This window comes from Rhizobium aureum (assembly GCF_030182495.1).
In the GTDB taxonomy this organism is placed as follows: Bacteria; Pseudomonadota; Alphaproteobacteria; order Rhizobiales; family Rhizobiaceae; genus Rhizobium; species Rhizobium tropici_C.
The window spans coordinates 341,550-455,323 of the sequence record NZ_JAQJCI010000003.1 but is presented as its reverse complement, the minus strand read 5'-3'; the positions used below and the strand labels follow the sequence as shown (position 1 = coordinate 455,323).

Annotated in this window: 107 protein-coding genes and 2 tRNA genes (2 of these 109 cut by a window edge); 51 read left to right on the top strand and 58 right to left on the bottom strand. The window is 61.0% G+C overall.

Translation table 11 applies throughout. The features are described 5' to 3' along the window. The 6 genes from PH552_RS10970 to PH552_RS10945 all read left to right on the top strand — a co-directional run. Positions 1-517, top strand: the final stretch of a protein-coding gene (locus PH552_RS10970; RefSeq protein ID WP_183761411.1) for an MFS transporter. Its footprint begins 782 nt before the window's first position; the window shows 517 of its 1,299 coding nt (coding positions 783-1,299); its start codon lies off the left edge, out of view; the stop codon is at positions 515-517. 142 nt (positions 518-659) lie between these two features. Next, a tRNA-Leu gene (locus tag PH552_RS10965) sits at positions 660-744 on the top strand. Between the two features lie 274 nt (positions 745-1,018). Beyond that, complete coding sequence (locus PH552_RS10960; protein ID WP_169645109.1) at positions 1,019-2,185, top strand: ImmA/IrrE family metallo-endopeptidase; 1,167 nt, start codon at positions 1,019-1,021, stop codon at positions 2,183-2,185. Further along, positions 2,182-2,676 (top strand): DUF4411 family protein, encoded by a 495-nt coding sequence (locus PH552_RS10955; RefSeq protein WP_183761414.1) that lies wholly within the window; start codon positions 2,182-2,184, stop codon positions 2,674-2,676. The genes PH552_RS10960 and PH552_RS10955 overlap by 4 nt, the downstream gene beginning before the upstream one ends. A 329-nt stretch (positions 2,677-3,005) precedes the next feature. Beyond that, positions 3,006-3,599, top strand: coding sequence for a YqaA family protein (locus tag PH552_RS10950; protein ID WP_169645111.1), 594 nt, complete (start codon positions 3,006-3,008; stop codon positions 3,597-3,599). Between the two features lie 18 nt (positions 3,600-3,617). Beyond that, entirely contained in the window at positions 3,618-4,130 is a 513-nt protein-coding gene (locus PH552_RS10945; protein ID WP_169645112.1) for a disulfide bond formation protein B, read from the top strand. A gap of 191 nt (positions 4,131-4,321) precedes the next feature. Here PH552_RS10945 and PH552_RS10940 read toward each other — a convergent pair whose 3' ends face one another. Next, positions 4,322-4,879 (bottom strand): HNH endonuclease, encoded by a 558-nt coding sequence (locus tag PH552_RS10940; RefSeq protein ID WP_015341304.1) that lies wholly within the window; start codon positions 4,877-4,879, stop codon positions 4,322-4,324. 112 nt (positions 4,880-4,991) lie between these two features. Continuing rightward, positions 4,992-5,636: a DNA-3-methyladenine glycosylase family protein gene (locus tag PH552_RS10935; protein ID WP_169645113.1), complete on the bottom strand. Its 645-nt coding sequence runs from the start codon at positions 5,634-5,636 to the stop codon at positions 4,992-4,994. Between the two features lie 43 nt (positions 5,637-5,679). Between PH552_RS10935 and gluQRS the strand changes: the two genes are divergently transcribed. Continuing rightward, a complete protein-coding gene (gluQRS, locus tag PH552_RS10930; RefSeq protein WP_169645114.1) occupies positions 5,680-6,561 on the top strand; it encodes a tRNA glutamyl-Q(34) synthetase GluQRS in 882 nt (293 codons plus the stop codon). Here the strand turns inward: gluQRS and PH552_RS10925 are convergent. Further along, positions 6,526-7,488 carry a YihY/virulence factor BrkB family protein gene (locus PH552_RS10925; RefSeq protein ID WP_285165927.1) on the bottom strand — a complete coding sequence of 321 codons (963 nt, stop codon included), beginning with the start codon at positions 7,486-7,488 and terminating at the stop codon, positions 6,526-6,528. The genes gluQRS and PH552_RS10925 overlap by 36 nt on opposite strands. Positions 7,489-7,598: 110 nt before the next feature. Between PH552_RS10925 and PH552_RS10920 the strand changes: the two genes are divergently transcribed. The 6 genes from PH552_RS10920 to PH552_RS10895 all read left to right on the top strand — a co-directional run bounded on the left by PH552_RS10920 (position 7,599) and on the right by PH552_RS10895 (position 12,485). Continuing rightward, positions 7,599-8,432: an SDR family oxidoreductase gene (locus tag PH552_RS10920; protein ID WP_113249109.1), complete on the top strand. Its 834-nt coding sequence runs from the start codon at positions 7,599-7,601 to the stop codon at positions 8,430-8,432. A 119-nt stretch (positions 8,433-8,551) separates the two neighbouring features. Then, complete coding sequence (locus PH552_RS10915; RefSeq protein ID WP_112341285.1) at positions 8,552-8,755, top strand: twin transmembrane helix small protein; 204 nt, start codon at positions 8,552-8,554, stop codon at positions 8,753-8,755. 225 nt (positions 8,756-8,980) lie between these two features. Beyond that, on the top strand, positions 8,981-9,559 hold the full coding sequence (locus PH552_RS10910) for a cob(I)yrinic acid a,c-diamide adenosyltransferase (protein WP_113249110.1): 579 nt from the start codon (positions 8,981-8,983) through the stop codon (positions 9,557-9,559). A gap of 198 nt (positions 9,560-9,757) precedes the next feature. Continuing rightward, the gene (locus tag PH552_RS10905; protein WP_169645116.1) at positions 9,758-10,507 is read left to right on the top strand and encodes an electron transfer flavoprotein subunit beta/FixA family protein; all 750 of its coding nucleotides are present in this window, start codon (positions 9,758-9,760) and stop codon (positions 10,505-10,507) included. Between the two features lie 21 nt (positions 10,508-10,528). Next, the gene (locus PH552_RS10900; RefSeq protein ID WP_113249112.1) at positions 10,529-11,458 is read left to right on the top strand and encodes an electron transfer flavoprotein subunit alpha/FixB family protein; all 930 of its coding nucleotides are present in this window, start codon (positions 10,529-10,531) and stop codon (positions 11,456-11,458) included. A gap of 148 nt (positions 11,459-11,606) precedes the next feature. After that, the gene (locus PH552_RS10895; protein ID WP_112341289.1) at positions 11,607-12,485 is read left to right on the top strand and encodes a 3-hydroxybutyryl-CoA dehydrogenase; all 879 of its coding nucleotides are present in this window, start codon (positions 11,607-11,609) and stop codon (positions 12,483-12,485) included. 156 nt (positions 12,486-12,641) lie between these two features. Here the strand turns inward: PH552_RS10895 and tlpA are convergent, their stop codons facing one another. Further along, positions 12,642-13,307, bottom strand: a complete 666-nt coding sequence (gene tlpA, locus PH552_RS10890) for a thiol:disulfide interchange protein TlpA (RefSeq protein ID WP_169645117.1) — start codon at positions 13,305-13,307, stop codon at positions 12,642-12,644. Between the two features lie 23 nt (positions 13,308-13,330). On the opposite strand from tlpA, the gene argH reads away from it, so the two are divergent. The 4 genes from argH to PH552_RS10870 all read left to right on the top strand — a co-directional run bounded on the left by argH (position 13,331) and on the right by PH552_RS10870 (position 19,390). After that, positions 13,331-14,731: an argininosuccinate lyase gene (argH, locus tag PH552_RS10885; protein ID WP_113249114.1), complete on the top strand. Its 1,401-nt coding sequence runs from the start codon at positions 13,331-13,333 to the stop codon at positions 14,729-14,731. A 99-nt stretch (positions 14,732-14,830) separates the two neighbouring features. After that, complete coding sequence (gene lptM / locus PH552_RS10880; protein ID WP_015341316.1) at positions 14,831-15,025, top strand: LPS translocon maturation chaperone LptM; 195 nt, start codon at positions 14,831-14,833, stop codon at positions 15,023-15,025. A gap of 13 nt (positions 15,026-15,038) precedes the next feature. Continuing rightward, positions 15,039-16,310, top strand: coding sequence for a diaminopimelate decarboxylase (gene lysA, locus PH552_RS10875; protein ID WP_285165925.1), 1,272 nt, complete (start codon positions 15,039-15,041; stop codon positions 16,308-16,310). 350 nt (positions 16,311-16,660) lie between these two features. After that, the gene (locus PH552_RS10870) at positions 16,661-19,390 is read left to right on the top strand and encodes a TIGR02302 family protein (RefSeq protein ID WP_183761438.1); all 2,730 of its coding nucleotides are present in this window, start codon (positions 16,661-16,663) and stop codon (positions 19,388-19,390) included. 72 nt (positions 19,391-19,462) lie between these two features. On the opposite strand, the gene PH552_RS10865 is transcribed toward PH552_RS10870, so the two are convergent. From PH552_RS10865 to PH552_RS10855, 3 genes are all read right to left on the bottom strand, one after another. Further along, on the bottom strand, positions 19,463-19,822 hold the full coding sequence (locus PH552_RS10865) for a response regulator (RefSeq protein WP_069612925.1): 360 nt from the start codon (positions 19,820-19,822) through the stop codon (positions 19,463-19,465). Positions 19,823-19,982: 160 nt separating this feature from the next. Beyond that, positions 19,983-20,531 (bottom strand): hypoxanthine phosphoribosyltransferase, encoded by a 549-nt coding sequence (hpt, locus tag PH552_RS10860; RefSeq protein WP_112341294.1) that lies wholly within the window; start codon positions 20,529-20,531, stop codon positions 19,983-19,985. Positions 20,532-20,677: 146 nt separating this feature from the next. Beyond that, complete coding sequence (locus PH552_RS10855) at positions 20,678-21,346, bottom strand: hypothetical protein (RefSeq protein WP_169645119.1); 669 nt, start codon at positions 21,344-21,346, stop codon at positions 20,678-20,680. A 210-nt stretch (positions 21,347-21,556) separates the two neighbouring features. On the opposite strand from PH552_RS10855, the gene ftsE reads away from it, so the two are divergent. The 4 genes from ftsE (at position 21,557) to PH552_RS10835 (ending at position 24,949) form a co-directional block, all read left to right on the top strand. Beyond that, positions 21,557-22,216 carry a cell division ATP-binding protein FtsE gene (gene ftsE / locus PH552_RS10850; protein ID WP_162736933.1) on the top strand — a complete coding sequence of 220 codons (660 nt, stop codon included), beginning with the start codon at positions 21,557-21,559 and terminating at the stop codon, positions 22,214-22,216. A 91-nt stretch (positions 22,217-22,307) separates the two neighbouring features. Continuing rightward, positions 22,308-23,255, top strand: a complete 948-nt coding sequence (locus tag PH552_RS10845; protein ID WP_113249118.1) for a cell division protein FtsX — start codon at positions 22,308-22,310, stop codon at positions 23,253-23,255. Between the two features lie 74 nt (positions 23,256-23,329). After that, the gene (locus PH552_RS10840) at positions 23,330-24,046 is read left to right on the top strand and encodes a YdcF family protein (protein ID WP_432421993.1); all 717 of its coding nucleotides are present in this window, start codon (positions 23,330-23,332) and stop codon (positions 24,044-24,046) included. Between the two features lie 99 nt (positions 24,047-24,145). Beyond that, on the top strand, positions 24,146-24,949 hold the full coding sequence (locus PH552_RS10835) for a lysophospholipid acyltransferase family protein (RefSeq protein WP_183761440.1): 804 nt from the start codon (positions 24,146-24,148) through the stop codon (positions 24,947-24,949). Between the two features lie 32 nt (positions 24,950-24,981). Here PH552_RS10835 and PH552_RS10830 read toward each other — a convergent pair whose 3' ends face one another. Beyond that, entirely contained in the window at positions 24,982-25,554 is a 573-nt protein-coding gene (locus PH552_RS10830; RefSeq protein ID WP_112341300.1) for a gamma-glutamylcyclotransferase, read from the bottom strand. 11 nt (positions 25,555-25,565) lie between these two features. On the opposite strand from PH552_RS10830, the gene PH552_RS10825 reads away from it, so the two are divergent. Continuing rightward, entirely contained in the window at positions 25,566-26,579 is a 1,014-nt protein-coding gene (locus PH552_RS10825; protein ID WP_112341301.1) for a DUF2125 domain-containing protein, read from the top strand. A gap of 101 nt (positions 26,580-26,680) precedes the next feature. On the opposite strand, the gene PH552_RS10820 is transcribed toward PH552_RS10825, so the two are convergent. From PH552_RS10820 to PH552_RS10810, 3 genes are all read right to left on the bottom strand, one after another. Then, positions 26,681-27,610, bottom strand: coding sequence for a prephenate/arogenate dehydrogenase family protein (locus PH552_RS10820; protein WP_113249120.1), 930 nt, complete (start codon positions 27,608-27,610; stop codon positions 26,681-26,683). Beyond that, entirely contained in the window at positions 27,607-28,716 is a 1,110-nt protein-coding gene (gene hisC / locus PH552_RS10815) for a histidinol-phosphate transaminase (protein ID WP_112341303.1), read from the bottom strand. Before hisC ends, PH552_RS10820 begins: the two co-directional genes overlap by 4 nt. A gap of 103 nt (positions 28,717-28,819) precedes the next feature. Next, positions 28,820-29,599: a class I SAM-dependent methyltransferase gene (locus tag PH552_RS10810; RefSeq protein ID WP_112341711.1), complete on the bottom strand. Its 780-nt coding sequence runs from the start codon at positions 29,597-29,599 to the stop codon at positions 28,820-28,822. Between the two features lie 53 nt (positions 29,600-29,652). On the opposite strand from PH552_RS10810, the gene gloB reads away from it, so the two are divergent. The 4 genes from gloB to PH552_RS10790 all read left to right on the top strand — a co-directional run bounded on the left by gloB (position 29,653) and on the right by PH552_RS10790 (position 32,719). Beyond that, positions 29,653-30,423 (top strand): hydroxyacylglutathione hydrolase, encoded by a 771-nt coding sequence (gene gloB / locus PH552_RS10805; protein ID WP_112341304.1) that lies wholly within the window; start codon positions 29,653-29,655, stop codon positions 30,421-30,423. Continuing rightward, positions 30,423-30,848, top strand: coding sequence for a cupin domain-containing protein (locus PH552_RS10800; RefSeq protein ID WP_112341305.1), 426 nt, complete (start codon positions 30,423-30,425; stop codon positions 30,846-30,848). The genes gloB and PH552_RS10800 overlap by 1 nt, the downstream gene beginning before the upstream one ends. 134 nt (positions 30,849-30,982) lie before the next feature. Next, positions 30,983-32,140: an esterase gene (locus tag PH552_RS10795; RefSeq protein ID WP_113249121.1), complete on the top strand. Its 1,158-nt coding sequence runs from the start codon at positions 30,983-30,985 to the stop codon at positions 32,138-32,140. Positions 32,141-32,281: 141 nt separating this feature from the next. Next, the gene (locus PH552_RS10790) at positions 32,282-32,719 is read left to right on the top strand and encodes a VOC family protein (RefSeq protein ID WP_113249174.1); all 438 of its coding nucleotides are present in this window, start codon (positions 32,282-32,284) and stop codon (positions 32,717-32,719) included. Positions 32,720-32,766: 47 nt separating this feature from the next. On the opposite strand, the gene yddG is transcribed toward PH552_RS10790, so the two are convergent. After that, a complete protein-coding gene (gene yddG, locus PH552_RS10785; RefSeq protein WP_112341307.1) occupies positions 32,767-33,666 on the bottom strand; it encodes an aromatic amino acid exporter YddG in 900 nt (299 codons plus the stop codon). A gap of 136 nt (positions 33,667-33,802) precedes the next feature. Further along, entirely contained in the window at positions 33,803-34,579 is a 777-nt protein-coding gene (locus tag PH552_RS10780; protein ID WP_112341308.1) for a DUF3108 domain-containing protein, read from the bottom strand. Positions 34,580-34,816: 237 nt separating this feature from the next. Between PH552_RS10780 and rpmB the strand changes: the two genes are divergently transcribed. After that, entirely contained in the window at positions 34,817-35,116 is a 300-nt protein-coding gene (gene rpmB, locus PH552_RS10775; protein ID WP_069612914.1) for a 50S ribosomal protein L28, read from the top strand. A gap of 117 nt (positions 35,117-35,233) precedes the next feature. After that, entirely contained in the window at positions 35,234-35,869 is a 636-nt protein-coding gene (locus PH552_RS10770; RefSeq protein WP_112341309.1) for a queuosine precursor transporter, read from the top strand. A gap of 46 nt (positions 35,870-35,915) precedes the next feature. Here the strand turns inward: PH552_RS10770 and PH552_RS10765 are convergent, their stop codons facing one another. The 4 genes from PH552_RS10765 to PH552_RS10750 all read right to left on the bottom strand — a co-directional run bounded on the left by PH552_RS10765 (position 35,916) and on the right by PH552_RS10750 (position 40,961). Next, entirely contained in the window at positions 35,916-36,947 is a 1,032-nt protein-coding gene (locus tag PH552_RS10765) for an esterase-like activity of phytase family protein (RefSeq protein ID WP_210278808.1), read from the bottom strand. A 74-nt stretch (positions 36,948-37,021) separates the two neighbouring features. Further along, positions 37,022-38,923 carry a cobaltochelatase subunit CobT gene (gene cobT, locus PH552_RS10760; RefSeq protein ID WP_112341311.1) on the bottom strand — a complete coding sequence of 634 codons (1,902 nt, stop codon included), beginning with the start codon at positions 38,921-38,923 and terminating at the stop codon, positions 37,022-37,024. 119 nt (positions 38,924-39,042) lie between these two features. Next, on the bottom strand, positions 39,043-40,032 hold the full coding sequence (gene cobS, locus PH552_RS10755; RefSeq protein WP_106999201.1) for a cobaltochelatase subunit CobS: 990 nt from the start codon (positions 40,030-40,032) through the stop codon (positions 39,043-39,045). Between the two features lie 308 nt (positions 40,033-40,340). Beyond that, complete coding sequence (locus PH552_RS10750) at positions 40,341-40,961, bottom strand: J domain-containing protein (RefSeq protein WP_112341312.1); 621 nt, start codon at positions 40,959-40,961, stop codon at positions 40,341-40,343. A 107-nt stretch (positions 40,962-41,068) separates the two neighbouring features. Between PH552_RS10750 and PH552_RS10745 the strand changes: the two genes are divergently transcribed. Then, positions 41,069-41,356, top strand: a complete 288-nt coding sequence (locus PH552_RS10745) for a BolA family protein (RefSeq protein ID WP_112341313.1) — start codon at positions 41,069-41,071, stop codon at positions 41,354-41,356. Between the two features lie 19 nt (positions 41,357-41,375). Here the strand turns inward: PH552_RS10745 and PH552_RS10740 are convergent, their stop codons facing one another. From PH552_RS10740 to PH552_RS10730, 3 genes are read right to left on the bottom strand one after another with little or no spacing between them, the layout of a single operon-like run. After that, on the bottom strand, positions 41,376-42,686 hold the full coding sequence (locus PH552_RS10740) for an HlyC/CorC family transporter (RefSeq protein ID WP_112341314.1): 1,311 nt from the start codon (positions 42,684-42,686) through the stop codon (positions 41,376-41,378). After that, a complete protein-coding gene (gene aroB / locus PH552_RS10735) occupies positions 42,686-43,816 on the bottom strand; it encodes a 3-dehydroquinate synthase (RefSeq protein ID WP_112341315.1) in 1,131 nt (376 codons plus the stop codon). The genes PH552_RS10740 and aroB overlap by 1 nt, the downstream gene beginning before the upstream one ends. Beyond that, the gene (locus tag PH552_RS10730; RefSeq protein WP_112341316.1) at positions 43,813-44,406 is read right to left on the bottom strand and encodes a shikimate kinase; all 594 of its coding nucleotides are present in this window, start codon (positions 44,404-44,406) and stop codon (positions 43,813-43,815) included. Before PH552_RS10730 ends, aroB begins: the two co-directional genes overlap by 4 nt. 160 nt (positions 44,407-44,566) lie before the next feature. Here PH552_RS10730 and PH552_RS10725 point away from each other — a divergent pair, with 160 nt between their 5' ends. The 5 genes from PH552_RS10725 to PH552_RS10705 all read left to right on the top strand — a co-directional run bounded on the left by PH552_RS10725 (position 44,567) and on the right by PH552_RS10705 (position 48,489). Continuing rightward, positions 44,567-44,734, top strand: coding sequence for a hypothetical protein (locus PH552_RS10725; protein WP_162943920.1), 168 nt, complete (start codon positions 44,567-44,569; stop codon positions 44,732-44,734). Then, entirely contained in the window at positions 44,731-45,720 is a 990-nt protein-coding gene (xerD, locus tag PH552_RS10720) for a site-specific tyrosine recombinase XerD (protein ID WP_112341317.1), read from the top strand. Before PH552_RS10725 ends, xerD begins: the two co-directional genes overlap by 4 nt. A gap of 63 nt (positions 45,721-45,783) precedes the next feature. Further along, positions 45,784-46,737, top strand: coding sequence for an acetyl-CoA carboxylase carboxyltransferase subunit alpha (locus PH552_RS10715; RefSeq protein WP_112341318.1), 954 nt, complete (start codon positions 45,784-45,786; stop codon positions 46,735-46,737). Positions 46,738-46,967: 230 nt separating this feature from the next. Further along, positions 46,968-48,263, top strand: a complete 1,296-nt coding sequence (locus PH552_RS10710) for a L,D-transpeptidase family protein (protein ID WP_112341319.1) — start codon at positions 46,968-46,970, stop codon at positions 48,261-48,263. Continuing rightward, on the top strand, positions 48,256-48,489 hold the full coding sequence (locus PH552_RS10705) for a sulfurtransferase TusA family protein (protein WP_112341320.1): 234 nt from the start codon (positions 48,256-48,258) through the stop codon (positions 48,487-48,489). Before PH552_RS10710 ends, PH552_RS10705 begins: the two co-directional genes overlap by 8 nt. 158 nt (positions 48,490-48,647) lie before the next feature. On the opposite strand, the gene PH552_RS10700 is transcribed toward PH552_RS10705, so the two are convergent. Beyond that, complete coding sequence (locus PH552_RS10700; RefSeq protein ID WP_112341321.1) at positions 48,648-49,844, bottom strand: CobW family GTP-binding protein; 1,197 nt, start codon at positions 49,842-49,844, stop codon at positions 48,648-48,650. 15 nt (positions 49,845-49,859) lie between these two features. Beyond that, on the bottom strand, positions 49,860-51,026 hold the full coding sequence (locus PH552_RS10695) for a D-alanyl-D-alanine carboxypeptidase family protein (protein ID WP_112341322.1): 1,167 nt from the start codon (positions 51,024-51,026) through the stop codon (positions 49,860-49,862). A 193-nt stretch (positions 51,027-51,219) separates the two neighbouring features. On the opposite strand from PH552_RS10695, the gene PH552_RS10690 reads away from it, so the two are divergent. From PH552_RS10690 to PH552_RS10680, 3 genes are all read left to right on the top strand, one after another. Next, a complete protein-coding gene (locus PH552_RS10690; protein WP_112341323.1) occupies positions 51,220-52,380 on the top strand; it encodes a M20 aminoacylase family protein in 1,161 nt (386 codons plus the stop codon). Between the two features lie 122 nt (positions 52,381-52,502). Next, positions 52,503-52,579, top strand: a tRNA-Arg gene (locus PH552_RS10685). 124 nt (positions 52,580-52,703) lie between these two features. Beyond that, a complete protein-coding gene (locus PH552_RS10680) occupies positions 52,704-53,210 on the top strand; it encodes a GNAT family N-acetyltransferase (RefSeq protein ID WP_285165924.1) in 507 nt (168 codons plus the stop codon). Between the two features lie 61 nt (positions 53,211-53,271). Here the strand turns inward: PH552_RS10680 and PH552_RS10675 are convergent, their stop codons facing one another. Next, positions 53,272-53,538 (bottom strand): BON domain-containing protein, encoded by a 267-nt coding sequence (locus PH552_RS10675; protein WP_112341325.1) that lies wholly within the window; start codon positions 53,536-53,538, stop codon positions 53,272-53,274. 199 nt (positions 53,539-53,737) lie between these two features. Between PH552_RS10675 and dxr the strand changes: the two genes are divergently transcribed. After that, complete coding sequence (gene dxr / locus PH552_RS10670; protein ID WP_112341326.1) at positions 53,738-54,931, top strand: 1-deoxy-D-xylulose-5-phosphate reductoisomerase; 1,194 nt, start codon at positions 53,738-53,740, stop codon at positions 54,929-54,931. Positions 54,932-55,036: 105 nt separating this feature from the next. Here dxr and hemA read toward each other — a convergent pair whose 3' ends face one another. The 4 genes from hemA to PH552_RS10650 form a co-directional block, all read right to left on the bottom strand. Further along, positions 55,037-56,248 carry a 5-aminolevulinate synthase gene (gene hemA, locus PH552_RS10665; RefSeq protein WP_112341327.1) on the bottom strand — a complete coding sequence of 404 codons (1,212 nt, stop codon included), beginning with the start codon at positions 56,246-56,248 and terminating at the stop codon, positions 55,037-55,039. Positions 56,249-56,466: 218 nt separating this feature from the next. Continuing rightward, positions 56,467-57,261 (bottom strand): FAD binding domain-containing protein, encoded by a 795-nt coding sequence (locus PH552_RS10660; protein WP_112341328.1) that lies wholly within the window; start codon positions 57,259-57,261, stop codon positions 56,467-56,469. 14 nt (positions 57,262-57,275) lie between these two features. Beyond that, positions 57,276-59,621, bottom strand: coding sequence for a xanthine dehydrogenase family protein molybdopterin-binding subunit (locus tag PH552_RS10655; RefSeq protein WP_112341329.1), 2,346 nt, complete (start codon positions 59,619-59,621; stop codon positions 57,276-57,278). Positions 59,622-59,705: 84 nt separating this feature from the next. Beyond that, positions 59,706-60,194, bottom strand: coding sequence for a (2Fe-2S)-binding protein (locus PH552_RS10650; protein ID WP_112341330.1), 489 nt, complete (start codon positions 60,192-60,194; stop codon positions 59,706-59,708). Positions 60,195-60,488: 294 nt separating this feature from the next. Between PH552_RS10650 and PH552_RS10645 the strand changes: the two genes are divergently transcribed. The 5 genes from PH552_RS10645 to PH552_RS10625 all read left to right on the top strand — a co-directional run bounded on the left by PH552_RS10645 (position 60,489) and on the right by PH552_RS10625 (position 69,272). Further along, positions 60,489-60,788: a glycine zipper domain-containing protein gene (locus tag PH552_RS10645; protein ID WP_069612891.1), complete on the top strand. Its 300-nt coding sequence runs from the start codon at positions 60,489-60,491 to the stop codon at positions 60,786-60,788. A gap of 319 nt (positions 60,789-61,107) precedes the next feature. Then, the gene (locus PH552_RS10640) at positions 61,108-63,033 is read left to right on the top strand and encodes an autotransporter assembly complex protein TamA (RefSeq protein WP_112341331.1); all 1,926 of its coding nucleotides are present in this window, start codon (positions 61,108-61,110) and stop codon (positions 63,031-63,033) included. 65 nt (positions 63,034-63,098) lie between these two features. Continuing rightward, positions 63,099-67,283: a translocation/assembly module TamB domain-containing protein gene (locus PH552_RS10635; protein WP_285165922.1), complete on the top strand. Its 4,185-nt coding sequence runs from the start codon at positions 63,099-63,101 to the stop codon at positions 67,281-67,283. A gap of 326 nt (positions 67,284-67,609) precedes the next feature. Then, a complete protein-coding gene (gene rocF, locus PH552_RS10630; protein WP_112341712.1) occupies positions 67,610-68,545 on the top strand; it encodes an arginase in 936 nt (311 codons plus the stop codon). A gap of 250 nt (positions 68,546-68,795) precedes the next feature. Next, complete coding sequence (locus tag PH552_RS10625) at positions 68,796-69,272, top strand: chemotaxis protein CheW (protein ID WP_069612887.1); 477 nt, start codon at positions 68,796-68,798, stop codon at positions 69,270-69,272. 70 nt (positions 69,273-69,342) lie between these two features. Here PH552_RS10625 and PH552_RS10620 read toward each other — a convergent pair whose 3' ends face one another. The 9 genes from PH552_RS10620 to PH552_RS10580 form a co-directional block, all read right to left on the bottom strand. Next, a complete protein-coding gene (locus PH552_RS10620) occupies positions 69,343-71,004 on the bottom strand; it encodes an OFA family MFS transporter (protein ID WP_169645127.1) in 1,662 nt (553 codons plus the stop codon). 103 nt (positions 71,005-71,107) lie between these two features. Then, positions 71,108-71,374 (bottom strand): formate dehydrogenase subunit delta, encoded by a 267-nt coding sequence (locus tag PH552_RS10615; protein ID WP_113249125.1) that lies wholly within the window; start codon positions 71,372-71,374, stop codon positions 71,108-71,110. After that, positions 71,364-72,191 (bottom strand): formate dehydrogenase accessory sulfurtransferase FdhD, encoded by an 828-nt coding sequence (fdhD, locus tag PH552_RS10610; protein ID WP_285165920.1) that lies wholly within the window; start codon positions 72,189-72,191, stop codon positions 71,364-71,366. The genes PH552_RS10615 and fdhD overlap by 11 nt, the downstream gene beginning before the upstream one ends. 187 nt (positions 72,192-72,378) lie before the next feature. Next, entirely contained in the window at positions 72,379-75,258 is a 2,880-nt protein-coding gene (fdhF, locus tag PH552_RS10605) for a formate dehydrogenase subunit alpha (protein ID WP_169645128.1), read from the bottom strand. A gap of 5 nt (positions 75,259-75,263) precedes the next feature. Continuing rightward, positions 75,264-76,820 (bottom strand): formate dehydrogenase beta subunit, encoded by a 1,557-nt coding sequence (locus PH552_RS10600; RefSeq protein ID WP_112341337.1) that lies wholly within the window; start codon positions 76,818-76,820, stop codon positions 75,264-75,266. Further along, positions 76,817-77,296, bottom strand: coding sequence for a formate dehydrogenase subunit gamma (locus tag PH552_RS10595; RefSeq protein WP_112341338.1), 480 nt, complete (start codon positions 77,294-77,296; stop codon positions 76,817-76,819). The genes PH552_RS10600 and PH552_RS10595 overlap by 4 nt, the downstream gene beginning before the upstream one ends. Positions 77,297-77,457: 161 nt before the next feature. Then, the gene (locus tag PH552_RS10590; protein WP_112341339.1) at positions 77,458-78,354 is read right to left on the bottom strand and encodes a LysR family transcriptional regulator; all 897 of its coding nucleotides are present in this window, start codon (positions 78,352-78,354) and stop codon (positions 77,458-77,460) included. A gap of 70 nt (positions 78,355-78,424) precedes the next feature. After that, entirely contained in the window at positions 78,425-78,763 is a 339-nt protein-coding gene (locus tag PH552_RS10585) for an ArsR/SmtB family transcription factor (protein ID WP_112341340.1), read from the bottom strand. Between the two features lie 102 nt (positions 78,764-78,865). Then, complete coding sequence (locus PH552_RS10580; RefSeq protein WP_112341341.1) at positions 78,866-79,636, bottom strand: SDR family NAD(P)-dependent oxidoreductase; 771 nt, start codon at positions 79,634-79,636, stop codon at positions 78,866-78,868. 99 nt (positions 79,637-79,735) lie between these two features. Between PH552_RS10580 and PH552_RS10575 the strand changes: the two genes are divergently transcribed. After that, entirely contained in the window at positions 79,736-80,509 is a 774-nt protein-coding gene (locus PH552_RS10575; RefSeq protein WP_112341342.1) for a DeoR/GlpR family DNA-binding transcription regulator, read from the top strand. Between the two features lie 114 nt (positions 80,510-80,623). Then, complete coding sequence (glpD, locus tag PH552_RS10570) at positions 80,624-82,135, top strand: glycerol-3-phosphate dehydrogenase (protein ID WP_183761496.1); 1,512 nt, start codon at positions 80,624-80,626, stop codon at positions 82,133-82,135. A 9-nt stretch (positions 82,136-82,144) separates the two neighbouring features. On the opposite strand, the gene soxR is transcribed toward glpD, so the two are convergent. Then, a complete protein-coding gene (soxR, locus tag PH552_RS10565; protein ID WP_183761499.1) occupies positions 82,145-82,609 on the bottom strand; it encodes a redox-sensitive transcriptional activator SoxR in 465 nt (154 codons plus the stop codon). A 74-nt stretch (positions 82,610-82,683) separates the two neighbouring features. On the opposite strand from soxR, the gene PH552_RS10560 reads away from it, so the two are divergent. Together PH552_RS10560 and PH552_RS10555 are read left to right on the top strand one after the other, a co-directional pair. Beyond that, positions 82,684-83,259 carry an NADPH-dependent FMN reductase gene (locus PH552_RS10560; RefSeq protein ID WP_285165919.1) on the top strand — a complete coding sequence of 192 codons (576 nt, stop codon included), beginning with the start codon at positions 82,684-82,686 and terminating at the stop codon, positions 83,257-83,259. Between the two features lie 170 nt (positions 83,260-83,429). Beyond that, positions 83,430-84,641 (top strand): acyltransferase family protein, encoded by a 1,212-nt coding sequence (locus PH552_RS10555; protein WP_183761505.1) that lies wholly within the window; start codon positions 83,430-83,432, stop codon positions 84,639-84,641. A gap of 234 nt (positions 84,642-84,875) precedes the next feature. On the opposite strand, the gene PH552_RS10550 is transcribed toward PH552_RS10555, so the two are convergent. The 3 genes from PH552_RS10550 to PH552_RS10540 are packed head-to-tail and all read right to left on the bottom strand — an operon-like array spanning position 84,876 to position 88,665. Beyond that, entirely contained in the window at positions 84,876-85,997 is a 1,122-nt protein-coding gene (locus tag PH552_RS10550) for a mandelate racemase/muconate lactonizing enzyme family protein (protein ID WP_183761508.1), read from the bottom strand. Positions 85,998-86,018: 21 nt separating this feature from the next. Next, positions 86,019-87,518: an aldehyde dehydrogenase family protein gene (locus PH552_RS10545; RefSeq protein WP_183761511.1), complete on the bottom strand. Its 1,500-nt coding sequence runs from the start codon at positions 87,516-87,518 to the stop codon at positions 86,019-86,021. A 1-nt stretch (position 87,519) separates the two neighbouring features. Continuing rightward, positions 87,520-88,665, bottom strand: a complete 1,146-nt coding sequence (locus PH552_RS10540) for an iron-containing alcohol dehydrogenase (protein WP_113249128.1) — start codon at positions 88,663-88,665, stop codon at positions 87,520-87,522. Between the two features lie 117 nt (positions 88,666-88,782). On the opposite strand from PH552_RS10540, the gene PH552_RS10535 reads away from it, so the two are divergent. Then, entirely contained in the window at positions 88,783-89,688 is a 906-nt protein-coding gene (locus PH552_RS10535; RefSeq protein WP_285165918.1) for a LysR substrate-binding domain-containing protein, read from the top strand. Positions 89,689-89,924: 236 nt separating this feature from the next. On the opposite strand, the gene PH552_RS10530 is transcribed toward PH552_RS10535, so the two are convergent. From PH552_RS10530 to PH552_RS10505, 6 genes are all read right to left on the bottom strand, one after another. Continuing rightward, on the bottom strand, positions 89,925-90,332 hold the full coding sequence (locus tag PH552_RS10530; protein ID WP_095436050.1) for a F0F1 ATP synthase subunit epsilon: 408 nt from the start codon (positions 90,330-90,332) through the stop codon (positions 89,925-89,927). A 77-nt stretch (positions 90,333-90,409) separates the two neighbouring features. Beyond that, on the bottom strand, positions 90,410-91,840 hold the full coding sequence (gene atpD / locus PH552_RS10525; RefSeq protein WP_069613407.1) for a F0F1 ATP synthase subunit beta: 1,431 nt from the start codon (positions 91,838-91,840) through the stop codon (positions 90,410-90,412). Between the two features lie 24 nt (positions 91,841-91,864). After that, positions 91,865-92,749: a F0F1 ATP synthase subunit gamma gene (locus PH552_RS10520; protein ID WP_015341388.1), complete on the bottom strand. Its 885-nt coding sequence runs from the start codon at positions 92,747-92,749 to the stop codon at positions 91,865-91,867. Positions 92,750-92,777: 28 nt separating this feature from the next. After that, a complete protein-coding gene (gene atpA, locus PH552_RS10515) occupies positions 92,778-94,307 on the bottom strand; it encodes a F0F1 ATP synthase subunit alpha (RefSeq protein ID WP_069613405.1) in 1,530 nt (509 codons plus the stop codon). Then, entirely contained in the window at positions 94,307-94,873 is a 567-nt protein-coding gene (locus tag PH552_RS10510; protein ID WP_113249130.1) for a F0F1 ATP synthase subunit delta, read from the bottom strand. The genes atpA and PH552_RS10510 overlap by 1 nt, the downstream gene beginning before the upstream one ends. Before the next feature lie 262 nt (positions 94,874-95,135). Next, positions 95,136-95,519 carry an AGROH133_08824 family phage infection protein gene (locus PH552_RS10505; protein ID WP_113249131.1) on the bottom strand — a complete coding sequence of 128 codons (384 nt, stop codon included), beginning with the start codon at positions 95,517-95,519 and terminating at the stop codon, positions 95,136-95,138. Between the two features lie 259 nt (positions 95,520-95,778). Here PH552_RS10505 and PH552_RS10500 point away from each other — a divergent pair, with 259 nt between their 5' ends. Next, positions 95,779-96,834: a nucleotidyltransferase family protein gene (locus tag PH552_RS10500; RefSeq protein WP_113249175.1), complete on the top strand. Its 1,056-nt coding sequence runs from the start codon at positions 95,779-95,781 to the stop codon at positions 96,832-96,834. Positions 96,835-96,836: 2 nt separating this feature from the next. On the opposite strand, the gene PH552_RS10495 is transcribed toward PH552_RS10500, so the two are convergent. From PH552_RS10495 to PH552_RS10485, 3 genes are read right to left on the bottom strand one after another with little or no spacing between them, the layout of a single operon-like run. Then, on the bottom strand, positions 96,837-99,068 hold the full coding sequence (locus PH552_RS10495) for a primosomal protein N' (protein ID WP_113249177.1): 2,232 nt from the start codon (positions 99,066-99,068) through the stop codon (positions 96,837-96,839). 49 nt (positions 99,069-99,117) lie between these two features. Further along, on the bottom strand, positions 99,118-100,254 hold the full coding sequence (locus PH552_RS10490) for an AAA family ATPase (RefSeq protein WP_112341352.1): 1,137 nt from the start codon (positions 100,252-100,254) through the stop codon (positions 99,118-99,120). Positions 100,255-100,264: 10 nt separating this feature from the next. Continuing rightward, the gene (locus tag PH552_RS10485) at positions 100,265-101,224 is read right to left on the bottom strand and encodes a GNAT family N-acetyltransferase (protein ID WP_285165917.1); all 960 of its coding nucleotides are present in this window, start codon (positions 101,222-101,224) and stop codon (positions 100,265-100,267) included. A 246-nt stretch (positions 101,225-101,470) separates the two neighbouring features. On the opposite strand from PH552_RS10485, the gene PH552_RS10480 reads away from it, so the two are divergent. Both PH552_RS10480 and PH552_RS10475 read left to right on the top strand, forming a co-directional pair. Continuing rightward, a complete protein-coding gene (locus tag PH552_RS10480) occupies positions 101,471-102,406 on the top strand; it encodes a tyrosine recombinase XerC (protein ID WP_145645014.1) in 936 nt (311 codons plus the stop codon). 148 nt (positions 102,407-102,554) lie between these two features. Continuing rightward, positions 102,555-103,646 carry a TraB/GumN family protein gene (locus PH552_RS10475; protein ID WP_112341354.1) on the top strand — a complete coding sequence of 364 codons (1,092 nt, stop codon included), beginning with the start codon at positions 102,555-102,557 and terminating at the stop codon, positions 103,644-103,646. Here PH552_RS10475 and PH552_RS10470 read toward each other — a convergent pair. The 9 genes from PH552_RS10470 to PH552_RS10430 form a co-directional block, all read right to left on the bottom strand. Beyond that, positions 103,624-104,136, bottom strand: coding sequence for a DUF2867 domain-containing protein (locus tag PH552_RS10470; protein WP_169645136.1), 513 nt, complete (start codon positions 104,134-104,136; stop codon positions 103,624-103,626). The two genes, PH552_RS10475 and PH552_RS10470, sit on opposite strands and share 23 nt — an antisense overlap. A gap of 101 nt (positions 104,137-104,237) precedes the next feature. Continuing rightward, positions 104,238-107,099, bottom strand: a complete 2,862-nt coding sequence (locus PH552_RS10465) for a M16 family metallopeptidase (RefSeq protein WP_285165915.1) — start codon at positions 107,097-107,099, stop codon at positions 104,238-104,240. 113 nt (positions 107,100-107,212) lie between these two features. Continuing rightward, complete coding sequence (gene lpdA, locus PH552_RS10460) at positions 107,213-108,619, bottom strand: dihydrolipoyl dehydrogenase (protein ID WP_113249134.1); 1,407 nt, start codon at positions 108,617-108,619, stop codon at positions 107,213-107,215. A 141-nt stretch (positions 108,620-108,760) separates the two neighbouring features. After that, positions 108,761-109,399: a LysE family translocator gene (locus tag PH552_RS10455; RefSeq protein ID WP_113249179.1), complete on the bottom strand. Its 639-nt coding sequence runs from the start codon at positions 109,397-109,399 to the stop codon at positions 108,761-108,763. An 18-nt stretch (positions 109,400-109,417) separates the two neighbouring features. Next, the gene (locus PH552_RS10450; RefSeq protein ID WP_113249135.1) at positions 109,418-110,173 is read right to left on the bottom strand and encodes an SDR family oxidoreductase; all 756 of its coding nucleotides are present in this window, start codon (positions 110,171-110,173) and stop codon (positions 109,418-109,420) included. Then, complete coding sequence (locus tag PH552_RS10445) at positions 110,170-110,691, bottom strand: hypothetical protein (protein WP_483315488.1); 522 nt, start codon at positions 110,689-110,691, stop codon at positions 110,170-110,172. Before PH552_RS10445 ends, PH552_RS10450 begins: the two co-directional genes overlap by 4 nt. Positions 110,692-110,693: 2 nt before the next feature. Beyond that, entirely contained in the window at positions 110,694-111,443 is a 750-nt protein-coding gene (locus PH552_RS10440; RefSeq protein WP_113249136.1) for a DUF4241 domain-containing protein, read from the bottom strand. Positions 111,444-111,458: 15 nt separating this feature from the next. Next, positions 111,459-112,703: a 2-oxoglutarate dehydrogenase complex dihydrolipoyllysine-residue succinyltransferase gene (gene odhB / locus PH552_RS10435; protein ID WP_113249137.1), complete on the bottom strand. Its 1,245-nt coding sequence runs from the start codon at positions 112,701-112,703 to the stop codon at positions 111,459-111,461. Positions 112,704-112,948: 245 nt separating this feature from the next. Further along, a protein-coding gene (locus tag PH552_RS10430; protein ID WP_112341361.1) for a 2-oxoglutarate dehydrogenase E1 component crosses the window boundary here: on the bottom strand, positions 112,949-113,774 show its 3' end. Its footprint extends 2,159 nt past the window's final position; the window shows 826 of its 2,985 coding nt (coding positions 2,160-2,985); its start codon lies beyond the right edge, outside the window — the gene reads right to left on this strand; its stop codon occupies positions 112,949-112,951.

Genomic DNA, 113,774 nt, shown 5'->3' with positions numbered 1-113,774 from the left:
CCAGACGCATTTCGTCACGCTCTGCGGCGATTTCGGCATCGTGCCTGTCGCGGCCGCCAGCGTGCTCGCCGTCATGGGCATCTTCGATTTCTTCGGCACGATCGGCTCCGGCTGGCTCTCCGACCGCTTCGACAATCGCTGGCTGCTTTTCTGGTATTACGGCCTGCGCGGCCTGTCGCTGGTCTATCTGCCCTTCAGCGACTTCACCTTCTACGGCCTGTCGATCTTCGCCGTTTTCTACGGCCTCGACTGGATCGCCACCGTGCCGCCGACCGTCAAGATCGCCGCCGACCGCTTCGGCCGCGAAAAGGCCGGCCTCATCTTCGGCTGGGTCTTCGCCGGCCATCAGCTCGGTGCCGCCACCGCCGCCTATGGCGCCGGCCTCACCCGCACGGAGCTGAACACCTATCTTCCCGCCTTCTTCGTCGCCGGCGCCTTCTGCCTGCTCGCCGCAATCCTGGCGATCACCCTGCAAAAGTCCGGTTCCATCAGCAAAGGCCCGGCCATGGCTCACTGAGCCTCAAACGGCAAAAAGCCCATGGCGTCCACTACGCCATGGGCTAAACCGCAACCCTGCGGAAACACTCGCAATATCTGCGATCTCCGGCTTGCGCGCCCCGCCGCTCACATGCTAGACAGCCGCCTCGTCATGATCCGTTGCCCCATTGGCGGAATTGGTAGACGCGCTCGACTCAAAATCGAGTTTCGAAAGAAGTGCTGGTTCGACTCCGGCATGGGGCACCACTTTTCTTAAGCAACTACATCGACACGCGAAATTAAATTCGCTTTATCTAATTGTTTATATCCCCGCGATCCATCTTCGCTTGGTGCAGGACTGAATTTCCTTTGCTTATCCCAGCAGCCGATCTACCTCGACTTCCTATTATCCAAGTCAGCTTTACAGCCTCGCCTTTGCCACCGCATCAAAAAAGTTGCCCGTAATGGCCTGCGCAAGCTTCCATAAACAAATTCTGCTATGTATCACAGAACCTGTTGCGGCCTTGGACGTTCCATCAGCATGAGTGAAGCGCTGATCAATGAAAAGATACTGGCTTGGGCCGTAAATCGCGCCGACATGCCGCTCGATGCCGTTGCCAAAAAGGTGCCGGTAAAGCCCGAGCGATTGGCCGAATGGCTCGAGGGCATCGACCGACCGACATTTCGCCAAGCTAAGTCGCTTTCCTCCGTGTTGCACATCCCGTTTGGCTATCTTTTTCTGAAGGAGCCTCCAGAGGAAGAGTTGTCGATTCCTGATCTTAGAACGGTCGGAAGCGACCCCTCCAAGCGCCTAGATGCAAATTTTAGGGATTTGCTCAATGACATCCTATTCAAGCGGGATTGGTTCAAAGACCATTTGATCGCCTATGATGATCTGAAGCTCGAATTCGTGGGCAAGTTCTCCAAGGACGCCGATCCGGAAGCAGTCGCCGCTGACATTCGTAAAACACTGTATGGAGCCTCCAGAGAGCCGATAACGGCCAATTGGGAGACACACCTCCGGATGCTAATCGGCAAGGCCGAGGATGCTGGCATATGGGTTATCCGCAACGGTATCGTCGGAAGTAATACCCACAGACCCTTGTCTGTTAGCCAGTTCCGTGGATTTGCCATCAGCGATCCGCTGGTGCCGCTGATCTTTATCAACGGAAGAGACGCCAAAGCTGCGCAGATTTTTACGCTTGCGCACGAGCTTGCGCACATATGGATCGGTACCAGCGGCGTTTCGAACGTCTTTATAGGCGAGTCCGATTACGGCGTTAACCGAGCAATAGAGCAGAAGTGCAATCAGATTGCCGCAGAATTTCTGGTTCCAAAAAATGGCTTTGCGAGCCGCTGGGATCACGAATCTTCTGTCATCAGCAATGCCGATCGATTGGCAAGGGTCTATAAGGTGAGCCGTATCGTTATCGCTCGCCGTGCATTCGATTTGGGGCTTATCGACGAGAGCCATTACAAGAGCTTTTATGCGCTTGAAAGTTCTGGCTGGGAGGAAGCAAAGGCGGACAGCGAAGGCGGCGGCAGCTTTTACAACAATCTCCCATTGCGCAACGGAATCAGATTCACCAACGCGGTGATGGCGCAGGCAATGAGCGGGCGCCTGTTGCTGAAACATGCGGCAAACCTTCTGAACACTCAGCCGGCCACACTTATGGCCTTCCATAATAAAACACGAGCCGCGCAATGAATTTCCTGCTCGATACGAATGTCTTTATCGAAGCAAAAAATCGTTATTACGCATTCGACATTTGCCCTGGTTTCTGGGACTGGATGGATAGCGCCTGTGGTGTAAAAGTTGCCTCCATCGTGAATGTCAGGGAGGAACTGACTCGCGGAGACGACGAACTATCGGCATGGGCTCATGATCGAAAAGATGCCGAGTGGTTCCTGAAGGTCGATGATAGCGAAACTCAGGTCAATTTCGGAGAAATTGCCGCTTACATCTCCTCTGGACAATATACATCGCAGGCCGTAGCAAAGTTTCTTGACGATGCTGATCCTTGGTTAATAGCGAAAGCTAGGAGCATGAGCGCTACCGTGATCACTCACGAGCTGCCCAGCCCAAATTCGAAAAAGAGGGTTCTGATTCCCGATGTCTGCAATGCCTTTGATGTGAAATACATTAATATGTTTGACGCGCTACGAGGCTTCTCCACACAGTTTACCTGGTCCGTTTAATTATTGTTCGCCCCTCGATGGCCAGCGCTTCATCACCGGAGCCATCATCGAAGTTGGGGGTTATTTGCGTACATACGGCATTGGTCACGAAACTCCATGATCGGCATGGCCTCGCCAGCTTCCTCTATGTCTATGTAGTATCCGCCTTGTTCTGAACGAAATGCTTGCCGAACACTACTGAGAAAGCCCGGCGAATGCTGCAGTATCGCCACCTCACTCCCAAACCATCACGAAAAATTTTGCCTTTCCGCCACTTCCCTCACCCGCTGACCATTTACAGCCATAATCCTGCCCCCTAAAGGTTTGCAACGCAGCAAAAAGGGGGCCCTATGCTTCGTAGACTGTACGACTGGACCATGTCGCTCGCCGGCCGCAAATCGGCGGAAATCTGGTTGGCCGTGATTGCCTTCGTCGAGAGCTCCATCTTCCTCGTTCCGGCTGATGTGCTATTCCTGCCGATGTCGCTGGCGAAGCCCGAGCGCGCGTGGCGTTATGCGCTGACGGCGACGGTTGCCTCCGTGCTTGGCGGCATTGCCGGCTGGGCGCTCGGCTATTACGCCTTCGAGACCATCGCCAAGCCGATCCTCGAATTCTATGGCAAGCTCGACGCCTTCAACCAGATGAGCGCCGGCATCACCTATGAATGGGTGCTCCTGCTGCTGGTCACATCGGGGCTGGCGCATCTGCCGCCTATCAAGGTGGTAACCATCCTCTCCGGCGTCGCCCATATCGATCTCGGCTTGTTCATCATCTCCGCCATCGTCGCGCGCGGCGGGCGCTTCTTTCTCCTGGCCTTCCTGCTTCGCCGCTATGGCGAATCCATCCGCCATTTCATCGAGAAGCGCCTGGGCCAGATCACCATGGCAGCCGCCGCCGTTCTCATCGCCCTCTACGGCATCTTCCATTTTGCCCTGGCGAGCTGACCAAGGAGCCCTCAACGCATGTCCATGACTTCGCCTTCCTCCCGCGCCGGCCTCGGCTATGGCGTCCTGCTGACGATCGGCATGATCGTCGTCATCGGCTCGGCGCTCGGCTTCCAGTATATCGGCGGGTATATCCCCTGCGCGCTCTGCCTCGACCAGCGTCAGCCGTATTATTACGGCATCCCCGTCGCCATCATCGCCGTGCTGACGGCAATCGCCGGCCTGCCTTCCTGGATCACCCGTGGGCTGCTCATCATCGCCGGCCTGATGATGGTTGTCGGCGGCGGCATCGGCGTCTATCACGCCGGCGTCGAATGGCACTTCTGGGAAGGCCCGACCACCTGCTCGACCACGGCCAGCAGCGTCACGCAGAACGCCGGCGACCTGCTCGGCCAGCTGAACACCATCAAAGGCCCGTCCTGCACGGAAGCAGCGTTGCGCATCCTCGGCCTGTCCATGGCCGGCTGGAACGTGATCGCCAGCGTCATCCTGGCTGCTATTGCTTTTGTGGGTGCGAAGAAGGCGGGTTGACCCCTTCTCTCCCGCGGAGAAAAGGTGGGCGCGAGCAGGTGAGCAAAGCGAAACTGCAAGCGGCCGGATGAGGGGGACGAGAAGCGAAGCGACGAGGGCCTTGAGCGGCAAGCGAAAGGCAAATTTGCGTGCCGCCGCTCCCCCTCATCCGACCCTTCGGGCCACCTTCTCCCCAAGGGGAGAAGGAAATCCTACGGCTGCAGTTCCGAATCCCAGTAGAGATAGTCGAGCCAGCTGTCGTGCAGATAGTTCGGCGGAAAGAGCCGGCCGTTGTTGTGCAGGTCCTGCACGGTCGGCTGGTATGGCTTCTGCGCCGGGAACATGCCGGCCTGCTTAGGCAGCTTGCTGCCCTTGCGCAGGTTGCACGGCGAACAGGCGGCCACGACATTCTCCCAGGTGGTCTCGCCGCCATGGGCGCGCGGGATGACGTGGTCGAAGGTCAGGTCGTCATGGGAGCCGCAATACTGGCATTCGAACTTGTCGCGCAGGAAGACGTTGAAGCGGGTGAAGGCGGGATTGCGGGACGGCTGCACATATGTCTTCAGGCATACGACGCTCGGCAGCCGCATCGAGAAGCTCGGTGAGGACACGCACTGATCGTATTCCGCGATGATGTTCACACGGTCAAGAAAAACCGCCTTGATCGCGTCCTGCCAGGACCAGAGCGACAAGGGATAGTAACTCAGCGGTCTGTAGTCAGCGTTCAGCACGAGCGCCGGCAAGGACTGCGGGGAGACTGCAATCGTCAAGGAACCCTCCTGATCGATTCGGCATCTACATCTTGTATATTAGGCCGGTTGTTACAGGATTGTGAAGTCCAATAAATTCAGTGCATAAAGGCAATTTCGGGGAGGCCGCCGATTAAACTATAGGCAGCGCGTCCCGGCGCGTTTTCACGGCATAATAGGCCCAAAAAAGCCGGGCCGCGACCGAGCGCCAGGGCGCCCAAGCCGTGGCTTCCAGGGCAACGGCCTTGGCCAAGGGCCTGACTTCATGGCCGAAAGCCATCCCGACGGCCGCCTGCAGCGCGACGTCGCCGGCTGGAAACACATCTGCGTGACCGCCGCAGAACATCAGATAGACTTCGGCCGTCCACGGGCCGATTCCCTTGATCGATGTCAGCTCGGCAAGCGCTTTTTCAGGGGATTCGGCGCTGAGCGCATGGAGATCGAGGCTGCCGCCGGCAACGGCTTCGGCCACGCGCGCCAGCGTCTCGTGCTTGATTCGCGACAGGCCGAAGCTTCGCCATGCCTCCGGCTCCAGCCCGGCATAGCCCTTGGCGGTCACCTGTCCCATGCCGGCGATCATCTTCCCCCAGATCGCATCCGCGCTGGCGCGCGAGACCACCTGCGACACGATGATATGGGCAAGCCCTTCGAAGCCCGGTTCGCGCAGGCGCAACGGCAAGGTGCCGGCCTCTGCGGCAACGGGCCGCAGGCGCGGGTCGATCTTCAGCAGCGAAGCCAGTCCCTGTTCGATATCGCGCTCGTCGCGAATGATCTGCATGGCGTCTCGTGGTCCCCGGTTCAAATTCGTGGCAGAAGAAAGCATGATCGAGATTCACCGTCAAAAGCCGAAATTCCGTTTTGCCCCGAGCCCGAACGGCCCGCTGCATCTCGGCCATGCGCTGTCGGCCATTCTCAATCACGACATGGCGGCAAAGGCCGGCGGCGATTTCCTCTTGCGCATCGAAGACATAGATCAGGCGCGCTGCACACCCGATTTCGAAGAGGGCATCTACACCGACCTTTCCTGGCTTGGCCTTCGCTGGCAGCAGCCGGTGCGCCGGCAATCCGAGCATTTTGCGGCCTATCAGACGGCGTTGCAGACACTTATCGAGCGCGGTCTCGTCTACCCCGCCTTCCTGACACGTGGCGAGGTCAAATCACGTGTCGGCGCTTTCGAAGCCGAGGGCAGTTCCTGGCGGCGCGATCCCGACGGCACGCCGCTCTATCCGCCCGATGACCGCGAGCGCGGCGATGCCGAGCGGCAGCGCCTGCTTGCTTCGGGTATGAAACACGCCTGGCGTCTCGACATGGAAAGGGCACTGGCGACAGTGGACGAACCACTGCACTGGCGGGAAAGCGGCGACGGCGAGACGGGCATTATTCCGGCCGATCCCGCCGCCTGGGGCGATGTCGTGCTGTCGCGTTCCGATGCGCCCTCGAGCTACCATCTCTCGGTGGTGGTCGACGATGCCGTGCAGGGCATTACCCATGTCGTGCGCGGGCTCGATCTCTTTCACGCCACCTCGATCCATCGCCTGCTGCAGACACTCCTCGGCCTGCCGGAACCGCTCTATCATCACCATCGTCTGGTCCTCGGAGAGGATGGCAAAAAGCTGTCCAAGAGCATGGGCGATACCGGCATTGCCGAATGGCGCCGGCAAGGCCTGTCACCGACGGAGCTTCGCCGCCGCATCGGCCTCTGATTCGGCCCTCGGTTCGGCCCTTGGTTCCGAGGGTATCTTTTCCGAAGCTATCTCGGCGGCTGCGCGGCTCGCCGCCTTGCCGAACAGCAGCCGCCGCACGCGGAACTTCATCAGCGCCGCATTGATCTCCGCGCCCATGATGAAGATCACGGCCAACATATAGAGGAAGATCAGCACGATCATCACCGACGCCAGGCCGGCATAGGTGGCGGTATAATTGGCGAAGGTCGAGAGATAATAGGCGAAGAGCACAGCGCCGATCGACCAGAAGATCAAGGTCAGCAGCACGCCGGGAATGACGTCGAAGATCCGCCTGTGGCCGGCCGCCAGCCAGAGATGCAGGATCATGAGGCCCGCCAGCAGCAGAAAGATCGTGCCGTAGATCCGCCAGCTGAATACGATCTCGAGAATATCAGCGAGCCGCGGCAGCCACTGCCGGGTGTAATTCAGCGCCAGCGGCACGGCGACGAGCAGGATGCTGAGGATCGCGAAGATCAACACGGCGATGAGCACGTAGCCGAGGCTGGCGAGACGGTTGAGGTACCACGGCCGGGTTTCGAGGACGCGATAGGCGCGGTTGAGCGATATGCGCAGAGCCTCGACGCCGTTAGACGCGAAATAGGCGGCCGCAAGCACGGAGACCGTCAAAAGCCCGCCGCGCGGGATCGTCAGCACCTGTACGACCTGATCGGCGAGCGGCTTGGCGATCGCCTCCGGCCAAGTGTCGAAAATCAGGTGTACGGCCGTCGACGAGAACTGGCTGGCGCCGAGAAAACTCGCCAGCGCCGTACCGAAGATCAGGAAAGGGAAAACCGCCAGCAGCGTCGATAGCGCAACGTGGCTTGCCATGGCGAACCCGTCGTCCTCGACGAAATGGAACACTGCGTCGTAGATCACCTTGTAAATCGTGCGCAGGACTGTCGGCATTCCATCTCCGCCTAACGTCGGCATCATCCGGCTGACACCGCCGGTTGTCGATTGTATCGGGTTCCTGAATATGGGAAACGAGTTCCGGTTTGTACAGGAATCATCTCCTCATGACGGAACAACGCATCATCCTGCTGACTGGTTGCTCCTCCGGAATCGGCGCTTACTGCGCCCGGGCACTGAAAGCCGACGGATGGCGCGTTTTCGCGACGGTGCGCAACGAAGCCGATCTCGCCCCGCTTGCATCCGACGGCATCGAAGCACTTCTGCTGGACTACACCCGTCCCGAGACGATTTCAGCTGCGGTTGCAACGGTTAGGGAGCGCACGGGCGACCGCATCGACGCCCTCTTCAACAATGGCGCCTACGGGCAGCCGGGCGCCGTCGAGGACCTTGCGACCGATGTGCTGCGCGAGCAGTTCGAGACGAATGTCTTCGGCTGGCATGAGCTGACGCGCCAGGTTCTGCCGCTGATGCGCAAACAGGGCCATGGCCGCATCGTCAATTGCTCGTCCATTCTCGGGCTGGTTCCCTACCGTTTCCGCGGCGCCTACACCGCCTCGAAATTTGCGCTGGAAGGACTGACGATCACGCTCAGAATGGAGCTGCAGGGTAGCGGCATCCATGTCAGCCTCATCGAGCCCGGCCCGATCGCGACGAAGTTTACCGCCAATGCACTCGCCAAGATCCGCGAGCATATCGACCTTGAGGGCTCCGCCCATGCGGTGGAATACCGCAGGCAACTGAAACGGCTGGATGGATCAGGCCCGATCAACAAGCATAAATTGGGTCCAGAAGCGGTCTATGATGTGCTAAAATTGGCTTTGAATGTGAAGAGCCCACGCCCACATTATCTGGTAACGACGCCCGCCAAGCAGGGCGTCCTCTTGAAAAGGCTATTGCCGGCTAACCTTTTCTATCGTCTGATGCGTCGGCTGGACTAGAGCAATCCCGGAAAAGTGCGCAGCGGTTTTCCGCGAGGAATTGCGAAAAGCAACGAGATAAAGCGGCTCGGATATCCGTGAAAGGCTGAACCGCTTTTAAAGACAAGGATGGAGGAGCCATGTCGACCTTTACCTATATCGCCGCCATCATTGTCATGGGACTTGTCGCGATCGTTCTCGTTCGCGGCCTTTGGAACATGATGAAAGGCGACAATCCGAACCTTTCGAACCGGCTGATGCAATTGCGTGTCCTGCTGCAGGCAGTCGCGGTCATTCTGATCATGCTGACGCTCTGGCTGACGGGCGGCGGCCGCCCGGCCTAGAGCCGGATGATTTTAGGTCTGTTCGACCTAAAATCTGAATCCGCTCTAGAATTAAAGAAGTAGAGCATGATGTCGTCCGATAACCGCTCACACTTTTCGGCATCGTGCTCGAAAGCAATTCCAGGAAAAGTGCGAAGCGGTTTTCCGTCCGGAATTGCTTAAAACAAAGGGTTAGGGCATTTCGCGATCCGAAGAAAAGCGGAAGGCTCTAACCACAGGAACACGATGGTCAAGCTCAACAAGATCTACACCAAGACCGGCGATGACGGCACCACGGGCCTCGTCGCCGGCCCGAGGCGGCTGAAGCACGACCTGCGCGTCGAAAGCTACGGCACCGTCGACGAAACCAATTCCGCCATTGGCGTCGCAAGGCTGCACACGATTGAGCTGCCCGATCTCGACGCCATGCTGATGCGGATCCAGAATGATCTCTTCGATCTCGGCGCCGATCTTTCCACCCCTGAAACCGACGAGCCGCCGGCCTATGAGCCGCTGCGCATCATCGACCATCAGGTCGAACGCATCGAGCACGACATCGATCTGCTGAATGCCGATCTCGAGCCGTTGAGATCCTTCGTTCTGCCGGCCGGCAACCCGGCCTCCGCCCATCTGCATCTTGCCCGCACCATTGCCCGGCGCGCGGAACGCCTCATGGTGGCGCTGTCGCGTGAGCAAGGCGAACACGTCAGCCCGCCGGCGCTGAAATATATCAACCGCCTTTCCGATTTTCTCTTCGTCGCCGCGCGGCATGCCAATGATCGGGGCCGCGCCGACGTGCTCTGGGTTCCCGGGAAGAATCGGTAGCGGCACAAATCAGTCATGAGAGGCACCACATATTGACGTTGACGTAAACGTTATTTATGCCTTTCAAGCATTTCGTCTCTCAGGCGGCCTGGAAGCGTTGTAATTGGGGGAAAAACGCGTATCCATGTCGCCATTCGACAAATGGAATGGCGCTAAACAGCGCATGTTCTCGGGCGGTCATGTTGAAGGAAGGATTCCATGAAAATTCTCGTTCCCGTTAAGCGGGTTGTTGACTACAACGTCAAGATTCGCGTGAAGCCGGATGGTTCTGGCGTCGAGCTCTCGAACGTGAAGATGTCGATGAACCCGTTCGACGAGATCTCGGTCGAAGAGGCGCTGCGTCTGAAGGAAGCCGGCAAGGCCGAGGAAGTGGTGGTCGTATCGATCGGCCCGGCCAAGGCCGAGGAAACGCTGCGCACGGCGCTCGCCATGGGCGCGGATCGCGCCATTCTGGTCGAGACCGACGATGCCGTCGAGCCGCTCGCCGTTGCCAAGATCCTGAAGGGCGTCGCCAACGCCGAAAAGCCCGGCCTCATCATCGTCGGCAAGCAGGCGATCGATGACGACTCCAACCAGACCGGCCAGATGCTGGCAGCCCTGCTCGGCACCGCACAGGCGACCTTCGCCTCGAAGATCGAGATCGGCGATGGCAAGGCTCAGGTCACCCGCGAAGTCGATGGCGGCCTGCAGACGATCGAGGTCAAGCTGCCGGCGGTCGTCACATCAGACCTGCGCCTGAACGAGCCGCGTTACGCCTCGCTGCCGAACATCATGAAAGCCAAGAAGAAGCCGCTCGACAAGAAGAGCCCGGCTGATTTCGGCGTGTCGACCGAGCCGCGGTTGAAGGTGCTGAAGACCGAGGAGCCGTCCGGCCGCAAGGCGGGCGTCAAGGTGGCCTCGGTCGCCGAACTGGTCGAGAAGCTGAAGACCGAAGCCGGCGTGCTCTGAGGATAGGAAAGGATAAGACCCATGGCCATTCTTCTTCTGGCTGATCACGACAATGCCCACCTCTCCGACCAGACCGCCAAGGCACTGACGGCAGCCACCCAGATCGGCGGCGACATTCATGTGCTGGTCGCCGGCGCGGGCGCCAAGGCCGCGGCCGATCAGGCGGCAAAGCTTGCCGGCGTCTCGAAGGTGCTGGTTGCCGAGGACGCAAGCCTTGCCAACAATCTCGCCGAACCGCTGGCAGCCCTGATCGTATCGCTGGCCGGTTCCTATGACACCATCATCGGCGCTGCGACCTCGGTCGGCAAGAACGTGCTGCCGCGCGTCGCCGCCCTGCTCGACGTCGCCCAGGTCTCGGAAATCATCGAAGTCGTTTCCGCCGACACCTTCAAGCGGCCGATCTATGCCGGCAACGCCATCCAGACGGTGCAGTCGACCGACGCCAAGAAGGTGATCACAGTGCGCACGGCTTCGTTCGCCTCCGCCTCTGAAGGCGGTTCGGCTGCGATCGAGACGGTGTCGGCCGCTGCCGATCCGGCACTCTCCACCTTCGTCGGCGACGCGCTGTCTTCCTCGGATCGTCCGGAGCTGACCTCTGCCAAGATCATCATCTCGGGCGGCCGCGCGCTCGGCTCGGCGGAGAAGTTCAGGGAAGTCATTCTTCCTGTCGCCGACAAGCTGGGTGCCGCCGTCGGCGCCTCCCGCGCTGCCGTCGATGCCGGCTATGCGCCGAACGACTGGCAGGTCGGCCAGACGGGCAAGGTGGTCGCACCGCAGCTCTATATCGCCTGCGGCATTTCCGGTGCCATCCAGCATCTGGCCGGCATGAAGGATTCGAAGGTCATCGTCGCCATCAACAAGGACGAGGAAGCGCCGATCTTCCAGATCGCCGACTACGGCCTCGTCGCTGACCTCTTCGAGGCGCTGCCGGAATTGCAAAAGGCGCTGTGAGCACGCCGATTGACTTTCTCGCAGTTGCGAGAGACTGGAAAATCGTCTCTTATAGGTCTATCAATCTTTGCCGGGCTAGAAATGGCCCGGCAAATTTGGATTTAAGAGCATAGCGCACCGCCAAGAGCGCGCCGCCGGGGAGTTGGCAATGAGTTCGCTGAAGACGATCGGTATTATCGGCGCGGGCCAGATGGGCTGCGGCATCGCCCACGTATCCGCCATGGCCGGCTACAAGGTCCATATCTACGATCTGGCGCAGGATCGCATCGAAAGCGGGCTTGCTACCATCAACGGCAATCTCGCCCGCCAGGTCGCCTCCGGCAAGGCGACCGACGAAGAGCGCAAGGCAGCCCTCTCCCGGATCACTGGCTCCGCCGATCTCAACGATCTTGCCCAGGTCGATCTCGCCATCGAAGCGGCAACCGAAGACGAAAGCGTCAAGCGCAAGATCTATGCGCAGGTGTGTCCGGTGCTGAAGCCGGAGGCGCTGCTGGCCACCAATACCTCATCGCTGTCGATCACCCGCCTTGCTTCCGCCACCGACCGTCCCGAGCGCTTCATGGGCATTCACTTCATGAACCCGGTTCCGGTGATGAAGCTGGTTGAGCTGGTACGCGGCATCGCCACCGACGAATCGACCTTCTCCACCGCCAAGGATTACGTCACCTCGCTGGAAAAGACGATCACCGTCGCCGAGGACTTTCCCGCCTTTATCGTCAACCGCATCCTGCTGCCAATGATCAACGAGGCGATCTATACGCTCTATGAAGGCGTAGGCACCGTCGATGCCATCGACACCGCCATGCGGCTCGGCGCCAATCACCCGATGGGCCCGCTGCAGCTTGCCGATTTCATCGGCCTCGATACCTGCCTGTCGATCATGCAGGTGCTGCATGACGGGCTCGCCGATTCCAAATACCGTCCTTGCCCACTGCTGGTGAAATATGTCGAAGCCGGCTGGCTCGGCCGCAAATCCGGCCGCGGTTTCTACGACTATCGCGGTGAAACGCCGGTTCCGACGCGGTAAGATACCCTCGCCCCATCGGGGAGAGGGTCGCGCGACAGCACGGGGTGAGGGGGCGTTACCGGCAAACGGTACTGTTTACCCAGCAACGCGCTTGCTATGACGCACTCCCCTCATCCGCCCTGCCGGGCACCTTCTCCCCGAGGGGAGAGGAGAAAATCAAATACCCGCCGCAGCCTTCACCAGGTTCTTCGCATCCTCGCTGTCCCAGGCCGCTGGCCCGTTCATGGCCGATAGCAGGCAGCCCTTGTCGTCGATGAGCAGCGTCACCGGCAAACCAAAGGCAAGGCCCTGCTTCTTCAATACGTTGAACACGCCCATGGTATTGTCGCGATAATAGCCGAGCTTATCAATCGCATATTCCGTGCGGAAGGCTTTGGTCTTTTCATCGTCGCCCGTATCGATATTGATGGCGACCACCTCGAACTTGTCGTTGCCGGCGCTCTTCTCGAGCGCGTTCAGTGCCGGCATTTCTTCGCGGCACGGCACGCACCAGGTCGCCCACACGTTCAGCAACAGGGTCTTGCCGGCGAAACTGCCGATCGACAGCGGCTGCCCCTCTGCACCCTTGAAGGAGACGTCCTTCAGCGAGATCGGCGCCGGCGGCACGCTCATGGCGGCGACCTGGCCCTTGGTGAAGGGCGTCAGGGCAGCGGCACGATCCCTTGCCGATCCGCATTGATCGGCCGAGGCCGTTTCACCAATACCATTGCCATACCCCGCCTCCTTCACGTATACCGCTGCCGCACCGGCAATGACCCCAGCGACGGCGGCGAGCAGAACGAGTTTCATGGACGGCAGACCGAACGGCTTCTTTGCTGTCATTACATTCTCCAGGTGGGCATCTCATGACTGACGGCACGGACACCAAATCCTCCAACCAGATGTGGGGCGGGCGTTTCGCTTCCGGCCCCGCGGCAATCATGGAGGAGATAAATGCCTCGATCGATTTCGACAAGAAGCTGTTTGCCCAGGATATCCGCGGTTCAATCGCGCATGCGAGCATGCTCGCCAATCAAGGCATCATTTCAACCGAGGATAAAGACAAGATCGTTCACGGGTTGAACACGATCCTGTCAGAGATCGAAAGCGGCAATTTCGAGTTCTCCCGCCGCCTCGAAGACATCCACATGAACGTCGAAGCGCGGCTTGCGGCCCTGATCGGCCCGGCCGCCGGCCGCCTGCACACCGCCCGCTCGCGCAACGATCAGGTGGCGCTCGATTTCCGTCTGTGGGTGAAGGAAGAGCTGCAGAAGTGCGAGCAGGCGCTGACCGATCTGATCGCCGCCTTCCTCGATCGCGCCGAGGAACATGCCGACAGCGTCATGCCTGGCTTTACCCATCTGCAGACGGCACAGCCCGTCACCTTCGGTCATCACTGCATGGCCTATGTCGAGATGTTCGGCCGCGACCGCTCGCGCGTGCGCCACGCCATCGAGCATATGGACGAATCGCCGATCGGCGCCGCCGCCCTTGCCGGCACGGGATTCCCGATCGACCGCCACATGACGGCCAAGGCGCTCGGCTTCCGCGAGCCGACCCGCAACTCGATCGATACCGTCTCCGACCGCGATTTCGCCCTCGAATTCCTGTCGATCGCCGCCATCGCCGGCATGCACCTGTCGCGGCTTGCCGAAGAGATCGTCATCTGGTCGACGCCGCAATTCGGCTTCGTGCGCCTCTCCGACGCCTTCTCGACCGGCTCCTCCATCATGCCGCAGAAGAAGAACCCGGATGCCGCCGAACTCGTGCGCGCCAAGACCGGCCGCATCAACGGCTCGCTGGTGGCGCTGCTGACGATCATGAAGGGCCTGCCGCTTGCCTATTCCAAGGATATGCAGGAAGACAAGGAACAGGTCTTCGACGCTGCCGAAAGCCTGGAGCTGGCGATTGCCGCCATGACCGGCATGATGCGCGACATGACGATCAACACCGCCCGCATGAAAGCTGCCGCTGGGTCCGGCTATTCCACCGCAACCGATCTCGCCGATTGGCTGGTGCGCGAAGCAGGCCTGCCCTTCCGCGATGCCCACCATGTTACGGGCCGCGCCGTGGCGCTCGCCGAAAGCAAGTCCTGCGAACTGGCGGAGCTGTCGCTCGAAGAGCTGCAGGCAATCCACCCCGATATCACGGACAAGATTTTCGACGTTCTGACGGTCGAGGCCTCGGTTGCCAGCCGCAAGAGTTTCGGCGGCACGGCACCCTCGGAAGTGCGAAAGCAGATCGCCTTCTGGCGCGCCCGCAACTGAGAAAATCGCCGAAAGTCACAATCAACAATCAGGGTGCACAAGGCTCGGAAACTTCGCTATGAAGGACTGCTTCCGCGTTTGCCGCCCAAGAGGATTTCGATGCAGATCAACATGCCGCACATCATCCGCCTGACCGTGGTGCTTTCGGTCGTCGGCCTTGCCGTCGTCGGATGTGGCCGCAAAGGCCCTCTTGATCCGCCGAGTGCTCATGCGACCAAAGGCGGCGACGTCTCGAAGCCGACGAAGGAGCCGGGTACGGAGGACAAGAAGTTCTTCCTCGACCCGCTTCTCTGAATAGGCGACGACCGTGAACCATTTTGAGTATCGCGACGGCATCCTCCACGCCGAGGATGTTCCGGTTCCAGAGATCGCCAAGGCGGTCGGCACCCCCTTCTATGTCTATTCGACGGCAACGCTGGAGCGCCACTACCGCGTCTTCGCGGAAGCCTTCGGCGATGTCGATGCCATGGTCTGCTACGCCATGAAGGCCAATTCCAACCAGGCGGTACTGAAGACGCTTGGCCGCCTCGGCGCCGGCGTCGATGTCGTCTCCGTCGGTGAGCTGCGCCGCGCACTGGCCGCAGGCATTCCGGCAAGCCGCATCATGTTCTCCGGCGTCGGCAAGACGGCTGAGGAAATGGACGTGGCGCTGGCAGCCGGCATCTACTGCTTCAACGTCGAATCCGAGCCGGAACTGGAAGTGCTGAACCAGCGCGCCGTCCGCGCCGGCAAGGTCGCTCCCGTTTCCTTCCGCATCAATCCGGACGTTGACGCCCGCACACATGCAAAGATCTCGACCGGCAAGAAGGAAAATAAGTTCGGCATTTCCTGGCAGCGTGCCCGCGCCGTTTATGAACGTGCCGCCAGCCTGCCTGGTATCAAGGTCACTGGCATCGACATGCACATCGGCAGCCAGATTACCGAGCTGCAGCCGTTCGACGACGCCTTCAAGCTGCTGCGCGATCTTGTGGAGACCCTGCGCGGCGACGGTCACGATATCCATCATGTCGATATCGGCGGCGGTCTCGGCATTCCCTATCGCGACGACAACAATCCGCCGCCTTTGCCCGACGCCTATGCCGAGATCGTCAAGAACCAGCTGCGTGGCCTCAACTGCCGGATCGTCACCGAGCCAGGCCGCCTGATCGTCGGCAATGCCGGCATTCTGGTGACCGAAGTCATCTATGTGAAGGACGGCGGCGACAAGAGCTTCGTCATCGTCGATGGCGCCATGAACGACCTCATTCGCCCGACGCTCTATGAAGCCTATCACGAGATCCGCCCGGTTGTGACGAGTGCTGCCGATATCAAGCGCACCAAGGCCGATGTCGTCGGCCCGGTCTGCGAGACGGGCGACTATCTGGCACTCGACCGCGAGATGGCGCTGCCGAAGCCCGGCGATCTGCTGGCCGTCGGCTCAGCCGGTGCCTATGGCGCCGTGCAGGCCGGCACCTACAACAGCCGGCTTCTGGTTCCCGAAGTGCTGGTCAAGGGCAATGAGTTCCACGTCATCCGTCCGCGCGCAACCTACGAGGATCTGATCGGCCTGGATTCCATCCCGGCCTGGCTCGAAGGATAATCGGCTTCTATCCATGTCTTTCGGGCAGGACTGCGAAAGCTGCCTTGCCCGATCACGTTTCGGCGAAGTCCGATGAAAAAACAGCCTTTCACGCCCATTGCCCTCGTCTTCGCCACAAAGAATGTTATCTTTGATTGATGGTGTCTCGCCGGGCACCGCGTGCGCGAGCGTGTGGGACGCCGCGCCACCCCAACGGGCTACTAGAGCCGGATGATTGTAGATCGGATCGATCTACAATCTGAATGCGCTTTAGAATCAAAGAAGAAGAGCATGATGTCGTCCGAAAACCGCCTACACTTTTCGGCATCATGCTCTGGCCATCAATGTCAGATCGGGAGAAGACCGGACCGATGACCAGCCCCAGCAACCCTAAGAAGGGCGCTTTCGCCACCCGTCCGGCGCTGGCGCGCATGGTTGCGGTCAAGCGTCTCTTTGCTCGGATCGTGCTGGTCTCGGAGCAGCTGCTGCCACGGCTGCTGCTGCCGGCATCCATTCTGGCCCTGTTCCTGTCTGCAGCCTGGTTCGGCATTTTCCGCATTGCGCCGGATAGTCTTCGCTTCCTGATGCTTGCCGTCTTCGCTGTCGGTTTCGTCATCTCGCTCAATCCGCTGCGGCGTTTGCGCTGGCCGAATACCCCCGAAGCCGACCGCCTGCTGGAAGAGAGAAACGGCCTCGCCCACCAGCCGGTCACGGTGCAGGAGGATGAGCCGGCGCTCGATACGCCCTTTGCCCGCGCGCTCTGGCGCGAGCACCAGACCCGCATGGCCGAGCGCATCGCCGCCCTGGATGCCGGCCTGCCGCGGCCGGATATCGCCCGCTACGACCGCTTCGCACTGCGCGCCATCCCGGCATTGCTGCTGGTGACGGCTTTCAGCTTTTCCATGTCCAATAGCGGCGGCTCGCTCAGCGATGCCTTCACGACGTCTCCTTCCTCGTCGAGCAATCCGGATCTTCGCGTCGATGCATGGGTCACTCCGCCCTATTATACCGGCGAAGCGCCTGTTTACCTGACCGGCAACGTCGCCAATGCCGGCAATGGCCTCAACGTGCCGCAATTCTCCGAACTCACGGTGCGTGTCACGGGCGCGTCGGCGGATGAAAAGGTGCTGTTCCAGGCAGCCGGCAGCGACAAGGGTGCCGAAATTCCCGAACAATCCGCCGATGCCGGCAAGCAAGTCCCGGCGGGCGCCAAACCGGCAGCGCAGCCTGCAGCAGGCGGCAATGGCAATGCGCCCGCCACGGATGCATTGATTGCCCGCACCCACGTTCTCAAGCTTGAAAAGGACGGCGAACTGACCGTGAACGGCAAGTCCTGGTCCTTCAACGTCGTGGTCGACAAGCCACCGGAAATCACCTTTGACGGCATTCCGCACGCAATGACCAACGGCGCATTGGAGCTCGGCTTCAGGGTGAAGGACGATTACGGCGTCGAGGAAGCCCATGCGGAGATCGTGCCGGTCGAATCCGATCCCGCGGCAACCCCTCTTTACGGCCTGCCGGAATTCAGGCTCGAAATGCCGCGTCGCGACCGCCGCAACGGCAAGGGCCTGGCGAGCCACGATCTGACGCAGGATCCGCTGGCCGGCAAGCGCGTCCGTATCACGCTCGTCGCCAAGGACGGCGCTGGCCAGACGGGCCGCAGTGCCCCCTATGAGATGGTGCTGCCATCCCGCAATTTCAGCCAGCCGCTTGCCGCGGCCGTGGCGGAAGAGCGCCAGGTCTTCGCGCTCGATACCCGCAAGATGCCGGAGGCGATCGAGCTCAACAAATCGCTGACCATCCGGCCTGAAGAGACGATTCCGGATCTCGGCAATTATCTCGCGATCAAATCCGCTTTGACGCGCATGAAACTCGCAAGCGGCGAAACGTCATTGAAGGATACGGCCGACTATCTCTGGCAGATCGCGCTCGGCATGGAAGACGCGCAGCTGACCGACGCGGAAAAGGCCTTGCGGGATGCCCAGCAGAAGCTTTCCGATGCCCTGCAGCGCAACGCCCCTGACGCCGAGATCAAGAAGCTCACCGACGAGCTTCGCAAGGCAATGGACGCCTATATGAAGGAGCTGGCCGAGCGCATGCGCAACATGCCGGCCCAGCCCAACCAGCGGGCCGCCAATATCCTGCGCCAGCAGGACCTTCAGCGCATGATGGATCAGATCGAGAATCTGGCTCGCTCCGGCAATCGCCAGGCCGCCCAGCAGATGCTCTCGGAGCTGCAGCAGCTGATGAACAGTCTCCAGGCCGGACGGCCGCAGCGCGGGCAACAGCAACAGCAAGGCGAAGCCAATGACAAGATGCGAGAGCAGATGGACAAGCTCGGCCGCATCATGCGCGATCAGCAAAAGCTGATGGATCAGACCTTCAAGTTCGATCAGGCCATGCGCGACCGCATGCAGCGCGGCGATCCGAACGAGGATGGTGACGGCTTTATGGACCAGCCGCTGCCCGGCCTCAACGATCGGATGCGCCCGGACATGGGCCAGCGTAACCAGGACCAGCAGCAAGGCCAGAATCAGCAGGGACAGAAGGGCAATGACCCGACCGACAACATGACGGCCGACCAGCTGCGCGATGCTTTGAAAGAATTGCGCAAGCAACAGGACGATCTCGGCAAGCAGCTCGGCGAGCTGCAGAAAGACCTGGGCTCGCTCGGCATGAAGCCGAACCAGAATTACGGCAAGGCGCAACAAGAGATGAATGGCGCGTCAGGCCAGCTCTCAGAGGGCAATGGCGAAGGCGCCGTGCAGGGCCAGGGGCGCGCGCTGGATGCTCTGCGCAAGGGCACGCGCGAAATGATGAACCAGCTCATGGCGCAGATGCAGCAACAGGGACCGGGCCAAGGTCAGGGCCAAATGCCGGGACAGATGGGCCAGGGAGGCCAAAACAGCCGCGACCCGCTCGGCCGGTCACGCAACGACGGTGGTTTCTCTGACAACCCTAACGACAACATGGTGCCGAAGATCATCGATGCCCAGCGCGCCCGCGAAATTCTCGATGCCATTCGCGAGCGGCTGAGCAATAATCCGTCCTTGAGCGAGGAACGCCGCTATCTGGAGCGCTTGCTGAATCTGGGTCAGTAGGCCGCTTCAGACTACCACCCATGACGGGAATGGAGCCAGCACGGGGACACCTGTGCTGACCAAGGATCAATTTCAGGCAGCCAGCGCGCGTGCAACCGCCTTGCGGATATCGGGCAGCGCGAAGGGCTTGGCGACGACGTCGACGATCTTTTCCATGAGGTCGTCGGCACGCTCGCGCTGCTCCGCATAGCCGGTCATCAGCAGGATCTTCATGCCTGGGCAGGTCGAATGTGCCTGATGCGCGAGCTCGATGCCGTCCATCACGGGCATGCGGATATCCGACAGCAAGAGGTCGTAGCCGCCCTGCTTCAGTTTCTCCAAACCTTCCGCGCCATCCGCCGCCTCTTCGGTCTCGTGACCGTCCAAGCGCAATGCGCGAGCGACGAAGGTGCGAAGCGAGTCTTCGTCTTCCGTGATCAGAATTTTTGCCATGGTCTATGCTCCGTGGTCCGTCATGTTCCGCGACCGAAATCACCAGAATTCCGTTTGCGATAGGTAAACGACCAACAGGCGATTGGGCTCCGTGGTTAATGAGTCGTCATCGCTGGAGCAGAATGGGACAGGCGGACACGCCGCCTGTATTAACTTAAGATCAGGCCTCGGCGTCGCCCGTGACGACACCGACGAAGGGCAATTCGCGGAAAGCGTAGGCCACATCCATGCCATAGCCCACGACGAAATAATCGGGGCACTCGAAGCCGACATAATCGGCCTCCAGCTCTTCCTGCCGCTTGACGCTCTTGTCGAGCAGAACAGCCAGCGTGACATTGCGGGCGCCGCGCTCGTAGAGCAGCTCCTTGGCAAAACGCAGGGTGCGGCCGGATTCCAGAATATCGTCGATCAGCAGGACATCACGATCCTTAACGTCGCTGTCGATGTCCTTGACGATGCGCACGCCCTGGGAAACCGTGCCGGCGCCGTAACTCGAAAGGGTGATGAACTCCACTTCCGGTGCCAGTCCCGTGTCGTGCAGTGCGCGCAACAGGTCCGCCGCGAAAATGAACGAGCCCTTGAGGATGGCAATGACGAGGAGGTCCTTCGTCGGCCCGCTGGCGATTTCCTTCGCCATGGCGTGATTGCGCTCGGCAATCTGCTCGGCAGTGAAAAGCGGCTCGATATTCTTCCCGCGTACGACAGGCATTGCTTGGCATGCTCCATGGCTGCGCGGCCCTTGGCCGCCGATCAAGCACTACAGCGCCGCGCGTCATATATCATGCGCAAAGGTCGCTGCAGCACTTTAAAACTATGCAGTAGGCCGTAGCACAATCAGGAGGTCCGACACACCCCCTAAGGCATGAAGGAAAGCCGAACATCGGGCGTTTTTCCACCGGGATGCTGCAATCGCGTCGAAAATCCGCGGCTTTCATGCGGGCCGAGACGATCGATCGGCGTATCCACGACGATGCTCCTGACCAGCTGATCGCCGGCGAAGAGATCCGCACGCACCTGGGGAACCGGAAGCGTCGCGCCGCTGGCATTTTCGATGATGCCGTTCAATTTCAGCACCTGCAGTCCGTTCTCGTCGCGCGGCGTCAATGTCACATGCGAGAATTGAAGCGGTTCGCCCGCGCCGCCCTTGGCCGGCGCGCCGGACAGACCGGAAAAACCGCCTGAAAGGCCGAAGATCAATATGGCAAGGGAGACGATGAGCGCCACGAAACTGCGCCGTGATGCCTGCTGCAGAATCTCCTCCGCACCGCGCAGGCCGGACAGGATGCGCGAGAGAGCATTCTTGCGTGTCGCTGGCTGCGGCCGTGATTGCGGATGACCGCCATAGCGCATGTTGACGCCCGATGCGGTTCTGCCTCGCGCGCCGGAGACGGTCACGAATTCGGCATCGACGATATCGGGTTTCGGCATGAAGCGATGGGTCTGGCCGGATCCCGATCCACGTTCGGGCGGAATGAGGTCGTAAATTATTCCCGCCTGCTGCTGACGGTGGCGAAAAGCGCCCATGATGACCTCCCTTTGCGGTGATCCACATGGTTTCGACGCCCATTGCCAAACTGGGCATTGAAACGAATCCTGCCCAGTCGTAAATTTTATTGGTTAATGCTTCGCAAAGATCGCCATGATTAGGGCGCCTTTCCAGAAAAGTTTACCGGCTGTTAACGCCGTTGGTTAACAAGTCGCCTGATTGAACCCTGCGGAAGACTGGACTGCCCGTTGATTCATTTTGAGAACGTCGGTTTGCGCTACGGCATGGGTCCGGAAATCCTCCGTGACCTGAGCTTCGACATACCGAGGAGATCGTTCCAATTCCTGACCGGCCCTTCCGGCGCCGGCAAGACGACCCTGCTGCGGCTGCTCTTCATGTCGCTGCAGCCGACGCGTGGCTTGATCCGCATGTTCGACCGGGAGATTTCCTCGATTCCGCGCAATGAATTGCCGCTGCTGCGTCGCCGCGTTGGCATCGTCTTTCAGGATTTCCGGCTGCTGGAACATCTTACCACCTATGAAAATGTCGCCTTGCCGCTGCGCGTGCGAGGCAAGGATGAAAGCTCCTATCGCACCGATGTATTGGAGCTGCTGAAATGGGTGGGCCTGGGCGAACGCATCAATGTGCTGCCGCCGGTGCTGTCGGGCGGCGAAAAGCAGCGCGCGGCGATCGCGCGCGCCCTCATCGATCGCCCGGAAATCCTGCTCGCCGACGAACCCACGGGCAATGTCGACCCGCCGATGGCGCGCCGCCTGCTCAACCTGTTTCTGGAACTCAACCGCCTCGGCACCGCCGTCGTCATTGCCACGCACGATCTCGCTTTGATGGACCAGATCGAGGCCAGGCGCATGATTCTATCGGGGGGGCATCTCGATATCTATGACTGAGCCCGCCCCCCGCAGAAAAGCGCAGAGCACCGGCGCTCCGCAGGCACGGCAGGCGCCAGGTACACCGCCTGCGGAACGCAAGCGCCCGGAGATGCGCGTGCGCCCGACCGGGCCGATCGTGCCGTCCTCCAATATTCAGGGCAATGCGCTGATCGTCGTCATCGCCATCATGGCCTTTCTCGCCTGCCTGACGCTCGGCGCCGTCAGCATGGTGCGCTCGACGGCGGCAAGCTGGGAGAGCCAGATTTCCCGCGAGATTACCATCCAGATCAAGCCGGACGACAATCTCGACATGGAAAAGACGCTGGCAAGCGCGCGTGACATCGCGCTGAGCTTTGTCGGCACCAAGTCCGGCCAGATCGTCGACGAGGCGGCGACGGCGCGCCTGCTCGAGCCGTGGCTCGGCGCCGGTCTCGACATCAAGGAACTGCCGGTCCCGCGCCTCGTCATCATCACCATCGACGAGACCCACCCGCCTGACTTCGAGGCGATGCGCAGCCTGCTCAAGGCGCAGATCCCGCAGGCGTCACTGGACGACCATCGCACCTGGGTCGACCGGCTCGTCTCCATGGCACATACCACGGTCCTCATCGGCACCGGCGTACTGCTGCTGGTCTTCACCGCCATGGTGCTGACGGTGGTCTTCGCCACGCGCGGCGCCCTGTCAGGCAATCGCCACATCGTCGAAGTGCTGCATTTCGTCGGCGCCGAAAGCACCTTCGTCGCCAATGAATTCCAGAAGCACTTCCTGAAGATCAGCCTGAAAGGCTCCGCGGCCGGCAGCGCGCTCGCCGCCCTGTTCTTTGCCACCGCCGGCCTCCTGCAGAGCCGTACGATCGCCACGCCGCAGACCGATCAGGCAACGGCATTGTTCGGGACGTTCTCCGTCGGCGCGCTTGGCTATATCGGCATCCTCGCCACTATGATCATCATCGCCTTGCTGACGACGCTGACCGCCCGTTTCACCGTCATGCGCACGATCTACGAGATCGACCTGATCCGTTCCGATCCCGGCAGGACGGATAGTGTCCAGAATTGACGCTTTGCGATGTTTTTTTACCGTCCGCCAGCCCGTTCCTTGCCGCAATTGGCGTATAGTACCGAATCATGAGCATGGATCTGACGACTCGCAAGACCGTGAGTTCGCAGCCGTTGCAGGAGCAATCCCGCAGCGATAGACCCGTGCGGCGCAGCTTGTTTCGCCGTCTCCTACGCTGGGGCGGGTTCGCCTTCATTTTCCTCGTCGCCATCGTTTTCGGCGGCTTCCTGCATTTCGCCGATTCGATCACCACCCTGAAGCCGCCGCTCGACCCCAAGGCCGATGCCATCGTCGTGCTAACCGGCGGCTACCAGCGGATCGATCAGGCGGTCGAGTTGCTGCGCACCGGTGCAGGCAACCGCCTGCTGATCTCAGGCGCACATCCGACCACGACGCCGTCGCAGATCCGCAAGCTGACGCAGAGCTCCGTCAATCTGTTCAACTGCTGCGTCGACATCGGCTATGATGCCCTCGATACCATCGGCAATGCGCGCGAAGCAGCAAAATGGATCCATGCCAGGGGCTACAAGAGCGTTCTCGTGGTGACGAACAATTACCACATGCCCCGCAGCCTTGCGGAACTGAAATATGTCGATCCATCGACCGATTTCATCGCCTATCCGGTCGTCAACTCCGATCTCAAGACCAAGAACTGGTTCACGGATCCGAATGCATTGCGCACGATGATCTCCGAATATGCCAAGGTGCTGCTCGCGGGCGCCCGCAATCTGACCGGTCTCGGGCGGCCAGCCGGCTTGCGCTCGCGGCAGCCGATCGGTGACGATGACTAAGGTCGAAGCGAAACCACGCACCGACTTTTTATTGACGCCGTAATCGTGTAGGCAGACCTTCGAATGCCGGTGCCAAGCCGGTGCGCTGGGAAAGCCTCGATGATTATCTTGCGTTCGGTCCTGTTCAATACCGTCTTATATGCCAATCTGATCATTCGCATGATCGTATTGACGCCGATCTATTTCCTGATGCCGCGCAAGGCGGCTTACGCGATTCCCAAGGCATGGGCGAAATCCAGCACCTGGCTGATGGAGAAGATCGTCGGCACCACTTTCGAGATCGAGGGCTTGGAAAATATCCCCAAAGGCAGCTTCATCTTCGCGCCCAAACACCAGTCTTTCTGGGACACGTTTGCGCTGCTCCCTTACCTCGACGATCCGGTCTATATCCTCAAGCGCGAGCTGATGTGGATTCCGCTCTTCGGCTGGTACGCGAAGAAGCAGCGCATGATCCCGGTGGACCGCAGCGCGCGCGGCAAGGTGATGTTCGACGTGTTGAAGCGCACGCGCGAAGAACTCGCCACCGGCCGCCAGCTCATCATCTACCCGGAGGGAACGCGCCGCCCGCCGGGCGCCGAGCCCATCTATAAATACGGCATCGCCCGCATGTATCGCGACCTTGGAATACCCGTCGTCGCCGTTGCCATGCATCCCGGCCTGTTCTGGCCGCGACGGACCTTCCGCAAATATCCGGGCCACTTCAAGGTACGCATCCTGCCGCCGATCGAGCCCGGATTGGATCCGGATGCCTTCTTCGCGCGTTTGATCGAAGAAACCGAAAAGGCGAGCGACGAACTGCTGGTCGAAACGATCACCGAAAACCCGCATCTGCCCATCCCGCCAACCGCGGCCCAGCGCCTGGCGGAGATCGGCAAGACGAAGCAGGTGACCGCAGCGGTTTGAGCTTCTGCGATGGCCCGCATGGGAAAGAATGGCTAGGAAGCTTTTCGCATCCGCTCCACTTCACCGACGACTTGTTCAAGCCAGTGATCGCGGATACCCATGTCGCGCAGATGCGTCAGCGTATTGAAGACATAGGCGTCGTTCGGCCCGGAGCGCCCGCTGGCGGCTTCCACCACGTGGGCCGCCTCGACCGCATCCAATGCGCCGGCATATTGCCTGTGGGCGCGATCGACGACATAGGTGACGGCTGCGGCGCGCCGGCCATCGGCGAGCCGGATCGGCAGCGTCTTTTCAAGGTAGACATTGGTGACCAGCTCACGCTCGCGCAGATAGGTCAGCACCTCCTCCCAATCGGAGGCCGGGACACGGAAGGCCATGCCGCGGCAGGAACCGCCACGATCGAGGCCGAGGACCAGGCCGGGGCTCGCCTCTGTGCCGCGATGGACCCAGGAACGGACGCAGAGTGAGCGACGATAACCGAAAATAAGGGCCTCGGCCCGTTCGTCATAAGCAAAGCCCGGATTCCACATGAGGGATCCGTAGCCAAACACCCAAAATTCGTCCATATCCAACGCCAAATCACTGTGAAGCTTCAGTCCAACCATTGGAGAACAACATGGCGGCGTCAAGCCAGAGCGTAACGACCGGTCGAGGCAAGCGTCTGTGGTTCATCCTGCTGGGGCTGGTGGTGGTCCTGGCCGGCCTCTACACCGGCGGGTGGTATTACGCGACCAATTTCGTCAGGACCAATGTCCTGAAGGCGCTCGGCCAGCAGAACAGCGCCGGCGTTGCCGGCAAATGCGAAAACATGGCCTTCAACGGCTTCCCCTTCTCCATCGGTCTGACCTGCGACACGGTGACGGTCGATAATCAGACGCGTGGCGTTTCGGCCAGTTTCGACACGCTCAGCGCATCCGCGCCGGTCTTCCAGCCCAACCATGTCAGCTGGAGCCTGAAATCTCCGGCCGAATTGCGCACGACCGCGGGCCTGACCGTATCGGCGGAATGGGCCGATCTGCAATCGAATCTCGTCGCCAAAGGCCGCGGCGTGGCGCAGACTCAGACCGTTATCAATGGGCTGAAGGCGGGCATCGTCTCCTCCTTCACCGGCCAAAGCGTGAATGTCACCGCCGCCCATACCGAGATGCATGCCAGCCAGAACGGCAGCGACCTGGATTTCGCGATCGGCGTCGAGAACGCCAATGCCGTCATCAAGGACTTTCCGCAGACCTTGCCGACCGCATCGACCAGCGCCAATGTGACGCTATCAGGCAAAGCCGGTCTGCTTGACGGCAGCGACCGCGAGGGGCTCCGCGGTAGCGCGGGCGTGCTGCATCAGGCGGTCATCGATATCGGTGACGGCCGTATCATGACGCTTTCCGGACCCTTCAATTTCGACGATGAAGGCTTTCTGTCCGGCCAGTTCAAGCTGGAGATCAATCAGATCGGCCCCTGGGGCGATAGCCTGACCGCCACGCTTCCCGCCGCCAAGAACATCATCAAGACGGCCACGAAGATGCTGAAGGCCCTTGCCAACGGCGCCGATAAGGTCTCCGTCGATCTCACCGCCGATCGCGGCCGCCTCTCGCTCAGCGGCTTCATCCCGCTCGGCAAGATCCCGCCGATCTGAAGTGTGAAGCTTTCCGCCTGGTGGATCGCGCCCTGCAGCGATGCGAAAATCCTGCGAGAAACCCAACACCTTCTCCCCGAGGGGAGAAGGCAGAAGAAGAGCTATTCCTTCGCATCCAGGGCATGACGGCCGAAGTCAGGCACGTCGACATCCTGTCCGGCTTCGACGATCGAGCGGCGAATGGCGCGGGTGCGGGTGAAGAGCTCAAAAATCTTGTCGCCGTCACCCCAGCGGATCGCACGCTGCAGCGATGCCAGATCCTCGGAGAAGCGTGACAGCATTTCCAGGATGGCATCGCGGTTGTGCAGGCAGACGTCGCGCCACATGGTCGGGTCGGACGCGGCAAGGCGCGTGAAGTCGCGGAAGCCGGACGCCGAATATTTGATGACTTCCGACTCGGTCACCGTCTCCAGATCATCGGCGGTCCCGACGATATTGTAGGCGATCAGGTGCGGCAGATGCGATACGATCGCCAGCACCTTGTCGTGATGTTCCGGATCCATCTCGTCGACACGGGAGCCGAGAGTTTCCCAGAAGGTACGCAGCGTCTTGATCGCGGCCTCGTCGGTGCCCGGAACGGGCGTGAAGATGCACCAGCGTCCCTTGAACAGCCCGGGGAAACCCGCATCCGGACCTGACTTTTCCGTACCTGCGAGCGGATGGCCCGGAATGAAATGCACGTTGGAGGGCATATGCGGCTGCATCTGCGCGATGACCGACGCCTTGGTCGAGCCGACATCGGTGACGATGGCGCCCGGTTTCAGATGCGCAGCTATTTCCTTGGCGACACTCTCCGAAGCGCCGACAGGCACGGAAACGATGACAAGATCGGCATCCTTGGCCGCTTCGGCCGAGGACAGCGTATAGCGGTCGCCGAGCTGCAGCTCCTCGGCACGCTTCAGCGTTTCGGCGCTGCGCGTCGAGATCACCACATCCTTGGCAAGGCCCAGCCGTTTGATGTCATGGGCGATGGAAGAACCGATCAGGCCGATGCCGATCAGCGCGATGCGGTCGAACTGGATCGTGCTCATGCCTTGCGTCCCATAAATTCCGTCAGCGTGTCGATGAGGCCGAGATTGGCCTCTTCCGTTCCGATGCTCATGCGCAGCGAATTCGGGAACCCATAGGCCCGGACGGCTCGCACGATATAACCTCGGCTGGTGAGGAAATCGTCGGCCTCGCCAGCGCGCTTGCCCTCGCTATCCGGAAAATGGACGAGAACGAAATTCGCGACTGATGGCGTGACCCTGAGCCCTATCGCCTCAAGCGCAGCAGTCACCTTCTCGAGCCAAAGCGTATTGTGCGCGACGGCCTTCTCCGTGAAAGCCTGGTCGCGAATGGCAGCGGCACCCGCAGCGATGGCAGCCGTGTTCAAGTTGAACGGAGCGCGCACGCGGTTGATTGCGTCGACGATATCGACGGGTCCGTACATCCAGCCGATGCGAAGCGCCGCAAGACCATAGACCTTTGAGAAGGTACGGGTCATGACAACGTTCTGATTGGCCGAAACGAGCTCAAGGCCTGCCTCATAATCGTTGCGGCGGACATATTCGGCATAGGCGGCATCAAGCACGAGAATGACATGCTTCGGCAGGCTTGCGTGCAGGCGGCGGATCTCGCTGACCGGGACATAGGTTCCGGTCGGATTGGCGGGGTTGGCGATGAAGACCATCTTGGTCTTCTCCGTGACGGCGGCGAGGATCGCGTCGACGTCGACGGTGCAATCCTTTTCCTTGACCGTGACAGGCGTCGCGCCGGCGGCCATGATCTGGATCTTGTAGACCAGGAAGCCGTGCTCGGTGATGATGCCTTCATCACCGGTGTCGAGATAGGTGTGGCAGAGCAGGCCGAGCAGCTCGTCCGAGCCGGCGCCGCAGAGGATATTGGCCACATTCAGCCCATGCACGTCGGCGATCGCCTGGCGCAGTTCCTTGGCCTGTCCGTCCGGATAGCGTTCGAGATGCCCGGCAGCGCCGCGGAAGGCTTCGATGGCTTTGGGGCTGGCCCCAAGCGGCGTCTCGTTAGAGGAGAGCTTGAACACGCGCGCAACGCCCGGTGCATGCTCCTTGCCCGGCACATAGGCAGCGATATCGAGAATGCCGGGACGCGGGACAGGCTTGCTCATTTCCATGCTCATGGGATCGACCTTGGGAAAGACCGGAAAAGTCCGGGTTATGACACCCCGTCGCATTAATGCGGAAACGCGGTTTTGTCGAGTGTCGGCGCTTAGCTGAAACCTATCAGGGGATGTCGCGCGTCGTCGGTATGCCGCGCGGTGCCAGAACCGGCACGAAGACGCGGCGCGAGGCACGGACGGCAACCGGCAGCCCCTGATAGAGCCGTTTCTGCGCCTCGACGATGATGACGCCGGAGAAAGCGGGCCAAAGGGTGCGGCCGACCCGCTCGAAGGCGCGGCGCAGCCGCAGCACCGTGCGCAGTTTGGAGGGCGGGAAGAACAAGGCCTCCGCCGTCGCACCCGGCGTGAAATTGGTCTCGCGCAGCAGCGACGTCAGCTGGCCGCGCGAATAGGGCCGGCCGGAGCCGAACGGCGTATGCTCCATGCGCGCCCAAACGCCGGTACGGTTCGGCACCACAATGACCAGCCGACCGCCCGGCGCCAGAACCCGCCAAAGCTCCTTCAGGGTCTCGCGCGGACTTTCGGCGAATTCCAGCGAATGCACCATCAGCACCCGATCGATCGAACTATCCGGCAACGGCAGTTCTTCGTCAAAGACCAACGCCGTCGACGATGCCGATCCCATCGGCCAGTTCACCGCACCCTGCCCCGCCGGCATGAAGGCGAAGGTGCGCTCGGTATCGGCGCGGAAGCGATCGAGATAGGGAACGGCATAGCCGAGGCCGACTAGCCGCTCCTCCGGCATGCGCGCCCAGATGGAGGAAAGCGCCATGGCAATCGACTGCTCCGCCAAGCGACCGAGCTCGGAATGATAAAACTGGCGGAGATCGACGATATCGGTATGCATCGAAACAAATGTTATCAGCCGAACGTTGGACTTCAAGGCCGATCGGCTTACATTCTGTACCAACGGAAAAGACGAGGACGATTTCGATCATGAAACCATTGGAGTTAGAGATATTTATCTGCCGTTCCGACAATTACGGCGTCTTGGTCCATGATCCCGAAACCGGGTTAACGGCGTCGATCGATGCTCCGGAGGCAAATGCGATCCTGAAGGCCGCCGATCGCCGCGGCTGGACGATCAGCCATATCCTGACGACCCATCATCACACCGATCATGTCGAGGGCAATCTGGCGCTGAAGGAACAGTTCGGTTGCGAGATCATCGGCCCGATCAACGAGGCCGTTGCCATTCCCGGCCTCGATCGTGCCGTCGCCGACGGCGATACGTTCGAGTTCGCCGGTCATACGGTCAATGTCATCGAAACGCCTGGCCACACCGCCGGCCATGTCTGCTATAACTTTGCCGACGACAAGCTGCTCTTTGCCGCCGACACGCTGTTTGCGCTGGGTTGCGGCCGACTGTTCGAACGGCCGGCAACGGATATGTGGGCCTCGCTGCAGAAGCTTGCGGTTCTGCCGGACGAAACGGCCGTCTATTTCGGCCATGAATATACCCTCTCCAACGCCCGCTTCGCGCTGACCATCGATCCCGCCAATGAGCGGCTGAAGGCGCGCGCCGCCGATATCGAGGCCTTGAGGGCGGAAGGCAAGTTCACCATTCCGACGACCCTGGCATTGGAGAAGGAAACGAACCCGTTCCTGCGCCCCGCCGATCCGGCGATCCGCCGCCATCTTTTGATGGAAAGCCGCAGCAATGACGAGGTCTTTGCCGAGATCCGCAAGCGCAAGGATAATTTCTGATGCAGGCAAAAGAGATTATCGAAACGCTTTCCATGCAGCGGCATCCGGAAGGCGGCTGGTACGTGCAGACGTTCCGGGACGAGAACGGCGGTGCGCGCGGCCACTCGACGGCGATCTACTATCTGCTTGAGGCCGGCGATCGCTCGCATTGGCATCGGGTACGCGATGCCGCCGAGGTCTGGCACTACTATGCCGGCGCACCGCTCGCCCTGCATCGTTCGGCCGACGGCAAGGCCAGTGAAAGGCTGGTTCTCGGCATGGACCTGGCGAAAGGCGAGCGCCCGCAGGCGATCATTCCGGCCAATTGGTGGCAATCGGCCGAAAGCCTCGGACAATTCACGCTTGTCGGCTGCACGGTCGCCCCCGGCTTCGAATTTTCGAGCTTCGAGATGGCCGCGCCGGACTGGAAACCCACCTCAGGCTGAACCTCCCTTGCCTTTGATTGACATCACGCGGCATGCGGCCAGACGGCGCGGGGCAACGGCCTTGAAAAAGCGTTGCGCTGTGTCAGCTTTACACGGGGGGAGTGAAAATTGATTCATCTGGAGGAGGTTTTTTCGTGCGTTTGTTGTTTCCTTTGCTCGTCGCGGCAGGCTGTGTCATGAGCGTTCCTGCCCTTGCCCTTGATGCACCGGCTTCGCCGCCGGCCAGCCAGCCCCTGAAAAACTTTGTCACCTCGGTCGAGAAGGATGGTTCGATCACCTTCCGCCTTTATGCGCCCTCGGCAAAGGCCGTTTCCGTCGTCCTCGGCTCACGCGATCCGATCGACATGCAACGCGGCGACGATGGCACCTGGAGTGCCAAATCCGGGGTCCTGAAGCCCGATCTCTATGAGTATTATTTCAACGTCGATGGTTTCCGCAGCATCGATACCGGCACCAATGCGCCGAAGCCGCAGCGGCAGGTCAATACCAGCCTGATCCTGGTGCCCGGCAGTATTCTTGATACCCGCAACGTGCCGCATGGCGACTTGCGGTTGGTGACCTTGCATTCCAAGGCGCTGGATTCGGAACGGCAGATGTATGTCTATACGCCGCCCGGCTATACCGATTCCTCCAAGCCGCTGCCGGTGCTCTATCTCTATCACGGCTTCGGCGACACCGTGGGGTCCTGGGTCCTCCAGGGCCGCGCACCGCAGATCCTCGACAACCTCCTTGCCGAAAAGAAGATCGAGCCGATGATCGTCGTGATCCCGGATACGGAAACCGACGTGCCGAATGCGATCGCCGAGAACTTCCCCGCTGCCGATCGTCGCGCGAATTTCTATCCGGCCAATGCCGAGGCGGCCGATCGCGAACTGACCGAAGATCTCATTCCATACATGAAGAAGCATTACCGGGTGCGGAACGACACCGATGGCCGTGCCGTTGCCGGCCTGTCACAGGGCGGATATCAAGCCCTCGTGTCAGGCCTTTCGCATCTCGACACCTTCGGCTGGGTCGCTACCTTCAGCGGCGTCAGCACGACGACCGTTCCGAACAAGAGCGTAGACACCGTGCTGAACGAGCCGGAAAAGATCAACAAGGCTCTGCGCAATTTCACCGTGACGGTCGGCAGCAAGGATCAGGTCGTCGGCAAGGATGTCGCCGGCTTGAAGGCGACGCTGGACGAGAAAAAGATCAAGCACGAATACCACGAATATCCGGATCTCCAGCATGAGATGGATGTCTGGCGGCCGTCGCTCGCAGCCTTCCTCGAAAAGGTCTTCAAGAAATAACAATCGGATCTGGCCGTAGACTCCTCATAGGCCCGTGCTCGCCTGGGGCATTTCCAGGAAGGTGCGAAGCGGTTTCCATTCGGAATGCGTAGCAAGCAGCTTGACGAGTTTACGGCCCAAGAGGCACTGGAGATTGGAAACATGGCACTCAAGCGGATGGACAACGTCGGAATCGTCGTCGAAGACCTCGAAGGGGCTATTGATTTCTTTCGCGAACTTGGTCTCGAGCTCGAAGGACGGGCCATGATCGAAGGAGAATGGGCCGGGCGCATCACTGGACTGGGCGATCAGCGTGTCGAGATCGCCATGATGCACACACCGGACGGGCATAGCCGGCTCGAGCTCTCCCGCTTCCTCACGCCCCCTGTCGTCGCAGATCACCGCAACGCCCCGGTCAACTCTCTCGGGTACCTCCGCGTCATGTTCGCCGTCGACGACGTCGACGAGACGCTTGAAAGGCTCCGCACGCGCGGCGCGCAGCTTGTAGGCGAAGTGGTCCAATATGAAGATGCATATCGGCTCTGCTATATCCGCGGGCCTGAAGGGCTTCTCATCGGACTCGCTCAAGAACTCAGCTGACCGCAATCCGACGACAATGGGGAAGGAGATGACAGCGCGCGGCGGAGCTATTCCGCCGCTTCCGCCTGTGCCCGCAGGGCATCGTCCCGGCGCAGGATCATGCGATGGGCGGCCAGCACGGCGCCGCCGGTAATCAGCAGGCAGGCAAGCGCAATGCCCCAGCTCGGCGCGGCAAAACCGAAAAGCGTCAGGATCAGTGTCGATAGCAGCGGTGCGGCATAGCTTGCCGCGCCGAGGATCTGGATATCGCCATTCTTGACGCCGTAATCCCAGGCGTAGAAGGCGGCGCCGACCGGAAAAAGGCCAAGGCCGAGAACGGCGATCCATTGCGGTACGCCCTCGGGCCAGATGGTCTCCTCCAGACCAAGATGGCAGAAAAAGGAGAGAATCGATGTCGCCAAGCAGAAGATGGTAACGACATCGGTGGAAGCGGCCTCGAAGCGGCGCGTTATTAAGGAATAACCGGACCAGGTGAAGGCGCAGAGAAAGGCTGCGCCATAGCCGATCGCATAGGCGCTCTCGAAGTGAAAACCATTGCGACCGACGATCAGAACCGTGCCCGCAAGCCCCATCAGCGCGCCGACAATATGATACCAGCGCAGCCGCTCGCCGGGCAGCAGCGCCGAGCCGACGACAATCAACAGCGGCCACAGATAGGCAATCAAGCCCGCCTCCACGGCCGGCGCATGGCGCAACGCGGTGAAATAAAGGAAATGATAGCCGAACAGACCGGCAATGCCTGTGATCCAGACCTTGGCCGGCTGACGCAGGAGCTTCACTCGCTCAGGTCTCAGCAGGAGCACGACAATACCGGGGAAGCTGCCGATGGCAAAGCAGATGGCGAGCAGCTGAAAAGGTGGCATCGTGCCCGAGGCCACCGTCAAAAGCGCCAGAAACGACCACATCACAATGGCCGAAAAGCCCATCAATGTCGCGCGAAATTTCATCCCTGCCCTCAGCTTGCCGCTGCGGACGTCCCAAGCCCGCTAAAGCAACTCCACGAAAAATGCACAGCAATTTTCGTGGAGTTGCGTAGAAATAACTACGGGAATCGTCAAGCTTTTCCGTGAAACAGCAGCCGGTCTAGCTGCCGTATTTTACAGCCGTAATCGTCACCGTTCCGTATTGCGTCGGGATGCGGACGTAGACAGGAGCGTAGACATTCATGGTATCCGCCTTGGCGAACCAGATCTCCATATCATCGCTCTTCGCAAGATAAAGATAGTCCTTGCGGGTGCTCTTGTAGCCGCTCTTCGGCGTGAAGCGCACGCCGCAGGCAATGGTCTTGCCCTTGAAGCCCTCGGTCGAGAACGGATGCGATCCCTTCGGCGACAGCTTCAGATCCATGCGCATCTCGCCGTCGAAGACGGCCAGCGTCTGGTTGCAGAGGTTGAGGCTGGGCGTGATCGGGAAGATCATGCCGGAAATCGGATCGAGCACGGATTTCAGGTCGCCTTCCGTGATGGGAACCCAGGTGTCTGGCCGTTTCGGCTCGGGCGTGATCGTGTTCGACGTCACATTGCCATTGGTATAGGCGACATCATAGGTGCGCTCTCTCTTGCCGCTCTTGTAGAAGAGCGTGTAGTGCGTCGCCTGCAGCTTGGTGTCGTTGACGACGCCGGCCACATCCGTCCTGGCGTCGATGGAGGTGACAAGATCGGCAAGACCCGCGGACGTGATATCGCCGCGGATAGTGAACTGCTTGCCGGTGACTTCCGTCTTGAAATCCGCCCTGGCGATCGGCAGGCCGGCCAGCGAAACGCGATAACGCGTTTCATGCCGCAGCACATCGGCCAATGCCATCGACGGCATCGACGCGATAATCGCTGAAATGAGAAGCCACTTCCGAATTTGAACCATGATCAAGGCCTTCAACGAGGATCAGGCAAGTTATATAGTTGCTTTGCTCGCCTGCTGCGAGCGTCAGACAACAGCAGCTTTTTGACGGAATTGCGGGAAAAGACAAGGTTTGGCTTGACGCGGCCGGCCTCTCTGACTATAGAACCGCAACTTTCCAATTATGGCCTGTTGGATTGCGCGTCGGGCTTTGCCCGGGATGTCTACCCGATGGCCAAGAAAAACAAAAGTAGGTGTACCATGTCCCGCATGTGCGAATTGACCGGCAAGGCCGTCCTCGTGGGCAACAACGTTAGCCACGCCAACAACAAGACCAAGCGTCGGTTCCTGCCGAACCTCTGCCAGGTCACGCTGATTTCCGACGTTCTCGGCCAGCGCTACCGCCTGCGCGTTTCCGCTGCAGCGCTCCGCTCGGTCGAACATCGCGGTGGTCTGGACGCTTTCCTCCTGAAGGCAAGCGAAAACGAACTCAGCATGCGCGCTCGCCTGCTGCGTCGCCAGATCGTCAAGAAGTCTGCTGAAGCTGCTGTTGCTGCGTAAGCAGCTCTAGTACTTCACGATTTCATACCGACTAAAAGGCTTGCACGGATGATATCCGGACAAGCCTTTTTCCATGTTCGGTTTGTTTCAACTGGTGGCATCTCCCAGGATAAAAAAATGCTGACGATACGTCATACCCTTATCTACGTTCTGCTGATGACGCTGGTCGTCGTCGCCTCCAACATCCTCGTGCAGTATCCGCTGCAGGCGACACTCGCCGGCATCAATCTTGCGGATATTCTCACCTGGGGTGCCTTCACCTATCCGGTAGCCTTCCTCATCACCGATCTGACCAACCGCCAGTTCGGTCCCAAGGCCGCGCGTAAGGTCGTCTTCGCTGGCTTCGTCGTCGGCGTCGCGCTGTCCTTCTATACGGCGCAGCCGCGCATCGCGATCGCCTCCGGTTCGGCCTATCTTGCCGGCCAGCTGCTCGATATCTCGGTCTTCAATCGCCTTCGCCGCATGGCCTGGTGGCGCGCGCCGCTGTTCGGCTCGCTTATCGGCTCGATGCTCGATACGCTGATCTTCTTCTCCTTCGCCTTCGCACCCTTCTTCGTCTTCTTCGGGCCGAACGATCCCTTCGCGATCGAATGGGCTCCGATCCTCGGCGCGTTCTCTTCGTCGGCGCCTCGCTGGATCTCCTGGGCCATCGGCGATTTCTCGGTCAAGACCACGGTCGGCCTCGTCATGCTGCTGCCCTACGGTGCGCTGATGAACGTGCTGAAGCCGATGTCGCAGGCGCCCACCGCCTAACGGCGATGATCGGAAGCGCGCCGGCATCGGCGCGCGACGACATGTTTCAGTTCTGGCTGAGAAGATTTTCCTCGTGCAGGCGAAACTCCAGCATCAGGCTGCGCTGCAGGATCGAATGATTGTCATCCGAGACCAGGATGAGATGCAGTGAGCCGTCGGCGGCGCGGAAGACGTCTATGCCCTCCATATTGTCGATCTGATCTCTGCTCCCCGCCTCGAAGATCACATCGCCGTCCACGACTGTACCCGGCTTGATATCCGCACCGGCGATACGGCGGATACGCAAGCCAAGGCCATGTATCAAGCCGAAGCGCCGCTCCAGCAGCAAAAGATCCCCATCAGGCAAGAAGACACCGTCGCTGACATTGAAGCCATCATGATGCCGAACGGCAAACCGGCCCTGGAATGGCCCATCCAGAACGGCAGCCGGCATATTGCCCTGATCGTCCAGACTGTCTTCGGCGACGACGACGGCGCCCCCCGCAAGCGGGCCTGACTTTGGAGCGATCATCAGCGCCTCGAGGCTTCGATTGGCGCGCAGCTGCCATCTCGGGATCGGCAGCAGGATGGTGCCGTCAGGCGGCGAAATCTCGAAGCCCGGATCGGGATAGATATCGACACGATGATATTGCTCGTAGCTGACAAGGACACGGTCGCCGCGCAACGCCAGCCCTTCGGCATCCAAATCCCCTTTACCGGTATCTGTGCCGCCGTCACGGTCGATCATCGGCAAGATCTGCACATCACCGATGCCCCTCAGCCGGCCCGCCTCGTCACGTTCGACAGCGCCAGTGAGCCAGTGGCCGGTATCGAGCACAGAGATGAAATGCCGTTGGTCGGCGCGAAAGCGAATGGCCGAGATGGCGCCGAGAAGCGGATTGTCCGAACTGAGCTCAAGGCCGCCGAGAAACTCCAGCGAACCGAAGTGTGATTGATCAGAGCCGGACCTGAAGGTGGAAATCACCTTTGCCTGGACGGCAGCCGGACCAGCCTCGTCGGAATCACTCGCGAAACTGCAGCCTGCAAGCAGGCCGGCAAGCACGGCTATCAGGCAGGCCCATCGCCCGGCAACGGGCAAGCCCCAGGGACCAGCGATGCCGGATGGAAAGGGCAGCGGCCATGAGGCCGATGCCACGGGACGCCGAGGCGGGCTCAGCTGGCGCGACGCATGCGCGAGCGCGGCATGCTCGTCTGATCTTCGAACAGCGAGGCAAGCTGTTCCGTCATGGCGCCGGCAAGCTCGTCGGCATCGACGATGGTGACGGCGCGGCGATAGTAGCGCGTGACGTCGTGGCCGATACCGATCGCCAACAACTCCACAGGCGAACGCGTCTCGATCTGATCGATGACGGCACGCAGATGCCGCTCCAGATAATTGCCCGGATTGACCGACAGCGTGGAATCATCGACCGGCGCACCATCCGAGATCATCATCAGGATGCGGCGCTGCTCTCGGCGCCCGAGCAGGCGATTATGTGCCCAGATCAGCGCCTCGCCGTCGATATTCTCCTTGAGCAGCCCCTCGCGCATCATCAGTCCGAGATTGCTGCGCGCCCGCCGATAGGGCTCGTCCGCGGACTTGTAGATGATATGGCGCAGATCATTCAGCCGGCCCGGCGTCTGCGGCTTGCCGCTGGCAAGCCACTTTTCGCGCGCCTGTCCGCCCTTCCACGCCTTGGTGGTGAAACCGAGGATCTCGACCTTGACTCCGCAACGCTCCAGCGTACGGGCAAGAATATCGGCGCAGGAGGCGGCGACCGTAATTGGGCGGCCACGCATGGAGCCGGAATTGTCGATCAGCAGCGTCACGACCGTATCGCGGAACTGCGTATCGCGCTCCATCTTGAAGGACAGCGCCTGCATCGGGTCGATGATCAGACGCGGCAGGCGTGCCGGATCGAGGTAGCCCTCTTCCAGATCGAAGTCCCAGGAGCGGTTCTGCTGCGCCATCAGGCGACGCTGCAGACGATTGGCGAGCCGGCCGACGGCGCCCTGCAGATGCGCAAGCTGCTTGTCGAGGAAGGCGCGCAGGCGCTCGAGCTCTGCCACGTCGCACAGTTCCTGTGCCGTCGTGGTTTCGTCGAACTCCTCCGTATAGACGTGATAGTCGACCTTCTCGTTGAAATCGGCAAAGGGCGTATTCGGACGGCGGGTTTCACCCGGCGTTTCCGAGTCTTCATCACCCTCTTCGCTCATGTCGTCGTCGGAGATTTCGCCGCCGTCTTCGGTCGCGCCATCTTCCATCTGCTCGTCGGAGGCTTCGCTATCCTCGGCCGGAGCGGCATCGGCGCCTTCGTCTTCCTTGACGTCGTCGTCGTTCTGGTCCTCGCCGTTCGGCTTGTCCTCTTCGCTCTGCTGGTCTTCGCTGTCGGGCTCCGACTGCTCGTCACCATATTCCTCGGCCATCTCCATGGCCGTCAGCATGTTGCGCACGATACGGGCAAAGCTCTGCTGATCGTTGATGGACGACAGCAGAGTGTCGAGCTCGCCGCCGGTCTTTTCCTCGATGAAGGGGCGCCAGAGATCGAGCACCTTGCCGGCGCTTTCGGGCGGCTTCTGCCCGGTCAGCTTCTCGCGCACGATCATCGCCATGGCTTCGCCGATCGGCGCATCCTCGCGCCGCTCGATGCCGGAAAAATTCGCCTTGGCGTATTTTTCCGTATTCATGGAGTTGAGGTTGGCGGCAACACCGCTCATGCGCAGCGAGCCGATCGATTCGACACGCGCCTGTTCGACCGCATCGAAGATCGAGCGGGCGTCCGCGCCTTGCGGCGCCATGACGGCATGCACGCGGGCATCGTGACAGGCAAGCCGCAGGGCCATCGAATCGCCAAGGCCGCGGGTCACCGCGAGCTCATGGGCTGTCGGCCGTTTCGAAAGCTCCGGCAAGCGGATGCGCTCGCCGGTCATCCCCGGGCGTTCATTGGCAAAGGCCACCTCGACCTCGGCATCGCCGGCGATCGAGCGGACACAACCGGTGATCGCCCGGCGCAACGGCTCCATGTCCACCGGGGCACCCGGCTTCGCTTTGGAATTATCTCCGCGACCTGACATGATGTATCGGCTTTTCCCTAAAGCAATTCCAGAAAAAATGCAGAGCATTTTTCTATCCGGAGTTGCGTCAAAACAAAAAGATAGAACGTTTTCGCGATTCGAAGAAAAGCGGAAATGTTCTAGGCTTCCAGCACGATATTGGCGGCACTTTCCTTCAGCTCGACGCCGAAGGCGCGCTGATAATGCTCAGCAACGAGCGGACGCTCCAGCTCGTCGCACTTGTTGAGGAAGGTGACGCGGAAGGCAAAGGCGACATCTCCGAAGATTTCCGCATTCTCGGCCCAGGTGATGACGGTACGCGGGCTCATGACGGTCGACAGATCGCCGTTCATGAAGGCCGCACGCGTCAGATCGGCGACGCGCACCATCTTGGAAACGGTATCGCGGCCCTTGTCGGTACGGAAGGACTTCACCTTCGCCAGCACGATATCGACTTCGTTGTTGTGCGGCAGGTAATTCAGCGTCGTCACGATCGACCAGCGGTCCATCTGCGCCTGGTTGATCTGCTGCGTGCCGTGATAAAGGCCGGTCGTATCGCCCAGGCCGATCGTGTTGGCGGTCGCGAACAGGCGGAAGGCCGGGTGAGGACGGATGACGCGGCTCTGGTCGAGCAGCGTCAGGCGGCCAGAGGACTCCAGCACGCGCTGGATGACGAACATCACGTCCGGGCGGCCGGCATCATATTCGTCGAAAACGAGCGCGACATTGTGCTGATAGGCCCAAGGCAGGATGCCGTCCTTGAATTCGGTAACCTGCAGGCCGTCCTTGACGACGATCGCATCCTTGCCGACGAGATCGATACGGCTGACATGGCTGTCGAGGTTGATACGCACGCAAGGCCAGTTGAGGCGCGCGGCGACCTGCTCGATATGCGAGGACTTGCCGGTGCCGTGATAGCCCGAGATCATCACGCGGCGGTTATGCGCGAAGCCGGCGAGAATGGCGAGCGTGGTCTCGCGGTCGAAGAGGTAGTCCGTATCCAGATCGGGCACGTAGGCGCTGCCCTGGCTGTAAGCGGGCACGCGGATATCGGAATCGATGCCGAAGACTTCACGGACCGAAACGGTGGTATCGGGGATCTCGGAAATATCAAGGTCAATCTTGCTCATCATGTCTCCAGGGCGGGTGCCTCTGACCCTACCATATCAAACTCAGCCGATTTATCCGAAACGCCGCAGCTTATTGCCCGCATCCGTTCGGTCGGAACAGCGGCGATACTTCTCCGGGACTAAAGCAAAATCTCGGCGCGATAATATGATCGCTTGCGAGCATCCTTGAACAGAGTCCCGGACAAGAAACGCCGCGTCCGGAAAGTTGGCCGAGGTGCAGCCAGCCAAATGCGCACCCTGCCGCGGTTGCCCGCAGCTTCAGCCGATTTGGACCATACCTGATTGAATGCGGAGAGCAAGGACAGGAATTAACAAAAACCGTTCTGCTTCAATAATTGATAGGCCTGAATAACCGCGCGAAAACGCTCCTCCGAGCCGCGGTCGCCGCCATTGGCATCGGGGTGGTGCATTTTCACCAATTCCTTGTAGCGGCGCTTGATCTCCGGCGCCGTGGCGGTGGCGCCAAGCCCCATCGTATCGAAGGCCTTCGCCTCCAGCGTCTTCAGCTTGCGCTGCTGGGGGAAACGCGGCCCCCGGCCCTGCCCCTCCCCTTCCTTGACGAAACCGAAGGGATCGCGGACGCGGGAATAGGAGCCGGAGCGGATATCGGATTGAAGCGGGCTGTTGCGGGCAGCCTTGTTGACCCCGACCGTCCAGGTCGGACGATGGCCGGTAATCGCTTCCTTCTGGTAGCGCGCGATCTCGCCGTCCGAGAGGCCGGAGAAATAATTGTAGCCCTTGTTGTATTCCTTGACGTGCTCGAAGCAGAACAAAAAGAACTGCCCTTCCGCATTGCGCCCGACCGGGGCGCGATGCGTACCGTGCTTGTCGCAGCCGTCCCACTGGCACGTCGGCGGACCCTGCTCGGGCTCCTGCGCGCGCTTGCGGCGAGTACGGATGCGATCGAAATATTTTGAATCAAGTCTCATGGCGTCCTAATTATGGGGCCTTGGATACCCCACAACAAGAATTGACAAACAGGAATGTTACAGGCTTTGTGGGAGCCTTTTTTCGAGAGCGAGGTCGACGCGGGAATATGGAAACGACACTGCAATCCCGCATTGAACGGAAGCTCAGCGACGCTTTCGCGCCCGAGCGCCTTATCGTCATCAATGAAAGCCATCTGCATGCCGGCCATCAGCCCGACATGACAGGAACCGGCGAGACCCATATAAGAATTCGCATCGTTTCTGCCAAGTTCACGGGCATGCCGCGCCTTGCGCGCCATAGGGCGATCAACGAATTGCTGAAGCCGGAGCTTGATGCCGGCCTGCATGCATTGGCCGTAGAGCCGGCAGCTCCAGGCGAGGCTGTGCGCTGGTAGTCCATCGATGAGATAGCTCCTACGGAGCCTTCGCCTCTTCCGTCTCGGCGGGACGGATGCGCAGTTTGGTAATGCGGTTCTTTTCCCGCTTCATAACGATGAAGCGCTTGCCGTAGAAGGTGAACGCCTGACGCTCTTCCGGAATGGTCATCGATTCGTGGATGACGAGACCGGCAATCGTCGTCGCCTCTTCGTCGGGCAAGTGCCAGTCGAGCGCACGATTGAGGTCGCGAATCGGTACGACGCCATCGACGACGATCGAGCCGTCGGCCTCCTGCCGCACGCCCTGGATGTCGAGGTCGTGCTCGTCGGCGATATCGCCGACGATCTCCTCCAGAATATCCTCCAGGGTAACGATACCCTGCACCTCGCCATATTCGTCGACGACGACGGCGAAATGCTGTTTGCGGCGCAGGAAGGCGTTGAGCTGATCCTCGAGATTGGTGCTGTCGGGCACGAACCAGGGTTTTTGCGCGATCTTCACGATATCGAGATTTTCCGGCTCGATATTACGTTCCGCCAGCGCCCGCAGCAGGTCCTTGGCGTGCACGACGCCGATGATGTTGTCGATGGTGCCGCGCCAGAGCGGCATGCGCGTATAGGGGCTGTCGAGGATCGCACGCACGACCACTTCTGGCGGATCATCGGCATTGATGGCGCGCATCGCCGTGCGATGCACCATGATGTCGGACAGTTCCAGCTCGCCGAGGTCGAGGACGCCACCCAGACGGTCACGGTCGGCCTTGACCACGGAACCCTCACGGTGAAGCAGGTCCACGGCGCCGCGCAGCTCCTCATGCGCCGACAGCATCGACACTTCACGGGAGAGATTGACGCCGAAGATGCCCAGGATCTGGCGCACGATGGCATTGACGACGCTCGAGACAGGCCCGACGACGACGACGAAGAGGCGTATAGCGCTGGCGACGTTCAGCGCGAAACGGTCCGGCGTCGCAATGGCCCAGCTCTTCGGCAGAACCTCCGCGAAAATGACGAGGATAACAGTCATGGCGGCGGTGGCGATCGCCACGCCGGAATTGCCGAACAGACCGAGGAACAAGCTGGTCGCAAGCGAGGACGACAGGATGTTGGCGAGATTGTTGCCGATCAGCAGCGCGCCGATCAATCGGTCTCGACGCTCTATCAAGAGCCGCACGATGCCGGCCCGCCTGTCGCCGTTGGCTTCCAATGTGTGGATACGGCTGCGCGAAGCCGCCGTCAGCGCTGTCTCCGAGCCGGCAAAGAAGGCGGAAAGCAGCACCAGGGCCACGATCGATATAATCTCGGGCCAATATTCCCACAGAACAGCCAGCGTGCCCTCGACGGTCATCAGGGATGTTTTTCCTTCAGGAAGCTCAGGACTTCGGACGACGGCACATCGTCCGCAACGAAGGACTGGCCGATGCCGCGCGTGAGGATGAAGGTGAGCTTGCCGCTCTTGACCTTCTTGTCCTGCGCGATCGCGTCCATCAGCGTTTCGGCCGGCGGCAGCGCGCCGGGAATATCGCCCATCCGCGTTGGCAGGCCCACGGCCTTCAGATGCGCCTCGACGCGCTTGGCATCATCTGGGCTTGCGAGATTAAGGCGCGCGGAAAATTCATGCGCCAGCACCATGCCGATCGCAACACCCTCGCCATGCACCAGCCGGCGGCTGTCATAGGCGGTGGCTGCTTCGAGCGCGTGGCCGAAGGTGTGGCCGAGATTGAGCAGGGCGCGAGGCCCGTTTTCGCGCTCGTCGGCGACGACGACATCGGATTTCGCCTGGCAGCTTGCAGCAATCGCCTCGATGCGGGCCGCCCCGCCGGCAAAGACTTGCCTCCAATTGGCCTCGAGCCAGGCGAAGAAATCCGGCTTGTCGATCAGGCCATATTTGGCGACCTCGGCGTAACCGGCGCGGAATTCACGTTCGCTGAGTGAATTCAGCACATCGGTATCGGCAAGGACGAGATCCGGCTGGTGAAAGACGCCGATGAGGTTCTTGCCGTGACGGGTGTTGATGCCGGTCTTGCCGCCGACGGACGAATCCACCTGCGACAGCAGCGATGTCGGCACCTGGACGAAACGAACGCCGCGGCGAACGATGCCGGCGGCAAAGCCCGAGAGATCGCCGATGACGCCGCCGCCAAGCGCGATGACCGCATCGTTGCGCTCCACACGTGCCGTCAGCACCGCATCGCAAACGGTAATCAGATGCTCGAAGCTCTTGGTCTTTTCGCCTGCCGGCAAGACGAGGCTGGAGGCCTGGATGCCCGCAGCCTCGAGGCTGGCGACCAACGCATCGAGATAGTGTGGCGCAACATTTTCATCCGTAATGACGGCGGCCTTGCGGCCCTTCAGCCGCGCGGCAATCTCACGCCCCGCGCGGGCAATCAGGCCGGGGCCGATCAGGATGTCATAAGCGCGCTCGCCGAGAGGCACGCGCACGAGACGCTCTGACGAGGCCGGTGTGATCGCATTCATGGTATTTTGCTTTCTGCTTTCTTTCCCTCGGCGATGGCGGCAAGGACTTCCTTGACCATGATTTCCTTGCTCACATCGCGGGACAGAACCGTAAAATCGGCTTCCGCATAGATGGGGTAGCGCGCATTCATCAGGTTCTCGAGGGTTTGTTTCGGATTCTCGGTCTTCAGCAACGGCCGTGTGTCGCGCTTGTTGACGCGCTCCCACAAGACGTCGAGATCGGCCTTCAGCCAGACGGAAAGGCTGCCGCGCTTGACGTGCAGGCGCGTGCTCTCATTGATGAAGGCGCCGCCGCCAGTGGAGACGACACGCGGTCCACCCTTGAGGAGCCGCTTGATGACGCGAGTTTCCAGCGCCCGGAACTCCTGCTCGCCATAAGCAGCAAACAGTTCGGCGATGGTCATGCGCGACACGCGCTCGATCTCGACATCCGTATCGACGAAGGGAATGCCTAGCTGCTGTGCCAAAAGCCGGCCGACCGAGGATTTGCCCGCACCCATCAATCCCACGAGGACAAGATTGCGCTGACCCAGCGCAGCGCGCGCCTTGTCTTTGAGGCTTTCGGCAAGGGTCAGGACTTGTTCACTCATCGGCCCATTCACAATTTCTTTGGAAACGGTATCGTCAAATGCACCGGTAGCGTCAAGACGCCGCTATCGTAAACATGTCTGCAATATCCTTCAGCTAACCCTTGAAGGACATAATTATTGCGCATCGCCGCGCCAATGAACGGCGAAGGAGATTTTTCGAATGCCAACCCTGTTTCGCTTCCTTGTCATCTGCGCGGTCATCGCCGGATCGATATATGGAGCGATGTGGGCACTCGTGCTCTTTGTCGATCCGCAGCCGCGCGATGTGACGATCCGCATTCCGCCGGAGCGCCTCAATCCGCCGACGACGGGATCGCTGAAGCCATGAGCACACCGGCCACAAACGCAAAAACCGGCGCGCGCGATCTGGGGCGCGTGCACCTGGAGGCCTTCCTGGAAATGATGAGCGCCGAGCGCGGCGCTGCGGTCAACACGCTGCAATCCTATCAGCGCGATCTCGACGACCTCCATTCCTTTCTGTCCGGCCTCGGCGTCCGTTTGGCCGAAGCCAGTGCCAACGATCTCGGCGCCTATCTTTCCAGCCTGTCGAGCCAAGGCTTCAAACCCTCGTCGCAGGCACGACGGCTCTCAGCCATGCGCCAGTTCTACAAGTTCCTTTATGCGGAAGGGTTGCGCACGGACGATCCCACCGGAATTCTCGATGCGCCGAAGAAAGGCCGCGCCCTTCCGAAGACGATGGGCGTCGACGAGGTGACGAGGCTTCTGACCCAGGCCGAGCAGGAAGCGGCGGTCGAAGGACCGGACCGGCTGCAGCGACTGCGCATGCTGGTGCTTCTGGAAATGCTTTATGCCACCGGCATGCGCGTCAGCGAGCTCGTTTCTCTGCCGGCGAAGGTGCTGGATCAGGAGGGGCGCTTCCTGATGATCCGCGGCAAGGGAAACAAGGAACGGCTGGTGCCGCTGTCGCAATCCGCCATTTCGGCCCTGAAGACCTATGGACGGCTGCAGACGGAGATTGCGGCAAATGCCAAGCAGCCCTTGCCGGAGAGCCCATGGCTCTTTCCAGCGGCCTCCAAGCAAGGCTATTTGCCACGCCAGGTCTTCGCGCGCGATCTCAAGGATCTTGCCATTCGGGCGGGCCTGACACCATCGATGATCTCGCCGCATGTGATGCGCCATGCCTTCGCGAGCCATCTTCTGGCCAATGGCGCGGACCTGCGCGTGGTGCAGGAACTTCTCGGTCATTCGGATATCTCGACCACGCAAATCTACACACATGTGCTGGAAGAACGCCTTCATCAGCTCGTGCAAACGCATCACCCCCTTGCCAAACAGGCAAAAAAACAGGATTAGGACCGGCACACAGGCTAAAGCCGCCGTCTCTCGTCACGGGCAAAAGGATCGGAAACGCACCTCATGCACAATTATCTCGACTTCGAAAAACCCATCTCGGATCTCGAAGGCAAGATTCACGAGCTCAAGAAACTGGCGAGCGAAGACGAAAGCATCGACACATCGGACGAAGTCGGGCGGCTTGAAATCCGCGTCCGCGAGGCGATGGCCGACATCTATTCCAAGCTTAATGCCTGGCAGAAGACACAGGTCGCCCGCCATCCGCAGCGCCCGCATTTCGTCGACTACGCCAGCACCCTTTTCACCGAATTCACGCCGCTGGCCGGCGACCGCAAATTCTCCGAGGATGCCGCCATCCAGGCAGGTTTCGCCCGCTTCCGCGGACAGCCGGTCGCCCTCATCGGCCAGGAAAAAGGCAACGACACCAAGAGCCGCCTGAAGCACAATTTCGGCAGCGCCCGGCCGGAAGGCTACCGTAAGGCGATCCGTATCCTGGAAATGGCCGACCGTTTCCAGTTGCCCGTCATCACGCTTGTCGACACGGCCGGCGCCTATCCCGGCGTCGGCGCGGAAGAGCGCGGCCAGGCAGAGGCGATCGCGCGCTCCACCGAAATGTGCCTTGGCGTGAAAGTGCCGCTCATCTCGATCGTGATCGGCGAAGGCGGTTCGGGCGGCGCGATCGCGATTGCCACCGGCAACCGCGTCTACATGCTCGAACATTCGATCTACAGCGTGATTTCGCCCGAAGGCGCGGCCTCGATCCTGTGGCGCGATTCAACGCGCGCCAAGGAAGCCGCGACCAACATGAAGATCACCGCCGAAGATTTGAAGAGCCTCGGCATTATCGACGGCATCATCCCCGAACCCCTCGGCGGCGCGCACCGCGATCCTAACACGGTGATGGCCTCCGCCGGCGAGACGATTGCGAACGCGCTCGGCGAGCTTTCCAGCCGTTCCGGCGAACAGCTGCGCAACGACCGGCGTCAGAAATTCCTTTCCATGGGCCGCAATCTCTAAGCCACATTCGGAAAAAGTGATCGCTAAAAACGGGAATGAGGCCAAACCTTGGCCACATTTCCGTTATCGAAGCTTTTATGGCAAAGAAAAGCTTGCCGACGCGCTGCGGGCAGGTCATAGGCTGGTAAGGAATTTTCAAGTATAAACCGCCTATGATTCCGTTTCATGCTTCGAGGGGAGTGGCGAAACAGATCAAGCTGCCGCTCTTCGCATTTATGGGCTAAGTCAGAATGCGCATCCGTCACCTTGCCTACGTCTCATTGATGGCGCTGTCACTCGCCGGCTGCAACGATGCGCTGGACACGGCGTCGGTCGACCTGTCGACGGTCAAGAACAAGGTCGAACAACCGCTTCCGAGCCATATCCTCGCCGATATGACGAAGAAGGGCATGGACCGCAACTCGCCGATCATGATCCGCATCTTCAAGGAAGAAGGCGTGATGGAGATCCTGAAGGCGAACCAGAGCAATCGCTTCGAAGTCATCGCCGATTACAAGATCTGCGCCTGGTCCGGCCGTCTCGGCCCGAAGGTGAAGGAAGGCGACCGGCAGGCGCCGGAAGGCTTCTATATGCTGACGCCGGCCAACCTGAACCCGAATTCGAAATATTACCTCGCCATCAACACCGGTTTCCCGAACCGCTACGATGCCGCCAATGGCCGTACCGGCAACAATCTGATGATCCATGGCGCCTGCTCTTCGTCCGGCTGCTATTCGATGACAGATCAGCAGGTGCTGGAAATCTACGCCTTCGCGCGCGACGCTTTCAAGGGCGGCCAGAAGGCGATTCAGCTCGAAGCCTTCCCCTTCCGCATGACGGCGGAGAATATGTGGAAGCACCGCCTCAGCCCCAATATCGACTTCTGGAAGATGCTGAAGGTCGGTTACGACAATTTCGAGGTCACCAAGCGGCCGCCCGAGGTCGAGGTCTGCGAGAAGAAATACGTCTTCAATCAGCAGGCCAGCGGACCGTTCAATGCCGGCGGAAAATGCCCTGTCATGACCACGCCGCCCGCCCTGCAGGTGGCGCTTGCGACCTATGACAAGCAATACCAGGCCGATTATGCCATGGCCTCGAAGAAATTCGACGGCATGGCCTGGTACGATCCGACCGAAGCCGAGCGCAAGGCCATCGTCGCCAAGCAGCGCAAGGGGCACGATCTTGCCTATGCTCCCACGGGCACCGCGCTTGCCGCCGGCAAGATGATGAAGGTCGCCGATCTGGAATCGATGGTATCCAACCAGTCGGCGCAGCAGATTGCGCGGGGCGGCACGGTGGCGAGCCCGACCGCCAATCCGTCGACCGCAAGCATCCGAGTCGCGACCGCAGCTCCCGAGGCGACTGCCCAGCAGCCGAGCGGCCCTGTGGTGGCAGCCAATATGCCGGCCAATGTGCCGATCCCCATGGCAAACCCGATGAACCAGGCCGTCAATCCGCTCGCCTACGCGCCGCCTCCGCCTGTCGAGACCGCGCAGACGGAAGCCAAGAAGCCGCCTTTCTGGAAGTTCTGGGCCAAGAGTGAATAGCTCGGATAACGGGATCTATGATCTGCGCGGGCTGAAATGCCCCTACCCGGCGATCAAGACGGAGAAGCGCTTGCGCGGCATGGAAAGCGGCGCGACCTTGACCGTCGAGACGACCGACCCGCTTGCCGCCATCGATATCCCGCATCTCTGCAATGAGAAGGGCCACACGCTTCTCCTCAGCGAGAAGACGGAAAGCGGCCATCGCTTCGTGATCCGGAGAGGGTGACGACCGGGGTCATCCTTGTGGTTCGAGAGTCGCTACGCTCTCGCCTCACCATGAGGGCAATCGCATATGAGGCAGGTACGCTGCCGCACACTCCTTCTCCCCACTGGGGAGAAGGAGCTTTCAGAGCGAGGCGGATTACCAGATATCAAAGGCTGAAACTAAAATTTCATCCCCGGCACGGCGAGCGGATTGTCCTCCAGCGCCGCCCTGTCCGGCGTATCGACGCGCGGCTTGCTGAGGAAGGCGTCGAACAGGCCCTTCACGAAATCCTCGGGCAGATCCTTGGTGATGATGACCATGCGCGTCCGCCGGTCTTCGGGATCGGGCCAGGCCGGCAGCCGAACCGGCGCATGGAAGATGTTCTGCACGCCATGCAGAACGACAGGGCGCTCCGGCCGGTCCGATACGGCAACGATCGCCTTCATGCGCAGGAGCTTTTCGCCATGCGCCGAACGAAGGAGGTCGATGAACATTTCGAGCGCTGTGGGATCGATGGGCTGCGTCTCGACGATCGAGAAGGATCGGATCGAGCCGTCATGGCGGGTGACATCATGGGCGTGCTGATGCCGGTGGCCGTGGTGATGCGCATGATGGTGATGGTGGTGTCCATGATCGCCGTGATGATGATCATGGTCGTGGTGATCGTGCTCATTATGGTGATGATGATCGTCGTCCGCTTCCAGCTCGTCCTGCAGCCAGCGGCCGACATCGGCGATCTTCGAGGCCGGGTCGTAAAGGCCGTTGACGAGAACGGCGACGCGGCCGGCCTCGTCGCTATCGGCATTCAGGATCTGCGCACGCGGATTGAGCGCCCTCAGCCTGCTCTCCAGCTGCGCTTCCGGCACGGCGCCGGCGATTCCGGTCTTGGACACGATCAAGCGGTCCGCAACCGCTACCTGTTTGCGCGCTTCTTCGTGATTGTCGAGCGTCTGCAGCCCATTGACCGCATCGACGACGGTAACGACGCCATCGAGGTCGAAATTGGTCGCAATGATCGGATTGCCCATGATCGACTGCATGACGGGAGCAGGATCGGCAAGGCCGGTCGTTTCGATGACGACGCGCTTCAGCGGCCGGATGCGGCCGGTTTGCATCGCGTCCATCAGGTTCGCCAGCGTATCCACCAGCTCGCCGCGCACCGTGCAGCACAGGCAGCCATCGGAAAGCTCGATGATGGCATCGCCGGAACTCTCGACCAGCAGATGATCGATGCCGACATCGCCGAACTCGTTGATGATGACGGCCGCATCGCGCATGGCCTCATCCTTGAGGATGCGGTTGAGCAGGGTCGATTTACCCGCACCGAGGAAGCCGGTCAGGATGGCAACCGGCACTCTTTGCTGCGAAACGCTCATGATTCCTGTCCGATATTAGAAAGTGGGACGCGGCATGGGGATAGGCACACCGGATGCACCGCCGGAAATGGCGATTTTGCTGTCCCTGATTGCCTTGTCGCCTCTGGCCGCGACATCGTCCTTGTCGCCCTTGGCGGCAGTCGCGACATCCTGGCCGCCGATCAGGCCGGCATAGACGAAATTGGGCTCGTGATCCATTTCATGAATATAGGGCGACTGCACCTTGGTGCGGCCGAAGGGATCGCGGGTCTCGCTGCGCGCCTGCGCGCCCTTGGTGCTGCAGATGTCGGCCGTCACATCGGCGACGTCGGCTGCAAGCGGCGCATCGGGCCTGAGGGTCGCCAGCGTATCGCGGGTGGACAACTGGTTCTGGAAGCCTTTTTCCAGGAGATTGGCGGAATCGTCGGCGCGTGCCGCCAGGCTGTCGGTTCCGAGCACGACCGAGATCAGCGTGCGGCCGTTGCGGGTTGCCGATGCGATCTGGTTGAAACCGGCCGCGCAGATGAAGCCGGTCTTCATGCCGTCGGCGCCGTCGAAGCGGCCGATGAGCATATTGATGTTCGGCACCTGCTTCACGCCGTTGGTGAAGCCCTCGAGCGAGAAATAGCCGGCATATTGCGGGAACTCGCGGCGTAGCGCGACGCTGAGGATCGCAAGATCGCGCGCCGTGGTATATTGCCCCTTGCCGGGAAGGCCGTTCGGGTTGATGAAATGCGAGTCGCGCATGCCGAGGCGGGCGGCTTCCGCATTCATCAGCGCCACGAAGCCCTGCTGCGAACCGCCGACCGTCTCTGCGACGGCCATGGCGAGATCGTTGGCCGATTTGACCAGCATCATCTTCAAGGCGTTGTCGAGCGTCATCTTCTGGCCCGGCTTGAAATACATCTTCGCGGGCGGCTGTGCCGCCGCAAGCTTCGACATGACGACGGGCGTATCGAGCCTGACCTGGCCGGATTGGATGGCCCGGAAGGTCACATAGGTCGTCATCAGCTTGGTGAGCGAGGCGGGATACCAGCGTCGAAACGCCTCCTGCTGGTCGAGAACACGTCCCGTGCTGACATCGACGAGAATATGCGGATTGGCTGCGGCTGTGCCAGCAGCCGACAGGAAAAGCATGGATGCTGCTGCGGCCATAGGAGCGAGCCGCAGGGCGGCATACAAACGATTCTTCTTCGTCGGCACGATCTATCCTTCAGAAGTCCGGAATTTTCTCGAAAGCTTCGTCTATTTAACCTATATGGCTAGGAGAAGGCAAAGGCGATTGACGACTTTATTTGCCGTCAGCACACCGCAAAGGCCGCTATAAGCTGGTCAGGGCCGTGCGGCGGATCCGTGAATTGAACCAGAATCGATATTGAGCAGCAGGAAAATCAGCATGCCGATCTTGAACAGGGCCGCAGAACTCCAGGGCGAAGTGACCGAGTGGCGCCGCCATATCCATGCACATCCGGAACTCCTCTATGCCGTTGAGAATACGGCCGCCTTCGTGGCCGAAAAACTGCGCGCCTTCGGCGTTGACGAAGTGGTGACCGGCATCGGCCGCACCGGCGTCGTCGGCCTGATCCGCGGCAAGGCTTCGGGCCGCACGATCGGCCTGCGCGCCGACATGGACGCCCTGCCGCTGACCGAGATCACCGGCAAGCCCTATGCTTCAGAAACACCAGGGAAGATGCATGCCTGCGGCCATGACGGCCACACCGCCATGCTGCTGGGTGCCGCGAAATACCTCGCCGAAAACCGGACCTTCAACGGCAATATCGCCGTCATCTTCCAGCCGGCCGAAGAAGGCGGCGCCGGCGGCGACGCCATGGTCAAGGACGGCATGATGGAGCGCTTCGAGATCGCTGAGGTCTACGGCATGCACAACATGCCGGGCCTGCCCGTCGGCCATTTCGCCATCCGCAAAGGCCCGATCATGGCGGCGACGGATGAATTCACCGTCTCCATCAAGGGGCTCGGCGGCCATGCGGCCATGCCGCATAAAACGATCGATCCGATCGCCATCGGCGCCCAGATCGTTTCCAACCTGCAGCTCATCGCCTCGCGCAGCGCCGACCCGCTGAAATCCGTCGTCGTCTCCGTCACCAAGTTCAACGCCGGCAACGCGCATAACGTCATCCCGAACGATGCGAGCTTCGGCGGCACGGTGCGCACCCTCGATCCCGAAATGCGTGACCTCGCTGAACGGCGCTTCAAGCAGATCGTTTCCGGCATCGCCGCGAGCCACGGTGCAGAGGCCGAGATCGAATTCCACCGCAACTACCCGGTCACCTTCAACCATGCCGACGAAACCGATCACGCAATCGCCGTCGCCGAGGAAATCGCTGGCGCGGGCAATGTCATCCCGAATATCGACCCGATGATGGGCGGCGAGGATTTCTCCTACATGCTGCTCGCCCGTCCCGGCGCCTTCATCTTCGTCGGCAACGGCGACAGCGCCGGCCTGCACAATCCGGCCTACGACTTCAACGACGAAGCCATCGCCCACGGCATCTCCTACTGGGTGCGGCTCGCCGAACAGCGCCTCAACGCCTGAGGCCTGCCTCGATACCTCCGCGTGGTCTTTAAGACTGCGCGGAGCCCGCTCAAGACAGATTGTCTCCACGACGCAAAAAGGCTTGGCTTCGGGCCTTGGCTTTTGTATGGATCATGCCGAGTGGTCTCGTAGCTCAGCAGGATAGAGCATCAGATTCCTAATCTGAGGGTCACGCGTTCGAATCGCGTCGAGATCACCATTTTTCAGCTTAAATGATGATCGCGTGATCGAGATTGGGAAAACACCAGAGTTCAGCGCGCACAAGTGATTTAACCCTTGTAGAGCCAAGCCTGCTCAATTTGCGGGGTTTCGAACGAGCGCTCATGCGCGGATGGTCGCCCGATCCACGGCGCCAGCATGACAAGTCGTTTATCGAAACTGAACTGACGATACTCAGGAAAGACAGATCAGCTTTCCTCGCCCGTACTATATCGAATGAAATCGTCGCCACAGCGATATCGAATCGGGAACATCAATGCCTTGTTTCCCGCCCGTTCTGGATCTGGGATGGAGGCTTTTGCGGCTACATCACATTCCGCTATTTGGCCGGAACGACCGAACTGCCCCTACATGTGCCGGGTCATGTGGGCTATTCGGTCGTTTCTTGGAAACAAGGTCGAGGATATGCAACGCAAGCACTTCGGCTTTTATTGCCAATAGCAAGGAACGCTGGCTTTGCCAAAGTCAGCATCGTTTGCAACGACGATAACCTCGCTTCGAAGCGCGTTATAGAGAAAGTGGGCGGCGTGCTTCGCCATATAGGCACCCACGCATCGGATTTTCCAACCGTATCGAAGCTGTTCTTCGATCTGACGACTATTTGTATTTGAACGCGCCCTGCCGTGAGCCTCCATAAGGGCGCAGCGTAAGCGTGAACTTAAAGTCCAGATATCACCCCACAGCGATCCTGTTCCTCACCAGCCGCACGCCGGGAATGGATTCCGCAACCGCGGTCGCCCGCTTCACCTCCTGGGAAGTCGCGACCGAACCGTGCAGACGGATTTCCTGGCCTGCCGCAATCACGGTGACATCGGAAGCATCGATTCCGCCGGCAACGGCGAGCGCGTTGGCAACCGCAGATTCCAGCGCCGAGCGCCTGGCCTGGTCGTTTTCCAGATAGAGCTCCATGCCATGAAACGTCGCCGCCTTGAAAACCATTCATCGTCCTCCGCATTCAGGTGGTCGGAAAACGCGGCAGTTTGCATTTGGTTCAATGGAGATCGAAAAAAATATGACTAATTCACACACTCGCTTTTCGCGGGTGCTGGCAGAGGAGCGGTTGCATGGCTGCGGACTTGCCGCTCCACGCAATCCCCTGTAGAGCCTTGGGGGAACAGCAGCAAATGCGGATACCTGAATGAATACCGGCAGCAAGGCGCGTCGCCGCCTGACGATATTGGGTTCGACCGGCTCCATCGGCCAGAATACGCTCGACGTCATCGCCCAGCTTGGCGGACGTGACGCCTTCGATATCGCCGCGATCACCGGGCATGACAATATCGGCCTGCTGGCCGAGCAGGCCAAGGCCTGCGGCGCCGCTTTCGCGGTGACGGCCAATGAAGAGCGCTATCAGGAGCTGAAGGATGCGCTCGCCGGGACAGGCATTGTCGTCGGCGCGGGCAAGAATGCCTTGATCGAAGCCGCTTCGATGCCCTCGGATTGGGTCATGGCGGCGATCGTCGGCACCGCCGGTCTTGCGCCGACGCTGGCAGCTGCCCGCCGCGGCGGCGATATCGCGCTCGCCAACAAGGAATGTCTCGTCTCGGCAGGTGATCTCTTCGTGCGCGCCGTTGCCGAGGGCGGCGGCCGGCTGATCCCCGTCGACAGCGAACACAGCGCCATCTTCCAGGCACTGGAGGACGATCAACAGCACGCGGTCGAACGCATCATCCTCACCGCGTCCGGTGGCCCCTTCCGCACCTGGACGCGCGAGCAGATGGCCAATGTCACGCCGGCGATCGCGCGTGCCCATCCCAATTGGTCGATGGGTTTCAAGATCTCCATCGGCAGCGCCTCCATGTTCAACAAGGCGCTGGAGATGATCGAGGCCAAGCACCTGTTCAATGTCCGGCCCGATCAGATCGAAGTCGTGGTCCACCCGCAATCCGTCATTCACTCGATGGTCGGCTATACGGACGGCTCCATTCTGGCGCAGCTCGGCTGTCCCGACATGCGCACCGCCATCGGCTATGCGTTGGCTTACCCGGCCCGCACCAGGCTCAGCGTCGACCGGCTGGATTTCGCCAAGCTCGCCCGACTGGATTTCGAGGCGCCGGACGAGGTTCGTTTCCCGGCCCTTCGCCTTGCCCGCACCGCACTGGAACGCGGCGGCCTCCAGGGCGCGATCATGAATGCGGCCGAAGAGATCGCCTTCCACGCCTTCGTCGATGGCCGCATCGGCTTCCTGGAAATGGCCGATATCGCCGAGGCTGTCATGGACGAGATGATCGCAACCGGCAGCGCCGAGACCATGGATGCCGTCTTTGCCGCCGACGCCGAGGCGCGCAGCCGTGCCGCCGTGCTCATCGCCCAGCGGGAAAAGGCTGCGTAACGCGTAAGTAGTCGCTTACAATTTATGGCAGCTTAACAGCACGCCTGGCTCATCCGCCGTTCCAATTTCTGGCAGAAACCCCTGGGCTCTGAGAGGAAGCTTTCCTTACGCAACGGCCCTTGCGAGCGCACAGCGCGACCAGAGCGCATGCAGCGCACCGACCAGCTGCTCGATATCGCCATCCGAATGCAGCGGCGTCGGCGTGATGCGCAAGCGCTCGGTTTTCTTCGGTACGGTGGGATAATTGATCGGCTGCACATAGACGCCGGCGTCGAGCAGCAGATCCGAAATCCACTTGCACTTGGCGGCATCGCCGACCATGACCGGAACCACGTGGCTCGGGTTCGGCATATGCGGAATGCCGGCCGCATCGAGTTGTGCACGCAGCCTGCGCACGCGATCCTGATGGCGCATGCGTTCGAACTGGCTGACCTTTAGATGCTGGATAGAGGCGACGGCGCCCGCAGCCAGCGCCGGCGGCAGCGAGGTCGTGAAGATGAAGCCGGAGGCAAACGACCGGATGAAATCACAGAGTGCGGTCGAAGCGGCGATGTAACCGCCCATGACGCCGAATGCCTTGCCGAGCGTGCCTTCGATGACGGTCAGGCGATCCATCAGTCCCTCGCGCTCGGCAATACCGCCGCCGCGCGGGCCGTACATGCCGACGGCATGCACTTCGTCGAGATAGGTCATCGCGCCATACTTGTCGGCGAGGTCACAGATTTCCCTGATGGGGGCGATATCGCCATCCATGGAATAGACGCTCTCGAAGGCGATCAGCTTCGGCGCCTTGGGATCGGCAGCCTTCAACTTGGCTTCGAGATCGTGCAGATCGTTATGCTTCCAGATGACCTTGTCGCACTTCGCATAGCGAATGCCTTCGATCATTGAAGCGTGGTTCAGCGCATCCGAGAAGATGATGAGATCGGGAATGCGTGCGCCAAGCGTGCCGAGTGTCGCCCAATTGGAGATGTAGCCCGAGGTGAAGATCAGCGCGGATTCCTTGCCGTGGAGATCGGCGAGTTCCTGCTCGAGCAGAACATGGTAGTGGTTGGTGCCAGAAATATTCCGGGTGCCTCCCGCACCCGCGCCACAGTGATCGATGGCTTCTTTCATCGCCTCAATCACCTTGGGGTGTTGGCCCATGCCGAGATAGTCGTTGGAGCACCAGACGGTCACTTCCTGCGGGCCGTTCGGGGTATGTCTGACAGCGCGCGGGAAATTGCCACGGCGGCGTTCCAGATCTGCGAAGACCCGGTAGCGGCCTTCATTGTGAAGACCTTCCAGCTCGCCTTTAAAAAATGCTTCGAAATCCATCATCTGCTCCAGTACCGTGCGACCGTTTTCGAGAATGCCGGTTCACACGTCAACCCCTCCGCATTGCTTTCGCGCCCGCTGCGGCAAATGGCCACTAATTTTGAATAATTCCAGACAAGAATAACCATTCACGTCAAATTGACAATCGAAACCGTGCTGGAAACACTCTATCCGGAGCGGCGGGTAAACCCCGCCGCTCCGGCCTGTTCATGGCGAATCTAGACAGCAGCCACGGCGCGCTTGGCCATGACCTTGATCAGATTGGCGCGATATTCGGCCGTGGCGTGCAGGTCGGAGAGCAGCGCCGATGGGTCCACTGTCACGCCGGTAACTGCGTCCGGCAGCCAGTGGACCGCAAGCGCCTGTTCCAGTTCGGCATGGCGGAACACGCCGTCCGCGCCGGCACCGGTAATGGCAACGCGCACGCCCCCTGCCCCCTTGGCGACGAAGACCCCCGTCAACGCATAGCGCGAGGCGGGATTGGGAAATTTGGCATAGCCTGCCCGCTCCGGCGCATCGAAGGCGATGGAGGTGATAAGCTCCGCCCCTTCCAGCGCCGTCTCGAACAGGCCCCGAAAGAAGTCGTCGGCCGCGATCTGGCGGCGATCGGTGACGATGGTGGCATTCAGCGCCAGCATAGCCGCCGGATAATCGGCGGCCGGATCATTGTTGGCGATGGACCCACCGATCGTGCCCATATGCCGGACATGCGGATCGCCGATCATGCCGGCAAGATCGCAAAGCGCCGGACAGACCGTGCGGATCGCTGCCGAAGAGGCAACTTCCGCATGGGTGGTCGCCGCGCCGATCGTGACCCTGCGGCCATCGACACGGATTCCCTTGATCGAAGGGATATGCCTGAGATCGACGAGATCGCTCGGCGATGCCAGACGCTGTTTCATGGTCGCGATCAGCGTCATGCCACCGGAGACGTATTTGCCTTCGTCGGCATCAGACAGAAGCTTCACGGCTTCGTCGACCGAGGAGGCGCGATGATAATTCGTTGCGTACATGTCCTGTCCTCCTCTCAGCCAGCAGCCCGTGCCGCTTCCCACACCTTGAGCGGTGTGGCCGGCATGGTCAGCGTGTTGTTGCCGATCGCATCGGTGATGGCATTTATCAGCGCCGGCGGGGAGCCTATGGCGCCCGCCTCGCCGCATCCCTTCACGCCCAGCGGATTGTTCGGGCACGGCGTATTCTGGTGCGAAAGCTGGAAGGACGGCAGATCGTCCGCGCGCGGCATGGTGTAGTCCATGAAGCTTGCCGTCAGAAGCTGGCCGCTCTCGTCGTAATGCACGCCTTCCAGCAGCGCCTGGCCGATACCCTGCGCGATGCCGCCATGCACCTGCCCCTCGACGATCATCGGATTGATGATGTTGCCGAAGTCGTCGGCCGCGACGAACTGCACGATCTCGGTCTTGCCGGTCTCCGGATCCACCTCCACCTCGCAGATGTAGCAGCCGGCCGGGAAGGTGAAGTTCGCCGGATCGTAGAAGGCGGTTTCCTTCAGGCCCGGCTCCATGCCGGCGGGCAGGTTATGCGCGGTGTAGGACGCCAGCGCCACCTGGAACCAGGGCAGCGATTTGTCGGTGCCCGCCACCTTCACTTCGCCGTTCTCGATGACGATATCGCTTTCGTCTGCCTCCATCAGATGCGCGGCGATCTTCTTCGCCTTCGCCTCCACCTTGTCGAGCGCCTTGACGACGGCGGACATGCCGACGGCGCCCGAGCGGGAGCCATAGGTGCCCATGCCCATCTGCACCTTGTCGGTATCGCCATGGACGATGGAGACGCTGTCGATCGGCACGCCGAGCCGGTCGGCGACGAGCTGCGCGAAGGTGGTCTCATGTCCCTGCCCGTGGCTGTGCGAGCCCGTGAGCACTTCGATGGTCCCGACCGCGTTCACCCGCACCTCGGCGGATTCCCAAAGGCCGACGCCGGCACCGAGCGCGCCGACGGCCTGCGACGGCGCAAGGCCGCAGGCCTCGATATAGCAGCTCATACCGATGCCGCGCTTCATGCCGCGGGCGGCTGCCTTCGCCTTCCGCGAAGGAAAACCATCCCAATCCGCCTGCTGCATGGCGGCATTGAGCGAGGCCTCGTAGTCGCCGGCATCGTAGTTCATGATGACGGGCGTCTGGTGAGGGAAGGTGCGGACAAAATTGATCCGCCGCAATTCCGCCGGCGAGACGCCGAGTTCGCGCGCCGCCGTTTCGACCGTACGCTCCAGAAGATAGGTCGCCTCCGGACGTCCCGCGCCGCGATAGGCATCGACCGGCACGGTGTTGGTATAGACCGTGCGGACATTGGCATGAATCGCCGGGATCGCATACTGGCCTGACAGCAGCGTCGCATAAAGATAAGTCGGCACGCACGAAGAGAACAGCGACATATAGGCGCCGAGATTGGCGATCGTGTCGACCTTCAGCGCCGTGATGCGGTTCTGCGCATCGAAGGCCATCTTGACCTTGGAGACATGATCCCGGCCATGGGCGTCGGTCAGGAAAGCTTCCGTGCGGTCGGCCGTCCATTTCACCGGCACGCCGGTCTTCTTCGATGCCCAGAGGCAGACGATTTCCTCCGGGTAGATGTAGATCTTCGAGCCGAAGCCGCCGCCGACGTCGGGCGCGATGACACGCAGCTTGTTTTCGGGGGCGACATTGTAGAAGGCGCTCATGACCAGCCGCGCCACATGCGGGTTCTGGCTCGTCGTGTAGCAGGTATAATGGTCTTCGGCCGCATCGTAGATGCCGAGCGTGGCGCGCGGCTCCATGGCATTCGGCGAAAGCCGGTTGTTGTGGATCTCGATCTCGGTGACATGGGTTGCCTCGGCAATCGCCTTGTCGGTCGCCGCCGCATCGCCCAGTTCCCAGTCGAAGATCAGGTTATCGGGCGCTTCCGGATGGATTTGCGGCGCGCCCGCTTTCAGCGCATCCACCGCCTCGACGACGGCGGGCAGCTCCTCGTAATCGACCGCCACGGCCTCCGCGGCATCGCGCGCCTCGCCGAGACTGTCGGCAACGACGATGGCAACCGCGTCGCCGACATAGCGCACCGTATCGGCCGCCAGGGGACGCCAGGCGCCCATCTTCATCGGCGACCCGTCCTTGGAATGGATCATCCAGCCACAGATCAGGTTGCCGATACCATCATCAAGCAATTGCTTGCCGTCGAACACGCCGATCACGCCAGGCATGGCCAAAGCCGCGGTCGTATCGATGCTTTTGATCTTTGCATGCGCATGCGGGCTGCGGACGAAATAGGCATATTTCATGCCCGGCGTCACCATGTCGTCGGTGTAGCGCCCCTTGCCCGTCAGAAATCGCTTGTCTTCCTTGCGCGCCACGCGCGCACCAATGCCTTCCACGCCCATCACATCCTCCCATCGGGGTTGCGGGCCTGGCATCACGCCAAGACGACGATCATCGGCGCTCTGCCAGACGGTCTCGGTGAAACTCTATTCAGCCGCCTGCTTGGCGGCATTCATCTCGGCATTGGCTGCAAGCACCGCCTTGACGATGTTGTGATAGCCGGTGCATCGACAGATATTGCCCTCGAGTTCGCTGCGAACGGTCTTTTCGTCCAGCTTGCCGCCGTGACGATTGATCATGTCGACCGATGCCATCACCATGCCCGGGGTGCAGAAGCCGCATTGCAGGCCATGATGCTCCTTGAAGGCGGCCTGGACCGGGTGCAGCTCGCCATTGGCGGCCAGACCCTCGATGGTTGTGATCTTGGAGCCGGAAGCCTGAACGGCCAGGATCGAACAGCTCTTCACCGACTTGCCATCCATGTGGATGACACAGGCGCCGCACTGACTGGTATCGCAGCCGACATGGGTTCCGGTCAGGCCGAGTTTTTCCCTGATGAAATGGACAAGCAGCGTACGATCCTCGCACTCGCCGCTGACCGAACGGCCGTTCACCGTCAAAGTCACCTTTGCCATATTTTCCTCCTCGCCTCTCCTCCAGAGGCAAGCGGCATCATTTGACTTTTTTGCAGTCCAATCAACCTCTACTTTAGAGCAGTCGCGGATTTTCTGCTTCGCGCCGTCGTTTTATTCTCCGGATACGAAGCGGCCTATGTTCGGCAACAAAAAAACTATTGGCAGCCAATGGACAATCATATTTTGCACGATATTTTTCATCATTGCAGGACTGAAAGACAGCCCATCGTGGTGGAGCTGAAGAATGGGACGACGTTGGCCGGGGTTCGGCTTAACTAACGTTGGAGAGAGTCAATGAAGAAAGTTCTTATGCTCGCATTGGTCGGCTTGTCTATCGCAAGCTGCACGCCGACCGAACAGGGCGCAGGCATCGGTGCAGCATCCGGCGCCATCATCGGCGGCGCAGTCACCGGCAACGTCCGCGGTGCGGCGGTCGGCGCGGCCATCGGCGGCGTCTCCGGCGCCGTTATCGGCAGCGTCCAGGAGCAACCCGGCCAGTGCTACTACCGCGACCGCTATGGTCGCCGCTACATCGACGATTGCCCGCGCGGCGGCTATCGCGGTGGCTACGGCGGCGGTTACGGCGGCTACTGATCGATCCCAGTACGGCGTTTTCGAAAGTCCCGGACCGCAAGTCCGGGACTTTTTGATTCCTGCCGATAAAAGGTTGTGACACCGACCCCAAACCCGCCTGCCACATGGCCGGGACACCCCTTGGAAACTATTTTTCAGACCGCTCGAATATATGGAAATCTGGCGGAAACATCAGCGTTTCACCCAAATAATGGGCATATTTTCCACGTTTTTACTTCAAAAAGGTACACCTGAGAGATTTTTGCCTCTATGGTGGCCGCGCGTTAACTCCCGGGAAACGTCAAACTGAGTAAGTTCTCATGTAACCGTAAAGCGGCGTATGCATAAAAGAACTGAACCGAGGAAGAGTATTGCGTATCGGCGGGCAGGAACCGTGGCAGCGGTTGCGGCAGTGCTTGCGCTCGGTCCAATATGTGCCGGAAATGCCTTTGCATTTAAACTCTTTGGGATAAAGCTCTGGGGAGAGGACGAAACGGCGGACCAGGTTTCCGATCCCGTTCGCTACACGGTCGATTTCAAGGCCGACAATCTCGACAAGGATCTGAAGGACGCGTTGAACGACAGTTCGATGCTGATTGCCGACGAGAAGAAGCCCGTATCCGGCGATCTCGGCGTCGTCGTAAAGGCGCGTGACGATCGCGACCGGCTGATCGCCGTCCTCTATGAAAAGGCTCGCTACGGCGGCGTGGTTACCATCACCATCAACGGCACCCCGCTCGATGCACTGCCACCGACGCCGACCTTCAGCCGCGCCAAGCCGGTCGCGGTGACCATCGCCATCGATCCGGGCCCGGTCTTCAAACTCGGCAGAGTAAGCCTTCAGGGCGACGCCGCCAGGCTGGACCCGGCGAATTACGGGCTCGTGCGCGGCGGCGATGCAGGCTCTCTGACGATCCTGAAGGCCGGCGACAAGATGGTCGCCGATTTCAAGAACGAGGGACATCCGCTCGCCAGACTCGACAAGCGCGACGTCATCGCCGACCATGCGACCGACACCGTCGACGTATCGCTGAAGGTCGAAAGCGGCCCCGTCGCTCCCTTCGGCAATGTCGGCGTTACCGGCCAGAAATCGGTCGACCCGGATTTCATCAAGCGCTACGCCCGCATCAATGAAGGCAAGCCTTACTCTCCCGACGAATTGAAGAAGGCGTCGGACCGTTTGAGAAAACTCGGCGTCTTTTCCAGCGTCACCATTCGCGAGGCAGACAAGCTCGCGCCGGATGGCAGCATCCCGACGACTATTGAAGTCTCGGAAGGCAAGCAGCGCTTCTTCGGCGTTGGCGCACAATATTCCACCATCGACGGTTTCGGCCTGCAGGGCTATTGGGGACACCGCAACCTGACCGGCCGCGCGGATTCGCTGCGCATCGAGGGCTCCATCTCCCGCATCGGCGAGACGACCGATGTGGGCCAGTTCGATTACACGGCCGGCATCACCTATGTCAGACCCGCCACCTTCTATCCTTCGGCGACCTTCACGGCCGGCCTCAAGCTGCAGAGCCTGCATCCGGACGCCTACGACGCCAATACGGCGACGGCAAGCGGCAGCCTTGCTTATGAAATCAACGATCAGGATACCGTCTCCGCCGGCGGCGAGATCTCCTATGAATCGGATACCACCGACGCCTTCGGAAAACACAATTATCTGACGGTCGCGATCCCGCTCGAATATGTACGCGACACGCGCGACAACAAGCTGGACCCGACGGAGGGTTATCGCGCGTCTGTCGGCGCCAAGCCGAGCTATGAAGCGATGGGCGGCACGATCTTCAGCTCGTTCGAGGGTTCCATCACCGGCTACAAGGGCATCGGCGCCAACGACAACGTCGTCTTTGCCGGCAAGCTTGCGGCCGGCTCGCTGCTGGGCGCGAACAATATCGAGGATATTCCGGCCACACGGCGCTTCTATGCCGGCGGCGGCGGCTCGGTGCGCGGCTACGGCTATCAGGAGATCTCACCCTATAATTCCAATGGTGACGAAACGGGCGGACGCTCCTATGTGACCGCCTCCTTCGAAGCCCGCGTGAAGATCACCGATACGATCGGCGTCGTACCCTTTGTCGACATGGGAAGCGTTACCGACACCGCCTTCCCGGACTTTTCCGATCTGCGCATTGGCGCTGGCGTCGGCCTGCGCTACGCTACGCCCTTCGGTCCGATCAGACTCGATGTCGCCGTTCCATTGAAGAAATATGACAATGGCACATCTTATGGCATCTATGCCGGCATCGGTCAGGCCTTCTGACAAGCCGTATAGTTGTCGCGGACGTTTCAGCACACGGTTACAAAATTGAGGTTACTGTCGCTTTCATGAGCATATTGATTCGAATCCTCGGGAGATTGGTACGCTGGATCGCTTACGCGGTCGTGGCGATCCTTTTGCTCGTGATCGCGGCTGTGCTCATCGTCGGCCTCGTCCCCTCCGCAACGACCTATGCCGTCGACCAGGTGGCAAAGCTCGCCTCGACACCCGACCGCACCATTACCATCGCAGCGCCTTCCGGGCTGCTCGACGGAAACCTGAGGGTTGGTGCCATTACGGTGGCAGACACGAAAGGCGTTTATGCTAAGGTCCAGAACCTTGCCGTGGATTGGTCCCCGCTGTCCTTGCTGACAGGCACGTTCCACGCCGATCGTATCGCCGCCGATGTCGTTGATTTCCAGCGTCTGCCGGTTTCGACGGCAGCCCCCGCGCAGGAAACGCAAACGGCAGGCAGCAGCGGGTTTTCGCTGCCGATCGCCGTCAATATCGACGCAATCGCGCTGCCCGATCTTCGCGTTGGCCAGGCAGTCGCCGGACAGGATTTCGTTCTGGCCGCCGATGGCAGCGTCAAGGCAAACAGCAACAGCATGGGTCTCATGCTGAATGCCAGCCGCCATGATGTGCCCGATGCCAAGCTTTCCGCCGATATCGCCTTTGCGCCGGCGGACAACCAGCTGAAGCTGAAGACGCAGATCTCCGAGCCGCGCGACGGCATGCTGGCGGGCCTCCTGCATCTGCCGGGCGGCCCGGCGATCAACATTGATCTTTCGGGCGATGGCCCCCTCTCCAACTGGGCCGGCAAGCTGCAGGCAGCGCTGGACGGCAAGCCGACGGTCGCCATCAACGGCCATCACAGCCTCTCGGCCGACGGCCTGCATCATATCGACGTCAAGGGTGGCGGCGACGTCGACTCGCTGCTCCCGCCGACCATGCGGCCGCTCTTTGCCGGACAGACCACCATCGATCTCTCGGCAACCTTCGACGGCAAGGGCAAGATCGATATCCAGACCGGCAATCTTGCCACCGGCAGCGTGGTGCTTGCCGCATCCGGCACGCTGGATCCCAACGGCAACAACAGCCTCAATGCCAATCTGCTCGGCACTTCCGGCCCCGTCGACTTCCGCTGGCCGATGGAAGACGGCGAAGTGCGCGCGCTGATTTCCCGCGTCGATATCGCGCTGACGGGCGCGGCGCAGTCGGTGAAGATCGATGCGAAGGCGGCTCTCGACAGCGCCAGCACGCCGCAGGGGCAGATCGGTCAGGTCAATCTCAGCGCCAGAAGCGACGCTTTCAATCTGGCCTCCATGTCCGGCCCGCTGCAGCTCCGCCTGGTCGTCGGCCAGACCGCCTTCCTCAGCGCCGATCTCAACCGTCTGATCCGGGCGCCGATCGCGCTGACCGCGCCTCTGCAGCTCTCGCCCGACACGATCGGCTTCAACAATACGACGTTGGAAAGCGCCAGCATCGGCGGCACCGTCAACGGCAAATATACGCTGTCTTCGAAGGCGCTGACGGGCAATTTCAAGCTCTTCGCCCTGCCCGGCGTGCTGCCCGACGGCGTCTCGGACAAGTTCGAGGGCACGATTTCGCTGGAGGGCCAGGTCGCCGGCACGGTGCCGACCAAGATGACGCTCTCCAACCTTGCGGTGAAATCCAATGTTGCCGAGATCAACGGCAATCTCGCGCTCAACGACCAGTCGCTGACCTCGGATCTGTCGGGCAAGCTGCTCGACCTTTCCAAGCTCATTCCAAACGCCGAAGGACAGGCCGATTTCGGCCTCAAAGCCAAGGGACCGGTGACCGCTCTCGGCATTGACGCGACCGTCAAGGCCGTCAACGTGAAACTGGCGGGACGGCTGCTCGATACGCTTGATATCGGCGTGACCGGCACCGCCGATCCCAAGGCCCCACAGGCAAACATCCAGGCAAATGGGGCTATCGACGGCAAGCCGATCCGTATCGCCGCCGACGCCGTTTCAAAGGACGGCCGCACCAGCATCCCATCGTTATCGGCCGAGATCGGTACGAACAGGCTGCAAGGCAAGCTGGATCTGTCGCCGAGCTTCGAACCGTCAGGCGCGCTGACATTCGATCTGCCGGATCTGAGCCTCCTTGCAGCCCTCGCCGGACAGAAGGCCGAGGGTGATCTCAAGGGCTCGCTCGATATCGCCAGCGCCCATGGAAAGACCGGCCTGAAGATCAACGCCAGCGGCAATGGCATCCGGCGTGACGATCTCGTCATCGCCAAGCCGGCTGTCGTGCTCACCGTCGACGACCTCAAGGCCTTCTCCGCCAATGGCAGCATCCGGGCGGATACCATAGCCTCCGGCGCCAACCGCATCACCGGTCTCGGCCTGACCTTCACTCAGCAGGGCAGCCGCACGGACTTTGATCTGAAATCCACATACGACAGCGCGCCGCTGACGACGCGTGGCAGCGTCGAGACGTCTGGCGACCAGACGACGGTGAACCTCGACTCCTTTGCCGGCGCCCCGCGCACCATACCGGTGAAGCTGGCATCGCCGACCAAGATCGTCATCAAGGATGGGATCGCATCGCTGAACGGCCTGGCCCTTCAGACGGGCGGCGGCTCGGTGACCGTCGACGGCACCGCCGGTCAGACACTGAACATCAATGCCAAGATCGCCAACCTGCCGGCGAGCCTTGCCAATGTCTTCGCGCCTACCCTTGCGGCAGAAGGTGTCATTTCCGGCACGGTGGCGGTCACCGGCAAGGCGACCTCGCCTGCCGTCGTGTTCCAGACAAACTGGTCGGGCGCGGCGACGAGCCAGACGAAATCCGCCGGCCTCGCCGCACTCGGCATCAAGGCGGACGGCAAATTCGCCGACAATGTCGTGACCATCAATACCAACCTGACCGGCCAGAGCGGCCTCGCACTCAACGGCGGCGGCACTGTCGCCATTGCCGGCAGCAAGGCGATGGCGCTGAAGTTTTCCGGCAATGTGCCTTTCGATGCACTTGCCGGCCAGCTCGCCGCCCAGGGCCTGGTCATGACGGGAACGGCGAAGATCGACATGCAGATCGGCGGCACGACGGCAGCACCGGCCATCACCGGCACGATTACCGCCGACGGTGCCAAGCTGGTCGATGTCCGCCGGAACCTGACCCTCAACGGCCTTGCTGTCACAGTGAGCCTCGACGGCAAGCAGGCCGTTATCTCGCGGCTCAGCGGCAACCTGACGAGCGGCGGCAGCATTTCAGGCAGCGGCACGGTCGGGATTGCCCCGGATAGCGGTTTCCCGGCCGATATCCAGATGAAGTTCAACAACGCGACCTATGTCGACGGGACGCTGGTGGCCGCGACCATCAATGGCACGCTCGGCGTCAAGGGTCCGCTGCTGACCGCACCGATGCTGACGGGCAATCTGAGGATCAACAAGGCGTCGATCACGGTGCCTGAAAAGCTGCCGGCATCGCTCTCCGAGATCAACATCAAGCACAAGAATGCCCCGGCTGCGGTCAACGCTCAGTTCAAGGATCAGAAGCCGGAGGGACCGCGCAGCAAATCGACCACCCTCGGCATCGACCTGCAACTCGATGCACCCTCGCAGATCTTCGTGCGCGGCCGCGGCATCGACGCCGAACTCGGCGGCAGCATCACCGTGCGCGGCACGGCAGCGGAGCCTGTGGTATCCGGCGGCTTCACCATGCGGCGCGGTCGTCTGACCGTCCTCAGCCGCCGGCTGGACTTCACGGATACCAGCAAGATCACCTTCGGCGGTGACCTGACTCCCGCGCTCAACATGGAGGCGACCTCGACGGTAAGCTCAACCACCATCACCGTCGATGTCACCGGTCTCGCGACCGATCCGCAAATCAGCTTTTCCTCCTCGCCGGCGCTGCCGCAGGACGAGGTGCTGGCGCAGCTGATCTTCGGCCAGTCCATGTCGAAACTATCGGCCATGCAGATCGCCCAGCTTGCCGATGCCGCAAGCCAGCTCGCCGGCGGACGCTCCTCATCGCTGTTCGAGGGGTTGCGCAGCCATCTCGGCGTCGACGATCTCGATATCTCGACCGATGCGAACGGCCAGGCGCAGGTGGGCGCCGGCAAATATATCAACAAGCGCACCTATATCGAACTGCAGCAGGGCGCCTCCAACAACACCAAGGCCATCATCAATTTCAACGTCGGACGCGGCGTGAAGCTGCGCGGCGCGGCAGGATCGGACGGCGCCGGAGAAGCCGGTGTCGTCTACGAGCATGAATATTGAGGGATCGCGCGGCATCTGTTGATGCCGTTGAGGAGCCTGATCCGGCGTAGCATCTCATCGAAGGAGCCGAGATCGCATTCAGATCGTCCATATGCTGGTCATTCTGTGCAATCGGACTGATCAATCTGTCGAAACCCAGTTGATTTTGGACAATTTTCCATCTTTTTGCTGTCATCCAGACAATTGATAATGCACGCCACCATAATTCAGACCGGTTCGGCTCGTCAGGGACTCTCCGAGCTGAACTATCTCTTTGTTTTCATGCCGTCCCGGGCAAAGCCGCTGCTGGCTTTTCCGGAAACGCTCTAACCTTCGGAGCAATGCCGATGAATACGCAATCCACTCCCGTTACCTTGATCGGCGTTCCCCTGGAGGAAGGTTCCGGCCGCCGCGGCGCCGGTATGGGTCCGACGGCGCTCCGCATCGCCGGCATCGAAACCACGCTGTTCGAGCTTGGCCATCGCGTCACCGACAGCGGCGACCTGCATCCTGTTCCGGCAGCGGACCTCCCGGAGCATCCACAGGCCCATAATCTGAAGATCGTCGGCGCTTTCACCCGAGCGTTGGAAGCAAAGGTCTATGATGTTGCGTCATCGGGCGGCTTTCCGCTGATCCTGGGCGGCGATCACAGCCTGTCCATGGGCAGCGTCTCCGGCATGGCGCGTCATGCAGCGGAGGTTGGTCGCCCGCTCTTCGTGCTCTGGCTCGATGCTCACTCCGATTTCAATTCGCCGGCCACCTCGCCATCAGGCAATATTCACGGCATGCCCGTCGCATTTTTCTGCGGTGAAGCCGAGATAGAGGGCGTTCTGCCGGCCGGCCGGCCATTGGTCGACCCGAGCAGGGTCTTCCAGGTCGGCATCCGCTCCGTCGATCCGCACGAGCGCGAGGAAATCCGCGAACACGGCGTCAACGTCTTCGACATGCGTTCGCTCGACGAGCAGGGTGTCGCCGCCATCATGCGCAAGGTGCTCGATACCGTCAGCGCCGCCAACGGCCTGCTGCATGTCAGCTTCGATGTCGATTTCCTCGATCCGGATATCGCACCGGGTGTGGGCACAACGGTGCCAGGCGGCGCCACCTATCGCGAGGCGCATCTCATCATGGAGATGCTCTCCGACAGCAATCTCGTCTCATCGCTCGACCTCGTCGAACTCAACCCCTTCCTCGACGATCGCGGCAAGAGCGCCCGCGTCCTGGTGGAAATGGCCGCAAGCCTCTTCGGCCGCCGCATCTTCGACCGCCCGACACGAGCCGCCTGAGGCACTGTCCGGCTGGCAGAGGAATCGGTGGTGGATTGCTGGCGGGCGAGCATTCCTATCTGGGGCCACCCTCGTCCTTCGACGGGCTCAGGATGAGAAAGGAGTGAGCCCCTTCTTCGCTATAGCTACGTTCTTTGCCAGCCTGTCCAGTCGAAACCGCTTGTATAGATTTAGGTTTGAGCAATCTTCTTGCTCTATCGTGCCAATAACGCGCCGCATTCGGCGTCAGAGTTCAACGGGAAGAACGTTCATGGCCACGATCAATTCCACCAGCTTCAGCGGCGAAACTCTGGAGATCATTGCCTTCCGGCTGCATGATCAGGAATTCTGCGTCAAGACCACCACGATCCGCGAAATTCGCGGTTGGGCACCGTCGACTCCGATCCCGCATGCGCCGGCAGATGTTATCGGCGTCATGAACCTGCGCGGTTCGGTAATCCCGATCATCGATCTCGCCTATAAGCTCGGCATGCAGAGCACGGTCGCTAATGAGCGTAGCGCCATTGTCGTCGCCGAAGTGCACAACATGGTCATCGGTATGCTGGTAGACCGCGTCTCCGACATCCTGACGATCGCCTCCAGCCAGGTACAGCCGGTGCCGGAAGTCACGGCATCTTTCGATCGCGCCTATTGCGAAGGCATCATCGCCACAGAGAACGGAATGATCTGCTTCCTGAACCTCGCCAAGATGTTCAAGGAAAACGAAACGGACGAACTCGCCGCCTAACTTCGCAGGTCGATTTTTTTGAAGCCGCTCCGGCCTTTCGGGGCGGCTTCGTCATTTTCCGAAGGGTCGCTTAGCCGAACAGCGCGTAAGTGCTCCTGATCGTCACCCATACGCCCCAGAGCAGCGGAATACCGACGATCGCCCAGGCGATCAGTGCCTTGCCGTCGAAGCCACCGGTGCCGATGCCGAAGGAGCCAGTGGGGCCTGCATTGGCGGCAGCGGTCTTTGCCTGCAACGCCGCCACCTCTGCGTCCGACATGAACCACTTGTCGGCAAGCGGTCTCACCAGCGAATTGGCGATCAGCCCCAGAGCCAGCATGCCGGCGAGGATATACATGGTGAAGGTATAGAGCTGGGCGCCTTCGACGCCGGCCGCCTTCTGTGCCTCGCGGATATAGTTGACCACGACAGGACCGATGATCCCCGCCGTTGCCCAGGCCGTCAGCAACCGGCCATGGATGGCGCCCACGAACTGAGTCCCGAAAATATCGGCGAGATAGGCGGGAACGGTAGCGAAACCGCCGCCATACATCGACAGGATGATGCAGAGCGCGCCCACGAACAGCACCTTGCTATGGATACCGGCGGCCCAGGGAGCCAGGACATAGAGCGCAATGCCGATGACGAAGAAGCAATAGTAGGTGTTCTTGCGACCGATCTTGTCGGAGAGCGATGCCCAAAAGAAGCGGCCGCCGATATTGAAGAGGGACAGCAGCCCGGCAAAGCCGGCGGCTATGGCAGCGACGGTGGCGACCTGATCCTTGCTGAGATCGGCGAATTTCACATCCGGCAGGCCGATCAAAGCACCGCCGAAAATCTCCTGCAGCATGGGCGAGGCCATGCCGATGACGCCGATACCGGCCGAGACGTTGAGGCAAAGAACCGCCCAGATCAGCCAGAACTGCAGGGTTTTGTGCGCATCGCGAAGATGCACATGCTTCGTGGTAATCATCGAGCTCTTGGCGGCAGGGGCTTTCCAGCCCTCGGGACGCCATCCGGCCGGCGGCAGACGATAGCCAAAGGCACCGCCCAGCATGAAGACGAAATAGATCGCGGCCATGACGATGAAAGTCTGCCAGACGCCGACAGCGCCATCCGTTCGGAAGTGGTTCATCAGCAGGCTCGCAAGCGGCGCCCCGATCATCGCGCCGCCGCCGAAGCCCATGATCGCCATGCCGGTCGCCATGCCGCGCCGATCCGGAAACCATTTGATCAGCGTCGACACCGGCGAGATATAGCCGAGGCCGAGCCCGATACCGCCGATGACGCCAGCCCCAATCCACATGATCCAGAGCTGGTGGAAGATGACGCCGATCGCCGCAATCAGGATGCCGCCGCACCAGCAGCAGGCAGCAACGACGCCGGCCTTACGCGGCCCGGCCCGTTCCAGCCAGCCGCCCCAGATGGCTGCGGAGGAGCCGAGCAGCACGAAGAACAGCGTATAGATCCAGCCAAGGTCGCTGACGCGCCAATCGCAGCTCGTCGTAAACAGGGCGGTCAGAAGATTGAGATTTGCGCATTCGGCCGATGGCGGAGCCGAAGCACCGAGCGCCTTGGAGAGCGGCAGCCAGAAGACGCTGAAGCCATAGGCCATGCCGATGCAGAGATGGATTGCCAGTGCCGCCGGCGGTACGAGCCATCGGTTGAAGCCCGGCTTGGCGATGATTCGCTCACGGTCGAGCAGACCGGCCGTCACCGTGCGCTCGGAAATATTCGTATCAGCAGCCGTCATGAACAACTCCTCCTTGGCCAAAAGACAGCACCTCTTCCCTTGACGGGAATTACACGTGCGGGTGGATTCTCCCTCTCCATCCCTTCATCTTGTCACTTGGATACTAAGCCGACTTGATATCCTCAACGGGTGGCGGCCTGTGGATCAACGAAGCCGCCTCAAGCACCAGCGGGTTCAGCCCACTGTCGCCATGGTCGATGATCGCGAACAGCTGTCTCCGCATGCGCGGCTCCCAGAACTTGTTGATGTGCGTCGCCACACCCTGCACCGCCTCGCCCGCCGGCTGTGTCTTGAAGAAGGTGGCGATCTGGTTTGCCATATAGATGAGCTTGGTTTCGGTCTTGCCGTGCGGCGTTTCCTCAGGCGACATCGGCGATGCTCCCTGTGATGATGCGATGCGGATGGGTGAAAATCTCGAAATCGTCGCCGCGCACCAGCGCCACCAGCGTCATGCCGGCTTCGTCGGCCGTGCGGATGGCAAGCGCCGTCGGGGCGGAGATGGCGACAAGCACGGAGCTGCCCAGGATTGCTGCCTTCTGCACCATCTCGACCGATAGCCGGCTGGTGACAGCGACCACACCATCCGCGCCCTTATGACCAGACCGGATGACCGCACCGCAAAGCTTGTCGAGCGCATTGTGCCGGCCAACATCCTCGCGCACGGCAAGCAGACCCTCGGACGGGGTATAGAAGCCAGCGCCATGCACGGCGTGAGTCTCGCGATGCAGCGGCTGGGCGTCGTTCAGAAGCGCGACCGCGCGGACGATATCCTTCTGCGTCAGCTTCAAAGCAACTTTCGAGACATCCGGCACCTTGCGCACGGCCTGCTCGATCGATTCAATGCCGCAGAGGCCACAGCCGACAGGGCCAGCCATATGACGCCGACGCAGCCGCAGCGCATCCGCGGCATCGTCGACGAGAATGATCTGCACGTCGATCCCTTGCTCGTCTTCGATCGGCTCGATCGCAGCAATCTCACTCACATCGGTGATGATGCCCTCTGTCAGGCTGAAACCGACGGCAAAATCCTCGATATCGGCGGGCGTCCCCATCATGACCGCATGCGACGTGCCGCCATAGGAAAAAGCGATCGGCACTTCCTCGGGAACGATACGGGAACCGGACCGCACCAAGCCGTTGCGACGGGCAGTTTCGGGGACGGTGGTGGTGGGAGGGAATTTGGTCATTATCCGGTCTCCCCTTCTCCCCCTCGGGGAGAAGGTGGCGCGAAGCGTCGGATGAGGGGGGCGAGGAGCGACGGCTCCGAGCGTCCTGAGCGCGAGCGAAGGCCCATTCTTCCCGTGCGGAAAGACCCCCTCATCCGCCCTGCGGGCACCTTCTCCCCAAGGGGAGAAGGAGAAAGCATCCTCAAACTCACTCCGCAGCCTCCATCTTCCCGACAATACGCCGCGACTGCCGAGCCTGTTCATCATACTCGACCTGCCACTGCGACGGACCGTTCGACGGCGAGACCTGCACCGCCGTCACCTTATATTCCGGACAGTTCGTCGCCCAGTCGGAATAGTCTGTCGTAATGACATTCGCCTGCGTATCCGGATGATGGAAGGTGGTGTAGACGACCCCGGGGGCCACGCGGTCGGTAATCAATGCCCTGAGCGTCGTGTCGCCGGAGCGGCTGCTGAGCCGGATCCAGTCGCCTTCACGGATGCCGCGCTGCTCGGCATCGTGCGGATGGATCTCCAGGCGATCCTCGGCGTGCCAGACGACGTTCTCGGTACGCCGCGTCTGGGCGCCGACATTGTACTGGCTGAGAATGCGCCCGGTCGTCAGCAACAGCGGGAAGCGAGGGCCGGTGCGCTCGTCGGTCGGGACATATTCGGTGCGGATGAACTTGCCCTTGCCGCGCACGAAGCCATCGACATGCATGATCGGCGAGCCGAGCGGGGTCTTCTCGTTGCAGGGCCACTGCACCGAGCCCATCTTGTCCAGATAGTCGTAGGAGACGAGCGCGAAGCTCGGCGTCGTCGCGGCGATTTCGTCCATGATCTCGGAGGGATGCGTGTAGTTCCAGCCGAGACCCATGGCCTGCGCCATCTTCTGCGTCACTTCCCAATCGGCATAGCCGTTGCGCGGGGTCATGACCTTGCGCACGCGGTTGATGCGCCGCTCGGCATTGGTGAAGGTGCCGTCTTTTTCGAGGAAAGTCGAGCCGGGCAGGAAGACATGCGCGTAGTTGGCTGTCTCGTTCAGGAAGAGGTCGTGGACGACGACGCATTCCATCGCGGCAAGGCCGGCCGCCACATGCTTGGTATCCGGATCGGACTGGAGGATATCCTCACCCTGGATGTAGATCCCCTTGAACGTGCCTTCGACGGCGGCATCCAGCATGTTCGGAATTCGCAAGCCCGGCTCGTTGTTGAGCTTCACGCCCCAGAGCTTTTCGAAGATATCGCGGGTCGCATCGTCCGAGATGTGGCGATAGCCCGGCAGCTCGTGCGGGAAGGAGCCCATGTCGCAGGAGCCCTGCACATTGTTCTGTCCGCGCAGCGGGTTCACGCCGACGCCTGGACGGCCGATATTGCCCGTCACCATGGCAAGGTTGGCAATCGCCATGACCGTGGTCGAGCCCTGGCTGTGTTCGGTAACGCCGAGGCCATAATAGATCGCGCCATTGCCGCCCTTGGCAAAGAGACGAGCGGCTCCGCGTACGAGTTCCGGAGAAACGCCGGTGTATTTTTCTGTTTCCTCCGGGCCGTGCTGCGGCTCGGAAACGAAGGCAGCCCAATCCTCGAATTCGGACCAGTCGCAGCGCTCGCGGATGAATTTCTCGTCGAACAGGCCTTCGGTGACGATCACATGTGCCAGCGCCGTCATAACGGCGACATTGGTGCCGGGCTTCAGCGGCAGGTGATAGCTGGCTTCGACATGCGGTGTGCGCACCAGATCGATCCGGCGCGGATCGATGACGATGAGCTTGGCCCCCTGGCGCAGCCGCTTCTTCAGGCGCGAGCCGAAGACGGGATGACCATCCGTCGGATTGGCGCCGATGACGATGACGACATCGGAATGCTCGACGCTGTCGAAATTCTGCGTGCCGGCCGAGGTTCCGAACGCCTGGCCGAGGCCGTAACCTGTAGGAGAATGGCAGACGCGGGCGCAGGTATCGACATTGTTGTTGCCGAAGCCTGCGCGCACCAGCTTCTGCACCAGAAAAGTCTCTTCATTGGTGCAGCGCGAAGACGTGATGCCGCCGATGGAATCGCGGCCATACTGATATTGCAGCCGCTTGAACTCGGTGGCGATATGGGCAAAGGCCTCGTCCCAGGTCACTTCGCGCCAGGGATCGGTCACCTTCTCGCGGATCATCGGGTTGAGGATGCGGTCCTTGTGGGTCGAATAGCCATAGGCGAAGCGGCCCTTGACGCAGGAATGGCCGCGATTGGCCTGGCCGTCCTTCCAGGGCACCATGCGCACCAGCTCCTCGCCGCGCATTTCCGCCTTGAAGGAACAGCCGACGCCGCAATAGGCGCAGGTGGTGACGACCGAATGCTCCGGCTGGCCGATCGAAATGACCGATTTTTCGGTCAGTGTCGCGGTCGGGCAGGCCTGCACGCAGGCGCCGCAGGAAACGCACTCGCTGTCGATGAAACTCTCATGCATGCCGGGCGAGACGCGCGAGCCGAAGCCGCGTCCCTCGATCGTCAGCGCAAACGTACCCTGTACTTCCTCACAGGCCCGCACGCAGCGCGAGCAGACGATGCACTTCGAGGGATCATAGGTGAAATAAGGGTTCGACTCGTCCTTCGGCATCCATTTCAGATTGATGTCGCCATTGTTACGCGCCTTGACGTGGTTGTCGCCCTCGTAGCCGTAGCGCACATCGCGCAAGCCGACGGCGCCCGCCATATCCTGCAATTCGCAATCGCCATTGGCGGCGCAGGTCAGACAGTCGAGCGGGTGGTCGGAGATATAAAGCTCCATCACGCCGCGGCGGATATCCTTCAGCCGGCCGGTCTGCGTGTGAACGACGAGGCCGGGTGCCACAGGCGTCGTGCACGAGGCCGGCGTGCCGTTGCGGCCTTCGATCTCGACGAGACAGAGGCGGCAGGAGCCGAAGGCATCGACCATATCGGTGGCGCAGAGTTTCGGCACCTGAATGCCTGCTTCCATCGAAGCGCGCATGATCGATGTGCCCTCGGGCACCGTGATCTGGCGCCCATCAATGGTCAGCGTCACCATGGTTTCGGAGGTGGAGGCCGGCGTGCCGTAATCGATTTCTGGAACGAGGGACATGGGTCTTACTCCGCCGCTTCAATCAAGGGAGCCGGAGAAAAATCCTCCGGGAAATGGGTCATCGCGCTCATGACGGGATAGGGCGTGAAGCCGCCGAGTGCACAGAGCGAACCGAACTTCATCGTGTTGCAGAGATCGGCGAGCAGAACCCGGTTCTTCTCGGGCTCGATCCCTCGCGCGATCTTGTCGGCCGTCTCGACGCCGCGCGTCGAGCCGATGCGGCAGGGCGTGCACTTGCCGCAGCTTTCGACTGCGCAGAATTCCATCGCGAAACGCGCCTGCTTCAGCATGTCGGCGGTATCGTCGAAGACGACGATGCCGGCATGGCCAATGAGACCGTCCTTGGCCGCAAACGCTTCATAGTCGAATGGCGTGTCGAATAGGGCGCGCGGGAAATAGGCGCCAAGCGGCCCACCCACCTGCACGGCCTTCACCGGTCGGCCTGTCGCCGTGCCACCGCCGATGCGGTCGACGATGTCGCCGAGCGAAAGGCCGAAGGCCGTCTCGTAAAGGCCGCCATATCTAACGTTGCCGGCGATCTGCAGCGGGATCGTGCCGCGCGACCGACCCATGCCGAAATCGCGATAAAAGGCAGCACCCTTGTCCAGGATGACGGGGACAGAGGCGAGCGAGATCACATTGTTGATGACGGTGGGGCAGTTGAAGAGGCCCTTATGCGCCGGCAGCGGCGGCTTGGCGCGCACGATGCCGCGCTTGCCCTCGAGGCTGTTCAAGAGTGCCGTTTCCTCGCCGCAGACATAGGCGCCGGCGCCGGTGCGGATTTCCATGTCGAAGGCTTTGCCCGAGCCGAGCACGGATGCGCCGAGAATACCGGCCTTGCGCGCGATTTCGACCGCCTCCGTCATCGCGGCGATCGCATGCGGATATTCCGAGCGCGTATAGACGAAGCCCTTGGTCGCGCCCGTCGCGAGGCCTGCGATCGTCATGCCCTCGATCAGCACGAAGGGGTCGCCCTCCATGATCATCCGGTCGGCGAAAGTGCCGCTATCGCCCTCGTCGGCATTGCAGACGATGTATTTACGGTCACCCGGCGCATCGAGCACCGTCTTCCATTTGATTCCGGTCGGGAAGCCCGCACCGCCACGGCCGCGCAAGCCGGAATCGGTGACGTCCTTGACGATGTCGCCAGCCGCCATATCGATGGCGCGGCGCAGCCCCTTCAGGCCACCATGAGCTTCATAATCCTGCAACGAAAGCGGGTCGGTGATACCGCAGCGGGCAAAAGTCAGGCGGGTCTGTTCTTTGAGGAATGGGAGGTTTTCGACCTCCCTAAGACAGAGCGGATGCTCGCCGCCTTCGGCGAGCCCGGCATCGAACAATGCGGAGACATCCTTGGCCTTCACCGGTCCATAGCCGATGCGCTTGCCGTCGATCTCGACTTCGACCAGCGGTTCGAGCCAGAACATGCCGCGCGAGCCGTTGCGCACGATGCGCGCATCAAGCCCGCGTTTGGCAATTTCCTGCGTGACGGCTTGCGCCACTTTCTCCGCACCGAGCGAAAGGGCGGCGGCATCGCGGGGAATATAGATGGTGAGCGTCATTGGCGTGCCTCCTTGACAAGGTCGTCGACGCTTTCGCCGTCAAGTCGGCCATAGAGCTCGCCGTCGAGCATCGCAGCCGGAGCGCAGGCGCAGAGCCCAAGACAGTAGACCGGCTCCAGCGTCACGCTGCCATCGAGCGCGGTCTGATGGAAATCGATGCCCAGGAGCCGCTTGATACGCTCTGCCAGCGCATCGCCGCCCATCGACTGACAGGCCTCGGCGCGACAGAGCTTCAGGACATGACGGCCGGCGGGATGATCGCGATAATCATGATAGAAGGTCATGACGCCATGCACTTCGGCGCGCGAAAGGTTCAGTGCCTTGGCGATCAGCGGCAGCGCATCCTGCGGCACATAACCGAATTCTTCCTGAATCCCGTGCAGGATCGGCAAAAGCGGCCCATCCATCGATTTCATGCTGTCGATGATGGTGCCGGCGCGGGTTGCGACATCGCCCGCAGCCTGATTCAAACTCATTAGCAGCCTCCCGCGCATAGTTTCCGAAAATCGAAGGCGAATCTTCGGAAAAGGCCTATGCGGCATTTCCTCCTGGCGCGCGATCGACACGCCACAACGATAAGCTCGCAGGGAGAGGGCAAAGGATCAATAATGCAGTCCCGTCATTCGATAGGAATTTTCTATCGATTTTTATTCTCTTCCGCGAGCAATCTCGCCTCGTGCAACAAGGCGGAGACGAGGGGCGTAAAAGGTTCGCGGTGTGTGGCGACCAAGCCGACGAGATGCTCGGCGTCGGGTTCCGTGATCGGGATCTTGTGAATATCGGCCGGAAAACCGAAGGAATCAGCAATATTCTTCGGCATGATGCTCGCCCAGCGACCGGTCTGCACATGCGAAAACAGCACGATCATCGAATTGGATTCCAGCGTCGGCTTTGCCGTTGCGCCTGCCTCGGCAAGATGCCGATTGATGATGCGGCGATTCTGCATGTCGGCAGTCAATAGACAAAGCCGAAGATCGCCGACCTCCTTCCAGGTGACGGTCTTGCGCTCGGAAAACGGGCTGCCCGCCGCCGTGATGAGGTGATAGCGCTCGGCATAGAGCGGCACGCTGGTGACACGGCCGAGCGGCTCGTTTTCCAGATAGGTGATACCGGCATCGATCTCGAGATTTTCAAGCAGGCTCAAAACCTGCAGCGAATTGCGCGATAGAATGGAGAAGGTGACGTCCGGATGCCTTTCCTGGAAAGGCGTGGTGATTTTCTGCACCATCGCAAGCGCTGTCGGAATGGCGGCGATGCGGATATGGCCGGCAAGGCCCTTGCGTGCCGCTCGCATTTCCTCGCGCATGGTGCGGCTGTCGCCGACGATACGGCGCGCCCATTCCAAAACGCGCTGACCCTCAGGCGTCAGTCCCTGGAAGCGGGAACCGCGGCTGACGAGCATCACGCCCAGCTGGTCTTCCAGCTGCCTGATCGCCGCCGATAAGGTCGGCTGCGTCACGCCGCATTCCTCGGCCGCACGGCCGAAATGCTTCTGATTCGCCAGCGCGATGAAGAATTCCAGCTTGTCGATCATCCCGCTCTCCCGAAACGAAAGAGTTAGACCGGCAGCCCGGTGAACGCAACATGCGAGGCTGCTTCAAACCTCAACGTTCGCCCCGACAGAATGCCTTCTGCAACGAATCAACCACGGCGCAGATTTCCGAATGCGCAACGGCGTAGTGAATGAGTCGCCCTTCGCGGCGCGTATCGACGAGCTTGTCCAGACGAAGGCGTGCCAGATGCTGCGAAACGACGGCCTGTGGCAGATCGAGAAGGGCCTCGAGTTCCATCACTGTTTTCTCCCGCTTGGCAAGCATGAAAAGGATCGCCAGGCGGGTTTCGTGGGAGAGTGCTTTCAGCAGGACACTCGCCTTTCGAGCCCTGTCAGTCATTTCCTCGACATCATGCTCTGCGGCACCGCCTTGCGGTGGAGACGACAACATATCACGGCCTCTCGTGAGAACTCACACAGAGAAATGCTTATAATATTATCAAATCAAAAGCTGATTGAGAAAGATACGGAAAACCAAAAAAGGTCCGTTTTTTCAGCAGATAAGCTGGCCGCCATTGATCTCGATCACCTGTCCGGTGATGTAGCCGGACAACGTCGGCGCCGCCAGGAAAAGATAGGCGGGCGCACAATCCTCCGATGTGCCCAAGCGCTGCAGCGGGATCGATTTGCGCGTCTGCTCCAGTTTCTCTCTGGACGAATAACGCTCGTGAAAGTCGGTCGATATCGTGCCGGGCGAGACGCAGTTCACTCGAATGCCGTCCGGCGCCAATTCGCGCGCCAAGGCTTTCGAATAGGTCGAGACGAAGGCCTTGGAGGCGGAATAGATGGCGGAGCCGGGACTGCCGCCGGTGAGCGCGGAAATCGAAACCGTGTTGACGATCGCCGCCTGCCCGGCAGCCCGCAGCAGCGGCAGCAATCCCCGCGTGACCTCCACGACGGAGGTCTGATTGAGATGAACGATCCCTTCATACTGCTCATCCGTCAATTCACCGGCTGGAAAGCGCCCGACCATGGTGCCGGCATTGTTGACGAGGACGTCGACGCGGTCGAAACGCTCGCCGGCGGCGCTGACGAAATCCCGCGTGCCGTGGCCGGTGGCGAAATCGCCGGCAATGAGGAAGGCGCGGCGGTCGGCTTCCGCTTCCATCAGGAAATCAGGCAATTCGCGATCGGCATCACGGCCGATATGGACAAGCACGCGCGCGCCGCAATCGAGAAACTGCCTCGCGACTTCCAGCCCGATACCGCGGCCGGCGCCGGTGACGACGACGTTGCGATTTTCGAATAGCTTCGGATGAAACACGATAACCTCCTAAACCGCACTCAATTCGCGCGTCGGTAATTGCGGAATTTTCACTTTATCATATGATGACGAAAAAACGAAAGAAAGGGAGCGAAAACCATGTTCCTATCCGGACGTCAGACGGAGATCCTCGACATCGCCAAGGCGGAGGGCCGCGTGCTGGTGGAGGAGCTGGCGTTGCGCTTTTCGGTCACGCCGCAAACCATCCGCAAGGATCTCAATGATCTCTGCGATGGCCGCGTATTGTCGCGCGTGCATGGCGGCGCGATCTTTCCCGGCGGAACCGAGAATGTGAAATACGAGGCACGCCGCTCGATCGCCGCGCCCGAAAAGCAGGCGATCGGCCGCGCCGCTGCCAGCATGATCCCCAACAACAGCTCGCTTTTCATCAATATCGGCACGACGACGGAAGCGGTCGGCGAAGCCCTGCTTGGCCATCACGAGCTGATGGTCATCACCAACAACATCAATGTTGCCAATAAGTTGCGGATTTTCCCATCCATCGAAGTCGTCATTGCCGGCGGTGTCGTACGTGGCTCGGATGGCGGCATCGTCGGCGAGGCCGCCGTCGATTTCATCAGACAGTTCAAAGTCGACTATGCCGTCATCGGCGCCTCCGCGATTGATGCCGACGGCGCGCTTCTCGATTTCGATTTTCGCGAAGTGAAAGTGGCGCAGGCCATCATCGCCAATGCCCGCCACGTCATTCTCGTCGCCGACAGCACCAAGTTCGAACGAACCGCCCCGGTTCGCATCGGCCATTTGTCGCAAGTCCACACCTTCGTCACCGACGAATGCAGCATTGAATCCGTACGTTCCATCGCTGCAGAACATGACGTGCGCCTCATTGAGACCGACCGCCGGCCGGGCTAAGCGGCTCGCTTTCCGTCAAGAAACGTTCGTTTGACATTCGTATCTGTTTCGCTTTAGATGGATTAGTTTCGATTTTCCATCTTCACGGGATGGCTGACCTTTGCGGAGGGGCGGGTGAGCGAACAGGTCTACGATATTTTCGTTATCGGCGGCGGCATCAACGGCTGCGGTATCGCCCGCGACGCTGCTGGACGCGGCTACAAGGTCGCGCTCGCCGAGATGAACGACTTTGCCTCCGGCACATCATCCGGCGCCACCAAGCTCATCCACGGCGGCCTGCGTTATCTCGAGCATTATGAATTCCGTCTTGTGCGCGAATCGCTGATGGAGCGCGAAGTGCTCTGGGCGATGGCGCCGCACATCATCTGGCCGATGCGCTTCGTGCTGCCCTATCACAAGGGCGGCATCCGCCCGGCTTGGCTCATCCGGCTCGGCCTGTTCCTCTACGACCACCTCGGCGGCCGAAAACTGCTGCCGCCGACCGCGACGCTGGACATGAAGACGGATCCCGCCGGCAAGCCGCTGAAGGCGCTCTTCACCAAGGCTTTCGAATATTCCGACGGCTGGGTCGACGATGCCCGCATGGTGGTGCTGAACGCACGCGATGCGGCAGACCGCGGTGCGACAATCATGCCGCGAACGAAGGTGATTTCCGCCCGCCGCGACGGCACCACCTGGGCGATCGAAACGGAAGATACGATCAGCGGCCAGAAGCGCCGGTTTCGCGCGCGCATGCTGGTCAATGCCGCCGGTCCCTGGGTCGATCATGTCCTGTCCGATGCCTTCGGCAAGAACCAGGTGCACAATGTCCGCCTCGTTCAGGGCAGCCATATCGTCGTACGCAAGAAGTTCGACGACCCCCGCGCCTATTTCTTCCAGAACCCGGACAACCGCATCATCTTTGCCATTCCCTATGAACAGGATTTCACTCTGATCGGCACCACGGATCGCGACTACAAGGACGATCCTAAGGATGTGAAGATCACCGAGGAGGAAACCGCCTACCTGTGCAACGCGGCCAGCGAATACTTCAAGGAGCCGGTGCGACCCGAGGATATCATCTGGACCTACTCGGCCGTGCGCCCGCTTTATGATGACGGCGCATCCAAGGCACAGGAGGCGACACGCGACTACGTGCTGAAGGTGGAGGGCGAAGAAGGCCAGGCTCCGCTGCTCAATGTCTTCGGCGGCAAGCTCACCACCTATCGCCGGCTGAGCGAGCATGCGCTGGAAAAGATCGGCGAATCCATCGGGCTGAAAGGCACGCCCTGGACGGCCAGGAGCTCGCTGCCGGGCGGCGATTTCCCGGCTCGCGGCTATGACGCCGAAGTCTCGAAGCTGAAATCGCGCTATCCCTTCCTCGCCGACCAGCACGCGCGCCGCCTCATCCGGCGCTACGGCACCCGGGCCGCGATGATCCTTGGCGACGCCAAGGCGATCGCCGATCTCGGCCGCTGTTTCGGAAGCGATCTTTACGAGGCTGAGGTGCGTTACCTGATCGAACAGGAATGGGCCTATAGTGCCGCCGACATTCTCTGGCGCCGTTCCAAGAAAGGGCTCTACCTTTCGAAGGAAGAAGCCGCCGTTCTCGAAAGCTACATGGCCGAAAGCCGCGTCCACGCCTGAGCCTGCAATTTACTCTCCGGGATCGAGCAGCCGCGGTCCCGCCCCCTCCTCGGAAAGCCGGTCCCAGGGATTGCGCAAGGGACAGCTGTCGAGCGAGAGGCAGCCGCAGCCGATGCAGCCGTCCAACTGATCGCGCAGTCCCTGCAGGCGTTTGATCCTGGCGTCGAGATCGTCCTTCCACACTTCCGAGAGCGCCTTCCAGTCGGCCGCGGTCGGCGTGCGTCCCTGGGGTAAGGCTTCCAGCGCCGCCTGGATCTCGGCAAGCGGAATGCCGACACGTTGCGCCACCTTGATGACGGCGACCCGGCGCAGCACCTCGCGCGGATAACGCCGCTGGTTGCCGCGGCTGCGATGACTCTCGATCAGCCCTTTCGCCTCGTAGAAATGCAGCGCGGAGACCGCCACGCCGCTGCGCGCCGCCACCTCGCCGACGGTCAGCTGCCTGGAAAATTGACCAGGTTCGATTTTTCCCATTTTACGCTATTGACCTCAACTTTACTTGAGGTTTTATAACGCCAGCTCCGAACCGCGTAAAGCAGGAGCAAGACATGACAGAAAGAACCCGGCTGGCGATCATTTATGGCAGCACGCGTCGGGGACGGCTATGCGACCGGGTAGTCAACTGGGTCGCTCAGGAACTGGCACACTATCCCCTCATCGACATCGATCTGATCGACCCTCTCGAGTTCGACCTGCCCTTCCAGCATGATCGCGAGCATCCCGGCGTTGCCGCGCTTTCAGCGCGGCTTTCGGAGGCGGATGCCTTCATTGTCGTCACGCCCGAATACAATCACAGCTTCACGGCCTCGCTGAAATTCCTGCTCGATCTCGTCTATGAGCCGTGGCACGGCAAGCCCGTCGCCTTCGTTTCCTATGGCGGAATTTCCGGCGGGCTGCGCGCGGTGGAACAGTTGCGGCTCGTCTTTGCCGAACTGCACACGATCACCGTGCGCGATACGGTGAGCTTCGCCAATCCCTGGGGCAGATTTGCCGAGGATGGCACGCTTGAAAACCCGCTGGACGCCCGGAAGTCGCTGGTGCTTCTAATCGCGCGGCTGAACTGGTGGAGCAACGCCTTGAAGCCCGCGCGCGCAACGCGCCCCTATCGCTCCGTCGCCGCCTGATCCTTTTTCCAACATCCGAATCCGGTCTCTCGTTTCTGGCAGGTACAGGAGACCGGTCGACGCCCGGACCTTGCACCACAGGTTCGGGCGTCGTGCTTTCATGCATCTGCCTTGCCGAAACCGCCGCGATGACCTAACCCAATGGAGACGGAGTTTCGGCGGATACGGGAATGGAGAACGGAAGACGTCTGGGAGGAGCGGATTTCATGCGCGCTGTCGCATGTCTGATGGTGCTTGTTCACCATCTCGTGCTTCGCATGAATTTCTACAAGATCCCACCGGATCTGGACATGACTTTCATAATCGCGCGCTTCGGCAATCACGGCGTCTCGGTCTTCTTCGTCCTCAGCGGCTTTCTGCTTGCCCGCCCCTTCTGGCTGGCGCTGGATAGAGCCGAATCCCTGCCTTCGCTGAAGATCTACGCCATGCGCCGCGCCGCACGCATCCTGCCGGGTTTCTGGTTTGCTCTGACGGTCGGCTTCCTGATCAGCTTCACGATCTACGGCTTTCCGCTCGATGGAGAGCTCGTCGGCCGCTACATCTCCGGTTTCTTCCTGATGAGTCAATGGCACTGGCGCACCTTCTTCCCGGTACAGGGCGATGGGCCGCTATGGTCGATCCCCTTCGAGACGACCTGCTATGTGCTCTTGCCGATCGGTTTCCTGCTGCTGTTTCATCCGAAATCGAGATCGCGTTCCATTCTTGTCAGCCGCCTGCTCTGGATCGGCATCATTGCGATATCATTGATCGGCCATTGGCTTGTCGTCACCTATCTTCCAACGGACACTGCCGGGCGCGGATGGCAATATGGCTTCCAGGGTGGCGCCAAGGAATGGATGCCGCGTTACAATCCCATCGGCTTTTTCGCGATATTCGCGATCGGCGCGCTGGCCGCCGGAATCCAAACCATCCTCCCGGCGCGGCGCTCGGCAATCTATGACATCATCGGCGCGCTCGCGATCGTCATGGGCGCATGGCAATTGCCGCAGTCGATCGGCGGCGCGGGAGAAGGCTATGCCTGGCTCGGCATTCCCTATCAATTCCCGCTGCTTCCCCTCGCGGTCGCGATCGCGCTTTGTGCGCTTCCGCAATCGCTGCTGCTGGCAAAGCTGCTCGACAATCCCGTGAGCCGTTATGTCGCCACCGTCTCCTTCGGCGTCTACATTTGGCAGGATATCGTGCTGACCTTGATGCCTCAGCTCTTTCCCTCATCCTTCGGCGCAGGTTCGGACGACGTTCTCGGCGGCTGGATAGTCTCAAGCCTGATCGCAACCGCCATCATTTTTGCCATCGGCACGCTGAGCTATGTGCTGCTCGAACGCCCCGTCATTCAGTGGGCACGCTCGCGGGAAAACACGCTGATACGGCCTGTCGCTGCGTGATATCGGGCCATCGCATGTGAGACACGTCGGCGGCGCGCTCCCCTTTTCCCCTCGGCGAGAAGGTGCCGTCAGGCGGATGAGGGGGAGCTCCCAAGAGCACGAAAATCCCCCGCATCCAAATCGCTCAACCCCCTCATCCGACCCTTCGGGCCACCTTCTCCCCAAGGGGAGAAGGAGCTGCGGTGTTCACGCACCTCACATGCCAGGCCTTGCTATCTAATTCAGCAGATGCCTTCAGATGCGCGTCGCCTTCAGACGCTCCTCATCGAGAACGATGCCGAGGCCTGGTGCGGCGCCGAGATCCAGCCAGCCGGCCTCGTGCTTGAGCGGCGAGGCCATCGGATAGTCGCGGCGGGCTTCACTCCATTCCGGATTGTCATAGGGGTATTCGAGCCAGGCCGCATCGCCCACTCCGGCGGTCAGATGGGCATTGGCGAGAACGCCGACGCCATTCGTCCACGAATGCGGCGTGAATTGCACACCCGCTTCGCGGGCCTGATAGACCAGCCGCCGGCAGCCCGTGATGCCGCCGACGAGCGCGACATCCGGCTGGATGACGTCGAAAGCGCGCTCCTCGATGATGTCGCGGAACTCGTAGAGCTCGCGCGTCATCTCGCCGCCGACGATTCTGACCGAGGTTGCCTGTTTCAACTCTTTCATGCCCTTGCGGTCGGAGCGGTGAAGCGGCTCTTCCATCCAGTAGACGGCGAGCCGCTCCAGCTCCCTGGCGACGGCAAGCGCATCCTTGAAAGTCCATGGCAGGGTCGTATCCCAGGGCATGCGCCAACCCTGATTGCAGTCGACCATCAGCTCCAGCCGATCACCGACGCGGGCGCGGATCGCTTCCAGTGCCTTGACGTCCTCGCGCCAGCCGCCGCGGCCGCCCGAAGACGAGGAGAAGCGCACCTTCATGGCAGGGAAGCCTTCGTCGATATAACGCTCGGCCTGATCCGCCATGGCAGAGGGCTCGCGCAACACGCCGGAGGAGGCATAGAGCCGCACCCGGCTGGCACGGCCGCCGAGCATCCGCCAGACCGGCTCGCCGGTAATCTTGCCGGAGAGGTCCCACAGCGCCAGATCCATCGGCCAGCAGCGGCCATAATGGAAGCTGATATGCGAGAGGACTTCATAGTGCCGTTCGACGTGCCGGGGATCCTGCCCGATGAACAGATCCTCATGGCCCTCGAAACCCTTCATCAGATCGCCGGAGCCGATGCCTTCGCGACCTTCATCGTCTCGGACGCGCACGATGGTCGCATCGAAATGCCGGCGTGGACGGCCATCCCAGCTCGCCTTGAACGCCGGATCGAGCTGCAGGCGATGATGGGTGATCTCGATGGAAACGATCTTGCTCATGGTCGTACCTCCCTACAAACCTCAGCCGAACTGCTGCCAGATCGTCTTGTAGTCGCAATATTTGTCGATCGCATGCACCGAGCGGTCGCGGCCGAAACCGGACTGCTTGAAGCCGCCGAACGGCGTCGCGAAATTCGACATGTCATAGGTGTTGATCCACACCGTACCCGCATGGATCTCTTCGGAAAAACGGTGGGCGCGATCCATGTCCCTGGTAAAGACCGCTCCGGCCAACCCGTAAATCGTGTCGTTGGCGATCTTCAGTGCCTCCTCCTCTGTATCGAAGGGAATGGCGGCGAGCACGGGGCCGAAGATTTCCTGCCGTGCCAGGCTCATGTCGTTGGTCATGTCGACGAAGACACCCGGCGAAACATAATAGCCGCCGGTCTCGCTCATGACGCGCTCGGCACCGAAGGCTCGGCGCGCGCCTTCCTTCTCGCCGGCCGCAATCATCGCCAGCACCTTGTTCATATGCTCTTCCTCGATCAGCGCGCCAATCTGCGCCGAGGGGTCGAGCGGATGCTTGAGGGCGATATCGGAGCGGGTGACAGCCTCGATCTTCGCGATCAGTCTGTCCTGCACCGAACGCTGCACGATGAGGCGGGTCGAGGCATGGCAAGTCTCGCCAGAATTGTAGAAGCAGCCCCAGGCAGCCGCGACAGCGGCGGCATCCAGATCGGCATCTTCGAACACGACCAGCGGCGACTTGCCGCCAAGCTCGAGTGCCACCCGCTTGACGTTCGATTGCGCCGCATAACCCATGATCAGCTTGCCGACTTCAGTGGAGCCGGTGAAGGCGATCATGTCGACATCCATGTGCAGCGCCAGCGGCTTGCCGGTTTCCTCTCCGTAACCCGTCACCACGTTGAAGACGCCAGCCGGAAGGCCGGCTTCGACGGCAAGCTCGGCAAGCCGAATCGCGGAAAGCGAGGACTGTTCGGCCGGCTTCAGCACGACGGAATTGCCGGCGGCAATGGCCGGCCCGAGCTTCCAGGCATCGATGATCATCGGATAATTCCAGGGCGTGATCGCCCCGATGACGCCAAGCGGCACCTTGCGCACCAAGGCCCGCGCATTCGGGCCGGTCGGCGCAATCTCGTCATACATCTTGTCGATCATTTCGCCGTAGAACTGGATGCCGTCGGCGCAGAGCCGCACATCGACACCAAGCGACGCCATGACCGGCTTGCCGACATCGATCGTCTCGAGCATGGCCAGCTCGTCACCATGGGCGCGGATGAGATCAGCCCATTTCAACATGATCTTCTTCTTTTCGAGCGGCTCCTTCTTGCGCCAGATACCGCTCTCGAAGGCAGCGCGAGCCGAGGCAACGGCAGCGTCGACGTCAGCGGCATTGCCGCGCGCAAGCTCAGCGCCGGGCTTGCCGTCCATCGGCCGAATGCGGATAAAAGTCTCGCCGGATGCGGCGGCACGATGGGCGCCGTCAATGAAGTGCCGTCCTTCGGGCTTGAGGCCAGAGAGAACGCTTTCCCAATAGTCGCGCGTGTAATTCTTGGTCATTTCAGATTCCTTTCGGCAGCGCCATGACGGCGGCAGCAAAGCGGTCGATATCGGCATCCGTCACGTCACGGATCGTCGAACGCCGCATGGGCTGATTTTCGGTCGCGCGCATCTCGCGGGCGAGATCGGTTTCGTTGAACGGCTTGAATGCAGCCGGCAGCGCGCGCACGATGCCGCAGCGATCCATCCAGTCGGAGACGAAAGCGGGAAGTTCGGCGGCTTTATCGAGGCCGCAGGCCTTAGCCGCGGCATTCAGATCTGCGGTATCGGCCTCGACGAGCCAGGGCAGCGTCACCTCGAAGCCCAGCGCCGTCGCAAGCCCGTGATGGACAGGGCCGAGGCCGGCGAGCGCATGGCTGATATTGTGGGCAATCGCCGTGCCGCAATTGTCGATGGCAATGCCGGCAAAGCAGGAGCCAAGCAGCACGTCGCCCCGCGCCGCCATATCATTGGGCTGCTTGACGGCAGTCTCGAGAGCGCCGGTGATCAAACGCAGCGCCTGATGGGCATAGAACTGGGCGCCGTGATGCGTGTTGCGGTTCGTGGCTGCTTCGAAGGCATGGATGAAAGCATCGAGACCGCACCACGCAGTGAGATTAGCAGGCAAGGTCTTCGTCAGCGCCGGATCGAGGATGACGAGGTCAGCCTTCGTCTCCGGTCCCCAGATCCAGAGCTTCTTGCCCTCAGGCCCGGCAAAGATATTCGTCGCCGATGTCTCCGAACCCGTCCCGGCCGTGGTGGGGATCATGATTTTCTTCAGCGGGTTTTTCGGCAGGGGATTGGCGGCCAGCGCGTAATGCATCGGATCCTTGCCCGACGCGATGCAGCAGGCGACGATCTTGCCGATATCGAGCGCCGAGCCGCCGCCGATGCCGATCACCATATCCGCGCCCTGCCCCGCCACGATCGCCGCATGCAGATGCGCAAGCTTCGGCTCGCCGGCAAAATCGGAAAAGACCCGCGTCTTTACGCCTGCTTCCGCAAGCTCTGCGCTGACCCTGGCAGCAAGTCCAGACTGCGCCAGGAAGGCATCGATGACGAGCAGAACGGTGCGAACGCCATCGAAGGATTTGACCGCAGCGGGAAGGCCGGAGAGCGCACCGTCGCCGAAACGAATGTCAGGAATGGCGGAAATGGAAAAGGACACGTGGGATCCCCTTGGAAAAGCGGCCGAAAATGATGCCACAATCCTGCATCACAATTTCAGATCTTCAAATCCGGGCAATTATCGGGAATATTGATGATTTGAAGTCATGGAGAACAGATGCTGGAGAAAATACCGCTGGAGGCCTTCCGCGTCTTCGACGCGGCAGCGCGTGCCATGAACTTCTCTCGCGCCGGCCGCGAGCTCAACATCACCCAGGCCGCCGTCAGCCGCCGCGTCAAGGGACTGGAGGATCATCTCGGCGCGACGCTCTTCACCAGGCGTGGCCGAAATCTGGCACTGACACCGGACGGCGAGCGGCTATTCCAGCGCGTCCGCGCCACGCTGGAATATCTGGAGGAAAGCCTGGAGCCATTTCGCACAGGAACAGGCGAAATCATCTCGATCGCGGCCAGCGGCTCTATCTCCCATCTCTGGCTCGGGCAGCGGCTGCGGGATTTCGGCAAGGAGAGCCCCGGCATCTCCGTGCGCCTGCTGACGACCGACGTTCATTCCGAACTCGCCTCGGAGAACAACGATCTCATCATCATCTATTCCACCGGCGAGCATCCGCGCTGGAGTCTGACGCCGCTTTTGAATGAAGTGCTGATCCCAGTTGCCTCGCCGGATTATCTGGCAGCCCGCAGTCTCGACCCGCAGGCACAGACGGCGGTCGACATTGCCGGGCTCGATCTCATCGATTACGAACGCGCCAACGCCCATTGGATCAGCTTCCGCCAATGGTTCGGCCGCGTTGGTGACCCCTTGAAGGGCAAGCTGCCGCGACCGCGCCTGTCCTTCTCGACCTATATCATGGCGGTGGAAGCAGCACTCAGGGGCGAAGGTATCGCGCTCGGCAGCCTCGGCCTCATCGAAGAATATCTGCAATCCGGCGCGCTGGTCACAGTAGGCCAGGATCGTGTCGAGAGCGGCTTCGGATATTATCTCGGTGCACCGCGCTTTCGCGCGCTGTCTCCGGAGGCGGCCCAGCTGCACCGGTTCCTACTGCAGGGGCAGTCGGTCTGATGCGGGTTCGGAAAAAAATTCCGACTACCCTACAGGGCAACCGCATGTGAAATCGTTGCCTCCCCACCTTCTCCCCCTCGGGGAGAAGGGATTGCTGAGCTGACACGCCTCATATGCGACTACCTAACTTCCCGGTCATGACTTACCGAACAGCAGCACCAGCAAAGGCATGACATCACAACAAAAAAGCGGCCCAGAGGACCGCTTTCATCTCACTCATCGATGTTCGGATCTTATCAATCCTGCGGGATCGAGCCGCGCAGATGCGAGAGTTCCATGATGAAGTGCTCCAGGCGCGATTTGTGCTCGTGATGCTCGGCATCTTCAAGCTCGGCCTTGGCGGCATTGATGCGGCGGTCCAGCTCGTCGCGGCTCATGTCTTCGACCGGAACGGCGGATTCGGCGAGCAGCGTGCAGCCGGTCGGCAGGATGTCGGCGAAACCGCCGAAAACGACGTAGTCCTGCTTCTTGCCCGAAGCCGAATGCACCTTGACGACGCCCGGCTTGATCGTGGTCATGGTCGGCGCATGGTTCGCCATGACGGTCATCTCGCCTTCGCTGGCGGGGATGACGACATCGATGACCTGTTCCGACAGCAGCAGGCGCTCCGGAGAAACCAGTTCGAAATTGAAATTGTCAGCCATGGCCCGTCACTTCTCGATTGTCTTATTCGCAAGGCAAGGGCGCGCGGACAAGGCCGCGCGCCGATGGATTGGCCTGATCAGGCAGCCAGTTTCTTGGCCTTTTCGATCGCTTCGTCGATCGAGCCGACCATGTAGAAGGCAGCTTCCGGCAGGTGGTCGTATTCGCCGTTGACGAGGCCCTTGAAGCCCTTGATCGTGTCTTCGAGGGCGACGAGCTTGCCCGGCGAACCGGTGAAGACTTCGGCGACGAAGAACGGCTGCGACAGGAAGCGCTCGATCTTGCGGGCGCGGGCAACGGCCAGCTTGTCGTCTTCGGACAGTTCGTCCATGCCCAGGATGGCGATGATGTCCTGCAGGGCCTTGTAGCGCTGCAGCGTCGACTGAACCTTACGGGCAACTTCGTAATGCTCTTCGCCGACGACCATCGGGTCGAGCATGCGCGAGGTGGAGTCGAGCGGGTCGACGGCCGGATAGATGCCCTTTTCAGCGATCGAGCGCGACAGAACGGTCGTTGCGTCCAGGTGGGCGAACGAGGTTGCCGGTGCCGGGTCGGTCAAGTCGTCGGCCGGAACGTAAATGGCCTGAACCGAGGTGATCGAGCCCGTCGTCGTCGTGGTGATGCGTTCCTGCATCTGGCCCATGTCGGTTGCGAGCGTCGGCTGATAGCCCACGGCCGAAGGAATACGGCCGAGCAGAGCCGACACTTCCGAACCAGCCTGCGTGAAGCGGAAGATGTTGTCGACGAAGAACAGAACGTCCTGGCCTTCATCGCGGAAGTTTTCAGCGACGGTCAGACCGGTCAGAGCGACGCGAGCGCGGGCGCCCGGCGGTTCGTTCATCTGGCCGTAAACGAGCGCGGCCTTGGAGCCTTCACCGCCGCCGTGCTTGTTGACGCCCGATTCGATCATTTCGTGGTAAAGGTCGTTACCTTCGCGGGTACGCTCACCCACGCCTGCAAACACCGAGTAACCACCGTGCGCCTTGGCGACGTTGTTGATCAGTTCCATGATGAGAACGGTCTTGCCGACACCGGCGCCGCCGAACAGGCCGATCTTGCCGCCCTTCGCATAAGGAGCGAGCAGGTCGACGACCTTGATGCCGGTGACGAGGATCTGCGCTTCCGTGGACTGCTCGACGTAGGACGGAGCTTCCTGGTGGATGGCGCGCTTCTTGGAGGTGTTCAGCGGACCTGCTTCGTCGACCGGCTCGCCGATGACGTTCATGATACGGCCGAGCGTCTCATGTCCGACCGGAACCGAAATCGGTGCGCCCGTGTCCTTGACCGGCTGACCGCGAACCAGACCTTCGGTCGAGTCCATGGCAATGGTGCGGACGGAATTTTCGCCGAGGTGCTGTGCGACTTCGAGAACCAGACGATTGCCGTTATTGTCGGTTTCAAGCGCGTTCAGGATCGCCGGGAGCTCGCCGTCGAAAGCAACGTCCACAACGGCGCCGATAACCTGAGTAACCTTACCGACAGAACCTGCGGGGGTAGCTGCGTCAGCCATATTCTTACCCTCTTTTCCCTAACCTCAGAGCGCTTCCGCGCCCGAAATGATTTCAATCAATTCCTTGGTGATCTGTGCCTGACGCTGACGGTTGTAGTTCAGCGTCAGCTTGTTGATCATCTCACCAGCGTTGCGCGTCGCATTGTCCATCGCGCTCATCTTGGCGCCCATCTCGCCGGCGACGTTTTCGAGCAACGCGCGGAAGATCTGGACCGAGATGTTGCGCGGGATCAGGTCCGCGAGGATCGAAGCCGCATCCGGCTCGTATTCGTAGACGGCGCCCTTGTGGGCCGCATCTTCTTCGACGACGGCGGGAGCCGAAGCCGGAATGAGCTGCTGTGCCGTCGGGATCTGGCTGATCACCGACTTGAATTCGGAATAGAACAGCGTGCAGACATCGAATTCGCCGGCTTCGAACATCTCGATGATGCGCTTGCCGATGGCGTCGGCATTGTCGAAACCGATGCGCTTGACGTCGCGCAATTCCTTGCGCTCGACGATCAGCGAGGCGTATTCGCGGCGAAGGACGTCATAGCCCTTCTTGCCGACGGTGAAGATCTTCACCGTCTTGCCTTCGGCCAGAAGCTTGCGGGCATGATCGCGGGCAAAGCGCGAAATCTGCGAATTGAAACCGCCGCACAGACCGCGCTCGGCCGTGCAGACGACGAGCAGATGCACATCGCTCTTGCCGGTTCCGGTCATCAGCAGCGGTGCACCGTCAGCATCGCTGACGGCAGCCGAAATATTGGCCAGAACAGCGGCCATGCGCTGCGAGTAAGGCCGGGCGGCCTCGGCCGCCTCCTGCGCACGCCGAAGCTTCGCCGCGGCGACCATTTTCATCGCCTTGGTGATCTTCTGCGTCGCCTTGACGGAGGCGATCCGGTTTTTCAGATCCTTGAGTGAAGGCATCCTTGATCCGTCCTAGAGCTTGGCCCGATTACGCGAAAGACTTGGCGAAGCTGTCGAGAGCAGCGGTGAGCTTGCCCTTCGTCGCGTCGCTGATGGCCTTTTCGGTACGGATGGTGTCGAGGATGTCCTTGCCTTCCGAGCGGAGGTACGACAGCAGGCCCTGCTCGAACTTGCCAACCTGAGCAACAGGCAGCTTGTCGAGGTAGCCGTTGACGCCGGCGAAGATCACCGCAACCTGCTCTTCCGTCTTCAGCGGCGAGAACTGCGGCTGCTTCAGGAGTTCGGTCAGGCGAGCACCACGGTTCAGCAGGCGCTGCGTTGCCGCATCGAGGTCGGAACCGAACTGGGCGAAGGCGGCCATTTCACGATACTGGGCGAGTTCACCCTTGATCGAGCCGGCAACCTGCTTCATCGCCTTGATCTGAGCGGACGAGCCGACGCGCGAAACCGAGAGACCGACGTTAACAGCCGGGCGGATACCCTGATAGAACAGGTCGGTTTCAAGGAAGATCTGGCCGTCGGTGATCGAGATCACGTTGGTCGGAATGAAGGCCGAAACGTCGTTGCCCTGCGTTTCGATGACCGGCAGAGCGGTGAGCGAACCAGCGCCCTTCTCGTCGTTCATCTTTGCAGCGCGCTCGAGGAGGCGCGAGTGCAGGTAGAAAACATCGCCGGGATAAGCTTCGCGGCCCGGCGGGCGGCGCAGCAGCAGCGACATCTGACGGTAGGCAACGGCCTGCTTGGAGAGGTCGTCATAACCGATCAGGGCGTGCTGGGCGTTGTCACGGAAGTATTCGCCCATGGCGCAGCCGGCGAACGGAGCCAGGAACTGCATCGGAGCCGGATCGGAAGCGGTCGCCGCGACGATGATCGAGTACTTCAGGGCGCCGCGCTCTTCGAGCACCTTGACGAACTGGGCGACGGTCGAACGCTTCTGGCCGACAGCGACGTAGACGCAGAACAGCTTTTCACTGTCCGGACCGTTATCCTGAATGGACTTCTGGTTCAGGATCGTGTCGAGGATGATGGCGGTCTTGCCGGTCTGACGGTCACCGATGACGAGCTCGCGCTGGCCGCGGCCAACGGGGATCAGGGCGTCGATGGCCTTGAGGCCGGTCGACATCGGCTCATGAACCGACTTGCGCGGAATGATGCCCGGAGCCTTGACGTCGACGCGCGAACGGCGGGTCGCATTGATCGGGCCCTTGCCGTCGATCGGGTTGCCGAGCGCGTCGACAACGCGGCCGAGAAGTTCCGGACCGACCGGAACGTCAACGATCGCGCCGGTGCGCTTGACGGTGTCGCCTTCCTTGATATCACGGTCGGAGCCGAAGATAACCACGCCGACATTGTCGGCTTCGAGGTTCAGCGCCATGCCGCGGATACCGCCGGGGAATTCGACCATTTCGCCGGCCTGAACATTGTCCAGACCGTAGACGCGGGCGATACCGTCACCGACAGAGAGAACCTGGCCGACTTCGGAGACTTCAGCTTCCTTGCCGAAGTTTTTGATCTGATCTTTCAGAATTGCGGAAATTTCCGCGGCGCGGATATCCATCAGCCGACCTCTTTCAATGCAAGCTTAAGGGTGGAGAGTTTGGTGCGAAGGGACGTATCGATCTGACGCGAACCGACCTTGACGATCAGGCCGCCAAGGATCGACGGATCGACGGTGACGGCAATCGTCACGTCCTTGCCGGTGACGCCCTTCAGCGCCGCCTTCAATTCATCTTCCTGCGCCGGGGTCAGCGCATGGGCCGAGGTGACCTCGGCGGAAATCTCGCCGCGATGCTGGGCGGCGATGATGCGGAAAGCCTTGATCATGCCCGGCAGCGCAAAAAGGCGCCGGTTGCTGGCCACAAGCTTCAGAAAATTGGTGACATAGGCACCGAAGCCGACCTTCTTTGCCAGCGCCTCGATCGCGCCGACCTGCTCTTCAGCCGAAAAGACCGGGCTGAGGACGAAGCGCTTCAGATCGTCGCTTTCGTCGAGCATGGCTTGGAACCGATCGAGATCGGCGGTCACCGCCGGTACGGCAGCCTCTTCAAGGGCCAATTCGAACAGCGACGAGGCATATCGTTCTGCAACGCCAGAAACATGCTGGGATGTGTCTGCCACGGGCACAAAATTCCCTGATTTCAACCCAAGAACCAAACTTCCGGGTGACGGAAGCCATATGTCCTTGAATTCGTTTTGATTTCCCCCAGAAATCAGCAGGAGTGCGCTCCCACCTCATCCGAAATTCGGGGTTCGTCTAACATAGGATATTGAGACTCGCAACACGCGTAATCGACGAATACGCCATTCGGGCGAATTTATGATGGCAAAATTCTAAAAGCATGGGGATAGCGCGGCCGAAAAAGCCCGCATCGGCGCCATTTTCAGCTCAAATATAGCCGAGACCGTAGAGAAAAGGTAGCGCAGCAAGAATCGCCTGCACAACCAGAAGGAGAAGACTCAAAAATACACTGCCCCGATCGGACATCAGCGACAGGATGCGACCGAACACCGCGACGCCGAAGGAAGCACCGAGCGCGAGATAGATCATCGGCTGCGCAAGCAGGATCGCCACCAGCCCGAAGCCAACCATGAAGCCGCCGGCCGAGCGCGCCTCGGCATAAGCTTCGGATCGCCCTTCCTTCACCTGCAGCTTGAGGAAGCGGTAGGTGTAACCCGGCGCAAACATCAGGAAGAGGCCGATCAGCGCCGTGGCGGCAGCCGAACAATAGGCAAGCCGCTCGCCGAATTCTGTCGGAAAATAAAGCTCCATCGGTCGCCCTCAAATCAGCCCAAATCAAATCAATCACAGGAGGAGATCGACATATGGCATGAAGCGCAGGAAGAGGGAATACGGAATGAAAGCACTTCGTCGCAGGATATATGTAACTGCGTTAATGTTTTGAAAATACGTAGATTATCCCTTTTTTTATGTTATTCTTGAGGAAAGGGGATAATTTGCCGCTGACGCCGCCTCTTTGCGGAGGAGAATTTATCCCCTTTTAGCAAGATATTTTTCCAAAAGGGATAAATTGTTTTATTTCAGCGAATTAAAGAGCGATCAAATAAGGCAGACCATCGATACGGAGCAGCTGTTCGAGGCGTGGCTTGCCGTAAATGCCGAGTTGTCCCATCGATTTGCAGGCGCCATGGCGTGGAAAACAGTTTCCGGACGCGACTACCTTTATCGCAAGGCAAAGACCGCATGGAAATCACTTGGCCCACGCTCTTCCGACACTGAGCAAACTTACCACCAATTTCATGAGGGAAGAAACGAACGTCGGCAGCACTTGGCCACATTATCAACCAAGCTCGACGAAATGGCGGCTATCAATCGAGCTATGCGACTTGGCAGAATGCCATTAACAACCGCGCGTATTCTGCGGGCGCTCAATAGGGCCGATCTTATCGGTAGCGCTCTGGATATTGTCGGCACGAATGCGCTTTTTCTCTATGAGAGACTTGGCGGCATCAGGATCGAGAGCGGTCTCCTCGCAACCGGCGACATCGATCTGCTTTTCGACGCGCGAACAAACCTCAATCTTTTGCGAAGGAATATCGGCGCGGAAGGGTTGATGGGTATCCTACGCACTGCCGACAAATCCTTTCATTCACTTGGTAAGCGGAGTTTCCGCGCGGCAAACAAGGATGGATATCTTGTCGATTTGATCGGCCCCATGCCATCGCATCCCATCAGCAATTCAAGGCCCGCCAGTATTGGGCAGAATGAGGATGATCTGGCTGCCGTCGAAATAGAGGGCCTGCAATGGCTGGTTAATAGCCCTAAAGTGGCGGCCATTGTCCTTGATGAACGCGGCTACCCCGTACAATATACGTGCCCCGATCCCAGAAGTTTTGCCTTGCACAAGCTTTGGCTTTCACGCCGGGAAGATCGTGACCCACTGAAGAAACTCCGCGATGAAGCGCAGGCTCATGCGGTCGCAAACATGATAGGCCGTTATCTGCCGCATCTTCGATTTGACGACCCCGTACTCGGCGCTATTCCGAAGGGCCTGCGAAAGCTGTCTCATGAGTTGGAACAAACAGTCTCGAAGTCGCCAGACGATAAAATCGAGCCGAATTGGTAACCTCACAGAAAGCTTTGCGGATCGATATCGAGCTGCACCTGCACGGAGCCGCGCTCCTTCGGGGATTGCGCCAGCATCGCGCGCAGAAAACCCTGCATGTCGGAATTGCGCCGGCCATGCACGAGCAGGCGGAAGCGATGGCGGCCGCGCACCAGCGCGATCGGCGCTTCTGCCGGACCGAGCACCGAAATACCCGAAACCTGCGGCGCCGCATTGCGCATGCCGCGGGCGTGGGTTTCGGCATCCTGCCTCGTGTCGGCCGAGACGATGATCGAGGCGAGCCGGCCGAAGGGCGGCAAGATGGCCCTCTCCCGCTCCGAAATCTCCCGCTCGTAAAAGGCGCTGGCATCGCCCGAGACGATCGCCTGCATCACCGGGTGTTGCGGCTGGTAGGTCTGCAGCAGACCATGGCTCTTGAGGCCGGTTCGCCCGGCGCGTCCTGTCACCTGCGACAGGAGCTGGAACGTCCGCTCGGCGGCGCGCGGATCGCCATTCGCCAGGCCAAGATCCGCATCGACGATGCCGACCAGCGTCATCAGCGGGAAATTGTGTCCCTTGGCGACGAGCTGCGTACCGATGACGATATCAGCCTCGCCCTTGGCAATGGCGTCGAGCTCCAGTCTCAGCCGCTTGACGCCGCCCATGATGTCGGAGGAGAGCACGATCGTCCGCGCCTCGGGGAAATGCCGCTCCACCTCTTCCGCGATACGCTCGACGCCCGGACCGCAGGCAACGAGATGGTCGAGCGTGCCGCATTCGGGGCAGGCCTCCGGCGTGCGCTCGGCATAGCCGCATTGATGGCACTGGATCTGGTTGCGGAAGCGGTGCTCCACCAGCCAGCTCGAACATTGCGGGCACTGGAAGCGATGACCGCAGACGCGGCAGAGCGTCAGCGGCGCATAGCCGCGCCTGTTGAGGAACAGCAGCGCCTGCTCGCCCTTGGCAACCGTCTTACCGATCGCGCGGATCATCACGGGCGAAAGGAAGCCCCCGCGCTCTGGCGCATGCCGGCGCATATCGATCAGATGCAGGTCGGGAAGAGCCGCATCGCCAAAGCGCGTCGGCAGGTGGATTGTCGTGTAGCGCCCGCTCTGGCCGTTGACCTGACTTTCCACTGATGGGGTCGCCGACACCAGCACCACGGGAAAATCGCCGATGCGGCCGCGCACCACGGCCATATCTCGCGCATTATAATAGACGCGATCCTCCTGCTTGTAGGCAGGGTCATGCTCTTCATCGACGATGATGAGGCCGAGATCCTCGAAAGGCAGGAAGAGCGCCGAACGCGCCCCGGCCACGACCCGCACCTCGCCGGTGACCGCCTGGCGCCAGACTTTCTCGCGCATGCGCGGCGCAAGATCGGAATGCCATTCGGCCGGCTTGGCGCCGAAGCGATCCTGAAAACGCTCCAGAAAGCTTGCCGTCAGCGCGATTTCCGGCAGCAGGATCAGCACCTGCTTGCCACGCCTCAGCGTTTCGGCGATGGCCTCGAAATAGACCTCCGTCTTGCCGGAGCCGGTAACGCCGTCGATCAGGGAAACCGCGAACTCGCCCTTGCGGACATCGGCCAGGATCTCATCGGCAGCATCCTTCTGCGGCCCCTGCAGCCGCGACGCGGTGAATTCGGGATCCGGTTTGGCGACGACGGGCGGCGGCGGCAGGAAGATGGTCTCGAAAATGCCCTGCGCGATCAGCCCGTCGACGACGCTGGTGGACACACCCGCCGCATGCGCAAGCCCAGTGCGTGTCCACGACAATCCATCGGCGGCAATCTCCATCACCTTGGCGCGAGCCGGCGTCAGCCGCTCCGGCTGCCCGCCGATGAAGTGCAAGCCTTCGATCATCGGTTCGGGGTCGAAGGCGGCCGGCGCTCGAAGCGCCATGCGTGCCACCAGCCCCGGCGGCGACAGCGTATAGGCGGCAACCCAATCGATGAAATCGCGCATATGCTTGCCGAGCGGCGGACAATCGAACACATGGCTGATCGGCCGAAGCTTCTTCGGATCGACACCGCCATCATCCTCGCCATCCCAGACGACGCCGATCACCTGCCGCGGCCCGAGCGGCACCTGCACGACCGAACCCGGCTCCACCGCCAATCCCTCGGGCACGGCATAGGAATAGGCCCGCGGCGCCGGCATCGGCACGAGAACGGGAACCGTACGGCTCATCATAGACTTCGCGGGCGCCGCCTCGAAAAGCGCACCGAACAGATCGGAAGAATCTTTGCTCATTGCGCCAGACCATGCCCCGGACAGACAAAAAAGAAAACCCGGATTGCCGCTACTCGTCGTCATCATCGATCTCGCCAGTCGACCTCATGCCGTCGATCCAGGTGGAGCCGTCCTCACGGATCACCCGGCGCGGCTTCGCGCCGCAGCGTTCGCGCACGGCCTCGGCCAGACGTTCGGAATGGGTAACGATCCAGATCTGGCTCGTCTTTGCGGCCTCAGCGATCATGTCGGCAAGCGGCACCAGCATGTCGGGATGCAGGCTCGCCTCCGGCTCGTTGAGCGCGATCAGCGGCGGCAGGCGGTAGGACATCAAGGCGGCGGCGAGACCAAGGAAGCGGATCTGGCCATCGGAGAGCTCGCGCGGCTGGAAGACGCGATTGGGAAACTCGGGCAGCATCAGGCCGAAATCCGCCGTTTCCTGTGGCTCCGGCACCACGAGCCGCGCCCCTCCGAGCGCTGCGGCAAGAACCCGGTCCAGCTCGACAGTATCCTCGCGCGTATGGACGAGGGTTGCGAAAACGGCGGCGATATTGGCGCCATCCTCATCCAGCATGGGAGACGTCACGGCAAGGCAAGGCGCACGCAGCGGCGAGCCGCGATCTGTGCGGAAGCCGTGGTAGAATCGCCAGGCGTCAACGGCGCGCCGGAACGTGCCGACCTCGGGAAAATGACCGGCATCACCCAGCAACGCGACCGCCGTTTCGGAAGTCAGGGCGTTCTCGGGATGCGGCTGCATGCGGCCGCTCACGCCGCGCACGGAAATGCCTGGCCCGTCGCGCTTCATCATCGTCACCGGCCGCCGCCCGGTCTCGACCGAAAGCTCCTCGGCCTTGACCTGCGGCTCCAGCGGAAAGCCGGCGGAGGCGCAGGGCGGCCGCATGCCCGCTTCGATCCAGTAACGGAACGTCGCCGCCCGTTCCATGTCGAGCAGCTCGATATCGAAGCGGATACGAGGGGACTCATGCGAACGCCGCTTGCCCGACCACATGGCCGAGAACATCCCGCCTTCGCTGGAGATTTCATGCGCCAGCCGGCCACGAACCGCCGCCTGCACGAGCTGCAGCGAACGATAGAGATTGGACTTGCCCACCCCGTTCTCGCCGATGAACAGATTGACATCGGAAAGATCCATGCGGATCGAGCGCAGGGAACGATAATTCCGGGCAAACATGGAGCGTAGCTGCATGCCACGCGGTTTAGCCGATTCCCCTGTCAAAGAGAATGCGAACCAGGGGTTCATCCTGCTTTGGGGGCACAAGCGGCGAGAAGGTTGCGTTTCCATCCGCTGCAAGATCGAAGACCGTATGCTTCTCCAGCGCCTTCGTCACCTCGTTGACGTCGCCGTCCAGATGCTCGACGGGGATGAGATTGCCGACAAGGAAATCGAACCGGTCGCCGCGCTTGTTGAGCAGCTCGTGGAAGACGGTCATGTCGCGCAGCTCTGTCGACCATTTGGCGAACCAGTAGAACAGGCCGGAATTGCGCGCCGTCAGATGCACGGGCAGGATCGGCAGATTGTATTTGCGCGCCAGACCCACGGCCGAGGTCTTCCACGGCCGCTCATTCAGCTTGCCGTTCGCCCAATAGGCGATACGGCCGGATGGGAAGAGCACGGTGACCTTGCCCTCCGCCACGGCACGGTTGGTCAGCTGCAGCGTCTCGCGCGTCTTTGGCTTGCTCTTATATTCCTCGCGCCACTCCACAGGGATGATCATCTCGGCAAAGCGCGGGTTGACGCGTACCGCATCGCGATTGGCAAAGATCATCATATCGGGCCGGCGCGATTTCAGAAGATCGAAGACAGCGACGCCATCGGCAATGCCTGTGGGGTGATTGCTGACGAGGATGAAACCGCCCGAAGCGGGAATGCGGTCGGCATGGGTCACGCCGATATCGAGCCGCAACAAGTCGCTCATATATTCGAAGCACTGGAAGCCCGAAAGCTTGGCGACATCATCGGCGAATTCGATCGCCTTGTTGTAGCGCAGCAGCGTGTAGAGAAACGGGCGCATGAACGGCCAAAGCGGATTGCGCACGATTTTTTGCCCGCGCTCTGCGATCAGAGTATCGACAATATGCCCGGGCTGACCCTGGGACACCAAAGCGATTGCTTCTGCAATCTGTCCCAGTGCAGTTATCGACCCGCGGCGTGCCATGAAGTGTCCTGAATGGTTGGGAAATATTCTATCGCAATCGAATATGATCGAAGCATGACAAGCGCCTCGCATATGGAAGGCGAACCATCCGAGATTCGGAATCGACCATATGCAGTTTCATTGAAGTCGAGCTGCATCCCCGTAGCACGAAGGAAAACGCGCCGGAAGCAGCGGGAAAGTTAGCGATTCCATAACCTTCCTTCCTTCAAAGTGGCAGAAGGAATCCGAATTTCAAGGGGTTTTCCACTGAACGAGTTGTTGATCATCGCCGACCCAGGGTTGATGGCGGAGCGCGGCCGCTGGCTCGACGCACTCGGCCGGGAACGACGGCTCGCGGCTCACACGTTGAATGCCTATGAGCGCGATACGCGGCAGTTTTTGACGTTTCTCACCGGCCATCTCGGCGGTCCGGCGACGATCGCCGATATTCGCGACCTGCGCCCCGCCGACTTCCGCGCCTTTCTTGCCGCGCGCCGCAAGGATGGAGCCGGCGCGCGCTCGCTCGGGCGCAATCTTGCCGGGCTTCGTTCGTTGTTGCGCTACCTCGAAAAGAAGGGTTTGGTCAACGCCGCCGGTGCCGCCGCCGTGCGTTCGCCGAAGCAGCCGAAATCGCTTCCCAAGCCGCTCTCCGACAAGCAGGCGATCACTGTCGTCAGCGATGAGGCGCAGCTGCACGAGGAACCATGGATCGCCGCGCGCGATGCGGCGGTGCTGACCCTGCTTTATGGCTGCGGCCTGCGCATTTCCGAAGCACTGGATCTGAAGCCGCAGGATTTTCCGCCGGGCGCAACCTCGCTGCGCATCACCGGCAAGGGCAACAAGACCCGGCTGGTGCCGTTGCTGCCGATCGTTGTCGAAGCGGTCGGCCACTACCGGGCGATTTGCCCGTATCATCTCGATGCGGACGGTCCGCTCTTTCGCGGTGCGCGCGGCGGCAAGCTGCAGCCGGGCATCATCCAGCACGGCATGCAGAAATTGCGCAGCGCCTTCGGCCTGCCGGATACGGCGACGCCGCATGCCCTGCGCCATTCCTTCGCCACCCATCTGCTCGCCGGCGGCGGCGACCTGCGCACGATCCAGGAACTGCTCGGCCATGCGAGCCTCTCGACGACGCAGGTCTATACAGGCGTCGATTCCTCACGCCTGCTCGAGGTCTACGACCGCGCTCATCCCCGCGCGTAAGGCCTGTTCGCACGTGTAAGAAAAGATTAACTCCTTGCGTTAAGGAAATCTCCGTCTCGTGCGCATAAAGCAGAACCATGTCTCGGCATGCCTCCCGAAAGCCGCTTTCGAGCGTTAGGGATCACGCCTCTGCGAACGGAAGATTTTGATGATTTCTGCCCTCGGATCCAGGACGATGCGGTCGACGAAACCGGCACTCGGCGATATCCTGCTTTGGCTTGCCACGGCTATTCCGTTGATGCTGGCGATCCTGCTGATCGCGACGATGCTGACGCTGCAGCAGGCGCATGCGGAAGGCGCAATCTCCGATAGCTGCGGCGGCAAGGATCTCATGGCCGAACTTCAAAAGACCGATCCAGCCAAATATGCCTCCATCATCGCCGCCGGCGACAAGGTGGAGAATGGCAAGGGCATCTTCTGGAAGATCGAAAAGCCCGGCCTGAAGCCGTCATGGCTGCTCGGCACCATGCATGTCTCGGATTCCCGCGTGCTCACCATGCCGAAAGGTGCAGCCGACGCTGCTGCGGGAGCCGATACGATCATCGTCGAATCCGACGAGATCCTGGATGACAAGAAGGCGGCCCTTGCGCTTTTTTCCAATCCTTCCCTGACGATGCTGACCGACGGATCGACGATCAGCGAGCATCTGTCGCCTGAAGACAATACCCGGCTCGAAGCCGGTCTGAAGGAGCGCGGCCTGACGCTCGCCGCCGTCTCGCGCATGCAGCCCTGGCTGATCTCGAGCTCCTTCGAAATGACCGGCTGCGAGGTCCGCCGCAAGGCAGCTGGTGCAAAGTTTCTCGACCAGAAGCTCGCCGGCGATGCCGCCGCCGAGGGTAAGAAGGTCGTGGGCCTCGAAACGCTGGCCGAGCAGGCCAAGGCCATGAGCGATCTGCCGATCGCGCTGCATCTGAAGTCGCTGATGCAGACGCTCGAAATGGGCAACAAGATCAACGACGTCAACGAAACCATGACCGGCCTTTATCTCGCCGGCAATATCGGCGCGATGATCCCGATGCTGAAGGTGATCGAACCGGACCAGAAGATCACGGACGACGATACCGCCGCCTTCGAGCAGCGCATCATCCTCGATCGCAACAAGGTGATGGCCGAACGCGCCGCGCCGGTTCTCGACAAGGGTAATGCCTTCATGGCCGTCGGCGCACTGCACCTCGTCGGCGACCAAGGGCTCGTTGCGCTGCTGCGCAAGCAGGGCTTTACAGTGACGGCTGCGAACTGACCGCTTGCATCCGCTTACCCAAATTGGCAAGCGTCGTCGCGACGATCAGCCGGTGGAATGGCGTGATGATGGCGAGATAGATCCGGCCAAGCAATATGTTCCGCCGGACGAGCGTCGTGGCATCGATCAGCCGGCATCCCTGATCGTCATCACGCACGTCGATGACGACGCGAAAATCGAGATGCCGATCGTCGAACCCGAGCACGACCTGATTGTCTGATTTGCTGACGACGGGAAAGAAGCCGATCTTTTCCAACTCCTCTGCTCGAAGATCGCTGGTGGATCTCAAGCCGAACAACCCCGTTACCACATCGCGCACTCGTATCAGCAACCGCACCCAATATGGAAAGCGGCTGAGCATCGTTCGGGCGGCAGCAATGGCCGTCAGGTCCGAGTTCGGGATCTTCAGTTCGTAGCAGTCAGCCCAATCGGCATCCGGCAATGCGGGATGCGGCATAAGGGGCTTCACCATCAGAGGCCTTGCGGACATGGTTTCATCCGTCTTTATTCGACGTCTGAAGGCTACCACACATTGCGATGCGACCCGATCGGCAAATGCCGACTGCGGCAATTTGGCCGGCAGATAATGGACTAACGCACCGCCGATCCACCGGCCGGCAATATCTTCATCCGCCAGGAGGTTGCCGGCTTCAGATAGGTGGTCGCGATGGCGCGAACGTCCTGTGCTGTTACAGCCTGGTAACCGCCGATGCCGCTGCGAATCCGTTCGAGGCGACGCGGATCCGTCTGGGCGTTCTGCAGGCTTTGAAGCCAGTAGCTGTTGGTCTGTTGCGACCGTTTGACCTCCTCGATGATCGGAGCCTTCGCGCGCGTCAGCTCATCCGGCGAGACATCTCCGCTGCGCAGATCGCCGGCGATCTTGTCCACTAGATCGAAGAAGTGATCCAGCTTGGCCGGCGTCGTCTCGACATAGGCGTAGGCGAAGCCATAGCCCGGAATCGACCTCGACAGATCGACCTCGCTTTGCGGACTATAGGTTGCTCCCTCGGCGAGGCGGAACTGGTCGATCAGGCGATTCTGCAGGATCGCCCCGGTCACATTGGCGGCCGCGGCTCTCGGCAGATCCGAGAGAAAATCGCCGATCGGCATGGCGACGGCTGCGCCGGCATTGTCGCTTCGACCGTCGTGAAGCCGGATGACCGGCTCCCTGGTCGGTGCGGGAAAATGCACATCGGCGCCATCCACCTGGCCTTGTGCGTCGCTGCGCGGCGGCAGCGCGCCGAAGGTCTCGGCCGTCATGCGAATGGCATCGTCGACCTCGACGTCGCCGGCGATGATGACCTCGATCGGTCCCTTGGAAAGGAGCGGCTGCAGAAGCGTCTCGAAATCTTCCGGCTTGGCATCGAGCAGTTGCGACCGGTTCGGGAATACCCAGCGCGGATCGCCGGAATGCAGGAGACCGGGCAATTCGCGGCCGACCACGCTGCCCGGCGTCGCCTGAAGCTGATCAAGACTGTTCAGATAGGCCTGCTGCACCCGCTTGAAGACGTCCGGACGATAGGCCGGATCCGAAGCATAGGCCGTCAGAAGCTGCAATTGCGCCGCCAGATCGCGCGGCCGCGTGGCACCCTCGAATTTGAAGGTGGCATCCTGGATAGCAAAGTCATTGCCGACGACCTTTTCGGCAAAAGCCTTCTGCATATCGTCATAGCTGATGGCCTTCAGGCCGGACAGCGGCAGCGCCGGCGCCGCCCAGATCGGCAACGGACGGTCCCGCGGCAGATCCAGCCGGCCGTGGCCGATATTGGCCCGCACCAGAACTTCGTCGAGACGGTACTTGGTCGGCTTTACGGTCAGGCGGACGCCATTGGCAAAGCGAACCATGATAATGCCGAGATCGTCGACCGACCGCCGTTCGACGACGGTCCCAGGCTGCCCGAAATTAGTATAGGGCCATGCGACCGCGGCCGCCTGTTCCGGCGCGGTGACCGCAACGGCGCGCGACTCGGCATAGGCCTTCTCGACGGCGGTATTGCCACCCTCGGGCATTTGCGGGATTTGCAGCACGAGCTGCGGACCGTTGCCGGAGAAAACGCGCTGAAGAGTTTGATTGACTTCGCTGGCGCTCAGCCCCTTCATCGCGGCATCGAACAGCGTGAGATCGTCGGCAGGTGAGGTGAAAACCAGGTTCTCGCCGACGCTCCAGGCAAGCGATCCGGCGATATCCGGGCTGGTGCGCGTCGCAGCTCCGCTCGCTGCAGCCTGCAGCGTGGAGCGATATTCGGCAATTTCCCGATCGATCTCGCTTTGGTCGGCACCGAACTGCGCAAGACGGCGCTGCTCCTGATCGATAGCTGCCAGGGCAAGCTGCCACTTGGTGGGATCGCTATCGGCGGCAATCATCGCGACATGGGCCGATTTGAAGAAGTCCTGCGCACCGGCCTGCGCGCTAACGAAGGGCGGATTGGGCTGCTGCGCCAGAAGGGATAGACGCTGGTTGAGAACGGCAAGGCCGATATCCTCCACCAGCTGCGCGCGGCGCTTGACGACCATATCCGGCGAGGCATCATAGGGCCGCGTCCAGGCAAGTTGCACGCGGGTCGCACCGCCAGGCACGACGACTGTGCCGACCCGCTTTCCATAGCTTTGGAGAGTACCGAGGTCAGGGTCGGCGGGCGCCGCGCTGGCGGCGGCCCAATTGCCGAACCGGTTGCGGATATCAGCTTCGATGGCGGCGGAATCGATATCGCCGACGACGATCAGCGTGGCGCGATCCGGGCGATAATAGCTGCGGTAAAAGTCTCGGACGAGATCGACCGGAGCATTGCGGATGATATCGGTCTTGCCGATGGGCGGGCGCTGCGGCACACGCTGCCCTGGCAGCAGCTGAGCAAGCAAACCGGTGCCGCCACGATATTGCGGCGTGTCGCGCAGTTTCTCTTCCGAGAGAATCACTCCCCGCTCGCGGTCGAAGGCGCCGGCATCGAGCGTCAACTTGCTGGCCGTCTCCCGCATCAGCATCAATCCGGTCGAGACCGTCTCCGGATTGGCTTCGGGAAGATCCAGCGCATAAACGGTTTCGCCGTAGCTTGTGGAAGCGTTCGTATCCGCGCCGAAAGCCAAACCCAGGCGCTGGAGGGTGCGCACCATCTCGCCTTCAGGAACATGGGTCGAGCCCTTGAAGGCCATATGCTCGAGGAAATGCGCCAGACCCTGCTGATCGTCGCGCTCCTGCAGCGAACCGGCGCCGATACGGAAGCGGATCGCCACCTGGCCGGCCGGTGTCGCATTGTGCATGACGGCAAAGCGCATGCCGTTCGGCAAAGTCCCGAAGCGGATTCCTTGCTCCACCGGCAGATCGCTGACCGCCTGAGGCCAGCCCGCGGCCAGCGATTCGGCATGCACAGGTGCCGCAACGACAACGAGGAATGCAAGCGCCGTCGCAACGAAAAGTTTCAGGGATGGGTAAGCGGCTGGGTTTTGACGTGACATGCTTGCTTTGTCGGTGAGAACGATTGGATGATGCGATGCACGGGAGCTCTGTACATCGCATCATCAGGCAAGCATTGCAATCCCGGCGCTTGTCGCGCCGGGATCGTCCGATCTTACATATGGATCGGTTTGAAGAAGGTCGCGAGCGCGGCTTCCTTGACGGCTTCCGACATGGTGGGATGCGCGTGGCAGGTGCGCCCGAGGTCCTCCGACGAACCGCCGAATTCCATCAGCACGGCGATCTCGTGGATCATTTCACCGGCGCCGAAGCCGACGATATGGCCGCCGAGAACGCGATCCGTTTCCTTGTCGGCGAGGATCTTGACGAAACCGTCCGTCGCCAGCATGGCGCGGGCGCGACCGTTTGCCGAGAACGGGAACTTGCCGACCTTGTAGGCGATGCCCGCAGCCTTCAGCTCTTCCTCGGTCTTACCGACGGAGGCGACTTCCGGCTGCGTGTAGACGACGCTCGGAATGACATCGTAGTTCACATGGCCGGCCTGGCCGGCGAGGATCTCGGCAAGCGCAACGCCCTCGTCTTCCGCCTTATGTGCCAGCATCGGCCCCTTCACGACGTCGCCGATGGCATAGATGCCGGCGAGGTTGGTCTTGAAGTGGCCATCGATCTCGACGCGGCCGCGATTGTCGAGCGCCACACCGGCTTCCTCGAGGCCGAGGCCTGCCGTGTACGGCTTGCGGCCGGTGGCGACGAGAACGACATCGGCATCGAGCACGACCTTGTCGCCGCCCTTGACCGGTTCAAAGGTGACCTTCGCGCCGTTGCCGGTTTTTTCGACTCCGACGACCTTGGCGCCGAGATGGAATTCGATACCCTGCTTGGCGAGCATGCGCTGGAACTGCTTGGAGACTTCGCCGTCCATGCCGCCGAGGATGGTGTCGAGATATTCGACGACGGTGACCTTGGCGCCGAGACGGGACCAGACCGAACCGAGCTCAAGGCCGATGACGCCGCCGCCGACCACGATCATCTTGCCCGGAACCTTGTCGAGCGCGATGCCGCCGGTCGACGAGATGATGACCTTCTCGTCGATCTCGAGCGGCACGCCCGGGATGCCGGCGACGTCGGAGCCGGTGGCGATGACGATATTCTTGCCTTCGATCTCGGTGACCTTGCCGTCGTCAGCCGTGACGGAAACCTTGCCGGCCGAAACGATCTTGCCGGTGCCCTGGAAGGCATCGATCTTGTTCTTCTTGAACAGGAAGGCGACGCCGTCGACGTTCGACTTCACGGTCGCATCCTTGTGCGCCAGCATCTTTTCAAGATTGAGCTTCGGTGCGTCGACTTCGACGCCGAGGGCATCCATGCCATGGCCGGCATGATGGAACACTTCGGAAGCGTGCAGCAGCGCCTTGGACGGAATGCAACCGACATTGAGGCAGGTGCCGCCATAGGTCGCGCGCTTTTCGACGACCGCGACCTTCAGGCCGAGCTGCGCTGCCTTGACTGCGCAGACATAGCCGCCGGGGCCGGTTCCGATAATGATCACATCGTAGGACATTTTTTAATTTCCTTGTTTTGTATCCGTTTTAGAGCATGATGCCGAAAAGTGTGAGCGGTTTTCGGACGACATCATGCTCTACTTCTTTGATTCTAGAGCGGATTCAGATTTTAGGTCGATTCGACCTAAAATCATCCGGCTCTAATCGGTCGCCCGTGCCAAGGCGAGGCGGATGCCGAAGCCGACGAGCGCCGCTCCGGTGATGCGGTTGAACCATTTGCCCGATGCGATGAAGCGATCGCGGACCGGCTTGACGGTGAAGAAGGTGGAAACGCCGGCAAACCAGGCGACAAGCGCCGTTGCCATGCCGATGCCGTAGCTGAACTGGATGAGCGCCGGCGTATCGTGATGGACGAGCGTCGAAAACAGCGACAGGAAGAACAGCACCGGCTTCGGGTTCAGCGCATTGGTGATGAAGCCCGTCGCCAGGCAGCGCCAGACGGAAACCGGCTTGCGATCTTCCTCGGTGATCTCGACATCCTTCACCTGAAAGCCGGATTGGCGGAAGGATTTGAAGCCGAGATAGACGAGATAGAGAACGCCAGCCCATTTGATCAGGCTGAACAGGACAAGCGACTGCGACACGATCAAGCCAAGGCCGAGAATGGTGTAGCTGATGTGGAAGAGCAGGGAGAAGCCCATGCCGAGCCCCGTCATCATGGCGGCGCGGCGGCCATGCAAGATGCTCTGCCGCAGGATCACGGCGAAATCGGCGCCCGGAACGACGATGAAGATCGAGAACACCGCCATCAGGCCGAGAAATTCGAGAATATACTGCATGTCATCCATCCGTTCTGATCAGCGGCCACCGCTCACATCGAGCACGGCACCCGTTATATAGGATGCGTGCGGGCTCAAGAGATAGAGGATGGCGTCGGCAACCTCATCGGCCGTTCCCGCCCGTTTCATCGGCAGTTGCGGTGCGATATCGCGCGCCCGATCCGGCAGGCCGGCAGCTGCATGGATATCGGTATCGATGATGCCCGGCCGCACCGCATTGACGCGGATGCCTTCCGCCGCCGCCTCGCGCGCGAGCCCCACAGTGAACGTATCGATTGCGCCCTTGGAGGCGGCATAGTCGACATATTGCCCGCCGCCGCCAAGCGTTGCCGCCATGGAGGAGAGATTGACGATCACTCCGCCCTTGCCGCCATGCCGGGTCGACATGCGGCGCACGGCTTCGGCGGCCGCCAGCATCGAGCCAGTGATGTTGATGCGGAACATGCGGTCGAGCCGCTCCGGCGTCATCTCGTCCAGGCGCTGGATGGTATCGACGATGCCGGCATTGTTGACGAGTCCGTCGATGCGGCCGAAATGCGTGTCGACTTTGGCAAACATGGCTTTGATATCCTCGGGCTTGCCGACATCGGCGGCGATTGCAATCGCCTCACCGCCGGCCTCGCGGATCGTTGCCACCACAGCCTCGGCCGCATCCTTGTTGGACGCATAATTGACCGCCACGGCCCAGCCATGCTGAGCGGCAGCCAGACAAACCGCAGCGCCGATGCCGCGGCTGCCGCCGGTCACGAGAAGCACAGGTGTATCGTCGGTCATTGATTGCATCCTTTCAGACTAAGGACATCCCAGGGCGCGACAGTTGCCTTGCCCTTGCCCCAGAGGGACGACTTCTGGATCGAAGGACCAAGTGCCGGCAGGAACAGCCGGTCTGCAGCGCTCTCGCCTTCCGCCGGCAATGCCCGGATATGGCCCTTCAGATCGGAGGCGTAGACCATGCCCTGCCAGACGGTACAGGCCCGGAGATCCGCGCCGGTGACATCGCCCTCGGGGCATTCGAACATGATCCGGCCATCGGCGCGCAGCCGATCGTCACTGCGCATCACGATGCCTTCGGCCACGATGGTGGTATTGCGCACGGCGAGCTTGAACCTATTGCTGACCGATGATTCCGAGCCCATCGGCTCGAACCGCAACTCATAGGCATTGTCCATATCGACGTAGACGGCCTTTTCCTGCACGCATTCTTCCGCATGGACAGAGACGGGAGCGACCACACAGGCGAATGTTATCAAGAGCATCGAGGCCAGCCGTGCCATCATGTTCTGAGCCGGCATGGTCATTCCCCTTCCGGCTCATGCCGGCCATCGGCATTTTCAGTCACGCCGAAATCGGTAAACAGAACGAGCGGCCGGCCGCGGGCATCGAGCCCCCAGAAGACCGGATAGAAGCCGTCGCCCCAGCCGCTCCAGAAAATAGCGACGTTGCCGCGCTTGCCCGCTATCGGCCGATGCATGACATAGCTGTCGCTGTTGGCGCTCAGTTCGGACGCGAGAACATCATCATAGTAATTGATGTCGGACGACGCCTTCTCCAGCTGGACCTGCTTTTCGCGTTCCTGGATCAGCGCATAGGTGTCGGCATCCATGTAGCAGCCGAGACCGGCATCGACCGGATAGCCGAAGAATTCGTCATTCTTCAGCGAATTGATGTCCTGGCCGGGGATTACCGCCAGTTCCCAGCGCACCGACCTGCCCTCGGCAAAGCGCATGCTGGCTGCGGCGATGCGGCCGAAAGCCTGATAGAGAGTGACGGGATAATCACCGGGGGAAACGGTGCGAGTGAGCGCCGGGCGATCAGGCCCGACGAGCGGATCGCTGGCGACGATGCGCCCGGAAGTCAGCTCGACCTTGCCGATGCGCAGCACGCTGATCGAGCGGGCCGCAAGATCGGCGTCGCCAAGCGACGCCAGATCGAGATTGCTGCTGAACTTGGAAATGTCGATCTCGGCCGTCGCTGCGGACGATGGCACCCATGCGGCGACGGCGCACATCAATCCGCGCAGCATCCGCATGGGCCATGTCGACATGATCCAACGCTCCCATTAGAGATCGAGAACGAGACGTTCCGGATCTTCCAGGCTTTCCTTGACGCGCACGAGGAAGGTAACCGCTTCCTTGCCGTCCACCATACGATGGTCGTAGGAGAGCGCCAGGTACATCATCGGGCGGATGACGACCTGACCGCCGATGGCGACCGGGCGCTCCTGGATCTTGTGCATGCCGAGAATGCCCGACTGCGGCGCATTCAGGATCGGCGAGGACATCAGCGAACCGTAGACGCCACCATTGGTGATGGTGAAGGTGCCGCCCTGCATGTCGGCCATCGACAGCGAGCCGTCGCGGGCAGCCTTCGCCAGACGGCCAAGTTCCTTCTCGACTTCGGCGATCGACATCTGGTCGGCATCGCGGATAACAGGAACGACGAGGCCCTTGTCGGTACCGACAGCCATACCGATGTGGCAGTAGTTCTTGTAGATGATGTCGGTGCCGTCGATCTCGGCGTTGACAGCAGGCAATTCCTTCAGCGCGTGCGTAACGGCCTTGGTGAAGAAGCCCATGAAGCCGAGCTTCACGCCATGCTTCTTCTCGAAGACGTCCTTGTACTTGTTGCGCAGGTCCATGACAGCCTTCATGTCCACCTCATTATAGGTGGTGAGCATGGCGGCGGTGTTCTGTGCATCCTTGAGGCGGCGCGCAATCGTCTGGCGCAGGCGCGTCATCTTCACGCGCTCTTCGCGATTGACATCCTCGACGGCGGTCGGGGCACGGGCGGCAACGGGCGCGGCCGGTGCGGCGGCCGGCGCCGAAGCAGCCTTGGCGACGGCGGCGATGGCATCACCCTTCAGGACCTGGCCGCGCTTGCCGCTGCCTTCGACCTGATCGGCGGAGAGATTGTTTTCGGCGAGCAGCTTGGCTGCAGCCGGTGCCGGCGGCATGGAAGACGCCGGAGCGGAAACGGCAGGCGCTGCAACCGGTGCAGCCGCGGCCGGTGCCGGAGCAGCCGGAGCCGCGGGTGCGGCAGCCTGTGCCGGAGCGGCGGCAGCGCCGTTGCCGGCGGAGATCTGGCCGAGCAGCGCGCCGAGGCCTACGGTTTCGCCGGCCTGGGCAACGATTTCGGAAAGCGTACCGGCGGAAGGTGCCGGAACTTCGATCGTGACCTTGTCGGTTTCAAGTTCGAGAAGCGGCTCATCAGCCTTGATGGCATCGCCGACCTTCTTGAACCAGGTACCGACGGTCGCTTCGCTGACGGATTCGCCGAGGGTAGGAACGCGGATTTCAGTGGCCATTGTTCAAATCCTGATTTTCGTCATTTTGAGTTAGATGGAATTCCGGCGACAGAGGACCGGCGGACGGGTGACACACCGCGACGCTGGCGCCCGGACAACATCAGCGGCCGACCGGGCTTTTGCTTGATCGTGGCGATAGGCTGCATGTTGCTGCATGACGGCCATCTTCTCCCCCGTCGCATCAAGCGGAAGGCTGGAGCGCGACGACGCAATTTTCAAACGAAAACGCGTCATCGCGCAACCCCTCACCCGCCAAGCGCGTCCTCGAGGAACGCCGCAAGCTGCGACAGATGCTTGGACATCAGGCCCGTCGCCGGAGAGGCGGCGGCCGGACGGCCGGTGTAGCGAACGCGCTGGTACTTGGCATCGATATGGGCAAGCACCCATTCCAGATAGGGATCGATGAAGGACCATGCGCCCATGTTCTTCGGCTCTTCCTGGCACCAGACCATTTCCGCATTGCGGAAGCGGCTGAGCTCATTGATGAGCGCCTTGGCCGGGAACGGATAGAGCTGTTCGATGCGCAGCAGGTAGATATCGTCGATGCCGCGCTTCTCGCGCTCTTCCAGGAGATCATAGTAGACCTTGCCCGAGCAGATGACGACGCGACGGATCTTGTTGTCCTTCTGCAGCTTGATCGGGCCATCCTTGATCACTTCCGCATCGTCCCACAGCAGGCGATGGAAGGAGCTCTCGCCCGCCATCTCCGTAAGCGTCGACACGGCGCGCTTGTGGCGCAGCAGCGACTTCGGCGTCATCAGGATCAGCGGCTTGCGGAAGTCGCGCTTCAGCTGACGGCGCAGGATGTGGAAGTAGTTCGCCGGCGTCGTGACGTTGGCGACCTGCATGTTGTCTTCGGCACAGAGCTGCAGGTAGCGTTCCAGACGGGCCGAAGAATGTTCCGGACCCTGGCCTTCATAGCCATGCGGCAGCAGGCAGACGAGACCGGACATGCGCAGCCACTTGCGTTCGCCCGACGAGATGAACTGGTCGAAAACGACCTGTGCACCATTGGCGAAGTCGCCGAACTGGGCTTCCCAGAGGGTCAGCGCATTCGGACGGGCGAGCGAA

Bases quoted from the DNA above. Each gene is read 5' to 3' on its own strand.
- PH552_RS10960 (WP_169645109.1), top strand. From the start codon at position 1,019: ATGAGTGAAGCGCTGATCAATGAAAAGATACTGGCTTGGGCCGTAAAT.
- PH552_RS10955 (WP_183761414.1), top strand. From the start codon at position 2,182: ATGAATTTCCTGCTCGATACGAATGTCTTTATCGAAGCAAAAAATCGT.
- PH552_RS10950 (WP_169645111.1), top strand. From the start codon at position 3,006: ATGCTTCGTAGACTGTACGACTGGACCATGTCGCTCGCCGGCCGCAAA.
- PH552_RS10945 (WP_169645112.1), top strand. From the start codon at position 3,618: ATGTCCATGACTTCGCCTTCCTCCCGCGCCGGCCTCGGCTATGGCGTC.
- PH552_RS10935 (WP_169645113.1), bottom strand. From the start codon at position 5,636: ATGCAGATCATTCGCGACGAGCGCGATATCGAACAGGGACTGGCTTCG.
- gluQRS (WP_169645114.1), top strand. From the start codon at position 5,680: ATGATCGAGATTCACCGTCAAAAGCCGAAATTCCGTTTTGCCCCGAGC.
- PH552_RS10925 (WP_285165927.1), bottom strand. From the start codon at position 7,488: ATGCCGACAGTCCTGCGCACGATTTACAAGGTGATCTACGACGCAGTG.
- PH552_RS10920 (WP_113249109.1), top strand. From the start codon at position 7,599: ATGACGGAACAACGCATCATCCTGCTGACTGGTTGCTCCTCCGGAATC.
- PH552_RS10915 (WP_112341285.1), top strand. From the start codon at position 8,552: ATGTCGACCTTTACCTATATCGCCGCCATCATTGTCATGGGACTTGTC.
- PH552_RS10910 (WP_113249110.1), top strand. From the start codon at position 8,981: ATGGTCAAGCTCAACAAGATCTACACCAAGACCGGCGATGACGGCACC.
- PH552_RS10905 (WP_169645116.1), top strand. From the start codon at position 9,758: ATGAAAATTCTCGTTCCCGTTAAGCGGGTTGTTGACTACAACGTCAAG.
- PH552_RS10900 (WP_113249112.1), top strand. From the start codon at position 10,529: ATGGCCATTCTTCTTCTGGCTGATCACGACAATGCCCACCTCTCCGAC.
- PH552_RS10895 (WP_112341289.1), top strand. From the start codon at position 11,607: ATGAGTTCGCTGAAGACGATCGGTATTATCGGCGCGGGCCAGATGGGC.
- tlpA (WP_169645117.1), bottom strand. From the start codon at position 13,307: ATGACAGCAAAGAAGCCGTTCGGTCTGCCGTCCATGAAACTCGTTCTG.
- argH (WP_113249114.1), top strand. From the start codon at position 13,331: ATGACTGACGGCACGGACACCAAATCCTCCAACCAGATGTGGGGCGGG.
- lptM (WP_015341316.1), top strand. From the start codon at position 14,831: ATGCAGATCAACATGCCGCACATCATCCGCCTGACCGTGGTGCTTTCG.
- PH552_RS10870 (WP_183761438.1), top strand. From the start codon at position 16,661: ATGACCAGCCCCAGCAACCCTAAGAAGGGCGCTTTCGCCACCCGTCCG.
- PH552_RS10865 (WP_069612925.1), bottom strand. From the start codon at position 19,822: ATGGCAAAAATTCTGATCACGGAAGACGAAGACTCGCTTCGCACCTTC.
- hpt (WP_112341294.1), bottom strand. From the start codon at position 20,531: ATGCCTGTCGTACGCGGGAAGAATATCGAGCCGCTTTTCACTGCCGAG.
- PH552_RS10855 (WP_169645119.1), bottom strand. From the start codon at position 21,346: ATGGGCGCTTTTCGCCACCGTCAGCAGCAGGCGGGAATAATTTACGAC.
- PH552_RS10845 (WP_113249118.1), top strand. From the start codon at position 22,308: ATGCGCGTGCGCCCGACCGGGCCGATCGTGCCGTCCTCCAATATTCAG.
- PH552_RS10840 (WP_432421993.1), top strand. From the start codon at position 23,330: ATGGATCTGACGACTCGCAAGACCGTGAGTTCGCAGCCGTTGCAGGAG.
- PH552_RS10835 (WP_183761440.1), top strand. From the start codon at position 24,146: ATGATTATCTTGCGTTCGGTCCTGTTCAATACCGTCTTATATGCCAAT.
- PH552_RS10830 (WP_112341300.1), bottom strand. From the start codon at position 25,554: ATGGTTGGACTGAAGCTTCACAGTGATTTGGCGTTGGATATGGACGAA.
- PH552_RS10825 (WP_112341301.1), top strand. From the start codon at position 25,566: ATGGCGGCGTCAAGCCAGAGCGTAACGACCGGTCGAGGCAAGCGTCTG.
- PH552_RS10820 (WP_113249120.1), bottom strand. From the start codon at position 27,610: ATGAGCACGATCCAGTTCGACCGCATCGCGCTGATCGGCATCGGCCTG.
- hisC (WP_112341303.1), bottom strand. From the start codon at position 28,716: ATGAGCATGGAAATGAGCAAGCCTGTCCCGCGTCCCGGCATTCTCGAT.
- gloB (WP_112341304.1), top strand. From the start codon at position 29,653: ATGAAACCATTGGAGTTAGAGATATTTATCTGCCGTTCCGACAATTAC.
- PH552_RS10800 (WP_112341305.1), top strand. From the start codon at position 30,423: ATGCAGGCAAAAGAGATTATCGAAACGCTTTCCATGCAGCGGCATCCG.
- PH552_RS10790 (WP_113249174.1), top strand. From the start codon at position 32,282: ATGGCACTCAAGCGGATGGACAACGTCGGAATCGTCGTCGAAGACCTC.
- yddG (WP_112341307.1), bottom strand. From the start codon at position 33,666: ATGAAATTTCGCGCGACATTGATGGGCTTTTCGGCCATTGTGATGTGG.
- PH552_RS10780 (WP_112341308.1), bottom strand. From the start codon at position 34,579: ATGGTTCAAATTCGGAAGTGGCTTCTCATTTCAGCGATTATCGCGTCG.
- rpmB (WP_069612914.1), top strand. From the start codon at position 34,817: ATGTCCCGCATGTGCGAATTGACCGGCAAGGCCGTCCTCGTGGGCAAC.
- PH552_RS10770 (WP_112341309.1), top strand. From the start codon at position 35,234: ATGCTGACGATACGTCATACCCTTATCTACGTTCTGCTGATGACGCTG.
- cobT (WP_112341311.1), bottom strand. From the start codon at position 38,923: ATGTCAGGTCGCGGAGATAATTCCAAAGCGAAGCCGGGTGCCCCGGTG.
- cobS (WP_106999201.1), bottom strand. From the start codon at position 40,032: ATGAGCAAGATTGACCTTGATATTTCCGAGATCCCCGATACCACCGTT.
- PH552_RS10750 (WP_112341312.1), bottom strand. From the start codon at position 40,961: ATGAGACTTGATTCAAAATATTTCGATCGCATCCGTACTCGCCGCAAG.
- PH552_RS10745 (WP_112341313.1), top strand. From the start codon at position 41,069: ATGGAAACGACACTGCAATCCCGCATTGAACGGAAGCTCAGCGACGCT.
- PH552_RS10740 (WP_112341314.1), bottom strand. From the start codon at position 42,686: ATGACCGTCGAGGGCACGCTGGCTGTTCTGTGGGAATATTGGCCCGAG.
- aroB (WP_112341315.1), bottom strand. From the start codon at position 43,816: ATGAATGCGATCACACCGGCCTCGTCAGAGCGTCTCGTGCGCGTGCCT.
- PH552_RS10730 (WP_112341316.1), bottom strand. From the start codon at position 44,406: ATGAGTGAACAAGTCCTGACCCTTGCCGAAAGCCTCAAAGACAAGGCG.
- PH552_RS10725 (WP_162943920.1), top strand. From the start codon at position 44,567: ATGCCAACCCTGTTTCGCTTCCTTGTCATCTGCGCGGTCATCGCCGGA.
- xerD (WP_112341317.1), top strand. From the start codon at position 44,731: ATGAGCACACCGGCCACAAACGCAAAAACCGGCGCGCGCGATCTGGGG.
- PH552_RS10715 (WP_112341318.1), top strand. From the start codon at position 45,784: ATGCACAATTATCTCGACTTCGAAAAACCCATCTCGGATCTCGAAGGC.
- PH552_RS10710 (WP_112341319.1), top strand. From the start codon at position 46,968: ATGCGCATCCGTCACCTTGCCTACGTCTCATTGATGGCGCTGTCACTC.
- PH552_RS10700 (WP_112341321.1), bottom strand. From the start codon at position 49,844: ATGAGCGTTTCGCAGCAAAGAGTGCCGGTTGCCATCCTGACCGGCTTC.
- PH552_RS10690 (WP_112341323.1), top strand. From the start codon at position 51,220: ATGCCGATCTTGAACAGGGCCGCAGAACTCCAGGGCGAAGTGACCGAG.
- PH552_RS10680 (WP_285165924.1), top strand. From the start codon at position 52,704: ATGCGCGGATGGTCGCCCGATCCACGGCGCCAGCATGACAAGTCGTTT.
- PH552_RS10675 (WP_112341325.1), bottom strand. From the start codon at position 53,538: ATGGTTTTCAAGGCGGCGACGTTTCATGGCATGGAGCTCTATCTGGAA.
- dxr (WP_112341326.1), top strand. From the start codon at position 53,738: ATGAATACCGGCAGCAAGGCGCGTCGCCGCCTGACGATATTGGGTTCG.
- hemA (WP_112341327.1), bottom strand. From the start codon at position 56,248: ATGGATTTCGAAGCATTTTTTAAAGGCGAGCTGGAAGGTCTTCACAAT.
- PH552_RS10660 (WP_112341328.1), bottom strand. From the start codon at position 57,261: ATGTACGCAACGAATTATCATCGCGCCTCCTCGGTCGACGAAGCCGTG.
- PH552_RS10655 (WP_112341329.1), bottom strand. From the start codon at position 59,621: ATGGGCGTGGAAGGCATTGGTGCGCGCGTGGCGCGCAAGGAAGACAAG.
- PH552_RS10650 (WP_112341330.1), bottom strand. From the start codon at position 60,194: ATGGCAAAGGTGACTTTGACGGTGAACGGCCGTTCGGTCAGCGGCGAG.
- PH552_RS10645 (WP_069612891.1), top strand. From the start codon at position 60,489: ATGAAGAAAGTTCTTATGCTCGCATTGGTCGGCTTGTCTATCGCAAGC.
- PH552_RS10640 (WP_112341331.1), top strand. From the start codon at position 61,108: ATGCATAAAAGAACTGAACCGAGGAAGAGTATTGCGTATCGGCGGGCA.
- PH552_RS10635 (WP_285165922.1), top strand. From the start codon at position 63,099: ATGAGCATATTGATTCGAATCCTCGGGAGATTGGTACGCTGGATCGCT.
- rocF (WP_112341712.1), top strand. From the start codon at position 67,610: ATGAATACGCAATCCACTCCCGTTACCTTGATCGGCGTTCCCCTGGAG.
- PH552_RS10625 (WP_069612887.1), top strand. From the start codon at position 68,796: ATGGCCACGATCAATTCCACCAGCTTCAGCGGCGAAACTCTGGAGATC.
- PH552_RS10620 (WP_169645127.1), bottom strand. From the start codon at position 71,004: ATGACGGCTGCTGATACGAATATTTCCGAGCGCACGGTGACGGCCGGT.
- PH552_RS10615 (WP_113249125.1), bottom strand. From the start codon at position 71,374: ATGTCGCCTGAGGAAACGCCGCACGGCAAGACCGAAACCAAGCTCATC.
- fdhD (WP_285165920.1), bottom strand. From the start codon at position 72,191: ATGACCAAATTCCCTCCCACCACCACCGTCCCCGAAACTGCCCGTCGC.
- fdhF (WP_169645128.1), bottom strand. From the start codon at position 75,258: ATGTCCCTCGTTCCAGAAATCGATTACGGCACGCCGGCCTCCACCTCC.
- PH552_RS10600 (WP_112341337.1), bottom strand. From the start codon at position 76,820: ATGACGCTCACCATCTATATTCCCCGCGATGCCGCCGCCCTTTCGCTC.
- PH552_RS10595 (WP_112341338.1), bottom strand. From the start codon at position 77,296: ATGAGTTTGAATCAGGCTGCGGGCGATGTCGCAACCCGCGCCGGCACC.
- PH552_RS10590 (WP_112341339.1), bottom strand. From the start codon at position 78,354: ATGATCGACAAGCTGGAATTCTTCATCGCGCTGGCGAATCAGAAGCAT.
- PH552_RS10585 (WP_112341340.1), bottom strand. From the start codon at position 78,763: ATGTTGTCGTCTCCACCGCAAGGCGGTGCCGCAGAGCATGATGTCGAG.
- PH552_RS10575 (WP_112341342.1), top strand. From the start codon at position 79,736: ATGTTCCTATCCGGACGTCAGACGGAGATCCTCGACATCGCCAAGGCG.
- soxR (WP_183761499.1), bottom strand. From the start codon at position 82,609: ATGGGAAAAATCGAACCTGGTCAATTTTCCAGGCAGCTGACCGTCGGC.
- PH552_RS10560 (WP_285165919.1), top strand. From the start codon at position 82,684: ATGACAGAAAGAACCCGGCTGGCGATCATTTATGGCAGCACGCGTCGG.
- PH552_RS10555 (WP_183761505.1), top strand. From the start codon at position 83,430: ATGGAGAACGGAAGACGTCTGGGAGGAGCGGATTTCATGCGCGCTGTC.
- PH552_RS10550 (WP_183761508.1), bottom strand. From the start codon at position 85,997: ATGAGCAAGATCGTTTCCATCGAGATCACCCATCATCGCCTGCAGCTC.
- PH552_RS10545 (WP_183761511.1), bottom strand. From the start codon at position 87,518: ATGACCAAGAATTACACGCGCGACTATTGGGAAAGCGTTCTCTCTGGC.
- PH552_RS10535 (WP_285165918.1), top strand. From the start codon at position 88,783: ATGCTGGAGAAAATACCGCTGGAGGCCTTCCGCGTCTTCGACGCGGCA.
- PH552_RS10530 (WP_095436050.1), bottom strand. From the start codon at position 90,332: ATGGCTGACAATTTCAATTTCGAACTGGTTTCTCCGGAGCGCCTGCTG.
- atpD (WP_069613407.1), bottom strand. From the start codon at position 91,840: ATGGCTGACGCAGCTACCCCCGCAGGTTCTGTCGGTAAGGTTACTCAG.
- PH552_RS10520 (WP_015341388.1), bottom strand. From the start codon at position 92,749: ATGCCTTCACTCAAGGATCTGAAAAACCGGATCGCCTCCGTCAAGGCG.
- atpA (WP_069613405.1), bottom strand. From the start codon at position 94,307: ATGGATATCCGCGCCGCGGAAATTTCCGCAATTCTGAAAGATCAGATC.
- PH552_RS10505 (WP_113249131.1), bottom strand. From the start codon at position 95,519: ATGGAGCTTTATTTTCCGACAGAATTCGGCGAGCGGCTTGCCTATTGT.
- PH552_RS10495 (WP_113249177.1), bottom strand. From the start codon at position 99,068: ATGAGCAAAGATTCTTCCGATCTGTTCGGTGCGCTTTTCGAGGCGGCG.
- PH552_RS10490 (WP_112341352.1), bottom strand. From the start codon at position 100,254: ATGCAGCTACGCTCCATGTTTGCCCGGAATTATCGTTCCCTGCGCTCG.
- PH552_RS10485 (WP_285165917.1), bottom strand. From the start codon at position 101,224: ATGGCACGCCGCGGGTCGATAACTGCACTGGGACAGATTGCAGAAGCA.
- PH552_RS10475 (WP_112341354.1), top strand. From the start codon at position 102,555: ATGATTTCTGCCCTCGGATCCAGGACGATGCGGTCGACGAAACCGGCA.
- PH552_RS10470 (WP_169645136.1), bottom strand. From the start codon at position 104,136: ATGTCCGCAAGGCCTCTGATGGTGAAGCCCCTTATGCCGCATCCCGCA.
- PH552_RS10465 (WP_285165915.1), bottom strand. From the start codon at position 107,099: ATGTCACGTCAAAACCCAGCCGCTTACCCATCCCTGAAACTTTTCGTT.
- lpdA (WP_113249134.1), bottom strand. From the start codon at position 108,619: ATGTCCTACGATGTGATCATTATCGGAACCGGCCCCGGCGGCTATGTC.
- PH552_RS10455 (WP_113249179.1), bottom strand. From the start codon at position 109,399: ATGCAGTATATTCTCGAATTTCTCGGCCTGATGGCGGTGTTCTCGATC.
- PH552_RS10450 (WP_113249135.1), bottom strand. From the start codon at position 110,173: ATGACCGACGATACACCTGTGCTTCTCGTGACCGGCGGCAGCCGCGGC.
- PH552_RS10445 (WP_483315488.1), bottom strand. From the start codon at position 110,691: ATGCCGGCTCAGAACATGATGGCACGGCTGGCCTCGATGCTCTTGATA.
- PH552_RS10440 (WP_113249136.1), bottom strand. From the start codon at position 111,443: ATGTCGACATGGCCCATGCGGATGCTGCGCGGATTGATGTGCGCCGTC.
- odhB (WP_113249137.1), bottom strand. From the start codon at position 112,703: ATGGCCACTGAAATCCGCGTTCCTACCCTCGGCGAATCCGTCAGCGAA.